The organism is Pluralibacter gergoviae ATCC 33028 = NBRC 105706, assembly GCF_001598855.1.
In the GTDB taxonomy this organism is placed as follows: Bacteria; Pseudomonadota; Gammaproteobacteria; order Enterobacterales; family Enterobacteriaceae; genus Pluralibacter; species Pluralibacter gergoviae.
The window spans coordinates 1-115343 of record NZ_BCZS01000014.1 but is presented as its reverse complement, the minus strand read 5'-3'; the positions used below and the strand labels follow the sequence as shown (position 1 = coordinate 115343).

At 59.6% G+C, this 115343-nt stretch carries 93 protein-coding genes (1 of these 93 running past the window's edge); 53 read left to right on the top strand and 40 right to left on the bottom strand.

Going from position 1 to position 115343, the window contains the following annotated elements:
* Together ENGE1_RS15200 and aqpZ are read right to left on the bottom strand one after the other, a co-directional pair.
* On the bottom strand, positions 1–52 hold the beginning of the coding sequence (locus ENGE1_RS15200) for a LysO family transporter (RefSeq protein WP_048252355.1). It extends 848 nt beyond the left edge of the window; only the first 52 of its 900 coding nucleotides appear in the window; its start codon is at positions 50–52; its stop codon lies off the left edge, out of view.
* Positions 53–169: 117 nt separating this feature from the next.
* Entirely contained in the window at positions 170–865 is a 696-nt protein-coding gene (aqpZ, locus tag ENGE1_RS15195; protein ID WP_048252357.1) for an aquaporin Z, read from the bottom strand.
* Between the two features lie 340 nt (positions 866–1205).
* Here aqpZ and ENGE1_RS15190 point away from each other — a divergent pair, with 340 nt between their 5' ends.
* Positions 1206–2864 (top strand): ATP-dependent endonuclease, encoded by a 1659-nt coding sequence (locus tag ENGE1_RS15190; RefSeq protein ID WP_043084856.1) that lies wholly within the window; start codon positions 1206–1208, stop codon positions 2862–2864.
* Here ENGE1_RS15190 and ENGE1_RS15185 read toward each other — a convergent pair.
* Entirely contained in the window at positions 2861–3811 is a 951-nt protein-coding gene (locus ENGE1_RS15185; protein WP_048252361.1) for a VirK/YbjX family protein, read from the bottom strand. The genes ENGE1_RS15190 and ENGE1_RS15185 overlap by 4 nt on opposite strands.
* 153 nt (positions 3812–3964) lie before the next feature.
* Between ENGE1_RS15185 and macA the strand changes: the two genes are divergently transcribed.
* Together macA and macB are read left to right on the top strand one after the other, a co-directional pair.
* Positions 3965–5080 carry a macrolide transporter subunit MacA gene (gene macA, locus ENGE1_RS15180; RefSeq protein WP_064360651.1) on the top strand — a complete coding sequence of 372 codons (1116 nt, stop codon included), beginning with the start codon at positions 3965–3967 and terminating at the stop codon, positions 5078–5080.
* Positions 5077–7017: a macrolide ABC transporter ATP-binding protein/permease MacB gene (gene macB / locus ENGE1_RS15175; protein WP_048252364.1), complete on the top strand. Its 1941-nt coding sequence runs from the start codon at positions 5077–5079 to the stop codon at positions 7015–7017. Before macA ends, macB begins: the two co-directional genes overlap by 4 nt.
* A gap of 67 nt (positions 7018–7084) precedes the next feature.
* On the opposite strand, the gene cspD is transcribed toward macB, so the two are convergent.
* Positions 7085–7309, bottom strand: coding sequence for a cold shock-like protein CspD (gene cspD / locus ENGE1_RS15170; protein WP_043084851.1), 225 nt, complete (start codon positions 7307–7309; stop codon positions 7085–7087).
* A gap of 339 nt (positions 7310–7648) precedes the next feature.
* Here cspD and clpS point away from each other — a divergent pair, with 339 nt between their 5' ends.
* Complete coding sequence (gene clpS, locus ENGE1_RS15165; RefSeq protein WP_043084849.1) at positions 7649–7969, top strand: ATP-dependent Clp protease adapter ClpS; 321 nt, start codon at positions 7649–7651, stop codon at positions 7967–7969.
* A gap of 30 nt (positions 7970–7999) precedes the next feature.
* On the top strand, positions 8000–10276 hold the full coding sequence (gene clpA, locus ENGE1_RS15160; RefSeq protein ID WP_064360650.1) for an ATP-dependent Clp protease ATP-binding subunit ClpA: 2277 nt from the start codon (positions 8000–8002) through the stop codon (positions 10274–10276).
* A 313-nt stretch (positions 10277–10589) separates the two neighbouring features.
* On the opposite strand, the gene infA is transcribed toward clpA, so the two are convergent.
* Both infA and aat read right to left on the bottom strand, forming a co-directional pair.
* Positions 10590–10808 (bottom strand): translation initiation factor IF-1, encoded by a 219-nt coding sequence (gene infA, locus ENGE1_RS15155; protein ID WP_001040187.1) that lies wholly within the window; start codon positions 10806–10808, stop codon positions 10590–10592.
* 268 nt (positions 10809–11076) lie between these two features.
* Positions 11077–11781, bottom strand: a complete 705-nt coding sequence (aat, locus tag ENGE1_RS15150; RefSeq protein ID WP_048252367.1) for a leucyl/phenylalanyl-tRNA--protein transferase — start codon at positions 11779–11781, stop codon at positions 11077–11079.
* A gap of 495 nt (positions 11782–12276) precedes the next feature.
* Here aat and ENGE1_RS29500 point away from each other — a divergent pair, with 495 nt between their 5' ends.
* The gene (locus ENGE1_RS29500) at positions 12277–12531 is read left to right on the top strand and encodes a helix-turn-helix domain-containing protein (RefSeq protein WP_048252368.1); all 255 of its coding nucleotides are present in this window, start codon (positions 12277–12279) and stop codon (positions 12529–12531) included.
* Positions 12528–13568 carry a LacI family DNA-binding transcriptional regulator gene (locus ENGE1_RS15140; RefSeq protein ID WP_064360649.1) on the top strand — a complete coding sequence of 347 codons (1041 nt, stop codon included), beginning with the start codon at positions 12528–12530 and terminating at the stop codon, positions 13566–13568. Before ENGE1_RS29500 ends, ENGE1_RS15140 begins: the two co-directional genes overlap by 4 nt.
* 26 nt (positions 13569–13594) lie before the next feature.
* On the opposite strand, the gene ENGE1_RS15135 is transcribed toward ENGE1_RS15140, so the two are convergent.
* From ENGE1_RS15135 to trxB, 6 genes are all read right to left on the bottom strand, one after another.
* A complete protein-coding gene (locus ENGE1_RS15135; RefSeq protein WP_081214707.1) occupies positions 13595–14941 on the bottom strand; it encodes an MFS transporter in 1347 nt (448 codons plus the stop codon).
* Between the two features lie 35 nt (positions 14942–14976).
* Entirely contained in the window at positions 14977–17460 is a 2484-nt protein-coding gene (locus tag ENGE1_RS15130; protein WP_048252370.1) for a PA14 domain-containing protein, read from the bottom strand.
* 30 nt (positions 17461–17490) lie between these two features.
* Entirely contained in the window at positions 17491–18573 is a 1083-nt protein-coding gene (gene bglB / locus ENGE1_RS15125; RefSeq protein WP_064360648.1) for a beta-galactosidase BglB, read from the bottom strand.
* A 749-nt stretch (positions 18574–19322) separates the two neighbouring features.
* A complete protein-coding gene (cydC, locus tag ENGE1_RS15120) occupies positions 19323–21044 on the bottom strand; it encodes a heme ABC transporter ATP-binding protein/permease CydC (RefSeq protein WP_064360647.1) in 1722 nt (573 codons plus the stop codon).
* On the bottom strand, positions 21045–22811 hold the full coding sequence (gene cydD / locus ENGE1_RS15115; RefSeq protein WP_048252374.1) for a heme ABC transporter permease/ATP-binding protein CydD: 1767 nt from the start codon (positions 22809–22811) through the stop codon (positions 21045–21047).
* 116 nt (positions 22812–22927) lie between these two features.
* Positions 22928–23896, bottom strand: a complete 969-nt coding sequence (trxB, locus tag ENGE1_RS15110; protein ID WP_043084839.1) for a thioredoxin-disulfide reductase — start codon at positions 23894–23896, stop codon at positions 22928–22930.
* Positions 23897–24441: 545 nt separating this feature from the next.
* On the opposite strand from trxB, the gene lrp reads away from it, so the two are divergent.
* From lrp to serS, 5 genes are all read left to right on the top strand, one after another.
* Positions 24442–24936, top strand: a complete 495-nt coding sequence (lrp, locus tag ENGE1_RS15105; protein ID WP_002439523.1) for a leucine-responsive transcriptional regulator Lrp — start codon at positions 24442–24444, stop codon at positions 24934–24936.
* A 135-nt stretch (positions 24937–25071) separates the two neighbouring features.
* Positions 25072–28881, top strand: a complete 3810-nt coding sequence (locus ENGE1_RS15100; RefSeq protein WP_048252376.1) for a DNA translocase FtsK 4TM domain-containing protein — start codon at positions 25072–25074, stop codon at positions 28879–28881.
* Positions 28882–29015: 134 nt separating this feature from the next.
* The gene (gene lolA, locus ENGE1_RS15095; protein WP_043084835.1) at positions 29016–29627 is read left to right on the top strand and encodes an outer membrane lipoprotein chaperone LolA; all 612 of its coding nucleotides are present in this window, start codon (positions 29016–29018) and stop codon (positions 29625–29627) included.
* A gap of 9 nt (positions 29628–29636) precedes the next feature.
* Complete coding sequence (locus ENGE1_RS15090; protein WP_043084833.1) at positions 29637–30980, top strand: replication-associated recombination protein A; 1344 nt, start codon at positions 29637–29639, stop codon at positions 30978–30980.
* A 96-nt stretch (positions 30981–31076) separates the two neighbouring features.
* Positions 31077–32369, top strand: a complete 1293-nt coding sequence (serS, locus tag ENGE1_RS15085) for a serine--tRNA ligase (protein ID WP_048252377.1) — start codon at positions 31077–31079, stop codon at positions 32367–32369.
* Between the two features lie 50 nt (positions 32370–32419).
* Here the strand turns inward: serS and ENGE1_RS15080 are convergent, their stop codons facing one another.
* On the bottom strand, positions 32420–32866 hold the full coding sequence (locus ENGE1_RS15080) for a type II 3-dehydroquinate dehydratase (RefSeq protein WP_043084828.1): 447 nt from the start codon (positions 32864–32866) through the stop codon (positions 32420–32422).
* A gap of 13 nt (positions 32867–32879) precedes the next feature.
* The gene (locus tag ENGE1_RS15075; RefSeq protein ID WP_048252378.1) at positions 32880–34235 is read right to left on the bottom strand and encodes an MFS transporter; all 1356 of its coding nucleotides are present in this window, start codon (positions 34233–34235) and stop codon (positions 32880–32882) included.
* 145 nt (positions 34236–34380) lie between these two features.
* On the opposite strand from ENGE1_RS15075, the gene ENGE1_RS15070 reads away from it, so the two are divergent.
* The 6 genes from ENGE1_RS15070 (at position 34381) to ENGE1_RS15045 (ending at position 41774) form a co-directional block, all read left to right on the top strand.
* A complete protein-coding gene (locus ENGE1_RS15070; protein ID WP_048252379.1) occupies positions 34381–35268 on the top strand; it encodes a LysR family transcriptional regulator in 888 nt (295 codons plus the stop codon).
* Between the two features lie 202 nt (positions 35269–35470).
* Positions 35471–37912, top strand: coding sequence for a dimethylsulfoxide reductase subunit A (gene dmsA, locus ENGE1_RS15065; protein ID WP_048252380.1), 2442 nt, complete (start codon positions 35471–35473; stop codon positions 37910–37912).
* A 10-nt stretch (positions 37913–37922) separates the two neighbouring features.
* Positions 37923–38540 carry a DMSO/selenate family reductase complex B subunit gene (locus ENGE1_RS15060; RefSeq protein WP_045288010.1) on the top strand — a complete coding sequence of 206 codons (618 nt, stop codon included), beginning with the start codon at positions 37923–37925 and terminating at the stop codon, positions 38538–38540.
* A 1-nt stretch (position 38541) separates the two neighbouring features.
* Positions 38542–39405, top strand: a complete 864-nt coding sequence (locus ENGE1_RS15055; protein WP_048252381.1) for a dimethyl sulfoxide reductase anchor subunit family protein — start codon at positions 38542–38544, stop codon at positions 39403–39405.
* A gap of 273 nt (positions 39406–39678) precedes the next feature.
* Positions 39679–40827, top strand: a complete 1149-nt coding sequence (locus ENGE1_RS15050; RefSeq protein ID WP_048252383.1) for an MFS transporter — start codon at positions 39679–39681, stop codon at positions 40825–40827.
* Between the two features lie 86 nt (positions 40828–40913).
* Positions 40914–41774 carry a LysR family transcriptional regulator gene (locus tag ENGE1_RS15045; protein ID WP_048252384.1) on the top strand — a complete coding sequence of 287 codons (861 nt, stop codon included), beginning with the start codon at positions 40914–40916 and terminating at the stop codon, positions 41772–41774.
* Between the two features lie 26 nt (positions 41775–41800).
* On the opposite strand, the gene pflA is transcribed toward ENGE1_RS15045, so the two are convergent.
* From pflA to ycaO, 4 genes are all read right to left on the bottom strand, one after another.
* Positions 41801–42541 (bottom strand): pyruvate formate lyase 1-activating protein, encoded by a 741-nt coding sequence (gene pflA / locus ENGE1_RS15040; protein WP_043084818.1) that lies wholly within the window; start codon positions 42539–42541, stop codon positions 41801–41803.
* A 203-nt stretch (positions 42542–42744) separates the two neighbouring features.
* On the bottom strand, positions 42745–45027 hold the full coding sequence (gene pflB, locus ENGE1_RS15035; protein ID WP_043084817.1) for a formate C-acetyltransferase: 2283 nt from the start codon (positions 45025–45027) through the stop codon (positions 42745–42747).
* A gap of 51 nt (positions 45028–45078) precedes the next feature.
* Complete coding sequence (gene focA, locus ENGE1_RS15030) at positions 45079–45936, bottom strand: formate transporter FocA (protein ID WP_043084816.1); 858 nt, start codon at positions 45934–45936, stop codon at positions 45079–45081.
* A 396-nt stretch (positions 45937–46332) separates the two neighbouring features.
* Positions 46333–48102 carry a 30S ribosomal protein S12 methylthiotransferase accessory factor YcaO gene (gene ycaO / locus ENGE1_RS15025; RefSeq protein ID WP_048252385.1) on the bottom strand — a complete coding sequence of 590 codons (1770 nt, stop codon included), beginning with the start codon at positions 48100–48102 and terminating at the stop codon, positions 46333–46335.
* Between the two features lie 134 nt (positions 48103–48236).
* Between ycaO and ENGE1_RS15020 the strand changes: the two genes are divergently transcribed.
* From ENGE1_RS15020 to ENGE1_RS14960, 13 genes are all read left to right on the top strand, one after another.
* Positions 48237–48680, top strand: coding sequence for a DUF421 domain-containing protein (locus ENGE1_RS15020; RefSeq protein ID WP_048252386.1), 444 nt, complete (start codon positions 48237–48239; stop codon positions 48678–48680).
* Between the two features lie 179 nt (positions 48681–48859).
* The gene (gene serC / locus ENGE1_RS15015) at positions 48860–49948 is read left to right on the top strand and encodes a 3-phosphoserine/phosphohydroxythreonine transaminase (protein ID WP_064360646.1); all 1089 of its coding nucleotides are present in this window, start codon (positions 48860–48862) and stop codon (positions 49946–49948) included.
* Between the two features lie 73 nt (positions 49949–50021).
* Positions 50022–51305 (top strand): 3-phosphoshikimate 1-carboxyvinyltransferase, encoded by a 1284-nt coding sequence (aroA, locus tag ENGE1_RS15010; RefSeq protein WP_048252387.1) that lies wholly within the window; start codon positions 50022–50024, stop codon positions 51303–51305.
* Between the two features lie 159 nt (positions 51306–51464).
* Positions 51465–52148, top strand: coding sequence for a (d)CMP kinase (gene cmk / locus ENGE1_RS15005; RefSeq protein WP_043084809.1), 684 nt, complete (start codon positions 51465–51467; stop codon positions 52146–52148).
* Between the two features lie 125 nt (positions 52149–52273).
* A complete protein-coding gene (rpsA, locus tag ENGE1_RS15000; RefSeq protein ID WP_043084808.1) occupies positions 52274–53947 on the top strand; it encodes a 30S ribosomal protein S1 in 1674 nt (557 codons plus the stop codon).
* A 144-nt stretch (positions 53948–54091) separates the two neighbouring features.
* Positions 54092–54379 (top strand): integration host factor subunit beta, encoded by a 288-nt coding sequence (gene ihfB, locus ENGE1_RS14995; protein WP_043084806.1) that lies wholly within the window; start codon positions 54092–54094, stop codon positions 54377–54379.
* Between the two features lie 213 nt (positions 54380–54592).
* A complete protein-coding gene (locus ENGE1_RS14990) occupies positions 54593–56854 on the top strand; it encodes a ComEC family protein (RefSeq protein ID WP_048252388.1) in 2262 nt (753 codons plus the stop codon).
* Between the two features lie 36 nt (positions 56855–56890).
* Positions 56891–58639: a lipid A ABC transporter ATP-binding protein/permease MsbA gene (msbA, locus tag ENGE1_RS14985; RefSeq protein ID WP_045288001.1), complete on the top strand. Its 1749-nt coding sequence runs from the start codon at positions 56891–56893 to the stop codon at positions 58637–58639.
* On the top strand, positions 58636–59619 hold the full coding sequence (lpxK, locus tag ENGE1_RS14980) for a tetraacyldisaccharide 4'-kinase (RefSeq protein WP_064360645.1): 984 nt from the start codon (positions 58636–58638) through the stop codon (positions 59617–59619). Before msbA ends, lpxK begins: the two co-directional genes overlap by 4 nt.
* A 37-nt stretch (positions 59620–59656) precedes the next feature.
* A complete protein-coding gene (locus tag ENGE1_RS14975; RefSeq protein WP_048272884.1) occupies positions 59657–60886 on the top strand; it encodes a winged helix-turn-helix domain-containing protein in 1230 nt (409 codons plus the stop codon).
* Between the two features lie 53 nt (positions 60887–60939).
* Positions 60940–61122 (top strand): protein YcaR, encoded by a 183-nt coding sequence (gene ycaR, locus ENGE1_RS14970; RefSeq protein WP_043084797.1) that lies wholly within the window; start codon positions 60940–60942, stop codon positions 61120–61122.
* On the top strand, positions 61119–61865 hold the full coding sequence (gene kdsB, locus ENGE1_RS14965) for a 3-deoxy-manno-octulosonate cytidylyltransferase (protein WP_043084796.1): 747 nt from the start codon (positions 61119–61121) through the stop codon (positions 61863–61865). The genes ycaR and kdsB overlap by 4 nt, the downstream gene beginning before the upstream one ends.
* Positions 61866–62003: 138 nt before the next feature.
* Complete coding sequence (locus tag ENGE1_RS14960; RefSeq protein WP_043084795.1) at positions 62004–62897, top strand: YcbJ family phosphotransferase; 894 nt, start codon at positions 62004–62006, stop codon at positions 62895–62897.
* Here the strand turns inward: ENGE1_RS14960 and elyC are convergent.
* Entirely contained in the window at positions 62874–63653 is a 780-nt protein-coding gene (elyC, locus tag ENGE1_RS14955; protein ID WP_048252391.1) for an envelope biogenesis factor ElyC, read from the bottom strand. The genes ENGE1_RS14960 and elyC overlap by 24 nt on opposite strands.
* Before the next feature lie 123 nt (positions 63654–63776).
* Here elyC and cmoM point away from each other — a divergent pair, with 123 nt between their 5' ends.
* From cmoM to ENGE1_RS14920, 7 genes are all read left to right on the top strand, one after another.
* Positions 63777–64571, top strand: coding sequence for a tRNA uridine 5-oxyacetic acid(34) methyltransferase CmoM (gene cmoM / locus ENGE1_RS14950; RefSeq protein WP_043084790.1), 795 nt, complete (start codon positions 63777–63779; stop codon positions 64569–64571).
* Entirely contained in the window at positions 64564–65886 is a 1323-nt protein-coding gene (gene mukF / locus ENGE1_RS14945) for a chromosome partition protein MukF (protein ID WP_048252392.1), read from the top strand. Before cmoM ends, mukF begins: the two co-directional genes overlap by 8 nt.
* Positions 65867–66577, top strand: a complete 711-nt coding sequence (gene mukE, locus ENGE1_RS14940) for a chromosome partition protein MukE (protein WP_043084786.1) — start codon at positions 65867–65869, stop codon at positions 66575–66577. The genes mukF and mukE overlap by 20 nt, the downstream gene beginning before the upstream one ends.
* Positions 66577–71025, top strand: a complete 4449-nt coding sequence (gene mukB, locus ENGE1_RS14935) for a chromosome partition protein MukB (RefSeq protein ID WP_048252393.1) — start codon at positions 66577–66579, stop codon at positions 71023–71025. The genes mukE and mukB overlap by 1 nt, the downstream gene beginning before the upstream one ends.
* Before the next feature lie 186 nt (positions 71026–71211).
* Positions 71212–73020 (top strand): L,D-transpeptidase, encoded by a 1809-nt coding sequence (gene ldtD / locus ENGE1_RS14930; RefSeq protein WP_048252394.1) that lies wholly within the window; start codon positions 71212–71214, stop codon positions 73018–73020.
* A 184-nt stretch (positions 73021–73204) separates the two neighbouring features.
* The gene (locus tag ENGE1_RS14925) at positions 73205–73756 is read left to right on the top strand and encodes a YcbK family protein (protein WP_043084779.1); all 552 of its coding nucleotides are present in this window, start codon (positions 73205–73207) and stop codon (positions 73754–73756) included.
* A 15-nt stretch (positions 73757–73771) separates the two neighbouring features.
* On the top strand, positions 73772–74419 hold the full coding sequence (locus ENGE1_RS14920) for an MBL fold metallo-hydrolase (RefSeq protein WP_043084777.1): 648 nt from the start codon (positions 73772–73774) through the stop codon (positions 74417–74419).
* A 44-nt stretch (positions 74420–74463) separates the two neighbouring features.
* Here the strand turns inward: ENGE1_RS14920 and ENGE1_RS14915 are convergent, their stop codons facing one another.
* From ENGE1_RS14915 to pncB, 4 genes are all read right to left on the bottom strand, one after another.
* A complete protein-coding gene (locus ENGE1_RS14915) occupies positions 74464–75654 on the bottom strand; it encodes an amino acid aminotransferase (RefSeq protein WP_048252395.1) in 1191 nt (396 codons plus the stop codon).
* Between the two features lie 187 nt (positions 75655–75841).
* Positions 75842–76930: a porin OmpF gene (gene ompF, locus ENGE1_RS14910; RefSeq protein ID WP_048252396.1), complete on the bottom strand. Its 1089-nt coding sequence runs from the start codon at positions 76928–76930 to the stop codon at positions 75842–75844.
* A 599-nt stretch (positions 76931–77529) separates the two neighbouring features.
* A complete protein-coding gene (gene asnS, locus ENGE1_RS14905) occupies positions 77530–78930 on the bottom strand; it encodes an asparagine--tRNA ligase (RefSeq protein WP_043084767.1) in 1401 nt (466 codons plus the stop codon).
* 171 nt (positions 78931–79101) lie between these two features.
* Positions 79102–80304, bottom strand: a complete 1203-nt coding sequence (gene pncB, locus ENGE1_RS14900; RefSeq protein WP_043086678.1) for a nicotinate phosphoribosyltransferase — start codon at positions 80302–80304, stop codon at positions 79102–79104.
* A gap of 263 nt (positions 80305–80567) precedes the next feature.
* On the opposite strand from pncB, the gene pepN reads away from it, so the two are divergent.
* A complete protein-coding gene (pepN, locus tag ENGE1_RS14895; RefSeq protein ID WP_043084765.1) occupies positions 80568–83180 on the top strand; it encodes an aminopeptidase N in 2613 nt (870 codons plus the stop codon).
* A gap of 56 nt (positions 83181–83236) precedes the next feature.
* Here pepN and ssuB read toward each other — a convergent pair whose 3' ends face one another.
* Genes ssuB through ssuE form a run of 5 tightly spaced genes read right to left on the bottom strand, consistent with a single transcriptional unit; the run spans position 83237 to position 87481 of the window.
* The gene (gene ssuB / locus ENGE1_RS14890; protein ID WP_043084763.1) at positions 83237–84004 is read right to left on the bottom strand and encodes an aliphatic sulfonates ABC transporter ATP-binding protein; all 768 of its coding nucleotides are present in this window, start codon (positions 84002–84004) and stop codon (positions 83237–83239) included.
* Positions 84001–84792 (bottom strand): aliphatic sulfonate ABC transporter permease SsuC, encoded by a 792-nt coding sequence (gene ssuC / locus ENGE1_RS14885; protein WP_043084762.1) that lies wholly within the window; start codon positions 84790–84792, stop codon positions 84001–84003. The genes ssuB and ssuC overlap by 4 nt, the downstream gene beginning before the upstream one ends.
* A gap of 10 nt (positions 84793–84802) precedes the next feature.
* Positions 84803–85948, bottom strand: a complete 1146-nt coding sequence (gene ssuD / locus ENGE1_RS14880; protein WP_043084761.1) for an FMNH2-dependent alkanesulfonate monooxygenase — start codon at positions 85946–85948, stop codon at positions 84803–84805.
* Complete coding sequence (locus tag ENGE1_RS14875) at positions 85945–86913, bottom strand: sulfonate ABC transporter substrate-binding protein (RefSeq protein WP_048272888.1); 969 nt, start codon at positions 86911–86913, stop codon at positions 85945–85947. Before ENGE1_RS14875 ends, ssuD begins: the two co-directional genes overlap by 4 nt.
* Positions 86906–87481: an NADPH-dependent FMN reductase gene (gene ssuE, locus ENGE1_RS14870; protein WP_048252399.1), complete on the bottom strand. Its 576-nt coding sequence runs from the start codon at positions 87479–87481 to the stop codon at positions 86906–86908. The genes ENGE1_RS14875 and ssuE overlap by 8 nt, the downstream gene beginning before the upstream one ends.
* A 234-nt stretch (positions 87482–87715) precedes the next feature.
* Here ssuE and pyrD point away from each other — a divergent pair, with 234 nt between their 5' ends.
* Together pyrD and zapC are read left to right on the top strand one after the other, a co-directional pair.
* Positions 87716–88726 carry a quinone-dependent dihydroorotate dehydrogenase gene (pyrD, locus tag ENGE1_RS14865; RefSeq protein WP_048252400.1) on the top strand — a complete coding sequence of 337 codons (1011 nt, stop codon included), beginning with the start codon at positions 87716–87718 and terminating at the stop codon, positions 88724–88726.
* A 162-nt stretch (positions 88727–88888) separates the two neighbouring features.
* Positions 88889–89431: a cell division protein ZapC gene (gene zapC, locus ENGE1_RS14860; protein ID WP_048252401.1), complete on the top strand. Its 543-nt coding sequence runs from the start codon at positions 88889–88891 to the stop codon at positions 89429–89431.
* Here zapC and ENGE1_RS14855 read toward each other — a convergent pair.
* Entirely contained in the window at positions 89428–90537 is a 1110-nt protein-coding gene (locus tag ENGE1_RS14855) for a YcbX family protein (protein WP_048252402.1), read from the bottom strand. The genes zapC and ENGE1_RS14855 overlap by 4 nt on opposite strands.
* A 101-nt stretch (positions 90538–90638) precedes the next feature.
* On the opposite strand from ENGE1_RS14855, the gene rlmKL reads away from it, so the two are divergent.
* The 6 genes from rlmKL to rmf all read left to right on the top strand — a co-directional run bounded on the left by rlmKL (position 90639) and on the right by rmf (position 98558).
* A complete protein-coding gene (rlmKL, locus tag ENGE1_RS14850; RefSeq protein ID WP_048252403.1) occupies positions 90639–92744 on the top strand; it encodes a bifunctional 23S rRNA (guanine(2069)-N(7))-methyltransferase RlmK/23S rRNA (guanine(2445)-N(2))-methyltransferase RlmL in 2106 nt (701 codons plus the stop codon).
* 12 nt (positions 92745–92756) lie between these two features.
* On the top strand, positions 92757–94664 hold the full coding sequence (locus tag ENGE1_RS14845; protein ID WP_048252404.1) for an ABC transporter ATP-binding protein: 1908 nt from the start codon (positions 92757–92759) through the stop codon (positions 94662–94664).
* Between the two features lie 17 nt (positions 94665–94681).
* A complete protein-coding gene (gene pqiA / locus ENGE1_RS14840; protein ID WP_048252405.1) occupies positions 94682–95935 on the top strand; it encodes a membrane integrity-associated transporter subunit PqiA in 1254 nt (417 codons plus the stop codon).
* A 4-nt stretch (positions 95936–95939) separates the two neighbouring features.
* Positions 95940–97574, top strand: coding sequence for an intermembrane transport protein PqiB (gene pqiB, locus ENGE1_RS14835; RefSeq protein ID WP_043084746.1), 1635 nt, complete (start codon positions 95940–95942; stop codon positions 97572–97574).
* Entirely contained in the window at positions 97574–98146 is a 573-nt protein-coding gene (pqiC, locus tag ENGE1_RS14830) for a membrane integrity-associated transporter subunit PqiC (protein WP_048252407.1), read from the top strand. Before pqiB ends, pqiC begins: the two co-directional genes overlap by 1 nt.
* Before the next feature lie 244 nt (positions 98147–98390).
* Entirely contained in the window at positions 98391–98558 is a 168-nt protein-coding gene (gene rmf, locus ENGE1_RS14825) for a ribosome modulation factor (protein WP_043084742.1), read from the top strand.
* Positions 98559–98637: 79 nt separating this feature from the next.
* On the opposite strand, the gene fabA is transcribed toward rmf, so the two are convergent.
* Positions 98638–99156, bottom strand: coding sequence for a bifunctional 3-hydroxydecanoyl-ACP dehydratase/trans-2-decenoyl-ACP isomerase (gene fabA, locus ENGE1_RS14820; RefSeq protein ID WP_043084740.1), 519 nt, complete (start codon positions 99154–99156; stop codon positions 98638–98640).
* A gap of 69 nt (positions 99157–99225) precedes the next feature.
* The gene (locus ENGE1_RS14815) at positions 99226–100983 is read right to left on the bottom strand and encodes an AAA family ATPase (RefSeq protein WP_048252408.1); all 1758 of its coding nucleotides are present in this window, start codon (positions 100981–100983) and stop codon (positions 99226–99228) included.
* 170 nt (positions 100984–101153) lie between these two features.
* On the opposite strand from ENGE1_RS14815, the gene matP reads away from it, so the two are divergent.
* Positions 101154–101606: a macrodomain Ter protein MatP gene (gene matP, locus ENGE1_RS14810; RefSeq protein WP_043086677.1), complete on the top strand. Its 453-nt coding sequence runs from the start codon at positions 101154–101156 to the stop codon at positions 101604–101606.
* A 60-nt stretch (positions 101607–101666) separates the two neighbouring features.
* On the opposite strand, the gene ompA is transcribed toward matP, so the two are convergent.
* Complete coding sequence (gene ompA, locus ENGE1_RS14805; RefSeq protein ID WP_048252738.1) at positions 101667–102725, bottom strand: porin OmpA; 1059 nt, start codon at positions 102723–102725, stop codon at positions 101667–101669.
* A gap of 356 nt (positions 102726–103081) precedes the next feature.
* Complete coding sequence (sulA, locus tag ENGE1_RS14800) at positions 103082–103579, bottom strand: SOS-induced cell division inhibitor SulA (protein ID WP_043084736.1); 498 nt, start codon at positions 103577–103579, stop codon at positions 103082–103084.
* Between the two features lie 215 nt (positions 103580–103794).
* Here sulA and ENGE1_RS14795 point away from each other — a divergent pair, with 215 nt between their 5' ends.
* On the top strand, positions 103795–104463 hold the full coding sequence (locus ENGE1_RS14795) for a TfoX/Sxy family DNA transformation protein (RefSeq protein ID WP_043084735.1): 669 nt from the start codon (positions 103795–103797) through the stop codon (positions 104461–104463).
* Here the strand turns inward: ENGE1_RS14795 and yccS are convergent.
* Positions 104405–106540 carry a YccS family putative transporter gene (gene yccS / locus ENGE1_RS14790; protein ID WP_048252410.1) on the bottom strand — a complete coding sequence of 712 codons (2136 nt, stop codon included), beginning with the start codon at positions 106538–106540 and terminating at the stop codon, positions 104405–104407. The genes ENGE1_RS14795 and yccS overlap by 59 nt on opposite strands.
* An 18-nt stretch (positions 106541–106558) precedes the next feature.
* Complete coding sequence (locus ENGE1_RS14785; RefSeq protein ID WP_045287976.1) at positions 106559–107005, bottom strand: YccF domain-containing protein; 447 nt, start codon at positions 107003–107005, stop codon at positions 106559–106561.
* 124 nt (positions 107006–107129) lie between these two features.
* Between ENGE1_RS14785 and helD the strand changes: the two genes are divergently transcribed.
* Entirely contained in the window at positions 107130–109184 is a 2055-nt protein-coding gene (helD, locus tag ENGE1_RS14780) for a DNA helicase IV (RefSeq protein WP_048252411.1), read from the top strand.
* Between the two features lie 6 nt (positions 109185–109190).
* On the opposite strand, the gene mgsA is transcribed toward helD, so the two are convergent.
* Entirely contained in the window at positions 109191–109649 is a 459-nt protein-coding gene (mgsA, locus tag ENGE1_RS14775; protein ID WP_043084730.1) for a methylglyoxal synthase, read from the bottom strand.
* Positions 109650–109808: 159 nt separating this feature from the next.
* Between mgsA and ENGE1_RS14770 the strand changes: the two genes are divergently transcribed.
* Positions 109809–110222 carry a CoA-binding protein gene (locus tag ENGE1_RS14770; protein ID WP_048252412.1) on the top strand — a complete coding sequence of 138 codons (414 nt, stop codon included), beginning with the start codon at positions 109809–109811 and terminating at the stop codon, positions 110220–110222.
* Positions 110223–110264: 42 nt separating this feature from the next.
* On the opposite strand, the gene hspQ is transcribed toward ENGE1_RS14770, so the two are convergent.
* Positions 110265–110582 (bottom strand): heat shock protein HspQ, encoded by a 318-nt coding sequence (gene hspQ / locus ENGE1_RS14765; RefSeq protein WP_043086676.1) that lies wholly within the window; start codon positions 110580–110582, stop codon positions 110265–110267.
* 64 nt (positions 110583–110646) lie between these two features.
* Positions 110647–111837, bottom strand: a complete 1191-nt coding sequence (gene rlmI / locus ENGE1_RS14760; protein ID WP_045287974.1) for a 23S rRNA (cytosine(1962)-C(5))-methyltransferase RlmI — start codon at positions 111835–111837, stop codon at positions 110647–110649.
* A gap of 93 nt (positions 111838–111930) precedes the next feature.
* On the opposite strand from rlmI, the gene yccX reads away from it, so the two are divergent.
* Entirely contained in the window at positions 111931–112212 is a 282-nt protein-coding gene (gene yccX / locus ENGE1_RS14755) for an acylphosphatase (RefSeq protein WP_043086675.1), read from the top strand.
* Here yccX and tusE read toward each other — a convergent pair.
* Positions 112209–112538: a sulfurtransferase TusE gene (gene tusE, locus ENGE1_RS14750; protein ID WP_045287973.1), complete on the bottom strand. Its 330-nt coding sequence runs from the start codon at positions 112536–112538 to the stop codon at positions 112209–112211. The two genes, yccX and tusE, sit on opposite strands and share 4 nt — an antisense overlap.
* Positions 112539–112629: 91 nt before the next feature.
* Positions 112630–113289, bottom strand: coding sequence for an FtsH protease modulator YccA (gene yccA, locus ENGE1_RS14745; protein ID WP_043084726.1), 660 nt, complete (start codon positions 113287–113289; stop codon positions 112630–112632).
* Between the two features lie 273 nt (positions 113290–113562).
* Between yccA and ENGE1_RS14740 the strand changes: the two genes are divergently transcribed.
* Positions 113563–115188 carry an ABC transporter substrate-binding protein gene (locus tag ENGE1_RS14740; RefSeq protein ID WP_043084725.1) on the top strand — a complete coding sequence of 542 codons (1626 nt, stop codon included), beginning with the start codon at positions 113563–113565 and terminating at the stop codon, positions 115186–115188.
* The last annotated feature ends 155 nt before the right edge of the window (positions 115189–115343 follow it).

Genomic DNA, 115343 nt, shown 5'->3' with positions numbered 1-115343 from the left:
TCAGATAGCCAATCACCAGCGGCACTAAAATAATCAGCAATCCGGATAACATGGGTGGGCGGGTCCTTTAGAGAGAAAAAAACGCCCATGACACTACCGAATTCGCGCGGCGCAGTAAACAGAAAACAGCGCCGCCCGGGAAAAGGGCGGCGCCGGCGGGGAGCGTGATTTAATCGCGTTTTTCCAGCAGCGTGCGGTACAGCAGGCCGCCGAGGATACCGCCGATAATCGGCATCACCCAGAACAGCCACAGCTGCTCCAGCGCCCAGCCGCCCTGGAAGAGGGCCACGGCGGTGCTGCGGGCCGGGTTAACGGAAGTATTGGTCACCGGAATGCTGATCAGGTGGATCAGGGTCAGCGCCAGGCCAATGGCAATCGGCGCAAAGCCCGCCGGGGCGCGCTTATCGGTGGCGCCGTGGATAACCAGCAGGAAACCGCAGGTCAGCACGATTTCAATCACGATGGCCGCCAGCCTGGAGTAGCCGCCCGGCGAATGTTCGCCGTAGCCGTTAGAGGCGAAGCCGCTGGCGGCGGCGTCGAATCCGGCTTTACCGCTGGCAATAACATAAAGAACCGCGGCTGCAATAATGCCGCCGATCACCTGGGCAATAATATAGCCAATGACCTCTTTCGTCGGAAAGCGGCCGCCGGCCCACAGGCCGAGGGTCACCGCCGGGTTAAAATGGCCGCCGGAGATATGGCCCACGGCGTAGGCCATGGTTAATACGGTTAAACCAAAGGCCAGCGCGACCCCCGCGAAGCCAATTCCCAGCCCGGGAAACGCTGCTGCCAGTACCGCGCTGCCGCAGCCGCCAAACACAAGCCAGAACGTGCCAAAGCACTCTGCGGCCAGTTTTCTGAACATATACCACCTCGAAATAACGGCGATGCGGTTGTATTTTTTTCCGCATAATAAATCGCCATAATCAACTGAATATCGTCTTAAAAGGGACGACACAAATTAGCGCCGCCATTTTATGGACGAATCTTCCATATTAACCAGCGAAATATATTGGTGATAATTGATGTGAGGCAATGTCAGGTTATTTCCTGGGCGAATCCGGCGATGTTATTTTTATATTTTTATGAGCGGAAAATAATAATTACCGGTTCTTGTTATTTCATGCGCTCTCAATTGTGGATGCCTTTGGCCGTCGCCTGTGGCTATACTGCCGTAACTTAAGGGAAGTCGGTTCGGGGGAGATATGCTTCTTGAGCGTGTGGAAATCGTCGGGTTTCGCGGTATCAACCGCCTGTCGCTGGCGCTGGAAGAGAACAATGTGTTAATCGGCGAGAACGCCTGGGGTAAGTCCAGCCTGCTCGACGCGCTGACGCTGCTGCTGTCGCCGGAATCCGGCCTCTACCACTTTGTCCGTGAGGATTTCTGGTTTCCGCCCGGCGACGTCACCGGACGGGAGCACCACCTGCATATTATCCTCACCTTTCGCGAGCTGGAGCCCGGGCGGCGCAACGCCCGCCACTACCGGCCGCTGGCCGCCTGCTGGACGGCCGGTGAGGACAGCTTTCAGCGTATTCATTACCGGCTGGAGGGCGAGCTGGACGACGAGGGCTGCGTGATGACCCTGCGCAGTTTTCTCGACGGCGGCGGCCAGCCGCTGGCCATTCCCGACATCGATGCCCTGGCGGGGCACCTGGTGCGGTTGATGCCGGTGCTACGCCTGCGCGATGCGCGCTTTATGCGCCGCATCCGCAGCGGCGCGGTGCCCGACGTTCCGGACGTTGAGCTCACCGCCCGCCAGCTCGATTTTCTCTCCCGCGAGCTGGTCAACAGCCCGCAGAACCTCACCGACGGCCAGATCCGCCAGGGCCTGTCGGCGATGGTACAGCTGCTGGAGCACTACTTTTCCGAGCAGGGAACGGCGGAGTCCCGCCACCGCCTGATGCGCCGCCGCTCCCACGACGAGCAGCGCAGCTGGCGCTATCTCGACATTATCAACCGGATGATCGATAAGCCCGGCGGCCGCAGCCACCGGATGATCCTGCTGGGGCTGTTCGCCACGCTGCTGCAGGCGAAAGGCTCGGTGCGGCTGGATAAAGACGCCAGGCCGCTGCTGCTGATCGAAGATCCCGAAACCCGCCTGCACCCGATCATGCTGTCGGTGGCGTGGAATCTGCTTAACCTGCTGCCGCTGCAGCGGGTCACCACCACCAATTCCGGTGAACTGCTGTCGATGACGCCGGTGGAGCACATCTGCCGCCTGGTGCGCGACTCGTCCAGGGTGGCCGCCTGGCGCCTGGGGCCGGACGGGCTGAATGCCGAAGACGGCAGGCGCATCGCCTTTCATATCCGCTTCAACCGCGCCTCGTCGCTGTTTGCCCGCTGCTGGCTGCTGGTGGAGGGCGAAACCGAGACCTGGGTGATTAACGAACTGGCCCGCCAGTGCGGCCACCACTTCGACGCCGAGGGCATTAAGGTGATTGAGTTCGCCCAGTCGGGACTGCGGCCGCTGATTAAGTTTGCCCGCCGGATGGGCATTGAGTGGCACGTGCTGGTGGACGGCGACGAGGCGGGAAAGAAATACGCGGCGACGGTGCGCGGGCTGGTTAACAATGACCGGGAGCTTGAGCGCCAGCACCTGACGGAGCTGCCGGCGCTGGATATGGAGCACTTTATGTACCGCCAGGGGTTTGATGACGTTTACCACCGGGTCGCGCAACTGCCCGACGGCGTGCCGATGAATATGCGCCGGGTCATCACTAAGGCCATTCACCGCTCGTCGAAGCCCGATCTGGCGATCGAGGTGGCAATGGAAGCAGGGCGGCGCGGCGTTGAGTCGGTGCCGTCCCTGCTGAGAAAGATGTTCTCCCGGGTGCTGTGGCTGGCGCGGGGGCGGGCAGACTAGCCGCCGAAGCGTCCGCTCATCTGCGCCGCAACCGCATCCAGCAGCTGATAGCGGCGGCGATACTCCGCCCGCTTTTTGCTGGCGATGTCGGCCTCGCTTTTGCGGGCGATGCTGTCGGGAATGTGGAAGTAGCCCTCATCGTCCAGCTCGCCGCCGACCGAGGTCCAGAAGGCATCGTAGTCGGCAAATATTTTGTTCTCTTTATCCCGGTAGCGCAGGCTGCGGTAGATGTGGGTGGCGTTGCTGACCGCGAGGATCTGCTCTACCTCCATCCGCCGGGCAAAGTCGCAGACGGCTTCCATCACCAGCCGCTTCGGAAACAGGCCGCTGCAGGACTTGGTGGCCTTCTGGATAGCCTCGTGGGGCAGCTCGCGCTTGCCGCCCTGCAGGCCGCCGATAAACAGCGTGCGCTTGTTGCCGTAGTGGCACAGCGTGAAGGTCATTTCCGCCAGCGTGTCGCCGTCGCCGTTGCGCATCAGGATGGTGCTGTCTCCCTCTTTGTCCAGCGATATCACCATCGTCAGCTCCAGGGTATAGACCTCATCCTCTTTCCCTTCGAGCGTGGCCAGCAGCAGCCGGTCGGCGCTGAAGTAGGTGCTCAGCTCGGCCGGCGAGAAGCGCGCGTGCAGCAGGGCGTAGTGATCGTGCAGGGCATCGAGCCGCTGGCGGGGCGTCAGCGGCGCGGCAATATAGGGGCGATGCAGGCGCACCGGCAGGCGCGGCTGGCGCCTGAGCAGAATATCCAGCTCGGGCCACTGGGCAAGCTCGGTGAGCCACTCCCGGCTCAAAGAGGGCATCAGCAGCGAACGCAGCATAAACTTGCGCCGGAAGCTGCGCTGGTGCCAGAATTTACCCGGCCGCAGTTTGCCAAAGGTGAGGCTCAGAAAGAGTCCGAGCGGACTTGGGGAACGAGCGGGGATAAAACTGTTTTGGGTGATCTGCGTCATCAGGGGCGGTCCGGTTACCAGTCATAGCGCAGATTTAAGCAGCAGAATAGTAAACCCGGCCTTAATAACTCTGATAACATTTAGCCTATCGAAAAGCTGTTTACGTAAGGTTGATATTCGCCGCGTCGCCGGGCGGGTAAGCATAAGGATCCTATGAGCATCAGGGACAAAATAAAGAAGCGCTACCTGCTGGCGCTGCTGCTGCTGGCGATCGCCGGCGTCAGCGTCTGGCGCACGCTCAACGCGCCGCTGCCGCACTATCAGACGCTGATTGTGCGCAAAGGCGAGCTGCAAAAAAACGTGATGGCGACCGGCAAGCTCGATGCGGTGCGCAAGGTTGACGTCGGGGCGCAGGTCAGCGGTCAACTGAAAACGCTGTCGGTCAGCATTGGCGACAAAGTGAAGAAAGATCAGCTGCTCGGGGTTATCGACCCCGAGCAGGCGGAGAACCAGATAAAAGAGGTCGAGGCGACGCTGATGGAGCTGCGCGCCCAGCGCCTGCAGGCCATTGCCGAGCAGAGGCTTGCGCAGCTGACGCTGTCGCGCAACCGGCAGCTGGTCGGTAAACATCTCGTCTCGCAGCAGGAGCTGGACACCGCGGCCACCGATCTGGCGGTGAAGGAGGCGCAGCTCGGCACCATCGATGCGCAGATCAAGCGCAACCAGGCCTCGCTGGATACGGCGAAAACCAACCTCGACTATACCCGCATCGTCGCGCCGATGAGCGGCGAGGTGACGCAGATAACCACCCTGCAGGGACAGACGGTGATCGCCGCCCAGCAGGCGCCGAATATTCTGACCCTGGCGGATCTCAGCACCATGCTGGTCAAGGCCCAGGTGTCAGAGGCCGACGTTATCCATCTTAAGCCCGGCCAGCACGCCTGGTTTACGGTGCTCGGCGATCCGCTGACCCGCTACGAAGGGATGCTGAAGGATATTCTGCCGACGCCGGAAAAGGTCAATGACGCCATCTTTTACTACGCCCGCTTTGAGGTTCCTAACCCGCAGGGCGTGCTGCGCCTGGACATGACCGCCCAGGTGCATATTCAGCTCGACGGCGTGAAAAACGCGCTGACCATTCCGCTTGCCGCCCTCGGCGAGGCCACCGGCGATAACCGCTACAGCGTGCGCCTGCTGCGCAACGGCGAGGTGAAAACCCGCGAAGTGACGCTCGGCGCGCGCAATGATACCGAGGTTGTGGTGGCCAAAGGCCTGGAGGAGGGCGACGAGGTCATCACCGGTGAAAGTCATCCCGGAGCGAAGCCGTGACCGCGCTGCTTGAGCTGAGCGATATTCGCCGCAGCTATCCGTCCGGCGACGGCAGCGTGGAGGTCCTCAAGGGCATCTCGCTGCGGATCAACGCCGGCGAAATGGTGGCGATCGTCGGCGCGTCCGGCTCGGGAAAATCGACGCTGATGAATATCATCGGCTGTCTGGATAAGGCGAGCAGCGGCACCTACCGGGTAGCGGGCACTGATGTGGCCACCCTGGACGCCGACGCGCTGGCGCGCCTGCGCCGGGAGCACTTCGGCTTTATCTTTCAGCGCTACCACCTGCTGTCGCACCTGAGCGCCACGCAGAATGTCGAAATCCCCGCCGTGTATGCGGGCACCGAGCGCAGGCGGCGCCTTGAGCGCGCGCGGGCCCTGCTGGCGCAGCTCGGCCTTGAAGCGCGGCGGGACTACCGCCCTTCGCAGCTCTCCGGCGGCCAGCAGCAGCGGGTCAGTATCGCCCGCGCTCTGATGAACGGCGGCCAGGTCATTCTGGCGGATGAGCCGACCGGCGCGCTCGACAGCCGCTCGGGCGAAGAGGTGATGGCCATCCTGCATGAGCTCAGGGCGCAGGGGCACACGGTGATTATCGTCACCCACGATCCGGCGGTGGCCGCCCAGGCGGAGCGGATCGTCGAGATCCGCGACGGTGAGATCGTCAGCAACCCGCCGCCAAAGGCCGCGGGCGCCGGCGCCCGGAGTACGCCTGCGGGCACCGCCGGCGCGTGGCAGCAGTTTACCGGCGGCTTTCGCGAGGCGCTGGCGATGGCCTGGCGGGCGCTGGCGGCCAACAAGATGCGCACCCTGCTGACCATGCTGGGGATTATCATCGGCATCGCCTCGGTGGTCTCTATCGTGGTGGTCGGCGATGCGGCCAAGCAGCTGGTGCTGGCCGATATTCGCGCCATCGGCACCAACACCATCGACGTCTATCCGGGGAAAGATTTCGGCGACGACGAGCCGCAGTATCAGCAGGCGCTGAAGTATGACGATTTGCTGGCTATCCAGCAGCAGCCGTGGGTGAGCTCCGCTACCCCCGCGGTCTCCAAAAGCCTGCGGCTGCGCTACAACAATATCGACGTCTCCGCCAGCGCGGAGGGCATCGGCACCCAGTACTTCAGCGTCTACGGCATGAGCTTCAGCGAGGGCAATACCTTCAACGCCGTGCAGCAGGCGGACCGCGCGCAGGTGGTGGTCATTGACGGCAATACCCGTCGCCAGCTGTTTCCCGATAAGGCGAGCGCGGTGGGCGAGGTGATCCTGGTCGGCAATATTCCGGTGACGGTCATCGGCGTGGCCGCCGAAAAGCAGAGCATGTTTGGCAGCAGTAAAAACCTGCGGGTCTGGCTGCCCTATACCACGATGGCGGGCCGGGTGATGGGCCAGTCGTGGCTCAACTCCATTACCGTGCGCATCAATGAAGGCTACGACAGCGCGCTGGCGGAACAGCAGCTGACCCGTCTGCTGACCCTGCGTCACGGGAAAAAAGATGTCTTCACCATGAATATGGACAGCATCCTGAAAACGGCGGAGCGCACCACCCACACGCTGCAGCTCTTCTTAACCCTGGTGGCGGTGATTTCGCTGCTGGTCGGCGGCATCGGCGTGATGAACATCATGCTGGTGTCGGTCACCGAACGCACCCGAGAAATCGGCATCCGCATGGCGGTCGGGGCCCGGGCGGCCGATGTGCTGCTGCAGTTTTTAATTGAAGCGGTACTGGTGTGCCTGGTGGGCGGCGCGCTGGGCGTCGGCCTGTCGCTGATGATTGCCCTGGTCCTGCAGCTGTTCCTGCCCGACTGGAGCATCGGCTTCTCGCCGCTGGCGCTGCTGATGGCGTTTATCTGCTCAACGCTCACCGGCGTGCTGTTCGGCTGGCTGCCGGCGCGCAGCGCCGCGCGTCTCGATCCGGTGGAGGCGCTGGCCCGCGAGTAGCGGCCATAAAAATGCCAGCCGCAGGGGCTGGCATTTTACCGATGGGATAGTCACAATGAAGCTACTGCTATGCGGCAGTTTCAGCTTCCAGTACGGGCACAATCACGCTGGCGTGATTGCCTTTCGGCCCCTGGTGAATATCGAACCGGACGGCCTGCCCGGCTTTTAGCGTTCTGTAACCATCCATCTGGATAGTTGAATAATGGGCGAAAATATCTTCGCCGCCGCCTTCAGGGCATATAAAGCCAAACCCTTTGGCATTGTTAAACCACTTAACTGTACCCATTTCCATACTTAGACATCCTTCGTAAAACTTGTAATCAGATGGAATGAATCGGTGGTGGAGCAGGGTGTTGTATAAAACCTCGCCAATGCTCGCCTGTCCAATTTAGATAATTCAGGCAGTGGGTCAAGAGTGAACGGGCGAGTTATGGTGAAAAAATCACCAAAATTTGAACCAGTTAACGCTATTGCGTAGAGTGTGATCTGTATCGCTGTTGGCGGCAGCCGTCGCAAATAGCAGTAATAGAGGATAGTTATCTACACTTACTGTAGATTGGATATTAGGACTGGCTCTGGTCAGTGGCGTGAGGTCTCCCGCCAGGGCTGCAACTGAAGATGACAACTGACAATGGGTAAGACGCGGGATTGGCTGGATTTCGACCAGCTGGCGGAGGATAAAGTACGCGATGCGCTACAGCCGCCGTCGATGTATAAGGTGATATTGCTCAATGATGACTACACTCCGATGGAGTTTGTTATTGACGTGTTACAAAAATTCTTTTCTTATGATGTAGAGCGTGCAACGCAGCTGATGCTTACGGTTCACTATCAGGGCAAGGCCATTTGCGGCGTCTTTACCGCCGAAGTGGCAGAGACCAAAGTCGCCCTGGTGAACAAGTATGCCAAGGAGAATGAGCATCCGCTGTTGTGTACGCTGGAACAGGCCTGAAAGCAGGCAATAAAATTGGGGGAGGTGCCTATGCTCAATCAAGAACTGGAACTCAGTTTAAACATGGCTTTCGCCAGAGCGCGCGAGCACCGTCATGAGTTTATGACCGTCGAGCATCTGCTGCTGGCGCTGCTCAGCAACCCATCCGCCCGCGAAGCGCTGGAAGCCTGCTCCGTGGACCTGGTGGCGCTGCGTCAGGAACTCGAAGCCTTCATCGAACAGACCACGCCCGTCCTGCCGGCGAGCGAAGAGGAGCGCGACACCCAGCCGACGCTCAGCTTCCAGCGCGTTCTGCAGCGCGCGGTCTTTCACGTCCAGTCATCCGGGCGCAGCGAAGTCACCGGCGCCAACGTGCTGGTGGCCATTTTCAGCGAACAGGAGTCGCAGGCGGCCTACCTGCTGCGCAAACATGAAGTGAGCCGCCTCGACGTGGTCAACTTTATCTCCCACGGCACCCGTAAAGACGAGCCGAGCCAGTCTTCCGATGCCGGAAGCCAACCGAATACTGAAGAGCAAGCAGGCGGGGAGGAACGTATGGAAAACTTCACCACCAATCTTAACCAGCTTGCTCGCGTCGGCGGGATCGACCCGCTGATTGGCCGCGACAAAGAGCTTGAGCGCGCCATTCAGGTGCTGTGCCGCCGCCGTAAAAACAACCCGCTGCTGGTGGGGGAGTCCGGCGTCGGTAAAACCGCCATCGCCGAAGGGCTCGCCTGGCGCATCGTGCAGGGCGACGTCCCGGAAGTGATGGCCGACTGCACCATCTACTCGCTGGATATCGGCTCGCTGCTGGCGGGCACCAAGTACCGCGGCGATTTTGAGAAGCGCTTCAAGGCGCTGCTGAAGCAGCTGGAGCAGGATACCAACAGCATTCTATTCATCGATGAGATCCACACCATCATCGGCGCCGGCGCCGCGTCCGGCGGACAGGTGGATGCCGCCAACCTGATTAAACCGCTGCTCTCGGGCGGTAAAATCCGCGTGATTGGCTCCACCACTTATCAGGAGTTCAGCAACATTTTCGAAAAGGACCGCGCCCTGGCGCGCCGCTTCCAGAAAATCGACATTACTGAACCCTCCGTGGATGAGACGGTGCAGATCATCAACGGCCTGAAGCCGAAGTACGAAGCGCATCACGACGTGCGCTACACCGCGAAAGCGGTGCGTGCGGCGGTGGAGCTGGCGGTGAAGTACATCAACGACCGCCACCTGCCGGATAAGGCGATTGACGTGATCGATGAGGCGGGCGCCCGCGCCCGTCTGATGCCGGTCAGCAAGCGTAAGAAGACGGTCAACGTGGCGGACATCGAGTCCGTGGTGGCCCGCATTGCGCGCATTCCTGAGAAAAGCGTTTCCAGGAGCGACCGCGATACGCTCAAGAGCCTCGGCGAGCGCCTGAAGATGCTGGTGTTTGGTCAGGGCAAGGCTATCGAAGCCTTAACCGAAGCCATCAAGATGAGCCGCGCGGGCCTCGGCCAGGATCACAAGCCGGTCGGCTCCTTCCTGTTCGCCGGACCGACCGGGGTCGGGAAAACCGAGGTCACCGTCCAGCTGTCGAAGGCGCTGGGCATCGAGCTGCTGCGCTTTGATATGTCCGAGTATATGGAGCGCCACACCGTCAGCCGGCTTATCGGCGCGCCTCCGGGCTACGTTGGCTTTGACCAGGGCGGCCTGCTTACCGATGCGGTAATTAAGCATCCGCACGCGGTGCTGCTGCTCGACGAAATCGAGAAGGCGCATCCGGACGTCTTTAACCTGCTGCTGCAGGTGATGGACAACGGTACGCTCACCGACAACAACGGCCGCAAGGCGGACTTCCGCAACGTGGTGCTGGTGATGACCACCAACGCCGGGGTGCGTGAGACCGAGCGTAAATCCATTGGCCTTATCCATCAGGACAACAGCACCGATGCGATGGAGGAGATCAAGAAGATCTTCACGCCGGAGTTCCGCAACCGCCTCGACAACATTATCTGGTTCGATCACCTCTCTACCGAGGTTATCCATCAGGTTGTCGACAAGTTCATCGTCGAACTGCAGGTGCAGCTGGACCAGAAGGGCGTTTCCCTGGAAGTCAGTCAGGAAGCGCGCGACTGGCTGGCGGAGAAGGGCTACGACCGTGCGATGGGCGCCCGTCCGATGGCCCGCGTTATTCAGGACAACCTGAAGAAGCCGCTGGCCAACGAGCTGCTGTTCGGCAAGCTCGTAGACGGCGGCCAGGTGACGGTCGACCTCGATGCCAGCAGCAATACGCTGACCTACGACTTCCAGGCGGCGCAGAAGCGCAAGGCGGAAGCGGCGCACTGAGTGGCGGAAGCGTGACGACAAACCGGGCGAAAGCCCGGTTTTTTTATGTCTGTGGCCCGATCCGGCCCGGCGGTGAAAATGAATATAAAGTTGTTATGCCGTTATCTGGTTTTATGAGCGAATGGCGCTGCCAGAATCTATTTTCTGTTTTATAACAGTGCGATTAGGGTGTCTGGTGGTCAGTTCATTGCCGTACAGGAAGTTTAGAAAGCATACAGCGGCGTGCCGTCCGTGCAGCCCCAAACACCAGACATAAAAAAGCCGAGAATAAACCCGGCTTAACTTTTCGACTACCCCACGGGCATCAAATCAATTAGCGACTACGGAAGACAATGCGGCCTTTGCTCAGGTCGTACGGGGTCAGCTCAACAGTCACTTTGTCGCCCGTCAGAATGCGGATATAGTTTTTACGCATTTTACCGGAGATATGCGCGGTAACTACGTGACCGTTTTCCAGCTCTACGCGGAACATCGTGTTAGGTAACGTTTCGAGAACGGTACCCTGCATTTCAATATTGTCTTCTTTGGCCATCTAGTCCTCGGGGGTATCACTACCATAGTTTTGAACCGGCAAGATAATGCCGAAATTCATCAATTAAGTAAAGATTTACCGGTCATCTTTCCGCATACGCGGCGACCGAAACCTTGAGATCGTTTTTGCGCATTGCCCGAACGTCGCACAGATACCGTGTGACGAGCGCAAACCAAAGGGGAGATTCCTGAAACGTCGGCAGGGCAACAGGCAGAAACGACTTGCGGGCGCGATTATATCACCCTGACAAAAAATGTGCCGAAAACATTTAGGCTGACGGCGAAAAGAGCACGCGGGGCACCCAGAAGCGATCAGCAAGCGGCACGGCGCGCAACTCGCTCAGGTGTTCCAGATAGGTTTTACGCGCAATTTCGACCGCACCAAGCGAAGCGGTATGGTTATTGAGTACCTGACAGTCGAGCAGTCTGCCGCCGCTGTCGATAAACGCCTGACAGAACACCAGCAGCGCCGTTTTAGACGCATTCTCCGCCCGGCTGAACATCGACTCGCCGCAGAACAGCGCGCCCTGGGCAACGCCGTACATGCCGCCTACCAGCTCATCGCCGCGCCACACCTCAATCGAGTGGGCGTGGCCCAGCTCATGCAGCTGCTGATAGGCCAGAATAATGCTTTCTGTTATCCAGGTGCCCTCATCGCGATCGTCGGCGCAGCTGCGGATCACCCGGTCGAAGGCGTGATTGAGCGTGATGCGATAGGGCGAGCTTTTGTGAAAGCGCTTCATGCTGCGGCTCAGGTGGAACTGCTCCGGCCACAGTACGGCGCGCGGGTCCGGGGACCACCACAGAATAGGATCGCCGGGCGAGAACCACGGGAATATGCCCTGCTGATAGGCCATCAGCAGCCGGGCAGGGCTCAGATCGCCGCCCAGGGCCAGCAGGCCGTTAGGCTCGCGCAGCGCGGCCTCCGGCGACGGAAAGGCGATAGAATGACGTGACAGCTGAACCAGACGCATGTTCTACAACTCCGGGCCTGATAATGAAAGAAAGCGTAGCCTAAACTCGCTGTCTGAACTGGTATTACGCCCGCGTCTGCTCAGCAATTCGGCGTGTTTACCATGCGCAAAAATTTGTCCGTTGTCCATCAGAATTGTTTGTTGACGTGGGCGTATTTTCGGAATGTGCCGGCGCGCGAGTCTGCTCGGTGGGCATGCCTCACGCAGCGAAGGGCGCGGGTTTTCGCCGGTAAGTAAAGCGAGTCCGCGCCGGGGCTGCTTTGCCGGGGATAGCCCACAGCGTAAAAGGAAACGTCCTGCTAACTTATCAGATTGACATGTTGCGCCCGGAGCGCCTGTGAAGAACAATAACCCTCCCTCCGAGGCGTTAACTGGCGATGAAGGGCCCGCGCGTGGGTCCCTGATCTTCTCCCTGAAAAACGCACCTGCGCGAAACTACGTAGGCGGTGACGCTGGCTTCGTAAATAAGGTGATGAAGATCGTCTCTGGCGGCAGATGGCCGGGTCCTTCCATTTCACCAGTGGTACCGTTTTTGGCATATTAAAGGGGGAAACGGAGTTAACCCTTGATAACGATTTAGTACAGTTGAGGTTGGCGTCTGCGTGGCGGAGGTTAAGTGAAACGGCAATGTCGATGATAGAAATTGCCTGTCTATACGGCTTTGCTAACAGCAACCATTTCATCGCAGGGTATAAAAGGGTGTTTGGATTACGTCGTGTGAAGTGTGGCGTCAGAAAGGATAAGAGATGAGTAAATCAGACAATCAGGCAGAGCGCGAGGCGGGGTATCGCCGCGTTCGTCTGGAAGATATCGCGACCCGATGTCGCACCTCGCTCAGTACAGTGTCTCGGGCGCTGTCGGGTGAAAAAGGGGTCAGCCAGGAACTGCGTACGCGTATTCAGGAAGTGGCGCGGGCGATGCGCTATACGCCTGCTCAGGAGCTGGGCGGTGCGCGAATTGTTCTGGCCATTTCACAGGTGGCGATGCTGGATTATAACCGCTATCAGTTCAGCTGGTACGTGCTGCAAGGACTGAAAGAGCGGGCAAAGGTTCTGGGGATTGATCTCACGATCCATCGGCTTAACGATAATGATAACGGTTCTCTGCAGGCTCTGCTGGAAGAGCCGGATGTCGGGGGAGTGCTGGCGCTGACGGTCGATGACAGCGACTTTCTGAATACGGTGGTGAATCTGAAAAAACCGACGGTGCTGGCGAACACTGAAGATCCGCTGATGCGCTTATCCAGCGTGCTGCCCTGTAACCGTTCGGCCACGCGCATGGCCTGTGAATATCTGCTGGAGCGGGGCCATCGCGACATTCTGTTTTTAACTCACCCCGGCAGGCGGACGATCGAACAGCGAGAGGACGGCTGGCGTGAAGCAATGCGCTGTCGTCAACTGGCGTGCGATGAGTCGCGTATCCTGACGGTAACCGACTGGCTACCGGAACTGGCTGAGCAGGCGGTGATCGCGCGTTTTCGTGACAATCCGCGCGAGTGCTCAGCGATACTGTGCGCCAATGATTCGCTGGCGCTCGGTGCGATCAGTGGCGTGCTGGCTTTGGGAATGCGTGTGCCGGAGGATATTTCGGTGATGGGTATGAATAATCTGCCCCAGGCAGAGTTTGCAACGCCACCGTTGACTACCGTCCACCTTCCGGTGCAGGAAATTGGTACGCTGACACTGGAGTTACTGCAGGATATGATTGCGGGGAGTGTGGAAATTCCAAGGCGTGTTGAGCTGGCGTGTACCATCGTGGAGCGTCAATCGGTGGCCCGTGTTGCGTAATACGGGCCACCGGGAAAGGGCACGGGTTAATCGAATTTAGCCCGCTCCATTTTTGGTACCAGCAGAAGATACATCACTGCCCATGCTAGCAGGTAAGCGACAGAGCTGATAGCAAACAGCGCCCAGTAGTTACCTGAGGACTCAAGCACGGCACCAATCACCGTAGAAAAGATAACGCTACCGATCATCCCAAAAGTGCTGCCAATCCCCACGACTGAACCTACGGCGGCGCTCGGGAACAGGTCAGATACAGAGGTCAGAATATTGGCAGACCATCCCTGGTGTGCCGCTGCAGCCAGCCCTACCAGCGCGACTGCGGCCCACAGATTCTCGACCTGGGTAGCGGCGAAAATCGGCAGTACCAGGCAGGCGCAGATCAGCATCGTGATTTTACGCGCGCTGGCGGTGCTAAAGCCTTTACTCATCAGCTTACCGGGTAACCAGCCTGCGCCCAGGCTGCCGACGATGGCGAAGAGATAAATGACGATCAGCGGTAAACCGAGACTTTCCATATTGATACCGCAAGATTCGTTGAGCCATTTCGGCAGCCAGAAGAGGAAGAACCACCAGATTGGGTCAGTCAATATTTTGCCTATTGCCACCGCCCATAGTTGGCGATAGCCCAGCAAACGCGTCCATTTAATGGCAGAAATACTGACGGTTTCCTCTCTATCCTGGGCAATCCACGTCTGCTCTTCTGCGCTGGCTTTCGCCTTCACCGGACCAAAGGCGATGAACCAAGGGATCAGCCACAGAAAGCCAATGGCACCGAGGATCAAGAACGCCCCGTGCCAGCCGTAATGTACCGCTATCAGCGGGATCAGCGCCGGAGAGATGACTACGCCGATATTGACCGCGACCCCAAGAATGCCGGTGGCCAGCGTGCGCTCCTTTTTAGGATGCCACTCGGCAATAACCTTCATGGCGGCCGGGAAGTTAGCCGATTCCCCCAGACCAAGCAGGACGCGCACCAGCGCAAACCCCGCGACAGAGCCGACCACCGCATGGGCTATCGCCGCGGCGCTCCAGACCACCATCGCCACTGCATAGCTAATTTTGGTCCCCAGCTTGTCGATTATGCGCCCGCATACCAGCGTGCCGACACCGTAAGCGATGGTAAACGCATTGACCAGCCAGCTGTACTGCATCTGCGTCCAGCCGATATCTTTTTGCAGCATCGGCGCCAGCAGGCCGAGAATTTGACGGTCCATATAGTTAACCGTCGTGGCAAATACCAGCATGGAGCATACAAACCAGCGATAGTTACTTTTCGGTTTAGCCACCTCGCGCGCGGGATTGTGCAGCGTGTTCTGGTTAACATCAACGGCATTCTGCCTGGAAGGCGCAGACGGTTTGTCGATTTGCGTATCCATTATTATTTCCTTGTCCGGCCTTAGCCGGACGTTGATTACAGATGTAGTTCGCGGCTACTGCCCGCGACGTGCCACTGCTGTGGGTCAAGCGTGCGGTTTTCGGCGCTAACGCGTCCATCGGCCAGGAAGCGCACCGTTCCGTACAGCGGATCGTCCACTTCGATACAGCCATCGTCGTGCTGCGTTAGGAGCAGGTTGCTAAAGCGCGCGATGAAGGCGTCCAGGGAGCTATCGGGCCGATCGTTGATGCGAACCAACCAGCAGGTTTGTTGCCCGTTAAGGCGAATTTCACAGCCGCGCGTTGGGCCCGTACTCACCGTTTCGAACGCCTGATTACCTATCAGCAGCGCCATACCGTCACCGCCGCGTACGGCAGCACGCTGGCCGTTGATAGCGACTTCATCGAACAAACTTTGTGGTAGCCAGGCGTGCGTAAAGGTTGGCTGATCGCTATGCACACTGAACGTCAGCACGGCCAGTCCGCGATATTGCTGAACGCGAGGCAGCGTACCGCATCCGCCCCAGTAAGAGGGGCGACCGAAACCACCGTGGAGGGTCTCGCCAGGATGGTTGATCCAGATCTGCGCTTCGGGTTGGTTGCCAAGACGTAAATGAAAGGGCGTCTCCTGATAACCCCATTCTCCCCAGCGATAGCCCGCGATTGACCCCATTGCCGCATGGCGGTTTTTGTAGTGATAGAGCCTGGCAATCCGGTCAGCGCCCTGAGCGAAGCACCACTCAATGGCGCTTTCCTTTTGCCAGACGGCCACTTCCGCCAGTTCTGCCGGAAGGGTGAGCAGCCCCTCCTGCAGCAGCAGAGCTAATTGCGGCAGCGCATGGAAACGACAGCCGTAGTTGCCTTTGCCCCATAGCAAACGTGAAATCGCCGCCAGCTCCAGGGAGCGCCCGGCACGTAGGGTATGTTCATAAGAACGCCCCTGTGAGGCGGTTAGAAAACCCTGGTGGGCGGAGCGGGCAATCTGCGTCAGTAAACGCATTATTGCCGCAATGGCCCGCTGGCTTATCTGAGCATCGCCCGATAGTGCTGCCAGCGCGGTAAGCCCTTTCAGATCGATAGGAAAGTAGGGGGCTGAGTTCCATTCGGCCATTTCGCACTGTTCAAAGTGGTCCAGCCAACTGAGAACGCGCGCCTTACCCGTCGCTGCCTGCTCGCGCCCGCTACGCCCGGAGCGGGTGAACGTCGCATTCGGGAAGAGGTTACCTGCCAGTAGTGCTGCAGTGTGGAACAGCAGGGCGTGGTTCTCAGAAAAGTACCACTGTACATCGTTGCCTGGTTCGTCCATCCAGTAACGGAAACGCAGAATGGCGTCATCGATGCGCCCGCGAACCTCTGGATCGATCTTGTCGCCCCACACTGTGCGGCACCACAGTAGCGGAACCAGCGTAAAGTCCGCGCAGTCATGGCAGTCGATTACTGACGGCAGAACGCCATTCAGCATCTGTTGGGTTTGCTCATCGTTAAGACCGCACGCAAGCCGCGCCAGCGCTTTGACGCTGCTATATTCGCCTTCATGCGCAACGACGTTGAGCGCTTCAGCAATCCGCGCCTCTTGAGTTTGCGGGATTACCGTTTGACGGTCGGCGTGGCAGATTTCGACGCCAAGCGAGCGGCTTATCCCGAAGCCTTCACGCTGAAGCGTAATCCGGAAGTTACGGAAATCAGCCGGGATATCTTCACTTTCCGCGATTGTGGCCCGCGATTCGCCGGCGACCAACTGACTATGCAGCGTGACCGGTTCGTCGAGCGAGATAAAATCGCCCTGGACAGTGATGTGCAGATCATAGTTCGTCGACGCGGGTTGGGGAAATAGCAGCCGAATGGTGCCGCGGTTGTATACCGGATGTTCAAAGGAAACGCCGTCAAGTAGCTGTTCCATCTCCTTGACCTGCGCATCGGCTAATGGCGTTTCCAGCGCAATGCGTAGCGGTTCGTCGCTGAGGTAGTCGAGTTGGAAGAAGAAGCGAATATCGCGCTCGGCTAAATCATCAATCCACAGCTCCAGCACGTTTTTTCCTGCCTGCAGCGATAGGCTGAATTCTCTCTGGCTTTCCAGATTGCGCTGATAATCGGCCATCCAGAGTATGTCTTCGCCGTTCAGTTTCAACAATGCGCCGCCGCAGGTTGCCAGGCGAAAACGATATTCTCCCGCCTGGGGACAATCGAGCAGCGTTCTCGCCCAGGCACCAACGCGGGTTGGCCGAAACCAAAAGCCGGACAGGTCCACTCTGTCGGAGGCAAACGGAAACCACCAGCGAGAGTAACTCGCGGGGGCGAACGGCTGCGGTTTCAGCCCGGCAAAGTGTTGGCGAAAATCGTCACGGCACGGGTAGGTGTGGGGAATGAAATTTTTATGCTTGCTTAAAAAGAAGAATGGATCCATTTCGCCTGCCATCGGCGAATCCGCCGTGTCATACCGCAAGCTTGTAATCTCGGATAGCTGCCAGTAGCGTACGGCATTACCCGCAGTTAAATTAAAATTACTACATTCGATAGCCATGATATTTCTCCAAAAGAGAATGTTATTATTTTATTTATTATCCATCAGGTGCAAACCTTCACTCAGGCATAATATGGCCAGCGCCTGCCCATAACCGGTAGGTTGTAATGGAATGTCTTTATAAAATTGCAGTGTGCGCCCCATTCGCGTACCATAAGAAACATTGTGTACTGTCCCTTCTGCGTCAATATTATCCTGAACAATCGCCAGCGCTTTCACTCCCGCCTGTAGCCACCGTTCATCGCCAATTCCCAGACGCGCGCCTTTTAATAATCCATAGCCAAAACCTGCGGTGGCAGAAATTTCGATGTAAGAATCAGGATGGTCAAGTAGGGTGTGCCAGGCTCCGTTATCGGCCTGTAAATCAATCAGTGTATTAACCTGCTTTTTCAGACACTCGATCAGATATGCGCGAACACCAGCGCCCACATCGGCAAGCTCCAGCAATTCGAGTATGCCTACGGTTATCCATGCATTACCGCGCGCCCAGCGGGCATTGGCAAAGTTGCTGTTCTCGACAAAGCTCCAGCCGTGGTACCACAAACCAGTTTGCGGATCGTTAAGATAGCGCGCGTGCAGCAGGAACTGACGGACCGCCTCATCAACCAGCTCCTGGCGTCCGGATACCGTACCGTAGTGTGCCAGGAACAGCACGACCATAAACAGGGTATCGTCCCAGATCTCCATTTCATTAATACCGTCAGAAACCACATGCTGAAAACCCTGTTCCGGGGTACGCGGAAGTTCAGTCATTACGCGGTTAGCCCAGTTATCCAGTACCTGCTGGTAATGCGGTTGTCGGTGATGGGCCCAGAAAAGTGACAGGGGAAGCATCGGCGCGGTGGTATTTACGTTCAGGTTCGGCAGCCCTTTTTCGATATTTTCCTGAAACCACTTGTCGATAATTTGATATAGTGCATCAGACTTTGTGTTTTCCCATAAACGTATCAATCCAAATAATCCAACGCCCTGCGGCCATTCCCAGCTTGAGAACGAAATATAATCTCCGGCGCTACCGTCAAGATTGGGTTCATTAAATCTCCCGTTATCTTTTAACTCAGTAAAACCGCGCAGCAGTAAATTAATGTTTTTATTCAGCGAACTCTTTTCCATTTTTTATTCTCAGTCTTCGTATAAAGAATGTTTGACAATAAGGATTAAATCACAGCATATTTTACATACGCAATGCGAAAAATTTTTGCGTTCATATTCTGTGAGCCTTGTCGATATTTTATTGAACTGCGTGGGTTCATTTTAAGGCAGCAGAAATGATGGAACTATTAATAAAATAAAGAGTTATTGGAATAATGTTTCATTTTTTGGAGGAGAACCACGCAAATTATTTGCGCCGTCATCGAATACACCCTATTGCCCGCAAATACTTTCCTCGATGGTGACGAAGAAGCATGATGCCGCGTATTGTGCTTATCATCGACGAAATACCACCAATCTGCGGCCTGAGTCCGTACATCGGCGATGTATCCCCCACCACCATGATACGGAAGATGTTGTCACGCTCACTCCTTCCCCTGGACATGTACATTGAGTTCCAGACTTTCTTCCGACTTCAATTGAATGTCAGACGCGTGACGTCAGGGTATTGCCGGGCCGTACAGGGAACAGCGCTCAGAGCACTCAGCCACTTCAGGTGGGGTTGCGTTGTCAGAATATCGGAGGCGATGATTTTCCGCTCTCCACCAATGAGGGAGAGTGCCAGAGAGAGCAGGAGCGAACGGTCAGCGAGCGATTATGTAGTAATGCTATTTTGCGAAGGCGGGGCTCGACCGTCTGCGGAAAAAATAAAGCCGGGGTGCAGTAAGCCTCCCGGCCGGTGAAACGAGAGATACCCTATCCAGGCAGCACTATAGCCGCTGCCTGAACTGATAATAATGTGAGTGCCGGGTCAGCAGTTCTGTGTGATTACCCTGTTCAATGATTGCGCCACTATCCATAACCACGATGTTCGCAAAGCGTTCCAGTCCGCGCAGGCGGTGGGTCACCATCAGCACGGTCTTATCCCGCATAGCCTCCTGCATCAGCGCGAGGATCTGGCTTTCCGTTTCTGCATCCAGCCCTTCAGTAGGCTCGTCGAGCAGCATCAGCGGCGCGTCGTGCAGCAGGGCGCGGGCGATGGCGAGGCGGCGCAGCTCGCCGCCGGAGAGCTGGCGTCCGCCTTCGCCCAGCCAGTCGTTGAGGCCGCCGTCGTCGAGCAGCTTTTCAAGGCCGACGCGCCGGAGCATGTCGCCGAGCGCCTCGTCGGAGGCGGCGGGAGAGGCGAGCAGCAGGTTGTCGCGCAGGGTGGCGCTGAAGAGGTGCACCCGCTGCGGCACGACGCTGACGGCGCGGCGCAGCGCGGACTCATCGAAATCGGCGATGGGGCGGTCGTTGAGCAACAGCGCGCCCTGCTGCGGGTCCCAGGCGCGGGTGAGCAGCTGCAGCAGAGTGGATTTGCCGCAGCCGGTACGGCCAAGGATCGCCACGTGCTGGCCGGCCGCCACCCGCAGGCTAAGGTCGTTAAGCGCGGGCTGCGCCTGCTGCGGATAGCTGAAGCAGATGTTTTCCAGCGTTAAAGCCACGCGGGCGGGCGATTCGCCGGCCTCCGCCGGGAAGGTGACCTCCGGCCGCTGATCGATGATCTGCGTGATGCGCAGCGCCGAGGCCATGACCTGGCCCATATGCTGGAACGCGCCGGTGACCGGGGCCAGCGCCTCAAACGCGGCCAGGGCGCAGAAGACGAACAGGGCGATAAGCGCTCCGGGCTGGCTGTTGCCCCCGACGCCGCCGGAGGCCATCCACAGCATCGCCAGTACCGCCGCGCCGCCGATCAGCAGCATCGCCACCTGCGATAGCGCGGTCAGCCCGGCCTGGCGGCGCTGGGCATCGTGCCAGGCCTGTTCGGTGTCGGTCAGCGCGTCGCGGTAGCGTCCGCTGGCGCCAAATATGCTCAGCTCCGCCTGCCCCTGCAGCCAGTCGGTGAGCTGCTGGCGATACTGACCGCGAAGCCGGGTCAGGCTCTCGCCGACGGGCTTGCCGGCGCGATAGAACAGCGGCGGCAGCAGTAGCAATGTCAGCAGCATAATGCCGCCGAGGGTCAGCGCCAGGCCAGCGTCGAGAAAGCTGAGGCCGAAGGTGACCACGACGATCACCACCAGGGCGCCGACCAGCGGCGAGATCACCCGCAGATAGAGATGATCGAGAGTATCGACATCGGCCACTACCCGGTTGAGCAGATCGCCCTGGCGAAAGCGCGCCAGTCCGGCGGGGGAGAGCGGCAGCAGCCTGCTGAAGGTAAAGACCCGCAGGTGCTCCAGCACGCGGAAGGTGGCGTCGTGGCTCACCAGCCGCTCGAAGTAGCGCCCGGCGGTACGGATGATCGCTGCCCCGCGTACTCCGGCGGCAGGGAGCATATAGTTAAAGCTGTAAAGCCCGCTGGCGCCGACCACCGCCGATGCCGACAGGAACCAGCCGGAGAGGGTCAGCAGGCCGATGCTTGCCAGCAGGGTGATGATGGCCAGCACGATGCCGAGCAGCAGCAGCCACTTGTGCCGCTTGTAGAGTGCCAGATAGGGAGCCAGTATGCGCATTTAAATCTCCTCCTGACGGTGGGCGAGCAGGCCGGCGAAGCGGCCCCCTCCGGCAGCCAGCGCGGCGAAGGTGCCGCGTTCAACGATCTGCCCCTCATGCATAACCCACACGCTGTCCCAGTCGGCCAGGTTCTCCAGCTGATGGGTTACCATTAATGTGGTCTGGTGAGCGGCGGCCTCTGTCAGCGCCTGCATGACGCGCCGCTCGCTGTGGGCGTCGAGACTGGCCGCCGGTTCGTCCAGCAGCAGCAGCCGGCAGGGCGTGAGCAGGGCGCGGGCGACCGCCACGCGCTGGGCCTGGCCCACCGACAGCCCGGCGGCGCCGTCGCCGAGTTGGGTATCAATGCCGTCAGGTAACTGGGGAATAAACTCGCTCACCCACGCGCGGTCGAGCGCGCGCTGCAGCTGCGCTTCGCTTGCCTGCGGGTCCGACAGCAGCACGTTTTCGCGCAGGGTATCGGCGGGCAGCTGCGGATTCTGGCCGACCCAGCTCAGCAGTCGCCGCCAGGCAGCGCTGTCCAGGTCGCTCAGCTGCTGGCCGTTGACCCGCAGGCTGCCGTCATAGGGCAGAAAGCCGAGCAGGGCGTTAATCAGCGAGCTTTTGCCGGATCCGCTCTGGCCCACCAGCACCGCGCGCTCTCCGGCCGCGAGATCGAAGTCGAGCGGCCCGGCCAGCGCCTTGCCGTCCGGAGAGCGGATAATCAGCCCCCGGGCTTCAATGCTGACCAGCCGCGACTCGTCCGGGCGAAGTTCGCCCTGCTGCGGCTGCGCCAGCGGCGCTTCGAGAAAGGTTTTCAGGCTGTCGGCGGCGCCTACCGCCTGGGCCTTGGCGTGATAGAAGGTGCCGAGATCGCGCAGCGGCTGGAAAAATTCCGGGGCGAGGATCAGCGCCAGAAAGCCGGACATCAGGGTGACGCCGGTACCGTAGTGGCCGAAATTAAGTTCGCCGAGGTAGCTAAAGCCGAAGTAGACCGCCACCAGAGCGATGGAGAGCGAGGTAAAAAACTCCAGCACGCCGGAGGAGAGGAAGGCGAGGCGCAGCACTTCCATCGTGCGCTGGCGAAAGCTTTCTGACGCCTGGCGAATGTTTTCCGTTTCCGCCGCGCCGCGCCCGAACACCCGCAGGGTTTCCATGCCGCGCAGGCGATCAAGAAAGTGGCCGCTCAGGCGCGCCAGCGCCTTGAAGTTGCGGCGGTTGGCATCGGCGGCGCCCATGCCCACCAGCGCCATAAACAGCGGGATCAGCGGCGCGGTACCGAGCAGGATCAGCGCCGCCGCCCAGTTAGAGGGAAAAATGGTCAGGACAATCAGCAGCGGCACGCAGGCCGCCAGCGCCATCTGCGGCAGATAGCGGGCGTAGTAGTCGTGCATATCGTCAATCTGCTCAAGGATAAGCGTCGCCCAGCTGCCCGCCGGCTTGCCCTGGATCCACGCCGGGCCCGCCTGCTGCAGCCGGTCCAGCACCACTTTGCGGATCTGCTGGCGGATATGCACCCCGGCCTGGAAGCCTACGCGCTCGCGCAGCCAGACAACCCAGGCGCGCAGAATAAAGACCAGCACCAGCATCACGAAGGGCAGCAGCAGCGCCTCGCGCGGAATGTTCTCCATGATCATGTGGTGCAGGATATAGGCCAGCAGCCACGCCTGGGCGACGATCAGCACGCCGCTGGCGGCGCCGAGAATGCGCGATAGCGTCAGCCAGCGGCGGGAGAGAACACTTTGTTGCTTTAACCAGCGGGTCAGCTCTTGTTGGCGGGTTTTATTCATTGCGTGCTTAGCAGGTGTCTGTGTCAGTTTAATTGGGCACGGCAATGTTACATCGTGGGAAAAAGAAAGGCGACTTATCGTCGCCTTTCTTTATCTTTGTTACTGACTTGTAAAGGCTATTTGCACGCCGCGGCTAATCCGTCGAGGTAGCGTTCGGCGTCCAGGGCCGCCATACAGCCGGTACCGGCCGAGGTGATCGCCTGGCGGTAGATGTGGTCCATTACGTCGCCGGCGGCGAAAACGCCGGGCACGCTGGTCTGGGTCGCATTGCCGTGAATGCCGGACTGCACTTTGATATAGCCGTTTTCGAGTTCGAGCTGGCCCTCAAAAATGCCGGTATTCGGGCTGTGGCCGATGGCGACAAACAGGCCGGCCACCTCCAGCGACTCTTCGTTATCCGCATTCAGCGTATCGCGCAGGCGCAGGCCGGTAACGCCCATCTGATCGCCGGTTACCTCTTCCAGCGTGCGGTGGGTGTGCAGCACGATGTTGCCGCTTTCAACTTTGTCCATCAGGCGGTCGATGAGGATTTTTTCCGCGCGGAAGGTATCCCGGCGGTGGATCAGGTGCACTTCCGAAGCGATATTCGCCAGGTAGAGCGCCTCTTCGACCGCCGTGTTGCCGCCGCCGATCACCGCCACCTTCTGGTTGCGGTAAAAGAAGCCGTCGCAGGTGGCGCAGGCGGAGACGCCGCGGCCTTTGAATGCCTCTTCTGACGGCAGGCCCAGATAGCGGGCCGACGCGCCGGTGGCGATAATCAGCGCGTCGCAGGTGTACTCCCCGCTGTCGCCGGTCAGGCGGAACGGACGGTTCTGCAGGTCGACGCTGTGGATGTGATCGAAAATGATTTCGGTATTAAACCTGGCGGCATGCTCGTGCATGCGCTCCATCAGCAGGGGGCCGGTCAGATCGTTCGGGTCGCCCGGCCAGTTCTCTACTTCTGTCGTGGTGGTCAGCTGACCGCCTTTTTCCAGACCGGTGATCAGCACCGGCTGCAGGTTAGCGCGCGCAGCATAGACGGCAGCGGTGTAGCCGGCAGGCCCTGAACCAAGAATAAGCAGTTTACTGTGTTTGGCTGTGCCCATGAGATCCCCATAAATATTCGCAGACAGTGGCCTGGATTGTAGGGAATTTACGGAGGTAATTAAAGAGTGCAGAAATTTTGTTAACGATATGTGTAATAGAGTTTATCGATGAATTGGCGATTTAAACAGCGGTACGCATAACTCATTCTACTGTTATCGGTCCCATTATAAGGAGATAACATGATGAACCAGCCTCCGGCGTCAGGAATATTCGGCATCTTGTACTAAAAAACGATGTTTTGCTTTGACAATCCCCTGTGCTTTTGCGAAAACATTCCATGAGGATAAAGCAGTATTTAGCGTGTGGTGAATTAACAAGCATGCAAAGTTCTTGTGATACCGGGTCAGTGCGATCGCGCATGGCGTGGACAGACGCCATCCGAGATAGCGGTGACTGCCGTCAGGCAACGGCTCCTCAATACGTATCCCCGGTTTACGCATGTCAGCTTTCAGATTGACAGCGTGGGCCGTGGGCAAAGACTCTGAACAGTGACGTGCACAGGGTCCAGACGGGAGTAGGGAAGGAATACAGAGAGACAATAATAATGGTAGATAGTAAAAAGCGCCCAGGCAAAGATCTCGACCGCATCGATCGCAATATTTTGAACGAACTGCAAAAGGATGGGCGAATTTCCAACGTTGAGCTTTCTAAGCGGGTAGGACTTTCCCCGACGCCTTGCCTTGAGCGCGTGCGTCGTCTGGAAAGACAGGGGTTTATTCAGGGCTATACGGCGCTGCTGAACCCGCATTATCTGGATGCATCACTGCTGGTGTTCGTTGAGATTACTCTGAATCGCGGTGCGCCGGATGTGTTTGAACAGTTCAATTCTGCGGTTCAGAAGCTGGAAGAGATTCAGGAGTGCCATCTGGTGTCCGGTGATTTCGACTACCTGCTGAAGACCCGCGTGCCGGATATGTCCGCGTACCGCAAGCTGCTGGGCGAAACGCTGCTGCGCCTTCCGGGCGTAAATGACACCCGTACCTACGTGGTCATGGAAGAGGTCAAACAGAGTAATCGTCTGGTTATTAAGACCCGTTAAAACGGAACAGGTGCAAAATCGGCGCAAGTTGATTACACTCCTGGTAATCCATACAGCAACAGTGCCGGGGCGACCCGGCACTGTTGTCCGTTTTAGCATCAGGCAGGATCCCGCCTGGAACCTGGAGAGCCTTTCTTGAGCCAGGAATACACTGAAGACAAAGAAGTCACCGTAAAACCGATGGGCAGCGGCCGCCGCTTATTTGAAGCGCTGCTGATCCTCTGTTCCCTTTTTGCCGTCTGGCTGATGGCCGCGCTGCTCAGCTTTAATCCCTCTGACCCCAGTTGGTCGCAGACCGCGTGGCATGAGCCTATCCATAATCTTGGCGGCGTGCCCGGCGCGTGGCTTGCCGATACGCTGTTTTTCATCTTTGGCGTGATGGCCTACCCGCTGCCGGTGTTTATCATCGGCGGCTGCTGGTTTGCGTACCGCCACCGTGCCACGGAAGACTATGTCGACTACTTTGCAGTCTCCCTGCGCCTGATTGGCGTGCTGGCGCTGATCCTGACCTCCTGCGGGCTGGCGTCCATCAACGCCGATGATATCTGGTACTTCGCCTCCGGCGGCGTCATCGGCAGCCTGCTCAGCACCGCTCTGCAGCCGCTGCTGCACAGCAGCGGCGGTACGCTGGCGCTGCTCTGCGTCTGGGCGGCGGGCCTGACGCTGTTCACCGGCTGGTCGTGGGTCAGCATTGCCGAAAAGCTCGGCCACTGGATCCTTAATATCCTCACCTTCGCCAGCAACCGCACCCGCCGCGACGATACCTGGGTTGACGATGAAGAGTACGAGGATGACGAATACGAATACGAAGATGAAGAGGACGAACGCGCAGAGGTGAAAGAGGGGCGTCGCGCCCGCATTCTGCGCGGGGCGCTGGCCCGCCGCAAGCGTATTGCCGATAAGTTCAGCAATCCGATGGGCCGCAAAACCGACGCCGCGCTCTTCTCCGGCCGGCGAATGGACGATGATGAAGAGCCCGTCCAGTACAGCGCCCGCGGCCAGGCCGCCGATCCGGATGATGTGCTTTTTTCAGGCAACAGCGCCGCCCGCCAGGCGGACGCCGATGACGTCCTGTTTTCCGGCAATAGCGCTGCCCGCGCCGATTGGGACGAGCAGGATCCGCTGCTGAGCGGCCAGTCTGCCGCTGCGCCGATTGCCGCCGCTGCGGCCGCCACGACGGCGACCCAGAGCTGGGCGGCTCCGGCCGGCCCCGCCACCCAGACGCCGCCGCTGCCGGGCGCCGAAGCGACGCTGGCGCATAACGGCGTTGAGTGGCAGCCTGCGCCGACGCCGCACGCTGAAGAGCCTGCCGTTGCGCCGTCTCCGGACGGCTGGCCGCCGCAGGCGCCTGTGGCGAAGCCGGAATATATTGAGCCGGAAGCCTTCCGCCAGCAGCCTTCCATTGAAGCCATGTGGCAGGAGCCTGTTCAGGCCGTCCCGCCGCAGCCGCACTATGTGCCGCAGCCTGAACCTGCCCCACAACCTGCCGCCGCGCCGTACGATGCCCCCGCGGCGCAGGAAGAGGTTAAACAGCAGCGTCCGCCGCTCTACTACTTTGAGGAAGTGGAAGAGAAGCGCGCCCGCGAGCGCGAGCAGCTGGCGGCCTGGTATCAGCCGGTGCCGGAACCCGCGGCCCCGGTGACCTCTTCTGCGCCGGTTGCCGAGCCGCCGCCGCAGGTCGCGCCGGCGGCAGCGGCCGTTCATCAGGCAACATCAGCAGCACCCGCCGTCGCCGCTGCGGCAGCGTCCGCGCCGCTGTTTAGCCCGGCAGAGGGGCCGCGCCCGCAGGTGAAAGAGGGCATCGGCCCGCAGCTGCCGCGGCCGAACCGCGTTCGCGTACCGACGCGCCGCGAGCTGGCCTCCGCCTCCTTCGGGATCAAAATTCCGTCCCACCGCGCGCCGGAGGATGACGCGCGCGAGCCGTATGCCGACGATGACGACGACGCGCAGCATCAGAACGAGCTGGCCCGCCAGTTCGCCGCCCAGCAGGAGCAGCGCTACGGTGAGCCGATGGACAGCGATGCGGACGACGACGATGCCGCCGCAGAAGCCGAGCTGGCCCGTCAGTTCGCCGCTCAGCAGCATCAGCGCTACGCCAGTGCGCAGCCGGCAGCGTCCAGCCCCTTCTCGCTGGCCGATTTTGACGTTTCGCCGATGAAGGCGCTGGTCGACGACGCGCCGCGTGAACCGCTGTTTATGCCTGAAGCCGCGCCTGAGCAGCCTGCCGTACAGCCGCAGACGCACTCTCAGGCGCCGCAGCCGCCGCAATACCAACCGCAGCAGCAGCCCCACTATCAGCAGCCGCCGCAGGTGCAGCCTACGCAGCAGCATCAGCAGGTACCGCCCGCCCAGCCGCAGGCATACCAGCAGCCGCAGCAGCCCGCGCCGCAGCCTCAGGAGAGCCTGATCCATCCGCTGCTGATGCGCAACGGCGATTCTCGCCCGCTGCAGAAGCCGACCACGCCGCTGCCGTCGCTGGATCTGCTGACCCAGCCGCCGACGGAAGTGGAGCCGATAGACACCTTCGCCCTTGAGCAGATGGCGCGCCTGGTGGAGGCCCGCCTGGCGGACTTCCGCATCAAGGCGGACGTAGTCAATTACTCGCCGGGCCCGGTGATCACCCGCTTTGAGCTGAACCTCGCCCCGGGCGTTAAGGCCGCGCGTATCTCGAACCTCTCCCGCGACCTGGCGCGCTCGCTCTCTACCGTCGCCGTGCGCGTGGTGGAGGTCATTCCGGGCAAGCCTTACGTTGGCCTGGAGCTGCCGAACAAGAAGCGCCAGACCGTCTACCTGCGCGAAGTGCTGGACTGCGCCAAGTTTCGCGAAAGCCCGTCGCCGCTCACTGTGGTGCTGGGTAAAGATATTGCCGGCGATCCGGTGATCGCCGACCTGGCGAAGATGCCGCACCTGCTGGTGGCCGGTACGACCGGCTCCGGTAAGTCCGTCGGCGTTAACGCCATGATCCTCAGCATGCTCTATAAGGCGACGCCGGAAGAGGTGCGCTTCATTATGATCGACCCGAAAATGCTCGAGCTGTCGGTCTATGAAGGCATTCCGCATCTGCTGACCGAAGTCGTTACCGACATGAAGGACGCCGCCAACGCCCTGCGCTGGAGCGTCAACGAGATGGAGCGGCGCTACAAGCTGATGTCGGCTCTCGGGGTGCGCAACCTGGCGGGCTACAACGAGAAAATCGCCCAGGCCGATCAGATGGGCCGTCCAATTCCCGATCCGTACTGGAAGCCGGGCGACAGCATGGACGCCGAGCATCCGACGCTGGAAAAACTGCCGTATATCGTGGTGATGGTGGACGAATTCGCCGACCTGATGATGACCGTCGGCAAGAAGGTGGAAGAGCTGATCGCCCGCCTGGCGCAGAAGGCGCGCGCCGCCGGTATTCACCTGGTGCTGGCGACCCAGCGTCCGTCGGTTGACGTGATAACCGGCCTGATTAAGGCCAACATCCCGACCCGTATCGCCTTTACCGTGTCGAGCAAAATTGACTCCCGTACCATCCTCGATCAGGGCGGGGCCGAGTCGCTGCTCGGCATGGGCGATATGCTCTACGCCGGGCCGAACTCCAGCGCCGCGCCGACCCGCGTCCACGGCGCCTTCGTGCGCGACCAGGAAGTTCACGCCGTAGTGCAGGACTGGAAGGCGCGCGGTCGGCCGCAGTACATTGAGGGCATCACTTCCGACAGCCAGGCCGAAGGCGGCGGCGGCGGTGCCGACGGCGGCGGCGAAGAGCTGGATCCGCTGTTCGATCAGGCGGTCAGCTTCGTTATCGACAAGCGCAAAGCCTCCATTTCCGGCGTGCAGCGCCAGTTCCGCATCGGCTACAACCGCGCGGCGCGCATTATTGAGCAGATGGAAGCCCAGGGCATCGTCAGCGAAGCGGGGCACAACGGTAACCGCGAGGTGCTGGCGCCGCCGCCGTTTGAGTAAGGCCCCTTTGCAAAGTTGGGTAAATAGCCAATAATTAAGCTTTTTCTCCTGTTCCCCGTGTAGCGCTCAGGCCTACAGTGGGGACATGAGGCTCCCGCGTCGGGAGTGACGCACTTAAGGATTAAGGAATTACGATGAAAAAATTTGCCATCACCTGTGCCTTACTGACCAGCGTTGCCGCCAGCTCAGTCTGGGCGGACGCCGCGGGCGATTTGAAAAGCCGCCTCGATAAAGTCAGCAGCTTCCACGCCAGCTTTACCCAAAAAGTGACCGACGGCAGCGGCAACGACGTGCAGGACGGGCAGGGCGACCTGTGGGTTAAGCGCCCGAACCTGTTCAACTGGCACATGACCCAGCCGGATGAAAGCGTGCTGGTCTCCGACGGTAAAACCCTGTGGTTCTACAATCCGTTCGTTGAGCAGGCGACCGCCACCTGGCTTAAGGATGCCACCAGCAATACGCCGTTTATGCTGATTGCCCGCAACCAGGCGAGCGACTGGCAGCAGTACAACATCAAGCAGAGCGGCGATGACTTTCAGCTGACGCCGAAGGGCAGCAACGGCAACCTGAAGCAGTTCACCATTAACGTCGGCCGCGACGGCACCATCCACCAGTTCAGCGCCATTGAGCAGGACGATCAGCGCAGCAGCTACCAGCTGAAGTCCCAGCAGAACGGCGCTGTCGACGCGTCTAAGTTTACCTTTACGCCGCCGAAGGGCGTGACGGTGGACGACCAGCGCAAGTAAGAGGCTACAGTGAGCAACCTGTCGCTCGATTTTTCCGACAACGCGTTTCAACCGCTGGCCGCCCGCATGCGGCCAGAAAACCTCGCCCAGTATATCGGCCAGCAGCACCTGCTGGCCCCGGGCAAACCGCTGCCGCGGGCGATTGAGGCCGGGCATCTGCACTCGATGATCCTCTGGGGCCCGCCGGGCACCGGTAAAACCACCCTCGCCGAAGTGATCGCCCGCTACGCCGACGCCGACGTCGAGCGCATCTCCGCCGTCACCTCCGGCGTGAAGGAGATCCGCGAGGCCATCGAGCGCGCGCGCCAGAGCCGCAACGCCGGGCGGCGCACCATTCTGTTCGTCGATGAGGTCCACCGCTTCAATAAGAGCCAGCAGGATGCCTTTCTGCCGCACATCGAAGACGGCACCATTACCTTTATCGGCGCCACCACCGAAAATCCGTCCTTTGAGCTTAACTCGGCGCTGCTCTCCCGCGCCCGCGTCTATCTCCTGAAATCGCTAACCACCGAAGATATTGAGCAGGTGCTGAATCAGGCGATGACCGATAGCGCGCGCGGCTACGGCGGGCAAAACATTATCCTGCCGGACGACACCCGGCTGGCCATCGCCCAGCTGGTAAACGGCGACGCGCGCCGGGCGCTCAATACGCTGGAAATGATGGCCGATATGGCCGAAGTGGACGATGCCGGACAGCGGGTGCTTAAGCCCGAACTGCTGACCGAGATCGCCGGCGAGCGCAGCGCGCGCTTTGATAATAAAGGCGACCGCTTCTACGACCTGATCTCCGCTTTCCACAAGTCGGTGCGCGGCAGCGCCCCGGATGCCGCGCTCTACTGGTACGCGCGCATCATTACCGCCGGGGGCGACCCGCTGTACGTCGCCCGCCGCTGCCTGGCCATCGCCTCGGAAGATGTCGGCAACGCCGATCCGCGCGCCATGCAGGTGGCGATTTCCGCCTGGGACTGCTTTACCCGCGTCGGTCCGGCGGAGGGTGAAAGGGCCATCGCCCAGGCGATCGTCTACCTCGCCTGCGCGCCGAAAAGCAACGCCGTCTACACCGCCTTTAAGGCTGCGATGAGGGATGCCCGCGAGAATCCGGACTACGACGTGCCGGTCCACCTGCGCAACGCGCCGACCAAACTGATGAAGGAGATGGGCTACGGCCAGCAGTACCGCTACGCCCACGATGAGCCCAACGCCTACGCCGCCGGCGAGGAGTATTTCCCGCAGGAAATGGCGCAAACCCGCTATTATCAGCCCACTTCACGCGGTCTTGAAGGCAAAATTGGCGAAAAGCTCGCCTGGCTTGCTGAGCAGGATCAGAAAAGCCCCACAAAACGCTACCGCTAAAGCAGGCGTTGCGGTAAGGTTAGCAAGACTTTCAACGCGGCCGCAGCCTGCGGCCGCGCTTCCTTTTTAATTCAATTCGATAAGCACAGGATAAGCATGCTCGATCCCAATCTGCTGCGTACCGAGCCAGACGCAGTCGCAGAAAAACTGGCACGCCGGGGCTTTAAGCTGGATGTAGAAACGCTGGTCGCTCTTGAAGAGCGTCGTAAAGTTCTGCAGGTTCAAACGGAAAATCTGCAGGCTGAACGTAACTCGCGATCGAAATCCATCGGCCAGGCGAAAGCGCGCGGGGAAGATATCGAGCCACTGCGTCTGCAGGTGAACCAGCTGGGCGAAGAGTTGGACGCGGCGAAAAGCGAGCTGGATGCGCTGCTGGCGCAGATCCGCGATATTGCCCTGACCCTGCCGAACATTCCCGACGACTGCGTGCCGCCGGGTAAAGACGACAGCGATAACGTCGAAGTGAGCCGCTGGGGCACCCCGCGCGAGTTCGACTTCGAGGTGCGCGACCACGTGACGCTGGGCGAAATGGCCAAAGGCCTGGATTTTGCCGCCGCCGTTAAGCTGACCGGCTCCCGCTTCGTGGTAATGCAGGGGCAAATCGCCCGCATGCACCGCGCCCTCAGCCAGTTCATGCTCGACCTGCACACCGAGCAGCACGGCTACAGCGAAAACTACGTCCCGTACCTGGTTAACCAGGATACGCTGTACGGCACCGGCCAGCTGCCGAAGTTCGGCGAAGACCTGTTCCACACCCGTCCGCTGGAAGAAGAGGCCGATACCAGCAGCTACTCGCTGATCCCGACCGCCGAAGTACCGCTGACCAACCTGGTGCGCGATGAGATCATCGATGAAGAGTGCCTGCCGATCAAAATGACCGCCCACACGCCGTGCTTCCGCTCAGAAGCGGGATCCTACGGCCGCGATACCCGCGGGCTGATCCGCATGCACCAGTTCGACAAAGTGGAGCTGGTGCAGATCGTCCGTCCGGAGGACTCCATGGACGCGCTGGAAGAGCTGACCGGCCACGCCGAGAAAGTGCTGCAGTTGCTGAACCTGCCGTACCGCAAAGTGCTGCTGTGCAGCGGCGACATCGGCTTTGGCTCCCGCAAGACCTACGACCTGGAAGTGTGGCTGCCCGCGCAGAACACCTACCGCGAAATCTCCTCCTGCTCCAACATGTGGGATTTCCAGGCGCGCCGCATGCAGGCCCGCTGCCGCAGCAAGTCTGACAAGAAGACCCGTCTGGTGCACACCCTTAACGGCTCCGGCCTGGCGGTTGGCCGCACCCTGGTGGCGGTGCTGGAAAACTACCAGCAGGCGGACGGCCGCATCGAAGTGCCGGAAGTGCTGCGCCCGTACATGAACGGTCTGGAATATATCGGCTAAGGCAGGCTATATTCATTCCGCCAAAAAAGCGCCCTCGGGCGCTTTTTTCGTTACTGGCCCGATTTCAGCATCGCCGCCACGGCCCTCAGCGCCAGAGAGTAGCCCTCCGCGCCGCAGCCGGCGATCACGCCCCTTGCCACCGTGGAGGTCATGGAGTGCCGGTGGTACTCATCCCGGGCGTGAATATTAGAGAGGTGGACCTCCACCAGCGGCCGGGTAATGAGCTTCAGGGCATCGAGCAGCGGCACCGAGTGAAAGGAGAGGCCGGCCGGATTGACGATCACGGCGGCCTCGCTTTCAAAGGCCTCCTGCACCCAGTCCACCATCACGCCTTCGTGGTTGGTCTGGCGAAAGTCGCACGCCAGCCCCAGCTCATCCGCCAGCTTTTCGCTCTGCAGGCGGATGCTGGCAAGGGTCGTGGTGCCGTAAATCTCCGGTTCGCGGCGCCCCAGCATGTTGAGGTTGGGACCGTTGAGCATAAATACGCGGGTATTCATCTTCACTCCTTGATTATCGGGAAGCGTGGTGGGCAGACGCCGGCAGCGGTCCGGCACTCTCCGCCCGGTGGTTGAGATCGACGCCGCGGGTTTCCGGGCCAATCAGGATCATTGCCAGCGAGATCAGGTTTATCGCCGCGCAGATGGTGACCAGCAGCCACGGCGAATTGCCGCTCTGGCTCATCAGCCAGACCGCCAGCACGGGCATCGGCCCGCCGATCAGCAGGTTTGCGCCGGTGTAGGCGAGGGAGGAGCCGCTGTAGCGCACCTCGGTCGGAAAGGCTTCCGCAAAGGCCACCGGCTGAATGCCGCTCTGAAACTGGGTGAAGCCGAGAAACAGGCCCATGGCGGCCATGATGAGCGCCGGCTCCCGGGTATTAAGCATCGGGAAATAGATAAGCAGGATGCCGAGCGTCATGCACGAGCCGAGGATCAGCGCCTTCTTACGCCCCCAGCGGTCGCCCAGATAGCCTCCGGCGAGCGCCCCGGCAATGGCGCAGATATTGGCAACCATCAGCGACATAAAGCCCATCGAGGCGGGCATCTCCAGCTGCTTGACCAGATAGCTCAGCGTGAAGATAACGATCAGATAGAACAGCGCCGCCGGCGAGCAGAAAAAGAGCATCAGGCGCACAATCGTCGCCGAGTGCTCCCGCAGCACCTCCCTGAGCGGGCTGGCCTTCGCGGGCTGCTCGCGCTTTTTCAGGGCGAGGAACGCCGGCGTTTCCGTTACCCGCAGGCGAATAAATATGGCCACCGCCACCAGAGCCAGGCTCATCAGAAACGGTATTCGCCAGCCCCAGGAGAGAAACTGCGCTTCGGTAAGGAAGCCGGCCAGGGCCAGCAGCACGCCGTTGGCGATAATCTGGCTCAGGGGGGAGCATATGCCCAGCAGGCCGGAGTAGCGGCCCCGGCGGTCGGGCAGCGCGTGCTCGAGCGCCATCAGCTGCGCGCCGGTGGATTCTCCGCCGAGGGCGAAGCCCTGAATAATGCGCAGGATCACCAGCATGATCGGCGCGAGGATGCCGACCTGCGCGTAGGTCGGCAGCAGGCCCATCAGCACCGACGCCGCGCCCATCAGCGTGACGGTGGCGAGCATCAGATTGCGGCGCCCGAGCTTATCGCCGAGATAGCCGCAGGTGATGGCCCCGACCGGGCGGGCCGCAAGGCCGACGCCGAAGGTGGCCAGGGAGGCCAGCAGCCCGGAGGTGGGCTCCATCGCCGGGAAGAACAGTTTCGGCAGCACCGTCGCGGAAACGGCACCGTAGAGGGTAAAGTCAAACCACTCCAGGGCCGTGCCCAGGGTGGCGGCCGTCACGGCTTTGCGCGACATGCGGCTTGCGGGTACTGAAGCATCTGTTGTTTTCATGATTGTCTCAGTTTTATTGTTGTAGGCAGAGGGTGACGGCGCACGCAGGTAAGCGCCGTACACCATGACTTTAGAAGCAAAACCCAGCAAAATAATTATCAATATCCGCTTATTTTAATAAGCCTGCCTTATAACAGGACCGCCTATGGAATTACGTCATCTGCGCGCGTTTATCGCTGCGGCCCGGCTGGAGCACTTCAGTAAAGCGGCGGAGGCGCTTGAGATAGCCCAGCCGGCGCTGAGCCAGCTGATGAAAACCCTGGAGGCAGAGCTGGGCGTGGCGCTGTTCAGACGCAAGAATCGCGGCGTGCAGCTGACGCCTGCCGGAGAGGCATTTCTTCCTCACGCGGAGGATGCGGTCCGCGCCAGCGGGCTGGCGGCGGATGCCGCGCGGCGGGCGCGGCGGGGGGAGGTTGGCGCCATCAATATCGGCTACCACTCGGCGCTGTTCGAGCATCATCTGCCGCAGCTGATACGCCATTACTTCACCACCTGGCCGGACGTCGGCGTCAGCCTGATGGACGTCCGCATTCAGGCCCAGTTTGCGTGGCTGCTGGAGGGGAAGATTGATATTGGCTTTGCCAGGGTGTCGAATCACCATCTGCCGGAAGGCCTGCGCACCCGCTGCTTCAGCCTTTCCCGGCTGGTACTGCTGATGCCGGATAACCATCCTCTGGCCGCGGAGTTTAGCGGCGATCTCAGCGCCCTGCGCCAGGAGACGTTTATCTTTCTTGAGGATCCGCTCGGCGTTGGCCTGACGTCGCACACCCTGCAGCTGTGCCGCCGCTACCATCTTCATCCCACGACCATCATGCCGGTGCCTTCTTTGATGAGTATTCCGGGCCTGATTGCGGCGGGTATCGGCATCAGCATCCTACCGGAGGCGCTGGTACAGCTCAGCATGCCGGGGCTTAAAACTCACGCCCTCAGCCAGCCCGACATGGTGAGCGAACTGTCGCTGATTACCCGCGAGAACGAGCGCTCGCGGGCGGTGATGCATTTTGTCGACGAAGCGGTGAAGTGGTCGCAGTAAGCGGCGGCCAGCGTGCGGCTTCACAAAATGGTGCCCGTCACGCCTTTTCCCCGCCGGGATTGATACCGAACAATAACCCTTCAGATGAAACCATAGATACTCCTTTCGAATTAAAGCCAGCATAAAACACGATAAATGGCTTATTTCGCTATATTATATTCTATATAGCGCTTTGTAATTTCTGAGCAATGAGCGAGTATCTATGAAAATCAAAGCCCCCGACGCGCTGCTGAACGCTGAGGTGAGCCGCCGCGGCCTGGTGAAAACCACGGCCATTGGCGGACTGGCGGCAGCCAGCAGCGCTTTCACGCTGCCCTTTAGCCGCATTGCCGCCGCCGCAGAGAACGCCGCGCCCCCCGCGGCGGAAAAAGTGGTCTGGAGCGCCTGTACCGTGAACTGCGGCAGCCGCTGCCCGCTGCGGATGCACGTTGCCGACGGCGAAATAAAATACGTTGAAACCGACAATACTGGCGATGACGACTACGAAGGACTGCACCAGGTGCGCGCCTGCCTGCGCGGGCGCTCCATGCGCCGCCGGGTCTATAATCCGGACCGCCTGAAATATCCGATGAAGCGCGTCGGCAAGCGCGGCGAAGGCAAATTCGAGCGCATCAGCTGGGAAGAAGCCTACGACACCATCGCCGATAACATGAAGCGGCTGATTAAAGACTACGGCAACGAGTCCATCTACCTGAACTACGGCACCGGCACGCTGGGCGGCACCATGACCCGCTCCTGGCCGCCGGGCAATACGCTGATCGCCCGCCTGATGAACTGCTGCGGCGGCTACCTTAACCACTACGGCGACTACTCTACGGCGCAGATCGCCATGGGGCTCAACTACACCTACGGCGGCTGGGCCGACGGCAACAGCCCGTCGGACATCGAAAACAGCGAGCTGGTGGTGCTGTTCGGCAACAATCCCGGCGAGACCCGGATGAGCGGCGGCGGCGTCACCTACTACGTCGAGCAGGCGCGGCAGAAATCTAACGCCCGGATGATCATTATCGATCCGCGCTATACCGATACCGGCGCCGGACGCGAGGACGAGTGGATCCCGATCCGCCCCGGCACCGATGCGGCGCTGGTCTCCGCGCTGGCGTGGGTGATGATCGATGAGAACCTGGTTGACCAGCCATTCCTCGATAAATACTGCGTCGGTTACGATGAGAAAACCCTGCCGGAGGGCGCGCCCGCCAACGGCCACTATAAGGCCTATATCCTCGGCCAGGGCAGCGACGGCGTGGCCAAAACGCCCGCGTGGGCCTCGGCCATTACCGGCATTCCGGCCCCGCGTATCGTCCAGCTGGCCCGCGAAATCGCCGGCGCCAAACCGGCCTTTATCAGCCAGGGCTGGGGGCCGCAGCGCCACGCCAACGGCGAGCTGGTCTCGCGGGCGATTGCCATGCTGGCGATCCTTACCGGCAACGTCGGCGTCAGCGGCGGCAACACCGGCGCCCGGGAGGGATCTTACGATCTGCCTTTTGTGCGGATGCCTACGCTGGAAAATCCCGTAAAAACCAGCATCTCGATGTTTATGTGGACCGACGCTATCGAGCGCGGCCCGCAGATGACCGCCCTGCGCGACGGCGTGCAGGGAAAAGAGAAGCTGGACGTGCCGATCAAGATGATCTGGAACTACGCCGGCAACTGCCTGATCAACCAGCACTCGCAGATCAACCGCACCCACGAAATTCTGCAGGACGATAAGAAGTGCGAGCTTATCGTGGTGGTCGACTGCCACATGACCTCGTCGGCGAAATATGCCGATATTCTGCTGCCGGACTGTACCGCCTCCGAGCAGATGGACTTCGCCCTCGATGCCTCCTGCGGCAACATGTCCTACGTGATCTTTGCCGACCAGGCCATTAAGCCGCGCTTTGAGTGTAAAACCATCTATGAGATGACCACCGCACTGGCGAAGCGCATGGGCGTCGAGCAGGCGTTCACCGAAGGGCGCAGCCAGGAAGGGTGGCTGCGCCATCTCTACGCCCAGTCGCAGGACGCTATTCCGGCGCTGCCGTCGTTCGAGGCGTTTCGCGAACAGGGCATGTTCAAACAGCGCGATCCCGAAGGGCACCACGTGGCCTATAAGGCATTCCGCGACGATCCGGCGGCCAATCCGCTCACCACGCCGTCGGGCAAAATCGAAATCTACTCCGCCGCGCTGGCGAAGATCGCCGCCACCTGGGAGCTGGAGCAGGGGGACGTTATCGATCCGCTGCCCATCTACGATCCCGGCTTTGAGGGCGTAAACGATCCGCTGACTAAAAACTATCCGCTGCAGCTGACGGGCTTTCATTACAAGGCCCGGGCCCACTCTACCTATGGCAACGTTGACGTGCTGAAGGCCGCCTGTCGCCAGGAGATGTGGATCAACCCGCTGGACGCACGTTCGCGCGGGATTAGCAACGGAGACCGGGTAAAGGTCTTTAACGGCCGCGGCGAGCTGCATATTGAAGCGAAGGTCACGCCGCGCATGATGCCGGGCGTCGTTGCCCTTGGCGAAGGCGCCTGGTATGCGCCGGACGCGAACGGCATTGATCAGGCCGGCTGTATCAACGTGCTGACCACCCAGCGGCCGTCGCCGCTGGCCAAAGGCAATCCGTCACATACCAATCTCGTCCAGGTCGAAAAAGCGTAAGGAGTAACCGATGACCACTCAATATGGATTTTTTATTGACTCCAGTCGCTGCACCGGGTGCAAGACCTGCGAACTGGCCTGTAAGGACTATAAAGACCTGACGCCCGACGTCAGCTTTCGCCGCATTTACGAATACGCGGGCGGCGACTGGCAGGAGGATAACGGCAGCTGGCACCAGAACGTGTTTGCCTACTATCTCTCGATTGCCTGCAACCACTGCGAAGATCCGGCCTGCACCAAGGTCTGCCCGAGCGGGGCAATGCACAAGCGCGACGACGGCTTTGTGGTGGTTAACGAAGACGTCTGCATCGGCTGCCGCTACTGCCATATGGCGTGCCCGTACGGCGCGCCGCAGTACAACGCGGCGAAAGGCCACATGACCAAGTGCGACGGCTGCCATTCGCGCGTCGCCGACGGTAAAAAGCCGATCTGCGTGGAGTCCTGTCCGCTGCGGGCGCTCGACTTTGGTCCCATTGAGGAGCTTCGCAAGACGCACGGCAAGCTGGCCGCCGTAGCGCCGCTGCCGTCGGCGCACTTCACCAAACCGAGCATTGTTATCAAACCTAACGCCAACAGCCGCCCGACGGGAGATACCACCGGCTACCTGGCAAACCCGGAGGAGGTTTAAGATGGGAAATGGATGGCACGAATGGCCGCTGATGATCTTCACGGTTTTTGGCCAGTGCGTGGCGGGCGGCTTCATCGTCCTGGCGCTGGCGCTGCTCAGGGGCAGGCTCTCCCGCGAGCAGGAGAAGCGCGTGGTGCTGAGCATGTTCGGCCTGTGGGCGCTGATGGGCATTGCTTTTATTGCTTCAACGCTGCACCTGGGCTCACCGCTGCGGGCGTTTAATTCGCTCAACCGCGTCGGGGCCTCTTCGCTGAGCAACGAAATTGCCAGCGGCGCCATTTTCTTTGCCGTCGGCGGGATCGGCTGGCTGCTGGCGGTGTTCAATAAGCTGCCCGCAGCGCTGCGCGGCCTCTGGCTGGTGCTGACCGCCGTACTGGGCGTGGTCTTCGTGTGGATGATGGTGCGGGTGTATAACACCATCGACACCGTTCCGACCTGGCACAGCGTCTGGACGCCGCTGAGCTTCTTCCTGACGATGCTTATCGGCGGCCCGCTGCTGGGCTATCTGCTGCTGCGCGCGGCGGGCGTTGCCGGATGCGGCATGCGTCTGCTGCCGGTGGTGTCCCTGCTGGCGCTGCTGGCAATCGCGGTGGTTGCGGTGATGCAGGGCAGCGAGCTGGCGACGATCCACAGCGCCGTGCAGCAGGCATCGGCCCTGGTGCCCGACTACGGCTCGCTGATGGCCTGGCGCCTGGCGGCGCTTGCCCTCGCGCTGGCGTGCTGGGTGGTTCCGATGCTGACAGGAAAACAGCCTGCGGTATCCCTGCTGGGCCTGGCATTTGTGCTGGTCATCGCCGGGGAGCTGATTGGCCGCGGCGTGTTCTACGGCCTGCACATGACCGTCGGGATGGCGGTCGCCGGCTAAACGCAGATCGTGCCGGATGGTCCGCCTCCGGCACGATAAAAAAGTGCGGCCGATCCATGAAATTTTTCAACTGAATTATCCCGCCGATTAATTACCTTCCTTAATAAAAACAACGGCATAATTTTTCTGCGTATTTTATTCCCGCTTCGCTGGATTAAAAACGTCGATGGATGCTCTGAAAAGCCCGTCAGCCGGGGGCTGAGGCCGATTGACTTTGCCAGCGGTAGTGGCATGATGCGCGCGAAATCTGAACTTCCTCACGGTTTTTAATCCATGTCCACCTATACCCGCCCGGTGCTGTTTCTGCTCTGTGGCCTTTTGCTGTTGACGCTGGCGATCGCGGTGCTGAACACCCTCGTCCCGCTGTGGCTCGCCCATGATAATCTGCCGACCTGGCAGGTCGGGATGGTGGGCTCATCCTATTTTACCGGCAACCTGGTCGGTACGCTGCTGGCGGGACGCACCATTAAGCGTCTCGGCTTTAACCGCAGCTACTATCTGGCGTCGGTTATCTTCGCCGCGGCCTGCATCGGGCTCGGCGTGACGCTGGGCTTCTGGAGCTGGCTCGGCTGGCGCTTCCTCGCCGGTATCGGCTGCGCCATGATCTGGGTGGTGGTTGAAAGCGCCCTGATGTGCAGCGGCACCGCGCGCAACCGCGGCCGTCTGCTGGCGGCTTATATGATGGTTTACTATGTCGGTACGGTGCTGGGCCAGCTGATGGTCAGCAAGCTGTCGACCGAGCTGATGAGCGTGCTGCCGTGGGTGACAGGCCTGACGCTGGCCGCGATCCTGCCGCTGCTGTTTACCCGCATCGTTAACCAGCACAGCGAAAGCCAGGAGCCTACCCAGATCTGGCCGATGCTGCGTCTGCGTCAGGCGCGGCTGGGCGTCCACGGCGTGATTATCTCCGGGATCGTACTCGGTTCGCTGTACGGCCTGATGCCGCTGTGGCTCAACCACCAAGGCGTCAGCGACGCCGGGATCGGCTTCTGGATGGCGGTGATGGTCAGCGCCGGCATCGTCGGCCAGTGGCCGATTGGCCGGCTGGCGGATAAATTTGGCCGCCTGCTGGTGCTGCGGGTGCAGGTCTTCGTGGTGATTATGGGCAGCCTGGCGATGCTCAGCCATGCGGCGATGGCGCCGACGCTGTTTATCCTCGGCGCGGCGGGCTTCACCCTCTATCCGGTAGCGATGGCCTGGGCCTGTGAAAAAGTGGCCCACCACCAGCTGGTGGCGATGAACCAGGCGCTGCTCCTGAGCTACACCGTCGGCAGCCTGATTGGCCCCACCTTCACCTCTATGCTGATGCAGAGCTATTCCGACAACCTGCTGTTTATCATGATAGCCAGCGTATCGTTTATCTATCTGCTGATGCTGCTGCGCAAGGCGGGCCATCACCCGACGCCGGTGGCGCACGCCTGATTGCTCAGGCCCGTCCTCCGCGACGGGCTTTTCTCTTCTGTCGCGCTCCGCTATGGTAATAGCCCTTTCCATGTCAGGGAGATCCCATGGAGCCGCTGCATTTTACCCTTGCCCAGATTGAAGCCTTCACCTGCGTGTGCGAAAGCGGCACGCTGACCCAGGCCGCCCGCAGGCTGAAAAAAGACCGTACCACGGTCAGCGAGCTGGTGGACTACCTTGAGGTCGACCTTGGCTACCCGCTGTTTGAACGCAGGACGCGCCCGCTGACGCTGACGCCGCAGGGGCAGCTGCTCTACCGCCAGGCGCGGCTGTTTCTGCACGAAGCAGAGGCGTTTTCGCGCATTGCCGGGCAGATCCCCGCCCGGGTGGATACCCACCTGACCCTCTGCTACGACCTGTTTACCCCGCGCCGGGCGCTGCTGCTATTGACCCAGCAGCTGGCGCAGCAGCATATCCACCTGGATCTGATTGCCTGCGAGCGCGCGGAGGCCGAGAAGGGCCTTAACGACGGCAGCGTGGATATCGCCGTTTTTCAGGCGCTGAACCGCACGGTCAACGATAGCCTGCACTGGCGCGCGGTGGGGAGCGTCTCGCTCGCCGTTTACGCCCGCGAGGGATTCTTTGAGCAGAGCCCCGTTTCTCTGCTGCACCTGGCGTCAAAAACGCAGCTGATGCCGTTTCGCGACCTGCCTCCGGCGCTGGCGGCCCGCCTGCAGATTGCCGACCGGATCGCGCGGGTCAATGAGATGTCGCTGCTGGAGAGTCTTTTGCAGTCGGGATGCGGCTGGGCGTTTTTACCGGACCACTTTAACTTTGAGCGCCTGGAGGGCGTCGGTCGCGTGGAGACGGAGATGGGTGAGAAGGGGCTTACGCATCCGCTGGTGGCGCTGTGGAAGCCGGGGAGGGTCAACGCCGCCGTGCTGGCGGCGCTGGAGCGCTGCATATAGCAACGGCCTCTGCGAGGCCGTTAATCTTAGTACATTACCTTGTGTCCGTACTGCTCAAGGATGCCCTTGACGCGCTCCATGGTCTCTTTCTTCGGCGGATGAACGCCGTCAAGCTTGTACTCTTCGCCCATAGCGACCCACTTATGCTTGCCCAGCTCGTGATAGGGCAGCAGCTCGATTTTTTCCACGTTGCCCATATCGCGGGTGAACTCGCCGAGGCGGTGCGCGGAGTCGTCATCGTCGGACCAGCCGGGAACCACCACGTAGCGGATCCAGGTTTTAATGCCTTTCGCGGCGATATATTTCGCAAACTCCAGGGTGCGGTGGTTAGAGACGCCCACCAGGTTCTGGTGGATCTCGTCGTTCATCTGCTTAAGGTCGAGCATCACCAGGTCGGTGACCTCCAGCAGTTCGTCAATCACCGGATCGTAGCGGCGCACGAAGCCGTTGGTGTCGAGACAGGTGTGGATGCCCTCTTTTTTGCAGGCCCGGAACCAGTCGCGGACGAACTCGGCCTGCAGGATAGCCTCGCCGCCCGAGGCGGTAACGCCGCCGCCGGAGGCGTTCATAAAGTGGCGATAGGTCACCACCTCTTTCATCAGGCTGTCAACGGTGACCTCGTTACCGCCGTGGGTGTCCCACGTATCGCGGTTGTGGCAGTAGAGGCAGCGCATCAGGCAGCCCTGGAAGAAGGTGATAAAGCGGATACCCGGACCGTCGACGGTACCACAGGATTCAAAGGAGTGAATGCGACCAATCGTTGACATTGCAGTGATATCTCCAGCTGTGGCCCATCCCGGGCCTGTGTAGATGCACAGCTCTTGGCTGTGTCGAGTCTGTTTTGGCAGTTATCCATCTGAGGATAGATAGCCGACAAAAGAGGCTGTGCGGGGGCAGGGTGTTAAAAAGGCCCCACCGATGTGGAGCCTTTATTGTACGCCTGTTACCGCATTTTTTCAGTCAAAACCAATTACATGGTCTGAGTGAAAGTACGGGTAATAACGTCCTGCTGCTGTTCTTTGGTCAGGGAGTTAAAACGTACTGCGTAGCCAGAAACGCGGATGGTCAGCTGCGGATATTTTTCCGGATGTTCCATCGCATCCAGCAGCATTTCGCGGTTCATGACGTTGACGTTCAGGTGCTGACCGCCTTCGATGGACGCTTCGTGATGGAAGTAGCCATCCATCAGACCGGCCAGGTTGGTTTTACGCACTTCGTCGTCTTTACCCAGCGCGTTCGGTACGATGGAGAAGGTATAGGAGATACCATCTTTCGCGTAGGCGAACGGCAGTTTAGCCACGGAGGTCAGAGAGGCGACAGCACCTTTCTGGTCACGACCGTGCATCGGGTTAGCACCAGGTCCGAACGGTGCGCCAGCGCGACGACCGTCTGGGGTGTTACCGGTTTTCTTACCATACACAACGTTAGAGGTGATGGTCAGAACAGACTGGGTCGGGATAGCGTTGCGGTAGGTGTGCAGTTTCTGAATTTTCTTCATGAAACGTTCAACCAGGTCAACGGCCATGTCATCGACGCGGGCGTCGTTGTTACCAAACTGCGGGTATTCGCCTTCGATTTCGAAGTCGATAGCCAGACCGTCTTCGTCACGAATCGGTTTAACTTTCGCATATTTGATTGCAGACAGGGAGTCAGCCGCAACGGACAGACCGGCGATACCGCAAGCCATGGTGCGGATAACGTCGCGGTCGTGCAGCGCCATCAGAGAGGCTTCGTAACTGTACTTGTCGTGCATGTAGTGGATAACGTTCAGGGCGGTGACGTACTGCTTAGCCAGCCAGTCCATGAAGTGGTCCATACGGTCCATGACTTCGTTAAAGTCCAGAACGTCGCCTTTGATCGGCTCAGATTTCGGACCAACCTGCATTTTCAGTTTTTCATCAACGCCGCCGTTGATCGCGTACAGCATGGTTTTCGCGAGGTTAGCGCGGGCACCGAAGAACTGCATCTGCTTACCAACGATCATCGGGCTTACGCAGCATGCGATAGCGTAGTCGTCGTTGTTGAAGTCAGGGCGCATCAGATCATCGTTCTCATACTGCAGAGAAGAGGTGTCGATGGAAACTTTCGCAGCGTATTTTTTGAAGCTCAGCGGCAGTTTTTCAGACCACAGGATGGTGATGTTCGGTTCCGGAGACGGACCCATGGTGTACAGGGTGTTCAGGAAGCGGAAGCTGTTTTTGGTAACCAGGGTACGGCCGTCAACGCCCATACCACCGACGGATTCAGTTGCCCAAATCGGGTCGCCGGAGAACAGTTCATCATACTCAGGGGTACGCAGGAAGCGAACCATACGCAGTTTCATGACCAGGTGGTCAATCATTTCCTGAGCGTCTTGCTCGGTGATTTTGCCTGCTTTCAGGTCACGTTCGATGTAGATATCCAGGAAGCTGGAAGTACGACCGAAGGACATTGCCGCGCCGTTCTGAGATTTAACGGCGGCCAGGTAGCCGAAGTAGGTCCACTGGATAGCTTCCTGAGCGTTGGTCGCCGGGTTAGAGATATCGCAGCCGTATTTAGCCGCCATCTCTTTGATCTGGCCCAGCGCGCGATGCTGTTCAGCAATCTCTTCACGCAGACGGATAGTCGCTTCCAGATCTTCGCCGCTTTCCAGTTTCGCCTGCAGAGAGGTGAACTGGGCGAATTTATCTTTCATCAGGTAGTCGATACCGTACACGGCGATACGACGGTAGTCACCAATGATACGGCCACGGCCATATGCATCCGGCAGACCGGTCAGGACGCCAGATTTACGGCAGCGCAGGATGTCCGGGGTGTAAACGTCGAACACGCCCTGGTTGTGAGTCTTACGGTATTCGGTGAAGATTTTTTTGATCTGAGGATCCATGACGCGATCGTACGCTTTGCAGGAGTTCTCGATCATTTTGATGCCGCCGAACGGGATCAGGGCACGCTTCAGCGGAGCTTCGGTCTGCAGACCAACGATTTTCTCCAGCGACTTGTTGATGTAGCCCGCGTCGTGAGAAGTGATGGTAGAAGCAACGGCAGTGTCAAAGTCTACAGGCGCGTGGGTGCGGTTTTCCTGTTTAACACCTTCCATAACGCTGTCCCACAGAGTCGTGGTTGCGTCAGTGGCACCGGCCAGGAAGGATTCGTCACCCTCATACGGAGTGTAGTTTTTCTGAATAAAGTCACGTACGTTGACTTCGTTCTGCCAGTCACCTTTGGCAAAACCTTCCCAGGCTGTGGCTAACTTTTCATTAAGCTCGGACATGTAACACCTACCTTCTTAAGTGGATTTTTTATTTACCGCCTGAAGCAACCCTTAGTGCTGGTCGCCGCCACGCAGGTAAATTACCCAGTATGTCAACCCGACTAAAAGACCACCGCCAATAATGTTACCGATAGTCACCGGTATCAGGTTATCAGTGATGAAATTCATCACGGTCAGGTGAGAGAAACTTTCCGCGGAAGTGTGGACGGAGGTCCAGAATTCCGGGGTAGCGAAATTACGGATCACGATACCCATTGGGATCATGAACATGTTTGCGATACTGTGCTCAAAACCGCTGGCAACGAACATCGCCACCGGAAGCACCATAATCATGGCTTTATCCATCAGGCTACGGCCGGAGTAGCTCATCCAGACAGCCAGACAGACCATCAGGTTTGCCAGGATCCCGAGGCTCACGGCCTCGATAAACGTGTGATGCATCTTATGGTCGGCCGTCTGCAGGACGTTAAGTCCCCAGCCGCCGCTGGCCACCATATACTCGCCGGAAAGCCACATCAGCAGGACGAAAAGCAGAGCACCAATCAGGTTACCAACATAGACATTAAGCCAGTTTTTCGCCAGTTGGCCCCAGCTGATACGGCCACTTGCTTTCGCCACCACGATAAGCACCGTGGAGGTGAACAGGTCGGCGCCGCAAATAACGCAAAGAATAAGGCCCAGTGAAAAACAGATACCACCAATCAGTTTAGCAATCCCGAACGGCATAGCGGCTGTTCCGGTAGTGACGGTGATATAGAAAACAAAAGCGATGGAGATAAATGCACCCGCAGTAATCGCCAAAAAGAAGGTTTTGAGCGGATGTTTCGTTGCTTTATAGACACCCGCTTCCTCGGCAACTTTCGCCATTGCAGCAGGGAGTAAAAGGTCAAAAGGGTTGTCAGCTTTCACACTAACTCTCTCTTTATTTAGTCGGCGAGGAGATACTAACAAAGCATTATAGATGAGAATTTGATATAGATCATATCTCGCCTGGCTTATAGGCCCACAAAGCGCGTGGTTTTTAAGCGATTGTGGTGTAATTTATTGATTTTATTTATAAAAATAAATTTTAAAAATTGCATCATCAGTTGATTATTTTTGCTTTCCTCCCCCGTAAAGCGCTTTTTTTTCGCCTGATTAAGCGTTTTAATTAACATCGAAGATCTCTCGGCAAGAATATATTTTACCGATATTTAACTTAATAATTACAATTTACCTGGCGACACCGTAAAAATAAAAACGGGGCCAAATTTTGGCCCCGTAATATAACTCAGACGAATTATTTCGCCATCTCTTTTTATTTTATTACTGCGGCTGCTGGCCCCAGAATTTCGCTTTTGCGCGCTGCAGTTTTTCATAGGCCTTCAGCAGTGCCTGGTGCGCCGGGAACGCCTGCAGATCGCCGTCGACCGGCTGCAGGCCGTAGAACGGCGCCTCGCCGCTGAGCGCGGCGCTGGCGGCTTCGACGGCGTCAGCGCCGTACATTTTGACGAAAGCGTTGAGATACTGCAGCGGCTGGCGCTCCTCTTCCTGCGAGAGCAGCAGCAGGGTCTGCAGGCAGCGGTAATAATTGGCGCGCTCCGGGCTGAAGACGGAGGCATTAAATTCCATCGTCCACTCGGTCCAGATCAGCGCCTGCTCCAGGTCGCCGCCCGCCAGGGCCAGCATCGCCTTCAGCTCGCCGACGCGCAGCGTGTACCAGCCGTTGTCTTTGCCGGTCGCCATGCCCAGCAGCTCGCGCACGCGGGTGAAGTCGTCCAGGCCTTCGTCATCCATCTGCTCAATCAGCGCCAGGTAGTCCTCTTTCTCCCACCGGCACTCCGGCAGAGAGAGGATGGTCGGCCGCAGGTGGCTGCCCATATTATTGTTCGCCAGCCACAGATCCTCCGCCGGATAGATATCGGACATACCGGGCACCAGAATGCGGCAGGCGTAGACGCCCAGATGATCGTAATCGGCGATATAGACCTCTTTATCTTCGGCCTGGAATATCGCCATCAGGGTGGCGAACTCCTCTTCGGTGGTGCCGGAGAAGTTCCAGTCGACGAACGGATAGTCGGCGTCCTGCTTGAACATATCCCAGGAGATAAGGCCGCTGGAGTCGATGAAGTGGGTTTCAAGGTTAGCGTGCTCGGCGACCTCTTCATCGTCGAAGGTCGGCGGCGTGAACACGTCCAGATCTTTCAGGCCGCGGCCCTGCAGCAGCTCGGTGACGGTGCGCTCCAGCGCCACGCCGAAATCCGGGTGCGCGCCAAAGGAGGCAAAGCAGGTGCCGTTGGCCGGGTTAAACAGCACCACGCAGATAACCGGGTATTTACCGCCCAGCGAGCCGTCGTAGGCGAAAATCGGGAAGCCTTCCGCTTCCAGCGTGGCAATGGACTCCACGACGCCCGGATAGCGGGCCATCACCTCGGCCGGGATCTCCGGCAGAGAGATGCTTTCGGCGATGATGCGGTTCTTGATGTGGCGCTCAAACACCTCTGACAGCCCCTGAACGCGGGCCTCGTTAGCGGTGTTGCCCGCCGACATGCCGTTGGAGACGTACAGGTTGCCGACGATATTCATCGGAATATAGATAGTTTCGCCGTCGGACTGGCGGGTAAACGGCAGGCCGCAGACGCCGCGCTCGTCGTTGCCGGACTGCAGGTCAACCAGTCCGCTGGCGGTCAGCTGATCGTCGGGATCGTAGAAGGCGCGCAGGCGGGCATCGAGCAGCCCGTCCGGCACGTTGTCGTCGTCCGGCAGCGGGAACCACTTCTCGTTCGGATAGTGAACAAACGGGGCGTTAGCGATGGTATTGCCCAGCCAGAAGTCGGCGAAGAAATAGTTGGTCGACAGGCGCTCAAAGTACTCTCCCAGCGCGGAGGCCAGCGCCGCTTTTTTGGTGGCGCCTTTGCCGTTGGTGAAGCACAGGGCGCACTCTTTGTCGCGAATATGCACTGACCAGACGTTCGGGACCGGGTTCAGCCAGGAGGCCTCTTCGATGTGGAAGCCAAGGTCCAGCAGCTTTTGCTGAAAACGGGCGATGGAGTCTTCCAGCGCGGCGTCTTTGCCAGGAATAAAGGTTTGAGTCATGTCGGTCACTTTTTTATCGTACGGAAAGCGCGCAATGATACGGGTTTTAGCTTACAGGCGCTATCGTCGGGAGGGCCGGGGAGAAAATAAAAGCCTCGTCTACGCTTAGACAATCATCATCCGGAAATAACATCATGAAAGCATTCGACCTGCACCGCATGGCCCTGGACAAAGCGCCTCCGGCTTTTCTCTGGGAAGTCGCGCTGCGCTGCCTTTACACCTTTGTGCTGGTATTCCTGTTTCTCAAAATTACCGGACGGCGCGGCGTGCGGCAGATGTCGCTGTTTGAAGTGCTGATCATTCTGACCCTGGGATCGGCGGCGGGCGACGTGGCGTTTTACGATAACGTCCCCATGCTGCCGGTGCTGGTGGTCTTTATTACCCTGGCACTGCTATACCGGCTGGTTATCCTGCCAGCTGAGTGCGTGGAGACATTTACCCTTGCGCCCCGGGCGTGCGATGCCGCCTGCGTGAAGTGCAGCGCCGTTGTGCATTTCCTGGCCGGTGAGAGAAAGTCCTGTCCGCGCTGCGCAAATGGCGTCTGGAGCCATGCCAGCCGCGAAAAACGTATCGCCTGATAGCGGAAGTCTCCGCCGAATGCGGTTGCGCTGGTAAATTGTTTTGTGTGAAGCGGGTCGCATTCTTCCGCTCGCCGGTAATAGCGATTGCGAGCCGGGTCACTGAATGGTAAAACCGATAGCCACAGGAATAACTTATGCCTGCGGGCAAGATAACGTGACTAGCGTGGTGAGGGTAAATGGCTCAGGTCTTCAATTTTAGTTCGGGTCCGGCAATGCTGCCGGCGGATGTGCTTAAACTGGCTCAGCAGGAGCTGTGCGACTGGCACGGCCTCGGCACTTCGGTAATGGAAATAAGCCACCGCGGCAAAGAGTTTATCCAGGTCGCTGAAGAAGCGGAAAAAGACCTCCGCGATCTGATGAATATTCCATCCAACTACAGAGTGCTGTTCTGCCACGGCGGCGGCCGCGGCCAGTTTGCCGGCATCCCGCTGAACCTGCTCGGCGACAAAACGTCCGCTGATTATGTTGATGCGGGCTACTGGGCCGCCAGCGCCGTCAAAGAAGCGCATAAATACTGCGCGCCGAACGTGATTGATGCGAAGGTGTCCGTTGACGGCCTGCGCGGGGTGAAGCCGATGCGCGACTGGCAGCTTTCCGACGGTGCCGCCTATCTGCACTACTGCCCGAATGAAACCATTGACGGTATCGCGATCCACGAAACGCCGGACTTCGGTCAGGACGTGGTGGTCGCCGCGGACTTCTCCTCGACCATCCTCTCTTCGCCGCTCGACGTCAGCCGCTTTGGCGTCATCTATGCCGGCGCGCAGAAGAACATCGGCCCGGCGGGGCTGACGCTGGTGATTGTGCGCGACGATCTGCTCGGCAAAGCCCACAAGTCCTGCCCGTCAATCCTCGACTACACCGTGCTTAACGACAATGACTCGATGTTCAATACGCCGCCGACCTTTGCCTGGTATCTGGCGGGCCTGGTCTTTAAGTGGCTGAAAGAGCAGGGCGGCGTGGCGGCAATGGACAAGATCAATCAGCAGAAGGCGGACCTTCTGTACGGCGCTATCGACGCCAGCGACTTCTACCGCAACGACGTGGCGAAGGGCAATCGCTCGCGCATGAACGTGCCGTTCCAGCTGGCGGACAGCGCTCTGGACAAGCTGTTCCTCGAAGAGTCCTTCGCAGCCGGCCTGCACGCGCTGAAAGGCCACCGCGTGGTGGGCGGTATGCGCGCCTCTATCTATAACGCCATGCCGCTGGCCGGCGTACAGGCGCTGACCGACTTTATGCAAGATTTCGAGCGCCGCCGCGGCTAAGCGCGCTGCCTGATTCTCCCCCGCAGCGGGCCTGCGGGGTTTTTTATTTTTTGCTTTCCGAGAGTTTATTTACATGGAATCCCTGACGTTACAACCCATCGCCCGGGTCGACGGCACCGTCAATTTGCCGGGGTCGAAGAGTGTCTCCAACCGCGCCCTGCTGCTGGCGGCGCTCGCGCGCGGCACTACCGTGCTGACCAACCTGCTGGACAGCGATGACGTACGCCACATGCTCAACGCCCTGACGGCGCTCGGCGTCAACTACACCCTCTCCTCAGATCGCACCCGCTGTGAGGTGACCGGCTGCGGCGGCCCGCTGCGCGCCGATAGCGCGCTGGAGCTGTTCCTCGGCAATGCCGGCACCGCCATGCGTCCGCTGGCGGCGGCCCTGTGTCTGGGCAGTAACGAGATTATTCTGACCGGCGAGCCGCGCATGAAGGAGCGCCCGATCGGCCACCTGGTGGACGCGCTGCGCCAGGGCGGGGCTGAGATTGAATATCTTGAGCAGGAGAACTATCCGCCGCTGCGCCTGCTGGGCGGCTTTCGCGGCGGCGACGTGGCGGTTGACGGCAGCGTCTCCAGCCAGTTCCTCACTGCGCTGCTGATGACCGCACCGCTGGCGGCGAACGATACGATCATTACCATCAAAGGCGAGCTGGTATCGAAGCCCTACATTGATATCACCCTCAACATGATGGCGCGCTTCGGCGTCGCGGTGGATAACCGCGACTATCAGCGCTTCGTGGTCAAGGGCGGGCAGCACTATCAGGCGCCGGGCGAATACCTGGTTGAGGGCGACGCCTCCTCGGCCTCGTACTTCCTGGCGGCGGGCGCGATTAAGGGCGGCACCGTGAAGGTCACCGGCATCGGGCGCGACAGTATGCAGGGCGACATCCGCTTTGCCGACGTGCTGGAAAAAATGGGCGCCACCGTCACCTGGGGCGATGACTTTATCGCCTGCACCCGCGGCGAGCTGAACGGCATTGATATGGACATGAACCACATCCCCGATGCGGCGATGACCATCGCCACGACGGCGCTGTTTGCCAAAGGCACCACCACGCTGCGCAATATCTACAACTGGCGGGTGAAAGAGACCGACCGCCTGTTCGCGATGGCCACCGAACTGCGCAAAGTGGGCGCCGAGGTGGAGGAGGGCGAAGACTACATTCGCATCACGCCGCCCGCAACGCTGACTGCCGCGGAGATCGGCACCTATAACGATCACCGCATGGCGATGTGCTTTTCGCTGGTGGCGCTGTCGGACACGCCGGTCACCATTCTCGATCCGAAATGCACGGCGAAAACCTTCCCGGACTATTTCGAACAGCTGGCGCGCATCAGTACGCCGGCGTAACCTGGCCGACGCCGGCGTAAATCCGGCGTCGCTTTCCCGCTTTTCTTCTACACTCACCTTCTGTTACAGCCTTTTTGCACGCAATGTTATCGCTTGCCGGTGATGATGCGTATAATGCCCCGCGTTTGTCCGACTGACGCCAGCATAAAGGAGAAAGAGATGATGGTAACTGCCCCGGTAATCACCATTGATGGGCCAAGCGGTGCGGGTAAGGGTACGCTGTGCAAGGCGATGGCGGAGGCGCTGCAGTGGCATCTGCTGGACTCCGGCGCTATCTATCGCGTCCTTGCCCTCGCGGCGCTGCATCATCACGTCGATCTCACCTCAGAAGATGCGCTGGTGCCGCTGGCGACCCATCTTGATGTCCGCTTCGTCTCTACTGACGGCAATCTGGAAGTTATTCTCGAAGGTGAAGACGTAAGTGGGGAAATCCGCACCCAGGAAGTGGCTAACGCCGCCTCGCAGGTCGCGCCTTTCCCGCGCGTGCGCGAAGCGCTGCTGCGCCGCCAGCGCGCTTTTCGTGAAGCCCCGGGCCTTATCGCCGACGGCCGCGATATGGGCACCGTCGTTTTCCCCGACGCGCCGGTGAAAATTTTCCTCGACGCCTCCTCGGAAGAGCGCGCCCAGCGCCGCATGCTGCAGTTGCAGGAGAAGGGCTTTAGTGTTAACTTTGAGCGCCTTTTGGCCGAGATCAAGGAACGTGACGATCGCGACCGCAACCGCGCGGTGGCACCGTTAGTTCCTGCTGCCGATGCTTTAGTGCTGGATTCCACACGATTAAGCATTGAGCAAGTGATTGAAAAAGCGTTACAATACGCCCGCCAAAAACTGGCTGCTGCCTGAATCTTCGGCGCACGGCCTCCGAATTTAGCAGTACCCCCGCTGCAAGGGAGTGTGAGCGGGTATGTAAAACAACCCCATCCGGCATGAGGCCAGGTGGACGTTAATCTAACTTTTGAAGATTAAACATGACTGAATCTTTTGCTCAACTGTTTGAAGAATCCCTGAAAGAAATCGAAACCCGTCCGGGTTCCATCGTTCGCGGCGTTGTTGTTGCTATCGACAAAGACGTTGTTCTGGTTGACGCGGGCCTGAAATCTGAATCTGCAATCCCTGCAGAGCAGTTCAAAAACGCAGCCGGTGAACTGGAAATCCAGGTGGGCGACGAAGTTGACGTTGCTCTGGATGCAGTAGAAGACGGCTTCGGTGAAACCCTGCTGTCCCGTGAGAAAGCTAAGCGTCACGAAGCCTGGATCACGCTGGAAAAAGCTTACGAAGATGCTGAAACTGTTACCGGTGTTATCAACGGCAAAGTCAAAGGTGGCTTCACTGTTGAGCTGAACGGTATTCGTGCGTTCCTGCCGGGTTCCCTGGTAGACGTGCGTCCGGTTCGCGACACCCTGCACCTTGAAGGCAAAGAACTCGAGTTCAAAGTCATCAAGCTGGACCAGAAGCGTAACAACGTGGTTGTTTCCCGTCGTGCCGTTATCGAATCCGAGAACAGCGCAGAGCGCGATCAGCTGCTGGAAAACCTGCAGGAAGGCATGGAAGTTAAAGGTATCGTTAAGAACCTCACTGACTACGGTGCATTCGTTGATCTGGGCGGCGTTGACGGCCTGCTGCACATCACTGACATGGCCTGGAAGCGCGTTAAGCATCCGAGCGAAATCGTCAATGTTGGCGACGAAATCAACGTTAAAGTCCTGAAATTCGACCGCGAGCGTACTCGTGTTTCCCTCGGCCTGAAACAGCTGGGCGAAGATCCGTGGGTAGCTATCGCTAAGCGTTATCCGGAAGGTACCAAACTGACCGGTCGCGTGACCAACCTGACCGACTACGGCTGCTTCGTTGAAATCGAAGAAGGCGTTGAAGGCCTGGTTCACGTTTCCGAAATGGACTGGACCAACAAAAACATCCACCCGTCCAAAGTTGTTAACGTTGGCGACGTTGTGGAAGTCATGGTTCTGGATATCGACGAAGAGCGTCGTCGTATCTCCCTGGGTCTGAAGCAGTGCAAATCTAACCCGTGGCAGCAGTTCGCAGAAACCCACAACAAGGGCGACCGCGTTGAAGGTAAAATCAAGTCTATCACTGACTTCGGTATCTTCATCGGCCTGGACGGCGGTATCGACGGCCTGGTTCACCTGTCTGACATCTCCTGGAACGTTGCAGGCGAAGAAGCAGTACGTGAATACAAAAAAGGCGACGAAATCGCAGCCGTTGTTCTGCAGGTTGACGCAGAGCGCGAGCGTATCTCCCTGGGCGTTAAGCAGCTGGCTGAAGATCCGTTCAACAACTGGGTTGCACTGAACAAGAAAGGCGCCATCGTTAACGGTAAAGTGACTGCAGTTGACGCTAAAGGCGCAACCGTAGAACTGGCCGACGGCGTTGAAGGTTACCTGCGTGCTTCTGAAGCATCCCGTGACCGCGTTGAAGATGCCACTCTGGTTCTGAGCGTAGGCGACGACGTTGAAGCTAAATTCACCGGCGTTGACCGTAAAAACCGCGCTATCAGCCTGTCCGTTCGTGCTAAAGACGAAGCTGACGAGAAAGATGCCATCGCTTCTGTTAACAACAAACAGGAAGACGGTAACTTCTCCAACGCTATGGCTGAAGCATTCAAAGCGGCTAAAGGCGAGTAAGTTCAGGTCTGCGTTATCCCTTCCGGGATAGCGAATAGACTTGACAGATTGCAGGATCCGTCCTGTAATCAATCACAAAGGGCGGCTACGGCCGCCCTTGTTCAAGCTGAAGCTTATCTTTTCTGAAAGGAAACCGGAGGAATCATGACCAAGTCAGAGCTCATTGAAAGACTTGCCAGTCAGCAATCACACATCCCGGCGAAAGCGGTTGAGGATGCGGTGAAGGAGATGCTGGAGCATATGGCCTCTACGCTTGCTGAAGGTGAGCGCATTGAGATCCGCGGTTTCGGTAGTTTTTCTCTGCATTACCGCGCACCACGCGTTGGGCGCAACCCGAAAACGGGCGATAAAGTGGAGCTGGAAGGTAAATACGTTCCGCACTTTAAGCCGGGCAAAGAGCTGCGCGATCGCGCCAATATTTACGGTGGCTGAGTGATTGGCGGCTTCGCCAGACTGAGCTAACGAGAAAGCACCTGCGGGTGCTTTTTTCATTTCTGATTTACGCGTCGCTTCTCTACGCAGATCGCAACGTCCGCTACAAATCCTGTAACTGCGTCTTTTCCTCTGAAACCGCCGCGCAATCGCGCGCTTTACGCCGGGCTTTTCGCCGCGCTCTGGCGATACTGTCGGTTCACGGAGGAGCCTATGCGATTACCTGTCTTCGCACTCTGCGTGATTACCGGCACCGCGCCGCTGCTCTGGCTGCCCGCGCTGCCGTCGATCGCGTTCACCGGGACCGTTATCCTGCTGTCGGCGGCGGTCTGCCTGCGCCTGCCGCCGCTGCGGCCTGCGGCGCTGACCGCGCTTTTTTTCTGCTGGGGCGTGCTGGCGGCCTGGCAGGAGGTGCTCCCGGCAACCGCGCTGCCGGGGAAGGTACTCCGGGCCGAAGTGCTGCTGACCGCAAGCGACGGCGCGGAGCGGCATGCAGGTCGCCTTCTGAGCATCGACGGTAAGCGGCAGTTTCCGCCGCCCGGCATTGCCTTCTACGGCCAGCCGCTGCCGCACAAGGCCTGCGCCGGGCAGCGCTGGCGGATGAGCCTCAAGGCGCGCGCAGTCCACGGCCAGCTTAATGAGGGGCTGTTCGACCGCCAGCGTTATGCCCTCGCGTCACATCTTCCGCTGACCGGGCGCTTCGTGCAGGCCGAGGTCGTCGATGCCGGCTGCGGCCTGCGGGCCGCGTTTATCAGCCGGCTTGCGCAAAGCCTGGCGGGCAGGCCCTGGCAGGCGGTCATGCTGGCCCTCGCGGCGGGAGAGCGCGTCGCCGTACCTGCGGAGATCGGCAGACTGCTGCAGCAGACCGGCACCGCGCACCTGATGGCGATCTCCGGCCTGCACATCGCGCTGCTGGGGATGCTCGGCTGGGGCGCGGCGCGCGGGCTTCAGCTCATGCTGCCGGGGCGCTATATCAGCTGGCGGCTGCCGCTGCTGAGCGCCCTGGCGGCGATGATTCTCTACGGCTGGCTGAGCGGCTTCCAGCCGCCGGCGCAGCGGACGGTCATTGCCGCAGTCTGCTGGACGCTGCTGCGCCTGAGCGGCCGGCGCTGGAGCAGCCTCGATGTCTGGCTGTGCTGCATCGCCGCCATCCTGCTTATCGATCCGCTCGCCGTCCTGTCAGAAAGCCTGTGGCTGTCGGCGTTCGCCGTCGGGGCGCTTATCTTCTGGTATCGCTGGGTGCCGCTGGGTAAATGGCCGCGCGGCGGCCCGCTGCGTGCGGGTCTGGGTCTGCTGCACCTGCAGCTTGGCCTGCTGTTTCTGCTGCTGCCGCTGCAGATTGCGGTATTTAACGGTTTTTCATGGACTTCGCTGCTGGCTAATCTGATCGCCGTTCCGCTGGTCACCCTGGTGGAGATCCCGCTGCTGATCGCCGGGATGCTGCTCAATCTGAGCGGACCGCAGGCGCTGGAGCAGGGCGTCTGGCATCTGGCAGACCGGGCGCTGGCCGCGCTGTTCTGGTTTCTTGGCGCGCTGCCCGACGGCTGGATTGGCGTGAGCCGCCGGTGGCAGGGCGCGGTAATGCTGCCGTGGCTGGCGGTGATCCTCTGGCGGCTCAGGAGCTGGCGGCGGATGTTTGCCTGCTGGCTGACGCTCGGGGTTCTCGCGCTGTATCCGCTGTGGAAACGTGCGGATCCGCAGCGCTGGTCGGTCACCATGCTTGACGTCGGGCAGGGGCTGGCGGTGGTCATCGCCCGCAATGGCAGGGCCATTCTCTATGACACCGGCCCGGCATGGCCCGGCGGCGACAGCGGTCAGCAGGTGATAATTCCGTGGCTGCGCTGGCAGAATTTACATCCTGAAGGGATTATCCTCAGCCACGAACATCTTGATCATCGGGGCGGGTTGAACAGCCTGCAGGCCGCGTGGCCCGCGCTGTGGGTGCGCAGTCCGCTGCGCGAGAAGGGCCATCTGGCCTGCTTTCGCGGCACCCGCTGGCGCTGGCAGGGGCTGACGTTTCGCGTCCTCTGGCCGCCGCCCGATACCCGCCTGACGGGCAATAATCGCTCCTGCGTGGTGAGGGTCGATAACGGCAGGCACAGCGTATTGCTGACCGGAGACATTGAAAGCGCGGGTGAAAAAATGATGCTCAGCCGCTACTGGCAGCATCTCTCCTCTACGCTTATCCAGGTGCCGCACCACGGGAGCAACACCTCTTCATCGCCGCTGCTGCTGCGGCGCGTCGAGGGGGCCATCGCGCTGGCCTCGGCATCGCGCTATAACGCCTGGCGGATGCCGGCAGAGAGAGTCCGGGTTCGCTACCGGCACTACGGCTACCGCTGGTTTGATACTCCCAGGCAGGGGCAGATAACGGTGGAGTTTGACGCCGAAGGCTGGCAAATCCACAGCTTACGCGATCAAATTTTGCGACGCTGGTACCATCCGTGGTTTGGCGATAGTGGCCAGAACGGGTAGAATGACCGGCTATTTCAACATGAGCTGATTTCCTGAATGCAGAACGACAAAGATCTTTCCACCTGGCAGACCTTCCGACGACTGTGGCCGATTATTGCGCCCTTCAAGGCCGGCCTTATTGTGGCCGCGGTCGCGTTAATTCTTAACGCCGCAAGCGACACCTTTATGCTGTCGCTCCTTAAACCGTTACTGGACGACGGTTTTGGCAAAACGGACCGTTCAGTGCTGCTGTGGATGCCGCTGGTGGTAATTGGCCTGATGATCCTGCGCGGGATCACCAGCTATATCTCAAGTTACTGTATCTCTTGGGTTTCTGGTAAAGTGGTGATGACCATGCGCCGCCGCCTGTTCGGGCACATGATGGGCATGCCGGTGGCCTTCTTCGATAAGCAGTCCACCGGGACGCTGCTGTCGCGCATTACCTATGACTCCGAGCAGGTGGCTTCCTCCTCCTCCAGCGCCCTGATTACCGTGGTGCGCGAAGGCGCATCCATTATCGGCCTGTTTACCATGATGTTCTGGTACAGCTGGCAGCTGTCGGTGATCCTCATTGTGCTGGCGCCGATCGTCTCTTTTGCGATCCGCATCGTTTCCAAACGCTTTCGCAGCATCAGTAAGAACATGCAGAACACCATGGGCCAGGTTACCACCAGCGCCGAGCAGATGCTGAAGGGGCATAAAGAGGTGCTGATGTTCGGCGGTCAGCAGGTAGAGACTAAGCGCTTTGAGAAAGTGAGCAACAAGATGCGCCTGCAGGGCATGAAAATGGTCTCTGCTTCCTCAATTTCAGACCCGATTATCCAGCTTATCGCCTCCCTGGCGCTGGCCTTCGTCCTGTACGCCGCCAGCTTCCCGAGCGTGATGGAAACCCTCACCGCCGGTACCATTACCGTGGTCTTCTCGTCAATGATTGCCCTGATGCGCCCGCTGAAGTCGCTGACTAACGTCAACGCCCAATTCCAGCGCGGCATGGCCGCCTGCCAGACGCTGTTCAGCATTCTCGACTCCGAGCAGGAGAGCGATGAAGGTACCCGGGTTATCGAGCGGGCGAAGGGCGATGTCGAATTCCGCGACGTGACCTTTACCTATCCGGGGCGGGAAATACCGGCGCTGCGCGATATTAATCTGCGCATCCCGGAAGGGAAAACCGTGGCGCTGGTGGGCCGTTCCGGCTCCGGTAAGTCGACTATGGCGAGCCTGATCACCCGCTTTTACGATATCGATAAGGGCAGCATTCTGCTCGACGGTCACGACCTGCGGGAGTACACCCTGACTTCGCTGCGCGACCAGGTGGCGCTGGTATCGCAAAACGTCCACCTGTTTAACGACACCATTGCCAACAACATTGCCTATGCCCGCAATGAAGTCTACAGCCGGGAGGATATCGAGAAAGCCGCCCGCATGGCCTACGCCATGGACTTTATCAGCAAAATGGAGAACGGCCTCGATACGGTGATCGGCGAGAACGGCGTGCTGCTTTCCGGCGGCCAGCGCCAGCGTATCGCGATTGCCCGCGCGCTGCTGCGCGACAGCCCGATCCTGATCCTCGATGAGGCCACCTCGGCGCTGGATACCGAGTCCGAGCGCGCCATTCAGGCCGCGCTGGACGAGCTGCAGAAAAACCGCACCTCGCTGGTTATCGCCCACCGCCTGTCGACCATTGAGAAGGCCGACGAAATCGTGGTGATTGAGGATGGCCGCATCGTTGAGCGCGGCAACCACCAGGACCTGCTGGCTCATAGCGGCGTGTACGCCCAGCTGCATAAGATGCAGTTTGGTCAATGATAGCCCGCATCTGGTCAGGCGAATCGCCGCTCTGGCTGCTGCTGCTGCCGTTCTCCTGGCTGTATGGCCTGGTGAGCGGCGCCGTTCGCCTCAGCTACCGGCTGGGCATTCAAAAAGCCTGGCGCGCACCGGTGCCGGTAGTGGTGGTGGGCAACCTTACCGCCGGCGGCAACGGCAAAACGCCGGTGGCTATCTGGCTGGTGGAGCAGCTCAAACAGCGGGGCATCCGCGCCGGCGTGGTCTCCCGCGGCTACGGGGGCAAAGCCGCCCGCTATCCGCTGCTCCTTAGCACGGAAACCGCGCCCGCGGAGGCGGGCGACGAGCCGGTCCTTATCTTTCAGCGCACCGGTGCGCCGGTGGCGGTTTCGCCGGTGCGCAGCGATGCGGTTAAGGCGCTGCTGGCCGCCCATCCCGACCTGCAAATCATCATCACCGACGACGGCCTCCAGCACTATAAGCTGGCCCGCGATAAAGAGATCGTGGTGGTCGACGGCGTCAGGCGCTTCGGCAACGGCTGGTGGCTGCCGGCGGGTCCGATGCGCGAGCGCGCCTCGCGGCTTAAGTCGGTGGACGCGGTGATCGTCAACGGCGGCGTGCCGCGCGAGGGTGAAATCCCGATGCGGCTGCATCCCGGCCTGGGGGTCAACCTGAAAACCGGCGCAACGCGCCCGGTCGGGGAGCTGGAGCACGTGGTCGCGATGGCCGGCATCGGCCACCCGCCGCGCTTTTTTGCCACGCTGGAAAACTGCGGGGCGGTGCCGGAGAAGTGCGTCGCCCTGGGCGATCACCAGGCCCTGACGCGCGACGCCGTCCGCCGCCTCGCGGACAGCGGTCAGACGCTGGTCATGACCGAGAAAGACGCCGTGAAGTGCCGCGCGTTCGCCGACGACCGCTGGTGGTACCTGCCGGTGGAGGCGCGGCTGGACGATCCCAGGGCACAGTCCCTTATTCAACAGTTAGTGGACCTGGCGCGGCGTTAGGGAGAGCGGCGGCGCAAGGCACAGATGAGGACCCGCAATGCCCGTACCTGAACTGACGCTCGCCGCCGCCCGCCATCTGCATCTTGCCGCCCAGGGGCTGCTGAAAAAGCCGCGCCGCCGGGCGCGGCCTGACGATATTCTCTCCGCCATCCGGCGCATGTCCCTGCTGCAGATAGACACCATCAACGTCGTGGCGCGCAGCCCCTATCTGGTGCTGTTCAGCCGCCTCGGCGACTACTCCCCCGGCTGGCTGGACGAGGCGCTGAATCGTGGCGAATTGATGGAGTACTGGGCCCACGAGGCCTGCTTCCTGCCGCGCAGCGACTTCGCGCTGGTGCGCCACCGGATGCTGGCCCCGGAGAACATGGGCTGGAAATACAGTCCCGAATGGATGGCGGCGCACCGCGAGGAGATTGCGGCGCTGCTGGCCCACATTGCCGAGCGCGGTCCGGTGCGATCGGCCGATTTTGAGCATCCCCGCAATGGCCCCGGCGGCTGGTGGGCGTGGAAACCGCACAAGCGCCATCTGGAGGGGCTGTTTACCGCCGGCCAGCTGATGGTGACCGGGCGCCACAACTTCCAGCGCATTTACGATCTGACCGCCCGCGTGATGCCCCACTGGGACGACGCGCGGGATCTGCTCACACAGGACGAGGCCGAAGCGCAGATGCTGCGCAACAGCGCCCGCAGCCTCGGGATCTTTCGCCCGCAGTGGCTGGCGGACTACTACCGCCTGCGCCGCGTCGATCTTCCCGCTCTGCTGGCGCAGTGGCGCGAAGAGGGCAGCATCACCGCCGTGGACGTCGCTACCCTCGGCCCGATGTGGCTGCACAACGATCTGCTGCCGCTGCTTGAGGACGCCCGGCGCGGCAGGCTGACCGCCACCCATAGTGCGGTACTGTCCCCCTTCGATCCGGTTGTCTGGGACCGCCGCCGGGCGCAAGAGCTGTTTGATTTCCGCTACCGGCTGGAGTGCTACACTCCGGCGGCGAAGCGCGAGTATGGCTACTTCGTCCTGCCGCTGCTGCACCGCGGCAGGCTGGTCGGACGGATAGACAGCAAGCTGCACCGCAAAACCGGCGTGCTGGAGATTTTCGCCCTCTATCTGGAAGAGGGCGTGCGGATCAGCGCGGCGCTGGAGCAGAGGCTGCGCCAGGCGCTGGACGACTTTGCCCGCTGGCAGGGGGCAGTACGCATTCAACTCAACCGGCGGCCGGACGCGCTTTTTCGCGCATCAGCCGGCGGTTGGGAAATTGACGCGCCGTAGCCCGGCTCTGTGCTATGCTGCTGCGTAATTTTTTCGGTCCCTCTGGAGGCGCTATGGATCACCGTTTACTTGAAATCATTGCCTGCCCGGTCTGCAACGGCAAACTCTACTACAGCCAGGACAAGCAGGAGCTTATCTGCAAGGCTGACAATCTGGCCTTCCCGCTGCGCGACGGTATCCCCGTCCTGCTGGAAACCGAGGCCCGCCCGCTGGGCGCGGAAGAGAGCCGCCCATGAGTTTTGTGGTCATTATTCCCGCCCGCTACGCCTCCACGCGTCTGCCGGGCAAGCCGCTGCAGGACATTAACGGCAAACCGATGATCGTGCACGTGCTCGAGCGCGCGCGCGAGTCCGGCGCCGGGCGCATCATCGTGGCAACCGATCATCCGGACGTGGCCCGGGCGGTCGAGGCCGCGGGCGGTGAGGTCTGCATGACCCGCGCCGACCACCAGTCCGGCACCGAGCGGCTGGCGGAAGTGGTGGAGAAGTGCGGCTTTGGCGACGATACGCTTATCGTTAACGTACAGGGCGACGAGCCGATGATCCCGCCGGTCATTATCCGCCAGGTGGCCGAGAATCTCGCCGCCAGCCGCTCCGGCATGGCGACGCTGGCGGTCCCTATCCGCGATGCCGAAGAGGCGTTTAATCCGAACGCGGTCAAAGTGGTGATGGACGCCGAGGGCTATGCGCTCTATTTCTCCCGCGCCACCATTCCGTGGGACCGGGATCGCTTTACCCTCAGCCGCGAGGCTATCGGCGACACGCTGCTGCGCCATATCGGCATTTACGGCTACCGCGCCGGGTTTATCCGCCGCTACGTCAGCTGGGCCCCGAGCCCGCTGGAGCAGATAGAGATGCTCGAACAGCTGCGGGTGCTGTGGTACGGCGAGAAGATCCACGTCGCCGTGGCGAAAGAGGTGCCGGGCACCGGCGTCGATACGCAGGAAGACCTTGAGCGCGTGCGCCGCGAGCTGCGTTAATCCCGCAGGATGCCCCCCTGGAGCGGGCATCCTGTTCCCCTCCTGCCATTATTCGCCCCTGCTTTGATCTTCTTCGGGTGACATCCCCGCCGTCGGCGCTCATTATGAAACCGGTTTATCTTGATAAGGAAGCCGGATATGGAACAGCTACGTGCAGAACTGAGTCACCTGCTTGGCGAGAGGCTGAGCCGGGTAGAGTGCGTTAACGAGAGACCGGACTCCGCGCTGTGGTCGCTGTACGATGCGCAGGGCAATGCCATGCCGCTGCTGGCGAAGACCTTTGCAATCCACGGCCTGGCGCAGCAGTTGGCGTGGAAGATCCCGACCCTGTCGCGCAGCGGTACGGTGCGGATGCCGGTGGTGTACGGCGTCATGACCCACGATGACAGCGCTGCGCCTGATGTACTGCTGCTGGAGCGCCTCTCCGGCGTCTCCGTCGAAGCGCCGGCGCGCACCCCCGCGCGCTGGGAGCAGCTCAAGGATCAGATTGTCGAGGCGCTGCTGGCCTGGCACCGGCAGGACAGCGGCGGCTGCGTCGGCACGGTGGACAGCACCCAGGACAATGTGTGGCCGCAGTGGTATCGCCAGCGCGTCGAGGTGCTGTGGAGCACCCTCGGACAGTACCGCGACAGCGGCCTGACCATGCAGGATAAGCGGGTCCTGTTTCGCAGCCGGGAGTGCCTGCCCGCGCTGTTTGAAAACTTCAACGACAACTGCGTGCTGATCCACGGCAATCTCACCCTGCGCAGCATGCTCAAGGACCCCCGCAGCGATCAGCTGCTGGCGATGGTGGCTCCCGGCGTGATGCTGTGGGCGCCGCGCGAGTATGAGCTGTTTCGCCTCGCCGGCTGCGAGCAGTCGGAGAGCCTGCTGTGGCACTACCTGCGCCGCGCGCCGGTGGCCGAGGCCTTCGTTGGCCGCCGCTGGCTCTATCTGCTGTGGGACGAAGTGGCGAGGCTGGTCAACACCGGACGCTTTAACCGCGCCCGCTTTGACCTGGCGGCAACCTCACTGCTGCCCTGGCTCAGCTGAGCTCCCCTTCAGCCACTGCCAGAGGCGGCCCAGGGTTTCGTAGCCAACGCGGTCGCTGTGCATCAGCCAGAACGGCGAAGGCAGCGCCTTCTCCCACGGATTGAGCGGCGATTCAATCGCCAGCTGGTTGGCCGGGGCGGGCAGCGGATTAAGCCCGGCGCGCTGAAAGAAGATCATCGCCCGCGGCAGGTGCGAGGCGGAGGTCACCAGCAGGAACGGCGCGTCGCCGATGCGGGCCTTGACGGCGGCGGCCTCCTCTTCAGTATCCTTCGGGCGATCGAGGACAACGATCTGCTCGCGCGGAACCCCGAGGCTTTCGGCCACCCTGGCGCCCGCCTCGGCGGTGCTGACTGGATTGGTCTTCGCCGCCGCGCCGGTGAATATCAGCGTCGCGCCGGGATTCTCCCGCCACAGGCGAATGCCCTCCGTCAGCCTCGGCAGGCTGTTATTGATCAGGTTCGAGCTCGGCGCCCACGCCGGATTCCAGGTATAGCCGCCGCCCAGAACCACCACGTACTCAACGCGCTGGCTGCCGTGCCAGGTGGGATAGCGCTGCTCAATGGGCTTCAGCAGGTGGTCGGCCACCGGCTGCAGGCTCAGCAGCGCAAGCATCAGCCAGCTGATGCTCACCAGCAGCTTGCCGCTTTTCTGAAAACGGCTGCACCACAGCAGAGCAATGCCTGCGGCCATCATTAGCAGCAGCAGCGGCAGGGGCAGCATCAGGCCGCCAATCACTTTTTTCAGCGTAAAAAGCATCCTCGCTGGTTCCTTTTTTAACCATCTGATAGTTGAATATCCGGGATATTACATCAGATGCTTCCCTCTCGCCGTGGGTATGACAAAATAGCCGCTTTATTGCCTGAGCCAAGCGGAGCCGTTGTGCAGGATCGCAATTTTGATGACATCGCGGAAAAGTTTTCGCGCAATATCTATGGCACCACGAAGGGCCAGCTGCGCCAGGCGATCCTCTGGCAGGATCTTGACCGCCTGCTGCCGGCGTGCGGCGCCGGGCCGTTGCGCATTCTCGATGCCGGCGGCGGGGCGGGGCAGACCGCAATTCAGATGGCAGAGCGCGGGCATCATGTTACCCTATGCGATCTGTCATCTGAGATGATTGCGCTGGCGAAACGCGCCGCAGACGAAAAAGGTGTGAGCCATCGCATGCATTTCGTACAGTGCGCAATTCAGGATGTGGCGCAACATTTGGAAAGCCCGGTCGATCTGATATTGTTTCACGCGGTGCTGGAGTGGGTGGCCGAGCCGCGGACGGTGCTGGACACGCTGTGGTCGACGCTGCGCCCCGGCGGCGCGCTGTCGCTGATGTTCTACAATGCCAACGGGCTGCTGCTGCACAACATGGTCGCCACCAATTTCGACTATGTGCAGGCGGGTATGCCGAAAAAGAAAAAGCGCACTCTGTCGCCGGACTATCCGCGCGATCCGCAGCAGGTCTACGGCTGGCTGCAGGAAGCCGGCTGGCAGATAACCGGAAAAACCGGCGTGCGCGTGTTCCACGATTATCTGCGTGAAAAAGAGAAGCAGCGCGACAGCTATGCGCAGCTGCTTGAGCTGGAAACGCGCTACTGTCGCCAGGAGCCGTGGATAAGCCTTGGACGCTACATTCACGTCACCGCGCGTAAACCGCAGGTAGATACAAGGACTAACGATGAGTGATTTTTCCCAGACAGTCCCCGAACTGGTTGCCTGGGCCAGAAAAAATGATTTTTCTATCGCGCTGCCGGTAGACAGGCTGTCGTTCCTGTTGGCCGTGGCAACGCTCAACGGCGAACGCCTTGAGGGCGAGCTGACCGAAGGTGAGCTGATAGATGCGTTTCGCTACGTCAGTGATGCGTTTGAGCAAACCAGCGAAACCATCGGCGTGCGCGCCAACAACGCGATCAACGACATGGTACGTCAACGTCTGCTGAACCGCTTTACCAGCGAAATCACCGAAGGCAACGCCATCTATCGCCTGACGCCGCTCGGCATCGGCATCACCGACTACTACATTCGCCAGCGCGAGTTTTCGACGCTGCGCCTGTCGATGCAGCTCTCGATCGTCGGCGGCGAGCTCAAGCGCGCCGCCGACGCGGCGGAAGAGGGCGGCGACGAATTTCACTGGCACCGCAACGTCTATGCGCCGCTGAAGTATTCGGTGGCGGAGATCTTCGACAGCATCGATCTCACCCAGCGCACCATGGACGAGCAGCAGCAGTCGGTGAAAGATGATATCGCCCAGCTGCTGAACAAAGACTGGCGGGCGGCGATTTCCAGCTGCGAAATGCTGCTGTCGGAAACCTCCGGCACTTTGCGCGAACTGCAGGACACCCTCGAGGCCGCGGGCGACAAGCTGCAGGCCAACCTGCTGCGCATCCAGGAGTACACTCTGACCCACGATGGCCTGGACTTTGTCGACCGGCTGGTGTTTGACCTGCAGAGCAAGCTTGACCGCATCGTCAGCTGGGGCCAGCAGGCTATCGACCTGTGGATCGGCTACGACCGCCACGTACATAAATTTATCCGTACCGCCATTGATATGGATAAAAACCGCGTCTTTGCCCAGCGTCTGCGCCAGTCGCTGCAGACCTACTTTGACGCGCCCTGGGCGCTCACCTACGCCAGCGCCGACCGTCTGTACGACATGCGCGACGAAGAGATGGCGCTGCGTGATGAAGAGGTTACCGGCGAACTGCCGCCGGACCTTGAGTACGAAGAGTTTAACGAGATCCGCGAACAGCTGGCGGCGATGATTGAGCAGCAGCTGGTGGTTTACAAAGAGAAGCAGCTGCCGCTGGATCTGGGACTGGTGGTGCGCGACTACCTTGCGCAGTATCCGCGCGCCCGCCACTTCGACGTGGCGCGCATCGTGGTTGACCAGGCGGTGCGCCTGGGCGTCGCGCAGGGCGATTTCACCGGACTGCCGCCGAAGTGGCAGCCGATTAATGATTACGGAGCCAAGGTACAGGCACATGTCATCGACAAATATTGAACAGGTGATGCCAGTTAAGCTGGCTCAGGCTCTGGCCAACCCACTTTTTCCGGCGCTGGACAGCGCCCTGCGCGCCGGGCGCCATATCGGCCTCGACGAGCTGGATAATCACGTCTTTCTGATGGACTTCCAGGAGTATCTGGAAGAGTTTTATGCCCGCTATAACGTGGAGCTTATCCGCGCGCCGGAGGGTTTCTTCTACCTGCGCCCGCGCTCCACCACGCTTATCCCGCGCTCGGTGCTCTCCGAGCTGGATATGATGGTCGGCAAAATTCTTTGCTATCTCTACCTCAGCCCGGAGCGGCTGGCGAACGAAGGGATCTTCACCCAGCAGGAGCTTTACGACGAGCTGCTGGCGCTGGCGGATGAATCTAAACTGCTGAAGCTGGTCAATAACCGCTCCACCGGTTCAGATCTCGACCGCCAGAAGCTACAGGAGAAAGTGCGCTCGTCGCTCAACCGCCTGCGCCGCCTCGGCATGGTGTGGTTTATGGGCCACGACAGCAGCAAGTTCCGCATCACCGAATCGGTCTTCCGCTTCGGCGCCGACGTGCGCTCCGGCGATGACGCCCGCGAAGCGCAGCTGCGGATGATCCGCGACGGCGAGGCGATGGCGATTGAAAGCAGCCTGCAGCTCCACGACGACACAGACGACGCCCGACCGGATACGGACAGCGGGGAGGAAGAGTAATGCTTGAACGCGGAAAATTTCGTTCACTGACCCTGATTAACTGGAACGGCTTCTTTGCCCGCACCTTTGACCTCGACGAGCTGGTCACCACGCTGTCGGGCGGCAACGGCGCCGGTAAATCGACCACCATGGCGGCCTTCGTCACGGCGCTGATCCCCGATTTGACGCTGCTGCACTTCCGTAACACCACCGAAGCCGGGGCCACCAGCGGCTCCCGCGATAAGGGCCTGCACGGCAAGCTGAAGGCGGGCGTCTGCTACTCGATGCTCGACGTGCTCAACTCCCGCCACCAGCGGGTGCTGGTCGGCGTGCGCCTGCAGCAGGTCGCCGGTCGCGATCGTAAAGTGGACATCAAGCCGTTCGCTATCCAGGGGCTGCCGATGTCGGTGCAGCCGACCCAGCTGGTGACGGAGAACGTCAGCGATCGCCAGGCTCGCGTCCTCACGCTGCAGGAGCTGAAGGACAAGCTGGAAGAGATGGAGGGCGTGCAGTTCAAGCAGTTCAACTCCATCACCGAATACCACTCCCTGATGTTCGATCTCGGCATCGTGGCGCGCCGCCTGCGCTCCGCCTCGGATCGCAGCAAATATTACCGCCTGATCGAAGCGTCGCTGTACGGCGGCATCTCCAGCGCCATTACCCGCTCCCTGCGCGACTACCTGCTGCCGGAAAACGGCGGCGTGCGCAAGGCGTTCCAGGATATGGAAGCGGCGCTGCGCGAGAACCGCATGACGCTGGAAGCGATCCGCGTCACCCAGTCGGATCGCGACCTGTTTAAGCATCTGATTTCCGAAGCCACCGACTACGTGGCGGCAGACTATATGCGCCACGCCAACGAGCGGCGCATTCACCTCGACAAAGCGCTGGAGTTCCGGCGGGAGCTGCTCGGCTCGCGCCAGCAGCTGGCGGCGGAGCAGTACAAGCACGTCGATATGGCCCGCGAACTGCAGGAGCACGCCGGAGCGGAAGGGGACCTGGAGGCCGACTATCAGGCCGCCAGCGACCACCTGAACCTGGTGCAGACCGCATTGCGCCAGCAGGAAAAAATTGAGCGCTACGAGGCCGATCTCGACGAGCTGCAGATCCGCCTCGAAGAGCAGAACGAAGTGGTGGCCGAAGCCGCCGAACAGCAGGAAGAGAACGAAGCCCGCGCCGAGGCCGCCGAACTGGAAGTGGATGAGCTGAAAAGCCAGCTTGCCGACTATCAGCAGGCGCTCGACGTACAGCAGACCCGCGCCATTCAGTACACCCAGGCGCTGCAGGCGCTGGAGCGCGCCCGGGAACTTTGCCATCTGCCGGATTTGACGGCGGAAAGCGCCGATACGTGGCTGGAGACTTTCCAGGCTAAAGAGCAGGAAGCCACCGAGAAGCTGCTGGCGCTGGATCAGAAAATGAGCGTGGCCCGGACGGCGCACAGCCAGTTTGAGCAGGCCTACCAGCTGGTAGTGGCCATCAACGGCCCGGTGGCCCGCAGCGACGCCTGGAGCGCGGCGCGCGAGCTGCTGCGCGAAGGCGTGGACCAGCGCCACCTGGCGGAGCAGGCCAGCGCCCTGCGCGGCCGCCTGCACGAGCTTGAGCAGCGCCTGCGCGAGCAGCAGGACGCCGAGCGCCTGCTGGCGGATTTCTGCAAGCGCCAGGGCAAGCAGTACGACTTCGACGAACTTGAAGCCCTGCATCAGGAGCTGGAGGAGCGCATTGCTTCCCTCTCCGAGATCGTTTCCTCCGCCGGCGAGCAGCGCATGACCCTGCGCCAGGAGCTGGAGCAGCTGCAGGGCAAAATAAAAACCCTGCAGCAGCGCGCCCCGATCTGGCTGGCGGCGCAGAGCAGCCTCAGCCAGCTGTGCGAGCAGACCGGCCAGGAATTTGAGTCCGGTCAGGACTTCACCGAATACCTCCAGCAGCTGCTGGAGCGCGAGCGCGAGGCCATCGTCGAGCGCGATGAAGTCGGCGCCCGCAAGCGCGCGGTGGATGACGAAATTGAGCGCCTGAGCCAGCCGGGCGGCTCGGAAGATCAGCGTCTGAACAACCTTGCCGAACGCTTCGGCGGCGTGCTGCTGTCCGAGATCTACGATGACGTCAGCCTGGAAGATGCGCCTTACTTCTCCGCGCTCTACGGCCCGTCGCGCCACGCTATCGTGGTGCCGGACCTGTCGCAGATTGCCGAATACCTTGAAGGGCTGGAAGATTGCCCGGAAGATCTCTATCTGATCGAGGGCGATCCGCAGTCCTTCGACGACAGCGTGTTCAGCGTCGACGAGCTGGAAAAAGCGGTGGTGGTCAAGATTGCCGATCGCCAGTGGCGCTACTCGCGCTTCCCGTCGGTGCCGCTGTTCGGCCGCGCGGCGCGCGAGAGCCGCATCGAGGCGCTGCACGCCGAGCGTGAAACCCTCTCCGAGCGCTTCGCCACGCTCTCCTTTGACGTACAAAAAACCCAGCGCCTGCACCAGTCCTTCAGCCGCTTTATCGGCAGCCACCTGGCGGTGGCCTTCGAGGACGATCCGGAAGCGGAGATCCGCAGGCTAAATACCCGCCGGGGCGAGCTTGAGCGCGCCCTCAGCACCCACGAAAGCGACAATCAGCAGAGCCGGGCGCAGTTCGACCAGGCGAAAGAGGGCGTCAGCGCCCTCAACCGCCTGCTGCCGCGCCTCAACCTGCTGGCGGACGAAACGCTGGCCGATCGCGTGGACGAGATCCGCGAGCGGCTGGACGAAGCCCAGGAGGCGGCGCGCTTTATTCAGCAGCACGGCAACCAGCTGGCGAAGCTGGAGCCGGTGGTGTCCGTACTGCAAAGCGACCCGGAACAGTTTGAGCAGCTCAAAGAAGACTACGCCTACTCCCAGCAGATGCAGCGCGACGCCCGCCAGCAGGCCTTTGCCCTGACGGAAGTGGTGCAGCGCCGGGCGCACTTTGGCTACAGCGATTCGGCGGAGATGCTCAGCGGCAACAGCGATCTCAACGAGAAGCTGCGCCAGCGCCTGGAGCAGGCGGAGAGCGAGCGCGCCCGCGCCCGCGATGCGCTGCGTACCCACGCCGCCCAGCTCAGCCAGTACAGCCAGGTGCTGGCTTCGCTGAAAAGCTCCTTTGATACCAAGAAAGAGCTGCTCACCGACCTGCACCGCGAGCTGCAGGACATCGGCGTGCGCGCTGACAGCGGGGCGGAAGAGCGCGCCCGCAGCCGCCGCGACGAGCTGCACACTCAGCTCTCCAACAACCGCAGCCGCCGCAACCAGCTGGAGAAGGCCCTGACCTTCTGCGAAGCGGAGATGGACAACCTGACCCGCCGGCTGCGGGCCCTCGAGCGCAACTACCTCGAAATGCGTGAGCAGGTGGTGAGCGCCAAGGCGGGCTGGTGCGCGGTGATGCGGCTGGTGAAAGACAACAACGTCGAGCGCCGCCTGCACCGCCGCGAGCTGGCCTATCTCTCCGCCGACGACCTGCGCTCGATGTCGGATAAGGCGCTCGGCGCCCTGCGCCTGGCGGTGGCGGACAACGAACACCTGCGCGACGTGCTGCGTATGTCGGAAGATCCCAAGCGCCCCGAGCGCAAGATCCAGTTCTTTGTGGCGGTGTATCAGCACCTGCGCGAGCGCATCCGTCAGGACATTATCCGCACCGACGATCCGGTTGAGGCCATCGAACAGATGGAGATCGAGCTGGGCCGCTTGACCGAGGAGCTGACCGCCCGCGAGCAGAAGCTGGCCATCAGCACCCGCAGCGTGGCGAACATCATCCGCAAGACCATCCAGCGCGAGCAGAACCGCATCCGGATGCTCAACCAGGGCCTGCAGAGCGTTTCGTTCGGCCAGGTCAACAGCGTGCGTCTCAACGTCAACGTCCGCGAGACCCACTCCACGCTGCTGGCGGTGCTGGCGGATCAGCACGATCAGCATCAGGATCTGTTCAACAGCAACCGCCTGACCTTCTCCGAGGCGCTGGCGAAGCTCTATCAGCGCCTCAATCCGCAGATTGATATGGGTCAGCGCACGCCGCAGACCATCGGCGAGGAGCTGCTGGACTACCGCAACTATCTTGAGATGGAAGTTGAGGTTAACCGCGGCTCCGACGGCTGGCTGCGCGCCGAGTCCGGGGCGCTCTCGACCGGGGAAGCGATCGGCACCGGGATGTCGATTCTGGTGATGGTGGTACAGAGCTGGGAAGAGGAGTCCCGCCGCCTGCGCGGGAAAGATATCTCGCCGTGCCGCCTGCTGTTCCTCGACGAGGCGGCGCGTCTGGACGCCAAATCCATCGCCACGCTCTTTGAATTGTGCGAGCGGCTGGAGATGCAGCTGATTATCGCCGCGCCAGAGAACATCAGTCCGGAGAAAGGAACCACCTACAAGCTGGTGCGTAAGGTGTTTAACAACACCGAACACGTCCACGTGGTGGGGCTGCGCGGCTTCGCCCCGCAGCCGCCGGAATCGCTGCCGGGGACCGCGGACGCATCCTGATTTGTCTGAATAAAAACCACACAAGGGCGACAGCAATGTCGCCCTTTTTGTTATCCTCATACAAATGAAATACGTGTAAGATCTTTAATCTTCTTTACAGTTGGTCGGGCAAAACTGGTTTTGTGTTTATATACTGAGAACAAGTCCCGCCTGATGCGGGCTGCAATGTGAAACAGGGGGCAAAGGATGTTGCTTAATAAATCGAAAGGTCTTCGGCTGTCGGCGCTGAGTTTCGCCCTGACGCTGATATTTGCTCCACTGTACGATGCGCAGGCAGAAGAACCTGCTCTGGTGCCGGCCGACGGCTCCGCCACGCCTGGCGATACCGCGCCGGTAATGACCCAATCTGAGGGGCTGACACCCGCCGTGGCGATGATGGTGGGGATTCAGCCTCTGCCCGCCGGCGCGGCGGCGAAAGCCCGCGCCGATATCCAGTCTCAGCTGCCGCAGGGCTACACGCCCGCCTACATGAATGCGCTTGCCGGGCTGTACGCCGCCCGCGATATGAAGCCGATGTGGGAAAACCGCGATGCGGTGCAGGCCTTCCAGCAGCAGCTGGCCGAGGTCGCCATTGCCGGCTTCCAGCCGCAGTTTATCCGCTGGGTTGAACTGCTGACCGATCCGTCGATTACCGGCAGCGCCCGCGACGTGGTGCTATCGGACGCCATGCTTGGCTATCTGCAGTTTGTTAGCAGTATTCCGGTGCAGGGCAACCGCTGGCTGTACAGCAGTAAGCCTTACGCGCTGGCGATGCCGGCGCTGTCGGTGATCAACCGCTGGCAGCTGGCGCTTAATGATGGCTCCCTGCCGCAGTTCATTGCCGGCCTGGCGCCGCAGCATCCGCAGTATGCCGCCATGCACCGGGCGTTGCTGGCTCAGCTCACCGATACCCGACCGTGGCCGCAGATGCAGAGCAGCGCTAAGCTCAGCCCCGGCCAGTGGAGTAAAGACGTTCCGGCGCTGCGCGAGATCCTGGCGCGCAGCGGTATGCTCGATACCGCGCCGGATATCGCTCTGCCGGGCGATGATGGCGCCGTGAGTCCGTCCGCGCCGCCGCCAAAGCGTAAGAAAAAGAAATCCGCTGCGCCGTCCGTCTACGGCGGCGAACTGGTGGAGGCGGTTAAGCGCTTTCAGAGCGCGCAGGGACTCGCCGCTGACGGCGTTATCGGTCAGAGCACCCGCGACTGGCTCAACGTCGGCCCGGCGCAGCGTGCGGGCGTTCTGGCGCTCAATATTCAGCGTCTGCGCCTGCTGCCCGGCAAGCTTTCCACCGGCATCATGGTCAATATTCCTGCCTACTCGCTGGTCTACTACCTCGACGGTAATCAGGTGCTGGCTTCCCGCGTCATCGTCGGCCGTCCGGACCGTAAAACGCCGATGATGAGCAGCGCGCTCAATAACGTGGTGGTGAATCCGCCGTGGAACGTGCCGCCGACGCTGGCGCGCAACGATATCCTGCCGAAAGTGCGTAACGACCCCGGCTATCTCGAGCGCCACGGCTACACGCTGATGCGCGGCTGGAACAGCAAAGAGGCGATCAATCCTTATCAGGTCGACTGGTCGACGATCACGCCGTCCAATCTGCCGTTCCGCTTCCAGCAGGCGCCGGGCGAGCGCAACTCGCTGGGCCGCTATAAGTTCAACATGCCGAGTTCGGACGCCATCTATCTGCACGATACGCCGAACCACGCGCTGTTTGCTAAAGAGACGCGGGCGCTCAGCTCCGGCTGCGTGCGGGTGAATAAAGCTTCCGAGCTGGCGAACATGCTGCTGCAGGATGCCGGCTGGAACGATACGCGCATTTCCGACGCCCTGAAGGCCGGAAACACGCGTTATGTTAATATCCGCCACAACATTCCGGTTAATCTTTACTACCTGACGGCATTCGTCGGTGCGGATGGTCGTCCGCAGTATCGTACAGATATTTACAATTACGATCTCATCGCGCGATCTGGCGCACAAATTTTGCCTAAAGCGGAACAATTAATCAGGTAAATGAAACAGTTCAGGTAATTCAGTGTCGTAGAAATTAGTGCATTTTGGGGCTATCAGGCTACAGGCCCCGGATTCACTGGGGTTGGGCCTTCTTGACGTCAGCGCTGTTGATGGTTAAGGTGCCCATTCGTGCGCCAGAAGTGCATACATAACGACCATTTACTGACTTGTAGACCTGATTATCATGGACAAATTTGACGCTAACCGCCGCAGACTGCTGGCGTTAGGTGGCGCTGCCCTCGGTGCGGCCGCCATTCTACCGACGCCAGCATTTGCCACTCTCTCGACACCACGTCCGCGTATTTTGACGCTCAACAACCTGAACACCGGTGAGTCAATCAAGGCGGAGTTCTTCGATGGCAGAGGCTACATTCAGGATGAATTAGCAAAATTAAATCATTTCTTCCGTGATTATCGCGCGAACAAAATGACAACCATCGATCCCCGGCTCTTCGATCATCTCTATCGCCTTCAGGGACTGCTCGGCACCAACAGACCGGTACAGCTGATTTCCGGCTATCGCTCGTTGGCGACCAACGACGATCTGCGCCACCACAGCCGCGGCGTGGCTAAGCACAGCTACCACACCAAAGGGCAGGCGATGGATTTCCATATTGAAGGCGTTTCGTTAAGCAATGTTCGCAAAGCCGCGTTGTCTATGCGCGCGGGTGGTGTAGGATACTATCCACGTAGTAACTTTGTGCATATTGATACCGGTCCGGTAAGGAACTGGTAACGAAACAGGAGCAACATGAACTATCGTATTATTCCGGTCACCGCTTTCGCGCAGAACTGCTCGCTTATCTGGTGTGAGCAAACGAAGCTCGCCGCGCTGGTCGATCCCGGCGGCGATGCCGGGCGTATTAAAGAAGAGGTGACCGCCGCGGGCGTGACGCTGATGCAGATCCTGCTGACCCACGGTCATCTCGACCACGTGGGCGCGGCGGCGGAGCTGGCGGAACACTACGGCGTGCCGATTATCGGCCCGGAAAAAGAGGATCAGTTCTGGCTGGAGGGGCTGCCCGCCCAGAGCCGGATGTTCGGCCTTGAGGACTGCCCGCCGCTGACGCCGGATCGCTGGCTGAATGAGGGCGATACGGTCAGCGTCGGTAACGTTAGCCTTCAGGTGCTCCACTGTCCGGGCCATACGCCGGGGCATATCGTCTTTTTTGACGACGCCTCGCGGCTGCTGATTTCCGGCGACGTCATTTTTAAGGGCGGCGTCGGGCGCAGCGATTTCCCGCGCGGCAACCACAATCAGCTGATCGCCGCCATTAAGGACAAGCTGCTGCCGCTGGGCGACGACGTGACCTTTATTCCGGGCCACGGTCCGATGTCGACGCTCGGCGAAGAGCGGCTGCATAACCCCTTCCTGCAGGATGAACTTCCCGTCTGGTAAACATAAAAAAGGCCGCGAAAGCGGCCTTTTTTATTTCGCAGCGCTTAGAGAACCGCGACAATCGCCTCGCACAGCGGCGCCATGTTGTCCGGGGTCATGCCGGCGACGTTGATGCGCCCGGACGCGACTGCGTAGATCCCGAACTCTTCGCGCAGGCGCAGCACCTGCTCTTTGGTCAGGCCGCTGAAGGAGAACATGCCGTTCTGCTTCGCGATAAAGCTGAAATCGCGATCGGCGCCTTTTTCGGCGAGGGTGTTCACAAACAGCAGGCGCATGCGCTGAATGCGCTGGCGCATATCGGTCAGCTCCTGTTCCCAGATGGCGCGCAGCGCGTCATTGCTGAGGATCGTGGCAACGACAGAGGCGCCGTGGGCCGGCGGGTTGGAGTAGTTGGCGCGGATCACCGCCTTCATCTGGCTGAACGCGCGGTCAACGCCTTCGGCATCGGCGGCAACCAGCGTGCAGGCGCCGACGCGCTCGTTGTAGAGGCCAAAGTTTTTAGAGTAGGAGCTGGCGACCAGCAGCTCTTTGTGTACCGCGGCGAAGGCGCGCAGGCCCTCAGCGTCTTCTTCCAGGCCGCGGGCAAAGCCCTGATAGGCGAAATCAAACAGCGGCAGCCAGCCCTTCTCAACGGAGAGCGCGGCCAGCTGCTGCCACTGCTCAAGCGTTGGATCGATCCCGGTGGGGTTATGGCAGCAGCCGTGGAACAGCACGACGTCGCCGGCCTGTGCGGCGCTGAGGCTTGCCAGCATACCGTCAAAGTTGAGCGCGTGGCCGCTGGCATCGTAATAGTCGTACTCTTTTACTTCCAGCCCGGCGGAGTTGAAGACGCTCTTGTGGTTCGGCCAGCTTGGATTGCTGACCCAGACGCGCTTCACGTCGGTGTTTTTAGCGAGAAAATCGGCCGCTACGCGCAGCGCGCCGGTGCCGCCCGGCGTCTGCGCCGTGCGGGCGCGCTTATCGTTAACGATAGCGCTGCCTTTGCCAAACAGCAGCTCCTGGGTGCAGCGTCCAAACTCCGGAATACCGTCGATGCCGAGATAATTTTTGGTGGTTTCGTTTTCCAGCAGAAACTGCTCTGCTTTTTTAACGCTGGTTAATACCGGTGTCTTACCGGTTTCGTCCTTATAAACACCAATCCCGAGGTTGATTTTGCTCGGGCGATCGTCGGCGCGAAAAAGGTCGGCCAGGCCCAGAATGGGGTCTGCGGGGGCGGCTGTGATGTTCTCAAACATGACGAGGTTCCATAGTGATTACGGGTAGAAGTCCGGCCTTCAGGTTAACGGCAGATCTACAAAAAGCCAACCGTTTGCAACGAAATACGACGGACTTTTCGCAAGTTGTTATTTTCAACTGGCAGACGAAAAAAAACAGGGCCGAAGCCCTGTTTTTCAAGCATATAACAAAGTGGCGTACTGCAAATCAGAACTGGTAAACAATACCCAGCGCAACGGTATTGTCGTCGTTCACGCCCAGCTTGTTGTCACCGTCGATCTGGTTGATCAGGTAGTCAACATAGGTGGACATGTTTTTGTTGAAGTAGTAAGACGCGCCCACTTCGATGTAGTTGATGTAGTCTTCGCTGCCCACGCCTTCCACTTTCTTCGCTTTAGATTTGTAGTAAGCGATGGACGGACGCAGACCAAAGTCGAACTGGTACTGTGCAACAACGGAGAAGTCCTGAGTTTTGTTAGCGAAGCCTTTAATGTCATCACCGCCAGCAACTGGGTTCGGACGGCTGATGCGGGTTGCGTTATGGGTTTCGCCGTAGATGGCTGCCAGGTAGATGTTGTTGGCATCATATTTCAGACCAGCAGTCCACTGCTCTGCCTTATCACCATGGCCGAGAGCGGCTTTGGTCTGAGCATCAGTACGGTCAGCGGCGCCGTAAGCACCCACTACACCGAAGCCTTCATACTCGTAGGCCAGAGAGGTTGCCCAGCCGTCACCGTTGGAGCGCTGGAAGTCATTACGCTCATTTTTGCCCAGATACTGCACGCCGAAGTGCAGACCTTCAACCAGGCCGAAGAAGTTCTGGTTACGGTAGGTAGCTACACCGCCCTGACGACCGGCGAAGAAGTTGTCCGCAGCGCCGTTGTCGCCGCCAAACTCCGGCAGCATATCGGTGATGCCGATGGCATCGTAGACCAGACCGTAGTTACGACCGTAGTCGAATGAGCCGTAGTCGCCGAAGTTCAGACCTGCGAAGCCCAGACGGGTTTTATCGCTACCGTTGGAACCGCTGCCTTCAGCATTGTTCGCCTGGAACTGGTATTCCCACTGACCATAGCCGGTCAGGTAATCGTTAACTTTTGTTTCGCCCTTGAAGCCAAGACGCGCATAGCTCTGGTCGCCGTCGTTGCCGTCGTTATCAGAGAAGTAGTGCAGACCTACCATTTTACCGTACAGGTCCAGCTTGTTGCTGTCTTTGTTGAACACTTCCGCTGCGTTCGCGGTACCGGCTACCAGCAGGGCAGGGATAACCACTGCCAGGAGATTGCGCTTCATCATTATTTATTACCCTCATAGGTTTTTTTATGGACACCTGCCACTGCTCCCAATGCCTTCCGTCAATAAAGATTTACAGAACCATTGATGAGAGTTTGGTGTCTTTCTGTGTCTGAGAGGCATATTTCCATTCATGACAACGTTTCGCTAGCCGGAAAGTGCTACAAATACGCTAAAGGAGTTACAAAAAGAAATTATGTGTAAGAGTTTGTGAATTAAAAGGAACTTTGTGAACCAGTTCATACTTCCAGAGTAACCGGTTACTAAGTAAACGCCTTTATATCTATCTATATGATTGGCTTATTATATTTTTCAATAACCCACTTTCCTATGCAAGAATGATTCTCACCACACTTTTTCTTATGGCGATTTTGCTTGACCGTTTGTGCTTTGTGAAAGGTTGCTATTTATGCTAAGCAGAAAATGAAATGTGAACTAAACAAGGGAAGGATGAAATTTTTGTGCAAATTTATTGCGCGAAACGATGTGTAACATTTTACAGAAAAGTCGCTATTGCCCTTTAAACTTGGTGAAGTTTCCTAACAAAAGCTGAACATCAAAAAAAACCAGCCCGCAGGCTGGTTTCGGAATGTGCGCAAAAATCAGAAGCTGGCGTTGCGCGGAGTGCGCGGGAACGGAATTACGTCGCGCACGTTCTGCACGCCGGTGACGTAGGCGATAAGGCGCTCGAAGCCGAGACCAAAGCCGGAGTGCGGCACGGTGCCGTAGCGGCGCAGATCGCGATACCAGCCGTAATCTTCCTTATTGAGCCCCATTTCTGCCAGGCGCGCGTCCAGCACATCCAGACGCTCTTCACGCTGGGAGCCGCCGATGATCTCGCCGATGCCCGGCGCCAGCACGTCCATCGCAGCCACGGTCTTACCGTCGTCATTAAGGCGCATATAGAAGGCCTTGATGTCTTTCGGATAGTTTTTTACCACCACCGGCGCTTTGAAGTGCTGCTCTGCCAGATAGCGCTCGTGCTCGGAGGAGAGATCCACGCCCCAGAAAACCGGATTCTCGAACTTATGGCCGCAGTTTTCCAGAATGGTGATGGCATCCGTATAGTCAACCTGGGCGAAGTCGGCATCCACGAAGCGCTCCAGGCGGGCGATAGCGTCTTTATCGACGCGCTCGGCGAAGAACTTCATGTCATCCGCGCGCTCTGTCAGCACCGCCCTGAAGACGTACTTGAGCATCGCTTCCGCCAGCGCGGCGTTATCTTCCAGATCGGCAAAAGCGATTTCCGGCTCCAGCATCCAGAACTCCGCCAGGTGGCGGCTGGTGTTGGAGTTTTCGGCACGGAAGGTCGGGCCGAAGGTATACACCTTCGACAGCGCGCAGGCGTAGGTCTCGGCGTTAAGCTGGCCGGAGACGGTCAGGAAGGCTTCGCGGCCGAAGAAATCTTTGTCGAAGTCCACCTTGCCCTGGTCGTTGCGCGGCAGATTTTCCAGATCCAGCGTGGAGACGCGGAACATCTCGCCGGCGCCTTCGGTATCGGAGGCGGTGATAAGCGGCGTGGAGACCCAGAAGAAGCCCTGCTCGTCGAAGAAGCGGTGCAGCGCCTGGGCCAGCGTGTGGCGCACGCGCGCGACGGCGCCGATCAGGTTAGTGCGCGGGCGCAGGTGGGCCACTTCGCGCAGGTACTCGATGCTGTGGCGCTTGGCCGCCATCGGGTAGGTATCAGGATCTTCAACCCAGCCGGTCACTTCCACGCTGCTGGCCTGAATTTCAAAGCTCTGGCCCTGGCCCTGGGAGGCGACCACTTTACCGGTGACGATGACCGAACAGCCGGTGGTCAGGCGCAGCACTTCCTGATTGTAATTGGGCAGAGAATTATTAATGACGGCCTGTACAGGATCAAAGCAGGAACCGTCATAGACGGCGAGGAAGGAAAAGCCAGCTTTTGAATCTCGGCGGGTACGCACCCATCCGCGCACGGTGACTTCGCTGTCAGCGGCTACGCGGCCCTGGAGTACGTCGGCTACAGGCACAACGCTCATAGTGTTCTCTCTGTTAGTTGTCAGGAATAAGGTTTAGCTTTCCACCTTCTGACTGAAGGGGGATACCTATGTTACCTGTCATCTTTTATCAGACAAGAACATTTCGCAGCGATGGCGGGGATTTGCGTAAATAATAGAAAGAAGGGAGCCGGAAAGGCTCCCTTTTGTCAGTTAGCTGGCTTTTTTGACCTTGGGAATGTCGAAAGCCTCGCGCAGGGCGCGGACAAACGCCTGATCGTGGCAAATGGTTTTGCCCGGGCTGTCCGAGAGTTTGGCTACCGGTCTGCCGTTGCACTCGACAAGCTTAATCACAATATTCAGCGGCTTAACCTGCGGAATGTCGCAGGTCAGGCGAGTGCCGATGCCGAAGCTCAGCTTCACCCGGGAAGAGAAGTGGCGATAAAGTCCGACGGCCTTATTCATATCCAGATTGTCGGAGAAGACCAGCACTTTGCTCAGCGGATCGATACCCAGCTTCTGATAGTGAGCGATGGCTTTCTCGCCCCACTCGACCGGATCGCCGGAGTCGTGGCGCAGCCCCTGATAACGGCCGGCGAACTCCGGACCAAAATCGCGCAGGAAGGCATCCATGGTGATGCAGTCGGTCAGCGCAATCCCCAGCTGATCCGGATACTCCTTGAGCCAGGCGGCGAGGGCCACCTGCTGGCTGGCGGCGAGGCTTGGACTGAGCTGCTGATGCGCCTGGAACCACTCATGGGCCTGGGTGCCCATCGGCGTGAGATGAAGACGGCGGGCCAGGTCGTAGTTGCTGGTGCCGACAAACCACGGCTCCTGCTGCAGGCGCTCAACGATAGCCTGCTGAACCTCGCGGGAGAAGCGGCGGCGGGTGCCGAAATCCATCAGCCGGAAGCCGGACATATCGATGTCGGCGGTAAGCCGGCGGAAATCGGTGAGCTTATGCTCCAGATGCGCAAGCGCCTGGCCGACGCCGGCCTGAGGGGTGCGCAGGCTGTGCACCAACTCGCTGATGACTGCCAGCAGCGGTACTTCCCACATGATGACTTCCCGCCACGGTCCGGCGAGGCGAATATTGAGTTTGCCGTTCTCATTGCTGACGGTGACCTGGCGCGGGTCGTAGCGGAAATCGCGCAGCCAGTCGAGGTAGTCCTGCTTAAAGAAGGGCAGGCCGGAGAGCCACTGAAACTCATCGTCCCGCAGCGACAGGGACTGCATCGCGTCCACCTGGTCGCGGATGGCGTCAGCATAAATGCCCAGTAAATCGTCGCCGCGGCAGCGGAATTCAGCAGCGACGTGGACATCATAGTACTGATGGAACACGGCCTGCTGCATGTGCAGCTTGTAGGCATCTGTATCGAGCAACGTCTGCAGTACAGGGGTAGCGGATAGTGTCATGGTGCGCAATTGCATCCTCATTAAAGGAGCGTTTAGTACAGTAAACAACAGCCAGTTTCGCTGGAGTATACCTTGTTTATTGATTTATTGAACCCCGATCACACCACAAGGCGGCGGCAGGATCGAGGGCATTTCGTGCCGATAGTTATCAAAATGTTGCATTTCGCGCCTTTGCCCATGAAAAGATGAACATTCTGCGTAGCGAACCGCAAGCAACAAGAATAGACTGGACTGACACTTTATACAGATGCTAAAGGTTTTTTATGACACAACAGCCCCAAGCCAAGTACCGCCACGACTACCGTGCGCCGGACTATACGATAGGCGATATCGAACTGACCTTTGACCTGGATGCCGCGAAAACCGTTGTTACCGCCGTGAGTACGCTCACCCGCCACGGTGCATCTGACGCTCCGCTGCGCCTTGACGGCGAAGATTTGACTCTGCTTTCGGTGCATGTCAACGACCAGGCCTGGAGCGACTATAAAGAAGAAGACAATCAGCTGGTGATAAACGGGCTGCCGGAGCATTTTACGCTGTGCATCGTCAATGAAATCAGCCCGGCGGCGAATACCGCGCTGGAAGGGCTTTACCAGTCTGGTGAAGCCTTGTGTACCCAGTGCGAGGCCGAAGGCTTTCGCCACATCACCTGGTATCTGGACCGCCCGGACGTGCTGGCGCGGTTTACCACCAAAATTATCGCCGATAAAAGCAAATATCCGTTCCTGCTGTCCAACGGCAACCGCGTTGCGCAGGGCGAGCTGAGCGACGGCCGCCACTGGGTGCAGTGGCAGGATCCGTTCCCGAAACCGTGCTATCTGTTTGCGCTGGTGGCCGGCGACTTTGATGTGCTGAGCGACACCTTCATTACCCGCTCCGGACGCAGCGTCGCCCTCGAGCTGTACGTCGATCGCGGCAACCTCGACCGCGCGCCCTGGGCGATGACCTCCCTGAAAAATTCGATGAAGTGGGATGAAGAGCGCTTCGGCCTTGAGTACGATCTCGACATCTATATGATTGTCGCCGTCGACTTCTTTAATATGGGCGCGATGGAGAATAAAGGCCTCAATATCTTTAACTCTAAGTACGTGCTGGCCCGCAGCGACACCGCCACCGATAAAGACTATCTCGACATTGAGCGGGTGATCGGCCACGAATATTTCCACAACTGGACCGGCAACCGCGTCACCTGCCGCGACTGGTTCCAGCTGAGTCTGAAAGAGGGCCTGACCGTGTTCCGCGATCAGGAGTTCAGCTCCGATCTCGGCTCCCGCGCGGTCAATCGCATCAGCAACGTGCGCACCATGCGCGGCCTGCAGTTTGCCGAAGACGCCAGCCCGATGTCGCATCCGATCCGCCCCGAGATGGTCATCGAGATGAACAACTTCTACACCCTGACGGTGTATGAAAAGGGCGCCGAAGTGATCCGCATGCTGCACACGCTGCTCGGCGAAGAGAATTTCCAGAAGGGGATGCAGCTCTATTTTGAGCGCCACGACGGCAGCGCCGCTACCTGCGACGACTTTGTGCAGGCGATGGAGGATGCCTCTAACGTCGATCTCTCGCACTTCCGCCGCTGGTACAGCCAGTCGGGTACGCCGGTAGTGACCGTGCACGATGACTACAATCCGGAAACCGAACAGTACACGCTGACCATCAGGCAGCACACGCCGCCGAGCGCCGATCAGCCCGAGAAGCTGCCGCTGCATATTCCGTTCGATATTGAGCTTTACGACGGCGAAGGGAAAGTGATCCCGCTGCAGAAGGGCGGCCATCCGGTACACAACGTCCTTAACGTCACTCAGGCAGAACAGACCTTTATTTTCGATAATGTCTATTTCCAGCCGGTGCCGTCGCTGCTGCGCGAATTTTCCGCGCCGGTGAAGCTTGACTATAAGTGGAGCGATCAGCAGCTGACGTTCCTGATGCGCCACGCCCGCAACGACTTCTCCCGCTGGGACGCGGCCCAGAGCCTGCTGGCGACCTATATTAAGCTTAACGTCGCCCGCCAGCAGCAGGGCCAGCCGCTGTCGCTCCCGGTCCACGTTGCCGATGCCTTCCGCGCGATCCTGCTCGACGAGAAGATCGATCCGGCCCTTGCGGCGCAGATCCTCACTCTTCCGTCGGTCAACGAGATAGCCGAACTGTTTGAAACGATCGATCCGATCGCCATCGCCACGGTGCACGAGGCGCTGACCCGCACGCTGGCCGTTGAGCTGGCGGACGAATGCCTGGCGGTGTATAACGCCAACGCCCTCGACGCCTACCGCGTTGAGCATGCCGATATCGGTAAGCGTTCGCTGCGCAACGTCTGCCTGCGCTATCTGGCCTTTGGCGACGCAGAGTTGGCCGATAAACTGGTCAGCCATCAGTATCAAACGGCCGATAACATGACCGACGCCCTGGCCGCCCTGGCCGCCGCGGTGGCCGCTGAACTGCCGTGCCGCGATGCGCTGATGCAGGCGTACGACGACAAGTGGCATGAGGACGGCCTGGTGATGGACAAGTGGTTTAACCTGCAGGCCACCAGCCCGGCGGCAAACGTGCTGGAGACGGTGCGCGGGCTGCTTAACCACCGCTCGTTTACGATGAGCAACCCGAACCGCATCCGCGCGCTGATTGGCGCCTTCGTCAGCCTCAACCCGGCGGCCTTCCACGCCGGGGACGGCAGCGGCTATCAGTTCCTGGTCGAGATGCTCACCGATCTGAACACCCGCAACCCGCAGGTGGCGTCGCGTATGATTGAGCCGCTGATCCGCCTCAAGCGCTACGACGCGGCGCGGCAGCAGAAGATGCGCAGCGCGCTGGAGCAGCTGAAGGGGCTGGAGAATCTCTCCGGAGATCTGTACGAGAAGATTGTGAAGGCGCTGGCGTAAGCCCTGATGCAGTCATAACGCCGGTCGGGCGGGGATTTTTCCCCGCCCGATTTGTTTCACCCGTGCCGCCGGCTGCGCGGCTCGGAGTGGCCGCGGCGCATCACCCGGTTGAGCACCTCCGCCTCCAGCTCGGCCAGCCGCGCCGAACCTTTGCGTCTGGGCCTGGGAAGGTCTACCGTCAGGTCGAGGCCGATTTTTCCCTCTTCAATTAATAACACCCTGTCCGCCATCGCCACCGCCTCGCTGACGTCGTGGGTGACCAGCAGTACCGTAAAGCCGTGTTCCTGCCACAGGGACGCAATCAGATCCTGCATCTCCAGCCGGGTCAGGGCGTCCAGCGCGCCGAGCGGCTCGTCGAGCAGCAGCAGGCCGGGGCGGTGGATCAGCGCCCTGGCCAGGGCCACGCGCTGCTTCTGCCCGCCGGAGAGCGCGGCGGGCCACTCGCCGGCGCGGTTTTCGAGACCGACGGCGGCCAGCGCCTCCAGCGCCCGGTCGCGCCATTTGCCCTGCAGACCGAGGCCGACGTTATCAATCACGCTTTTCCACGGCAGCAGCCGGGCGTCCTGAAACATCAGCCGCGTCTCCTGCTGGCTGGCGGTCAGCGGGCCGTTGCCCGCCAGCAGCTCGCCGGCGTTGGGTTTTTCCAGCCCGGCCAGCAGCCGCAGCAGGGTGCTTTTACCGCCGCCGCTGCGCCCGACCACCGCCACAAACTGCCCGGCGGGGATGTGCAGATCCAGATCGTTGAGCACCACGTTGTCGCCGTAGCGCTTGCCGACGGCGTTGAGCAGTAGCGGAATGCCGGGATTCAGACGCGCGGTATTCATACGCTTGCCTCCTTCAGATGATAGGCCGGGTTCCAGCGCAGCCAGACGCGCTCAAGCAGCTGCGCCGCCGTGTCGGCCAGTTTTCCCAGCAGGGCATAAAGAATGATGGCCACCACCACCACATCGGTTTGCAGGAATTCGCGGGCATTCATCGCCAGATAGCCGATGCCGGCGTTGGCGGAGATGGTTTCGGCAACAATCAGCGTCAGCCACATCAGGCCGAGCGCAAAGCGCACGCCGACCATGATGGAGGGCAGGGCACCGGGCAGGATCACGTGCCAGAACAGCGCCGGACCCGAGAGGCCGTAGCTGCGGGCCATCTCCACCAGTCCTCTGTCGATATTGCGGATCCCGTGCCAGGTATTGATGTAAATCGGGAACAGCGTCCCGAGCGCCACGAGGAAAATCTTGGCGGTTTCGTCAATACCGAACCACAGGATCACCAGCGGGATCAGCGCCAGGTGCGGCACGTTGCGCAGCATCTGGATGGAGGTATCCAGCAGCCGCTCTCCCCAGCGGGAGAGGCCGCTTATCAGCCCCAGGGCCAGGCCGATAGAGCCGCCGATGGCGAAGCCCACCAGCGCCCGCCAACTGCTGATTGCCAGATGGTGCCACAGCTCGCCGCTGGCGGAGAGACTCCAGAAGGCCTCCACGACGCCCTCCGGCGAGGGCAGGATGCGGGTGGAGAGCCAGCCGACGGAGGAGGCTATCTGCCAGAAGATCACGATGCCGACCGGCAGCAGCCACGGCGCCGCGCGCTGCAGCCAGAAATCTACAGGTTTTGCCATGTACCGATCCTCAGCTCTGGGCGGCTTTGCGCGGTATAAACAGATTGGCGACCACTTCACCCTGCTGCTGTAGCGCGGCAGGGCGGGGGACTTCCGGCACCGCCACATCGAGGTGCGGGAACAGCAGTTCGCCGACTCTCCACGCCTCTTCGAGATGCGGATAGCCGGAGAGAACAAAGCTGTCGATACCCAGCGCCGCGTATTCGTTGATGCGCGCCGCGACCGTCGGCCCATCGCCGACCAGCGCCGTCCCGGCGCCGCCGCGCACCAGGCCCACGCCCGCCCACAGGTTGGGGCTTATCTCCAGCTTATCGCGGCGCCCGCCGTGCAGGGCGGCCATCCGCTGCTGGCCGACGGAATCGGTGCGGGCAAACGCCTCCTGGGCGCGGGCGATGGTGGCATCGTCGAGGTGCGAGATCAGCCGGTCGGCGGCCTGCCAGGCCTCTTCATTACTTTCGCGCACAATGACGTGCAGGCGGATCCCGAAGCGGATCCTGCGGCCCAGCTTCGCCGCCCTGGCCCGGACCTGCTCTATCTTCTCTTTTACCTGCGCCGGCGGTTCGCCCCAGGTGAGATAGAGGTCAACCTGCTCGGCGGCCAGATCCTGCGCCACGTCAGACGACCCGCCGAAGTAGAGCGGCGGGCGCGGCTGCTGCACCGGCGGGAACAGCAGTTTCGCCTCGCGGACCTTCTGATATTTGCCGTTAAAGGTGACGGTTTCGCCCTCCAGCAGGCGGCGCCAGATATGAGTAAATTCGGCTGACGCTTCGTAGCGGGCGGTGTGATCGAGGAACACGCCGTCGCCCGCCAGCTCCTGCGGATCGCTGCCGGTCACCAGATTAAACAGCGCCCGGCCGTTGGAGAGGCGGTCAAGCGTCGCGGCCTGGCGCGCGGCGACGGTCGGTGAAATCACGCTCGGACGCAGCGCCACCAGGAACTTCAGGCGCTGGGTGACCGGAATGAGCGAGGCCGCCACCAGCCACGCGTCTTCGCAGGAGCGGCCCGTCGGGATCAGCACCCCGGTGTAGCCAAAGCGATCGGCGGTCTGGGCTATCTGCTGCAGATAGCCGTGGTCTACCGGTCGGGCATTCTCTTCGCTGCCCAGATAGTGACCATCGCCGTGGGTGGGTAAAAACCAGAACATATTCAGGCTCATGACTTAGCTCCTTGTTGGGCGGCCGGCTGCCAGATGCGGTCTTTAATGTCGACCTTTTTCGGCACCAGGTGATTTTGATAAAAGAGATCGGCGGTCTGCTGCTGGCGGCGCGCCGTTTCGGCGCTGACCGGCGTAATGGCGCTGGTGGGGCGGTGGCTGAGGTAGCTTGCGATCACCGCTTCCGGCAGGCCCATGCTTTTTGCCAGCAGCGCCGTGCTCTGCTGGCGCTGGCTGACGGTCAGGGCGTCGGCCTCGGTAAAGGCTGCCAGCACCCCTTCAATAAAGGCGCCGTTTTTCTCCGCGTAGGGGCGGGAGGCGAGATAGAAAGAGCCGGTTTGATTCAGCTTACTGCCATCGGTCAGCACCCGGACGCCGCCCTGCAGCAGCGCGGCAGAGTAATAGGGATCCCAGATAGCCCAGGCATCGACGCTATGCTGCGCAAAGGCGGCCCGCGCGTCGGCGGGGGGCAGGTAGGCGGATTGAATATCGGTAAACTTAAGCCCCGCCTGCTGCAGGGCGCGCAGCAGCAGATTGTGCGAACTGGAGCCTTTCTGAAAAGCGACCTTATGCCCCTTCAGATCGGCAACCGTTTTAATCGGGCTGTTTTCCGCTACGAGGATCACTTCCGCTTTCGGTTTCGGCGGCTCGGCGCCGACGTACACCAGATCCGCCCCGGCGGCCTGGGCGAAAATCGGCGGAATATCGCCGGTGCTGCCGAGATCGATGCTGCCGACGTTGAGCGCCTCCAGCATCTGCGGCCCGGCCGGGAACTCGATCCATGAGATTTTGGTATCAGGGTAGCGCTGCTCCAGCAGATGGTGGCTTTTGGCCAGTACCATGCTGACGCTGCCTTTCTGGTAGCCGATGCGCAGCGCGTCAGGCGCCTTTTCGGCGGCGTGGCTCCACGCCGGAAGCGTTATCAGCGCCGCGATGGCCAGCAGGGCGGCGCGGGAACGGTTAAGCATGGGCAACCCCCGGGGCGGTATGGAACGCCGGAGCGGCGGTATCGCGGCGGTGCAGCGCCTGCCAGAAGGTTTCGAGCGCGTCATCAAGGCGCTTTTGCAGATTGGCGCTGAACTGCGGCCGGTGCTGGTAGTCCTGGACCTGGCTGTCGTCGGCAAATACGCCGTGGAGGATCTCCCGGGCCTTCAGGGCGTTGAGCACCGGCTTAAGGGCATAATCGACGGCGAGCATGTGGGCAACGGTGCCGCCGGTCGCCAGCGGCAGCACGATTTTCCCCTCCAGCGCCCGCTCGGGCAGCAGGTCGAGCAGGGTTTTCAGCGCCCCGGAAAAAGAGGCTTTATAAATGGGGGTGGCGATAATCAGGCCATCGGCATCGGCCAGCTGCTCGTTCAGGGTCTGCAGCGCCGGGCTATCAAAGCGGGCATAGAGAAGATCTTCAGGCGCGAAGTTCTGCAGATGCCAGTGGCGAACGTCGACGTTAACCTGGGTAAGTCTCTCCCTCGCGTACTCCAGCAGGGCGCTGGAGCGGGAAGGGAACCGCGGGCTGCCCGCAAGCGTAATGACGCGCATAACCACTCCTTATAACTAAAAGTTAGGTTCTATCAGGAATTGATAACTGTAAGAGGAGTGTCGCAGAGGGCCGGACGTTCACTAAATGATTTATCCGCAAGTCGATAGCCGGAAAATGCAAATAAGGGAAACGGTTGCGCTTTCCGCTCTCTTTTTTGCCGCAGGTCAATTCCCTTTCGCCGCCCGATCGAACATAATACGGCCCCGGTTTGCCACCGGGAATCAGGAGAGTTCATGTACTACCCCTTCGTTCGTAAAGCCCTTTTTCAGCTCGATCCAGAGCGCGCTCATGAGTTAACTTTTCAGCTATTGCACCGGGTTACCGGCACGCCTCTTGAGGCGCTGATCCGTCAGAAAGTGCCGGCGAAGCCGGTTTCCTGCATGGGCCTGACGTTTAAAAATCCGCTCGGGCTGGCCGCCGGCCTCGATAAGAACGGCGAGTGTATCGATGCCCTGGGTGCCCTCGGCTTCGGATCGCTTGAGATTGGTACCGTGACGCCGCGTCCGCAGCCCGGTAACGACAAGCCGAGGCTCTTCCGTCTGGTCGATTCCGAGGGTCTGATCAACCGCATGGGCTTCAATAATCTCGGCGTCGATAACCTGGTTGAGAATGTAAAAAAGGCCCATTTTGACGGCGTTCTCGGCATTAATATTGGTAAAAATAAAGACACGCCGGTTGAGAACGGTAAAGATGACTATCTGATTTGTATGGAAAAAATCTATCCCTACGCCGGATATATTGCCATTAATATCTCCTCACCAAATACACCTGGACTGCGTACGCTACAATATGGTGAGGCGCTGGACGATCTGCTTTCCGGCATTAAAAATAAGCAGAATGAACTGCAGGGGATCCACCATAAATATGTTCCGGTGGCCGTGAAGATCGCCCCGGATCTTTCCCCTGAAGAATTGATCCAGGTGGCTGATAGTTTAGTCCGGCATAATATTGATGGCGTCATTGCGACCAATACTACGCTTGACCGCAGCCTGGTTCAGGGAATGAAGCATTGTGACGAAACGGGGGGACTGAGCGGTCGTCCGGTACAGTTAAAAAGCACTGAGATTATTCGCGCCCTGTCCGCAGAGTTGAATGGCCGTCTGCCAATTATCGGCGTCGGCGGTATTGACTCGGTGGTTGCCGCTCGCGAGAAAATAGCCGCAGGTGCCACGCTTGTCCAAATCTATTCCGGGTTTATTTTTAAAGGCCCGCCGCTGATTAAAGAAATCGTTACCCATATCTAATCTTTACTGCGCAATTTTCAACCAGGGCTTTATTTCCGGCCCTGGTTGCTTTATATTTTCCGGGTGTTGCTAATTTAGCCTTTTAAATCTTTGTTCATTTTGGCTGATAAACCGGTGGGATATTTCAGGCAGCGGGATGCTTTTTTATACAGGGGGACGGAGATGCGAATTAAACCTGACGATAATTGGCGCTGGTATTATGACGGTGAACATGACCGCATGATGCTCGATCTGGCCAACGGCATGCTGTTTCGCTCGCGCTACTCTCGCCGTATGCTGACGCCGGATGCCTTTGATCCTTCAGGATTTTGTGTCGATGATGCCGCACTCTACTTCTCACTTGAGGAGAAGTGCCGCGATCTTAATCTGGCAAAAGAGCACCGCGCCGAGTTGGTGCTTAACGCGCTGGTTGCCATCCGCTTTCTCAAGCCGCAGATGCCCAAAAGCTGGCACTTTATCTCCCATGCCGATTACTGGCAGCCGGCAACCGGCGATGCCGCCGCCGTCTGGCTCAGCGACTGCGGCGAGCAGGTGAATCTGCTGGTGGTCGAACCGGGGGAAAATGCGGCGCTCTGCCTGCTTGCGCAGCCGGGGGTGACGATTGCCGGACGCACAATGCAGCTCGGGGATGCCATTAAGATAATGAACGACCGGCTCCAGCCGCAGCCCGCCGCGAACAGCGTCAGCTACGGCCAGGCGGTTTAAAGGGCCAGACGCAGCGACGTTTCAGGAATACAGCTGCAGCACAGTATCGTCCCGTCGTCGGCGACTGCGCCGCGCTTCATGGGACTGACTCTCCCATCGATCAGCGTTATTCTGCAGCTTCCGCACAGGCCCGCCCGGCACGAGTAGGGAACGCGGATCCCCCGCTGCTCAAGCTGCTCCAGCAGTACCTGCTGGTTGTTGCCGCGAAAAACCTCTCCCTGCCACTCAATATCCAGCGCCGCCTCCTGCCGGCTTTCGACGTCCAGCGCTTCGGCGACGTTGCCGCTGCCGTAGGCTTTTGCCGGACCGGTGGCGAGGATCTCAACCTCATCGCCGACGCGCACTACGCCGCTGCTGCGGGCGATCAGGTTCTGACCAAAATCGACGTCGCCGTTATCGCGCGCCGTGCGAAAAGACTGGAGCGTGGTGAGCGGCTCCCCGGCGGGGTGCTTCTGCCCGCGCTCCGGGCTGACGGTGGTGAATACGCAGCGGCTGCAGGGCTTCACCACGTCGAAGATGACCCCGCCGATGCGCACGACCTTCCAGGTATCCTCCTCCCAGGCCCCGGTGCCTGCCACCACCAGGTTCGGACGAAACTGCTCCATTTTCACCCCGGCGGGGCAGCGATTTTGCAGATCGCGCAGGGAGGCTTCGCTGGTCAGCAGATAGGGAAAGCCGTCGGCGAAGGAGAGGGGAACGGCGTCGTAGCGCTTAACGCGGCGGGTAGGCTCAGGGCCGACCCAGCGCAGCTGCACGTCACGGTTGAAGAAAGCGGAAAGCCAGGCGTTGACGCCCTCCGGGGCTATCAGCGCCGTGAAGTGGTTACCCCAGACTTCGGTAGGCGCCGCCTCGGCGGCGAAATCGGCGAAGCGCACCGCCGCGCTGCTGCCGTCCGGGGCGGTCAGGTGAATACCGTCAAACATCGGCACCGGCGTAAAGCGCACCATCTGCGGATACTGGCGGGCGGTAATAAAGGTGCCGTCCGGCTCGGTCAGCATAAATATCCGATCCTGCGCCATGCCGCTGATATCGGCCAGCGCCTGCGTCACGCCGATACCGCGCATAGATTTAACCGGATGTATGAAAAGCCGCGATAGCGTTGCCATGCCTCTGTCCTTCGGATAAAAAAAGTCGGCCTCAACTTTATGATATGCAGCTCACATTGGCTATAATGCGCAGCAATTTTCTATGAGTAATAAGTGACGATATGAATTCTCTGTTTGCCAGTACGGCCCGCGGGCTGGAAGAGCTGTTAAAAACTGAACTGGAAGGCCTCGGCGCGCTGGAGTGCCAGGTGGTTCAGGGTGGTGTCCTGTTTGCGGGGGACACGCGGCTGCTTTACCAGAGCCTGATGTGGAGCCGGCTGGCGTCGCGCATCATGAAGCCGCTGGGACAGTGCAAAGTCTACAGCGACCTGGATCTCTATCTGGGCGTGCAGGCGATCCCGTGGACGGAGATGTTCAACCCCGGCGCCACCTTTGCCGTCAGCTTCAGCGGCGTGAATGACGAGATCCGCAACAGCCAGTACGGCGCGCTGAAGGTCAAAGATGCCATCGTCGATGCCTTCACCCGCAAAAACCTGCCGCGCCCGAACGTCGATAAAGAGAGCCCGGACGTGCGCATTAACGTGCGCCTCAATAAAGAGGTGGCCAATATTTCGCTCGATCTCAGCGGCGACGGCCTGCACCTGCGCGGCTACCGCGACCGCACCGGCATTGCGCCGATCAAAGAGAACCTCGCCGCCGCTATCGTGATGCGCTCCGGCTGGCAGCCGGGCACACCGCTGCTCGATCCGATGTGCGGCTCCGGCACGCTGCTGATTGAGGCGGCAATGTGGGCGACCGACCGCGCGCCGGGCCTGCACCGCGGCCAGTGGGGCTTTAGCGGCTGGGCGCAGCACGATGAAGCCGTCTGGCAGGAGGTCAAAGCCGAGGCGCAGACCCGCGCCCGCGCGGGCCTCGCCGCCTATGAGTCGCACTTTTACGGCTCCGACATTGATGGCCGGGTTATCGAGCGCGCGCGCAGCAACGCCCGCCGCGCCGGTATCGGCGAGCTGATCACCTTTGACGTTAAGGACGTGGCTAAACTCAGCAACCCGCTGCCGAAGGGGCCGTACGGCACCATCATCAGCAACCCGCCCTACGGCGAGCGTCTGGACAGCGAGCCGGCGCTGATTGCCCTGCACAACCTGCTGGGACGGATCGTGAAAACGCAGTTTGGCGGCTGGAACCTGTCGCTGTTCAGCGCCTCGCCGGATCTGCTGAGCAGCCTGCAGCTGCGCGCCGAGCGCCAGTTCAAGGCCAAAAACGGCCCGCTGGACTGCGTGCAGAAAAACTATCACGTCGCGGAAAACGACGGCAGCGCGCCGGTGATGCTGGCGGACGACTACGCCAACCGCCTGCGCAAGAATCTTAAGAAGCTCGACAAGTGGGCGCGCCAGGAGGGCGTGGAGTGCTATCGCCTGTACGATGCCGACCTGCCGGAGTATAACGTGGCGGTAGACCGCTACGGCGACTGGGTGGTGATTCAGGAGTACGCTCCGCCGAAATCGGTGGATGCCACCAAGGCGCGCCACCGCCTGTTCGACGTTATCGCCGCTACGATCCAGGTGCTGGATATCGCCCCGAACCGGCTGGTGCTGAAGACCCGCGAGCGGCAGAAGGGCAAAAATCAGTACGAGAAGCTGAGCACGAAGGGCGAGTTTATGGAAGTGGGCGAGTACAATGCCCGCCTGTGGGTCAACCTCACCGACTATCTCGACACCGGCCTGTTCCTCGATCACCGCATCGCCCGCCGCATGCTCGGTCAGATGAGCAAGGGGAAAGACTTCCTCAACCTCTTCTCCTATACCGGCAGCGCCAGCGTTCACGCAGGCCTCGGCGGCGCGCGCAGCACCACCACGGTAGATATGTCGCGCACCTACCTGGAGTGGGCGGAGCGCAACCTGCGCCTCAACGGTCTGACCGGCCGAGCCCATCGCCTGCTGCAGGCGGACGTGCTGGGCTGGCTGCGCGAGGCCGACGAGCAGTTCGACCTGATCTTTATCGATCCGCCGACTTTCTCCAACTCCAAGCGCATGGAAGACACCTTCGACGTGCAGCGCGATCATCTGAAGCTGATGAGCGATCTGAAGCGCCTGCTGCGCAAGGGCGGAACGATCATGTTCTCTAACAACAAGCGCGGCTTCAAACTCGATCATGACGGACTGGCAGCCTTGGGTCTGAAAGCACAGGAAATCACACAAAAAACGCTTTCCCCGGACTTTGCCCGCAACCGTCAGATCCACAACTGCTGGCTGATTAGCGCAGCCTGAAGGAAATAACCGATGTCATTAATTAGCATGCACGGGGCGTGGCTATCGTTCAGCGACGCGCCGCTCCTCGATAACGCCGAACTGCATATCGAAGATAACGAACGCGTCTGCCTGGTGGGGCGCAACGGCGCCGGCAAGTCGACGCTGATGAAGATCCTCAACCGCGAGCAGGGGCTCGACGACGGGCGGATCATTTACGAGCAGGATCTGGTCGTCGCCCGTCTGCAGCAGGATCCGCCGCGCAATGTCGAGGGTACGGTCTACGACTTCGTGGCCGAAGGCATTGCCGAACAGGCCGTCTATCTCAAGCGCTATCACGATATCTCGCAGAAGGTGATGACCGACCCGAGCGATAAAAACCTTAATGAGATGGCGAAGATCCAGGAGCAGCTCGACCACCACGGACTCTGGCAGCTGGAAAACCGCATCAATGAAGTGCTGGCCCAGCTGGCGCTCGATCCCAACGCGGCGCTGGCGTCGCTCTCCGGCGGCTGGCTGCGCAAGGCGGCCCTGGGCCGGGCGCTGGTGTCGGCCCCGCGCGTGCTGCTGCTGGATGAGCCGACTAACCACCTCGATATTGAAACCATCGACTGGCTGGAAGCGTTCCTGAAGACCTTTAAAGGCACCATCATCTTTATCTCCCACGACCGCTCCTTTATCCGCAATATGGCGACCCGCATTGTCGACCTCGATCGCGGCAAGCTGGTGACCTATCCGGGCAGCTACGATCAGTATCTGCTGGAAAAAGAGGAGGCGCTGCGGGTTGAAGAGATGCAGAACGCCGAGTTCGACCGCAAACTGGCCCAGGAAGAGGTGTGGATCCGCCAGGGCATCAAGGCCCGCCGCACCCGCAACGAAGGGCGCGTGCGCGCCCTGAAGGCGATGCGCCGCGAACGCAGCGAGCGCCGGGAGGTGATGGGCAGCGCCCGCATGAACGTCGAGGAGGCGAGCCGCTCCGGCAAAATCGTCTTCGAGATGGAGGACGTGAACTACCAGGTTGACGGCAAAGTGCTGGTGAAGGACTTTTCCGCTCAGGTACAGCGCGGGGACAAAATTGCCCTTATCGGCCCCAACGGCTGCGGGAAAACCACGCTGCTGAAGCTGATGCTCGGCCAGCTGCAGGCCGACAGCGGGCGCATTCACGTCGGCACTAAGCTGGAAGTGGCCTACTTCGATCAGCACCGCGCCGAGCTGGACCCGGAGAGAACGGTGATGGATAACCTCGCCGAGGGCAAGCAGGAGGTGATGGTTAACGGCAAGCCGCGCCACGTGCTGGGCTATCTGCAGGACTTCCTGTTCCATCCGAAACGTGCGATGACGCCGGTGCGCGCGCTCTCCGGCGGGGAGCGTAACCGCCTGCTGCTGGCCCGACTGTTCCTCAAGCCCAGCAACCTGCTGATCCTCGATGAACCGACCAACGATCTCGACGTCGAGACGCTGGAGCTCCTTGAGGAGCTTATCGACGGCTACCAGGGGACCGTCATGCTGGTGAGCCACGACAGGCAGTTTGTCGATAATACGGTGACCGAATGCTGGATCTTTGAAGGCGGCGGCCGGATCGGACAATATGTCGGCGGCTATCACGATGCGCGCGGGCAGCAGAGCCAGTCCCTGGCGGCAAAAGCGTCATTTGAGAGCAAAAGTAGCAAACCGGCTGAGCCGAAAGCAGAAACTGTCAAACGAAGCAGTAACAAACTAAGCTATAAACTGCAGCGCGAGCTGGAGCAACTGCCGGAACAACTTGAAGTTCTGGAAGCTGAGCTGGAAAAACTGCAGTCGCAAGTCGCAGATCCCTCTTTCTTTAGCCAGTCGCATGAGCAGACCCAACAGGTGCTGGATGCGCTAGCGCAAGCTGAAAAAACGCTGGAAGAGGCGTTTGAACGCTGGGAGTATCTTGAGGCGTTAAAAAATGGCAGTTAATTATCAGAGGAAAGTGCATGTGCGATCATCATCATGCCGGGCAACGCGTTTTGTGCCCGCAATGCGATATGCTGGTGGAGTTACCGCACCTCGATCACGGTCATAAGGCATCGTGCCCGCGCTGCGGCACGACGCTAACCACCCAATGGGACGAGCCCCGGCAGCGTCCCACTGCCTATGCGCTGGCAGCGCTGTTTATGCTGCTGTTGGCGAATCTCTTTCCTTTCGTCAATATGAATGTGGCGGGATTGAGTAGCGAAATTGAGCTGATGCAGATCCCCACGATACTGCTTAGCGAAGACTATGCCAGTCTTGGCACCTTTTTCCTGCTGTTTGTTCAGCTGGTACCGGCTTTTTGCCTGGTCGCCATTCTTCTGCTGGTTAACCGCGTGCCGCTGCCGCACGCGGTGCAGAAATTTCTGGCCCGCTGGCTGTTCCAGCTGAAAGCCTGGGGTATGACCGAGATCTTTATGGCCGGCGTGCTGGTGAGCTTCGTTAAGCTGATGGCCTACGGCGATATCGGCGTCGGAAGCAGCTTTATTCCGCTCTGTCTGTTTTGCCTGTTGCAGCTGCGGGCATTTCAGTGCGTTGACCGCCGCTGGCTGTGGAATGATATTGAACCGATGCCAGTACCCGCCCAGCCGCTGAAGGTTGGCGTCACCGGCATCCGCCAGGGGCTGCGCGCCTGTAACTGCTGTACGGCGATTCTGCCCGCCGACCAGCGGATCTGTCCGCGCTGCGGGGCCACAGGACACGTGCGCAAGAAAAATAGCCTGCAGTGGACGCTGGCGCTGCTGATCACCTCTGTGCTTTTTTACTTTCCTGCCAATATTCTGCCGGTGATGGTCACCGATCTGCTGGGGACCAAAATGCCGTCAACCATTCTTGCCGGCGTGGTTCTGCTGTGGAGCGAAGGCTCCTATCCGGTCGCGGGCGTCATTTTTATCGCCAGTATTATGGTCCCGACGCTGAAAATGATCGCTATCGGCTGGCTTTGCTTCAGCGCCAGCGGCCGGGGGCGGCGCGACAGCGAAAAAATGCATCTCATTTATGAAATCGTTGAGTTTGTTGGCCGCTGGTCAATGATCGACGTTTTCGTTATTGCCGTTTTGTCTGCGCTGGTGCGCATGGGAGGATTAATGAATATCTATCCGGCCATGGGCGCAGTCATGTTCGCGCTGGTGGTAGTGATAACCATGTTCTCTGCCATAATTTTCGATCCGCGCTTGCTGTGGGATCGTGAGCCAGATTCAAGCCATGAGGAAAAGTAGCAGCATGGAAAACAACAATGGAGAGGCCAAAGTGCAGAAGGTCAGGAACTGGTCGCCGGTGTGGATTTTCCCCATCGTCACCGTTCTGATCGGTGCCTGGATCCTCTATTACCACTATAGCCATCAGGGCCCGGAAGTGACCCTTATCACCACCAATGCTGAAGGCATCGAGGGGGGGAAAACCCGCATCAAGAGCCGCAGCGTTGACGTAGGCGTGATCGAGACCGCAACACTGACCGATGATTTAAACCATGTTGAGATCAAGGCACGCCTTAATTCCGGCATGGAGAAACTCCTGCACGGCGATACTGTTTTCTGGGTGGTCAAGCCGCAGATCGGGCGCGAGGGCGTGAGCGGACTGGGTACGCTGCTATCTGGCGCCTACGTTGAGTTGCAGCCGGGAAGCAAGGGTGAAGAGCCGAAGCGCTATCAGCTGCTTGACTCCCCGCCGCTGGCACCGCCTGATGCCAAAGGCATTCGCGTACAGCTGGAAAGTGACAAAGCCGGGCAGCTCTCGCCTGGCGATCCGGTACTGTTCCGCGGCTATCGCGTGGGCTCTGTTGAAGCCAGCACTTTTAACCCGGAAAAACGCAATATCACCTATCAGCTGTTTATCAATGCGCCCAACGATCGTCTGGTCACCACTAACGTGCGCTTCTGGAAAGACAGCGGTATTGCCGTCGATCTCTCTTCTTCCGGGATGCGCGTAGAGATGGGTTCTCTGTCGACGCTGTTCGGCGGCGGCGTCAGCTTTGATGTGCCGGAAGGGCTCGATCTCGGTCAGCCGGTGGCAAATCAGACGGAATATCATCTGTTCGACGATCAGAAGAGCATCCAGGACTCTGTCTTTACCGAGCACGTTGATTACGTGATGTTCTTTAAAGATTCGGTGCGCGGCCTGCAGCCGGGGGCGCCGGTAGAATTCCGCGGCATCCGACTTGGTACGGTTGCGAAAGTGCCGTTCTATATTCCTGGCCTGTATCAGACGCTGAATGATGACTACCGTATTCCGGTGCTCATCCGTATTGAACCGCAGCGCCTGGTAAGCCAGCTCAGAGAGCACGCGGACATTCGTAAGCATTTCAGTGAACTCATCGATCGCGGTATGCGCGGCTCGCTGAAGACCGGTAACCTGGTCACCGGCGCGCTGTATATCGACCTCGACTTCTATCCGAAGGCCGATAAGCCGAAGTACAGCGAATTCGGCGGCTATCCGCTGATCCCAACCGTAAGCGGCGGCCTGGCGCAAATTCAGCAGCGGCTGATGGATGCGCTGGATAAGATTAATAATCTGCCGATCAATCCGATGATGCAGCAGGCCACCAGCACGCTGGCGGAAAGCCAGACCACGCTGAAGCATCTGCAGACAACGCTGGATAATCTGAACAAGATAACCGGTAGCCAGTCGATGCAGGACCTGCCTGCAGACATGCAGAAAACGCTGCGCGAGCTGAATAGCAGCATGAAGGGCTTCCAGCCCGGCTCAGCCGCCTATAACAAGATGGTGGCGGATATGCAGCGTCTGGATCAGGTGCTGCGCGAGCTGCAGCCGGTACTGAAAACGCTCAATAATAAGAGCAACGCGCTGGTGTTCGAAGCTAAGGACAACAAAGACCCACAGCCGAAGAGGGCGAAATAATGAAAAAGTGGCTACCGCTCGTTGTAGCGTGCCTGCTGTCCGCGTGCAGCAGCGGTGAAAATAAAACCTACTACCAGCTGCCGGTGGCGCAATCCGCACCGGCCACGCACGGCGCCTTCACCCAGGGACAGGGAAGCCGCTTGCTGTGGGTAGAGCAGGTTTCTATCCCTGATTACCTCGCCGGCAACGGCGTGGTGTACCAGACCAGCGACGTGCAGTACGTGATCGCCAGCAATAATCTTTGGGCCAGTCCGCTCGATCAGCAGCTGCGCACGACGCTGGTGGCAAACCTGAGCAGCCAGATGCCGGGCTGGGTAGTGTCTTCCCAGCCGCTGGGTAACGATCAGGATGTCCTCAACGTCAGCGTCAACGGCTTCCACGGGCGCTACGACGGACGAGTCATCGTCAGCGGAGAGTGGCTGCTTAATCACAATGGACGCCTCATCAAGCGGCCGTTCAATATTGAGATGAAGCAGCAGCAGGACGGTTATGATGCGATGGTGAAAGTGCTGGCCCAGGCGTGGGCGCAGGAGGCGAGCACGATGGCGCAGGAAATTAGCCGCCAGCCATAAGTAAAATTCATGATGCTCAACGCCGCCGCGCCAGCAATAGCGCAGCGGCTTTTTTTTGGTTTGCCGACAGCGGCTTGACGTTATATATCCGATTCAGCGCGCGTTGATAGCTCACAAATATGACACTGGCGTGAATTTTGCGCATTGACGATCGGCGTAATTCGCGTTATTGGTTATATGTGGTTGCGCAATAAGTAACCACTGTTTTCTTTTCCACCAGATAAAAGAATGAGGGAAACGAGGCATGAAGAGACAAAAACGTGATCGCCTGGAACGGGCACATCAACGTGGGTACCAGGCCGGCATCGCTGGCAAGTCGAAAGAAATCTGTCCCTATCAGACCATCAATCAGAGGTCGCACTGGCTGGGAGGCTGGCGGGAGGCCATGGAGGACAGGGCAGTAATCGCCTGATGCTGTCTCTTTAGAAACAAGAAGCCTCCGTACCGGAGGCTTCGCCGTATTCAACCACTGATACGTTCAGTGTGCAAAATCAGAAGGCCGAGGTGTCCTGGAACAAGCCCACTTTAAGGTCGTTTGCCGTGTAGATCAGGCGGTCGTCAACCAGCACTTCGCCATCTGCCAGGCCCATAATCAGCCGGCGGTTAACAATGCGTTTGAAGTGGATCCGGTAGGTGACTTTTTTCGCCGTAGGGCGTACCTGGCCGGTAAATTTAACTTCGCCCACGCCCAGCGCGCGGCCTTTGCCTTCGCCGCCCAGCCAGCCGAGATAGAATCCTACCAGCTGCCACATGGCATCCAGTCCCAGACAGCCTGGCATCACCGGATCGCCGATGAAATGGCAGCCGAAGAACCACAGGTCCGGATTGATATCCAGCTCGGCTTCCACGTAGCCCTTATCGAAATTGCCGCCGTTTTCCGTCATTTTGACGACGCGGTCCATCATCAGCATATTGGGTGCCGGTAACTGCGGGCCCTTGGCGCCAAACAGTTCGCCGCGGCCGGAAGCAAGAAGGTCTTCTTTTGTATAGGATTCGCGTTTATCTACCATGTTTTCAGTAAGCCTTATTTTGAGTTCGCGTCGCAGGATAGCTAACACGTGTACGCTGAACAAGTCCGATCAGTTTGCACCAAACAAGTTCAGCCAGCGCAGCGCCCACGGGCGATGACGGTCTTCCTGCTGATTCGCCTGAGCGATTCGTTCCTGAATAGTCTGCAGCAGGGTAGTTTGACCTTCGCCATCCCAGGCGAGACCGGTCAGTAACTGTAATGCATCGGCAACATCATCAATGGCCCAGAGGCTGAATTCACCGGCCTCCACGGCCTGCTGAACCTCCTGAGAGAGGCTGAGGTGGCGTACGTTAGCCGCCGGAATGATCACGCCCTGTTTGCCCGTCAGGCCGCGCTGCTGGCAAATGGCAAAGAAGCCCTCAATTTTTTCATTCAGCCCGCCGACCGGCTGCGTGCGGCCAAACTGATCGACGGAGCCGGTGATTGCCAGGCTCTGGTTGATCGGGACCTGCGCCAGCGCGCTGACCAGCACGCACAGCTCAGCCATGGAGGCGCTATCGCCGTCCACTTCGCTGTAGGACTGCTCGAAGGTGAGCGAGGCGGAGAAGGGGAGCTGCTGGTCGAGGCCAAGCTCCGCCATCAGGAACGCCTGCATGATCATCATTCCCTTGGCGTGGATATTGCCGCCGAGTTCGGCCTTGCGCTCAATGTCCATGAACTCCCCGTCGCCGAAATGGACCACGCAGCTGATGCGCGACGGTTCGCCAAAGGCGCGCGGATGGCCGGGAAATTCGATCACCGACAGGGCGTTAATCTGGCCGATCTGTTCACCGTCGGTTTCAATCAGGATCTGATCGAGCAGGATCTCATCCTGCATACGTTCAGCCAGGTAGCCTTCGCGCCACTGGCGCTGGGCAAGCATCGTTAACAGCTGCTCCGCGCTGAAGCGCTCGCCTTCACAAAAGGCGGCGGCTTCGCGAAGCTGGCGGCCCAGCCAAAGCGGAGAGAGGGGGAGCGTCTGCTGGTCGCCGGTATAGCGCGCGGCTTCCTGAATGAGGGGCAGCCAGGCGTCGGCATCAGGCCCCGGAAGCGAAAGCGCGCGCGCGGCCTGCCACACCCACTGGCACCAGCGCTTCAGGTCATCTTCATCAACAACCTGCAGATTGTCTTCATATTCACTGTATAGCGCACCTTCGGCCAGCTCCGGCTCCATTTCCTGGAAATCGGCCAGCGCGTCGCGATCGCCCAGCAGGATAAGCTTAAAGGAGAGCGGCATGGACGGTACGGAGACCGGCAGCGGGCGCGATTCGTCCCAGGAGAGCCAGTCAAAGCGGCCGCGGGTAAGGATACTCTTCAGCCGCATCAGCATCAGCGGCTGCGCCAGCAGGGCGCGCAGGGAGAGGATCAGTACGCCGCCGTTGGCCTTGTGTACCAGACCCGCTTCAAGGGTTATCTTGTCGTTAAACTGGCGCAGGCAGCCAAAGAGCTGTTCTGGCTCAACCCAGTCGGCCTGAACGACGGGGCCGCTGCTGGCAAAATTGTCGCTGGGCTGCTGCGCGGGCCGCATTTCGATGCGTTCGCCGTCCGTGAGATAGCTGACGCCAGAGAGGCTGGCGCCCGATTGACGCAGTTTATCCACGTACCCTGACAGCAAATTAAGGTAGTCCGGCTCTTCCGGGGCTTTTATCAGAAGAAGATCGGCGATACTCTGCGGATAGAATAATTGTTCAAGGGCATAGTGCAGGCGCGGCTGCAGGTCGCCCGCGAGGGAATCGGATTCGGCGGCCAAATCAGGCTGGGTAAACAGCGCCTGAAACGCCCCGGTGTCAGGAGCAATATCGCGCCGTAAAAGTTTAGTCGTGGTCAAAGTCGCTGTTTTTTGTCAGATGTAAAACCCGCGATTATACCTTAACCTGCCATTGAGCACACGTTGATTAGCGGGCATGTTACTGGCATCGGCACGGGCAGATTTCTTATCAGCAGATTAAGGAAAACCTGTTATCCTGAATGGGGTTACACGGTCACATCGGGATCGCAATGAAATATCAACAACTGGAAAACCTTGAAAGCGGCTGGAAATGGAAGTATCTGGTGAAAAAGCATCGCGAAGGCGAGCTGATTACCCGCTACATTGAAACCAGCGCTGCCCGTGAGGCGGTAGACGCGTTGCTGACTCTTGAAAATAAGCCGGTACAGGTCAATGACTGGATCGCTGAGCATATGAACCCGGCCCTGCTTAACCGCATGAAGCAGACAATCCGCGCCCGTCGTAAACGCCATTTTAATGCCGAGCACCAGCATACGCGTAAGAAGTCCATTGACCTGGAATTTATGGTCTGGCAACGCCTGGCGGGCCTGGCGCAGCGCCGGGGAATAACGCTTTCAGAAACTATCGTCAAGCTGATTGAAGATGCGGAAAATAAAGAGAAGTACGCCAGCAAGATGAGCACGCTCAAGCAGGATTTGCAGGCGATGCTGGGCAAAAAATAGCTGTTTCAGGCAATAAAAAACCCCGCAGAGCGGGGTTTTTTTATATCTGAAGAGATGAACTTAAGCCTGCGGCTGAGTTACAACGTCTTTCAGACCTTTAACTTCGATTTCTACGCGACGATCCGGTGCCAGGCAGTCGATCAGCGCAGCGCGCGCTTTCACGTTGTCACAGGTGTTACCGGTGGTCGGGTTGGATTCACCCATACCGCGTGCAGAGATCTTGTTAGACGGGATACCTTTAGATACCAGGTAGTCAACAACAGACTGAGCACGTTTCTCGGACAGACCCTGGTTGTAAGCGTCGGAACCGATACGGTCAGTGAAGCCCAGAACGACGACGGAGCCATCTTTCGGGTCGATGTTGCTCAGCTGGGTGTACAGCTGATCCAGTGCCTGCTGGCCTTCCGGCTTCAGGGTAGATTTGTTGAAGTTGAACAGAACATCAGACTTCAGAGTGAAGTGCTTGGTCTGTACTTCCGGAGCCGGTGCCGGAGCCGGGATCGGAGCCGGAGCTTCGTCCTGACCGAAACGGTAGGAAACACCTACGCTCAGCATGCCGTTGTCCGGGCGAGTACCGATTTCGCTATGGTCACCGATGTTGTTGGTCCACTGGTATTCCAGACGGGTAGCGATCTGCGGGGTGATTGCATATTCAACACCACCAGCGAAGACCGGTGCTACACCAGTGTCGTGGTCTTTATGACGACCTGTTGCGCTGTTGGAAGTGGTGTCAGCACGGTATACCATGCCGCCCAGACGGGTGTAGATGTCCAGATCGTCCATAACCGGGTAGCTAAGTTTAGTGGTCAGCTGAACGCCCTGAGCTTTATAAGCACCGTTCTGGCCGCCGTTAGCGTAGTTACCTTTGTATTCCATACGGCCCAGCCAGTCGTAGCCCAGTTCAAAACCAACGTACGGGTTTACCTGGTAACCACCGTAGGCACCTGCACCCAGCTGATTTTCGTGGGTCGGACCGTTGTTGTTGATGAATCCAGTATCGTGATACTGAGACCAGCCCAGTTTACCACCAGCATACCAGGTGTTATCTTTCGGAGCGGCCTGCGCTACGGTAGCGAAGCCAGCCAGTGCCACTGCAATCGCGATAGCTGTCTTTTTCATTTTTTGCGCCTCGTTATCATCCAAAAATCGCCATGAAAGTCCATCTAGGAGTTCACGGTTAAATCCTTCACCCGGGGCGTGACCTAATATAGATTGGTACGCCGACATTTCGGCTTAAGCCGATCACCCCTGGCGATGTAAAGTCTACAACGTACTTAGAAACTTACAAGTGTGAACTCTGTCAGGCATATGAAAAAAAAGGGGTTGTATACACATTATTTAACATTTATGTTGAATTTTTGTTCGGCACATTATGCTGGAAGCCGCGCGGCACAAGCCTTCTCAGAAAAAAGGCATCACAGAATAAAGGGTTGTGATGGCCGCAAAAAAAAGTCCAGGAAAACTCCTAAATTAACTCAATGAAACAAATTTGTGTGAATTTTTTGGCCAAATTGCTGTCTGGCGGAAAGTGGGGCTGTCGCAATTGGACGCATTATGAAACCTACGGCGCTGCCTTCTTCCGCGGCACTGGCCAGCCGAAGATGCTCCTCTTCCGTTAAGGAGTCTGATACCCAGGCAATCACGACGCTGTAATTACCTGTACGCAGCGCGCGTATCATCGAGTCCAGTGTATTTTCCGAAGCCATTTGACTCACCTGCATTACCTTTGACAGGGGGAGGCCGGAAGCTTCTACCCACTGGCGGCTCAGCTTCTGCTGTGGGGTGAGCCACAGCTGCCAGCGAGATTGCTGACCCAGCTGCTGCAATAAAGGTAGCAGAAGAAGTTGAGTCATCATTGGCCGATCCGCACGATAAAGCACTTCACTGATAAGCCCGGTAGCGTGGTCCTGTGCCCCGTGAGCCGCTACGGCTGGTGGCATAGCGATGCGATTTGCCTGACCTGAAGTGTACATAATGTGTCCCGCCTTGTGTGTTACTGTATGTATGTACAGTATACCCAGGCAGACTAAAGATCAACCTCATTTTCTGAAAGCGACTCGCAAATTTGCGGCTTACCGCTGCCGCAGCGCAACTTACACTTGCCCCATCAGGGGAAGTTACTTATTTTCCTCGTGAGGGGTTCCTCTATAGCGTTTTACTTCTATGTACATGATTAAAGGGAATAATCATGAAAAGTATATCTTACGGCAGGATCAATAAGTCTGTGGAATGTTTGTCATCGCTGGGTGATGTGCAGCACCGCGCGCTGTTCGGTGGATATAGCCTCTCTATCGACGATACGGTATTTGCAATGGTGATGGAGGGCAAGCTCTACCTGCGGGCCTGTGAGCAGAGCGCGGCCTATCACGTCTCGCGGCCAGATAAACTGTTAACCTTTAACCGGCGGGGGAGAGCCGTGTCGCTGAATTACTATCTGGTGGATGATGAATTATGGCGTAACAGGCCGCTGCTGCTGAGCCTCTCTGCGCTGGCGCTGGAGAAAGCGCAAAAAGACAAGTCTAAGCGGCACGTGCGGCGAGGACTGCGAAGTCTGCCGAATATTACCTGGTCGCTTGAGGTGCTGCTGCTTGAAGCCGGGATTGTGGACGAAAAGATGCTGCAAGCGCTGGGCGCGGCGGCAGCGTGGTATCGCCTGCGCCGGATCCGAAAAAACCTCAGCGCCAGCGTACTGCTGGCGCTGGAGGGGGCGATTACCGGCATGCACTCGGCGCGGATCCCCGAGGCAAGGCGCCAGCATCTCCTCGACTGGGCGAAGATGCTGGCAGAGGGGCGGCCATTTATTCAGCCGCGGGAAGCACCTGCTGCTGAAGACGGCAAATCTCCGGCAGAAGGCTGAGCATCAGCCCCAACTGCTGAAGCACCAGCGGCGCTTTTGACTCTGAGCCCGGCTCAATGGTGCGAATACGAACCAGTAATTCCGCCAGCGCGGACTGTACGCGCGTTTCGCTATCGCGTGGATGATGAAATGCATCATCCACGTAGCAGACCGCATCGTCGAGGAGGTTCAATATTGTGGTATCGCTTAACTTCTCCCTGTGCGCCCCCAGCGCCGAAATATAGCTGGTAAAGGTGTGGTTCAGGCACAGCAGCCGGAAGGCGACTTCCCGCATCTCGCCCGTAGCGTGCGGCTCCGTGGACAGATTCGATACTACAGACGCCAGTTCCGCATCGCGGTTGTAAGCGTCGCGTCGGGCAATGCGGTATGCCAGTCGGTTATCCCGCCCCTGGTGATACTGTTCGAGGATCGCATCCAGGTAGCGGCAGTTAGCGTCGATCGCCCGGTTCAGCACGATGGGAAGATTGCGGAACTTCCAGTCGGGCCAGATAAAGCTCACCGCGGCCCAGGCGATAAGGCAGCCTATCAGCGTGTCGAAAATACGCGGCAGGGCCACCTCAAAGCCTTCACCCAGCAGGTTAAAGCAGAGCAGCACCAGTAAAGTAATAAACATCGTGGCGTGCGCGTACTGAATGTTGCGAAAGGCAAAGAACAGCACGCCGGTGAGCACGATCAGCAGCAGTTGGCCCTCGACGGAGGGCACCAGCAGCAGTACCGGGAGCCCGACCGCGACGCCAATCAGCGTGCCGATGACTCGCAGCGCCAGCCGGTGGCGCGTAGCGTTGTAGTTAGGCTGACAGACAAACAGGCTGGTCAGCAAAATCCAGTAGCCGTGCTGCAGGCCGGTGAACTGAATAAAGGTGTAGCCCGCGCAGAGCACCAGCGACATCCGCACCGCGTGGCGAAACAGCGCCGACTCTGGCGTAATATTCCGGCTGAGCCGCAGCCAGATGTCGCTGAAGCCCAGCAGGCGATCGTCGGCAAGCTGGGTCTCGCTGACGCTTTGCGGCAGAGCTAGCTGCTGCTCGGACTCAATAGTCGCCAGTTGGGCATCAATGGCGCGCAAATTATTAAGTAAAAATCCCAGCGCCTTGCGCTGCTCGCCGTCCGCCCCGGCGGCGGCAATCCGCTCGAGCGCGGCCTCAAGGTGGGAGAATGCCCGCTCAAAGTGAGCATCGTGCTGATAGGGCGTTCTGAGCAAAATAGCGCGCGACAGCTGCTGACAGGCCTGCGCCTGCATCGACAGCAGCCGCTGGAAGCGGAACATGATATCGCTGTAGCGAAACGCGTCGCGCAGCGGCTGATACTGAACGTGCGAGGAGCTGGCGCGCTCGTGGATATCCTGCGCCACAAAGTAGTAGTGCAGGGTGCGGCGGGTATTGCGCTGGCCGCGATCGCCCCGCAGGCGCGTAAGCAGCGAGGCTTTTGTCTGATTGAGCGTCGCTACCAGCTGGCCGTTGGCGATAGCAAGCTCGTAGAGCGGCGCCTGACCGTCCTCTTCAATATCCGGATCGAAAAGCCGCGACTTCAGCTCCAGATAGCGCGCCAGCTGGTCGTAGCTGCGGGCGAGATTATCCTGCAGGGGGCGGATCGGAAAGATCAGATGTCCGATAAGGGTCAGCAGGTTGTACCACACCGCTCCGGCAATCAGCAGAACGGGCTGCTGGTACCAGTGTGCGTAAAGCGACACGCCGAGCATGGTATAGATGGCGATGAGCAGGGCACCAAACGCGATGGTCGCGTAGCGCTGGCCGAGGCCGCCGAGCAGAATAAACCCGCTGGTTGAGAGGGTGAGGCCCAGCGCAAAGGCCCAGGGCCAGGGAAACAGCAGCTCAACAGAGGCTGAGGCGATAAAAAAACAGACCAGCGTGATGATCAGGTTGCGCAACCGCCCGCTCAGCCTGTCGTCCAGGTCGGTGAGCGCGGCGGCCACGACCCCAAGCGTCAGCGGTATGGTCAGCTTAACGTCGCCCAGCCACCAGGGCAGGGCGGTCGTACCGCATAACGCCATAAAGATTCTGGCATTATAAAGCCAGGTACTGTTACAGGTGTAGCGTCTTAACAGGGGGCTTAGCATGCTTAGCGACGATCCCGATTACTGAAAGCGGCCGCGGGCATTTGCTTCGCGCGCCGCCCTGGCGACTTCGACGGGAACGACCCGGCGCCCCACCGGCCACAGGGCAATGCCGGCAATTTTAAAGTTAGCGATGCCCACCGGGATACCGATGATGGTCACGCACTGCGCAATGCCGGCGAAGATATGGGTCAGGCAAAGCCACCAGCCGAACAGCACCAGCCACAGGATATTGAGGAACGTGCCGCCGGCGTTCATCACGCTATTTCTTTCCGCCGGATTCAGCTCGTCAACGTGGATAGCTTCGTTGCCGAAGGGGACAAAAGAGAGCTTGGTGATTTCCCAGCAGGAGCGGGTCAGCGGCCAGGTGACGATAAGCACAACGCTGACGGCGGTTGCCAGCAGCCAGCCGAGCGTCGTGGCGAAGCCACCGAGAACAAAATTCAAAATATTCAGAACGGTACGCATGTGACCTCAATTCAGTCCGGTTAAACAGAAGGCCTGCCAATTGTATCGGATTTTTAGGCTGGAGCACCTGATATCTGGCAGTTACACTGTCAGCATTCAGCGTCACTCCGGGATTTAGCAAAACATGGAACTAAGAGCAACCGCGCTTGGCAAGCGCATGGCCCAGCATCCCTACGACCGCGTAGAGCTTCTCAATGCGGGAGTCAAAGTCTCTGGCGATCGCCACGAGTACCTGATCCCCTTCAATCAGCTGACGGCGATCCACTGCCGGCGCGGCCTGGTATGGGGCGAGCTGGAGTTTGTTCTGCCCGACGATAAAGTGGTGCGCCTGCACGGCACGGAGTGGACCGACACCCAGCGCTTTCATCATCTTCTGCAGAGCCGCTGGCAGCAGTGGAGCGAAGAGATGAGCGCGATAGCCGCCGACGTGCTCAATCAGCAGCTGGCCGAAATCGCCAGCGTCAGCGCGCGCGGAAAATGGCTGACTCGCCGGGCGGTGGCCGATATCCGGCAAAAAATCCTCCACGCGCTGCAGGCGCTTCCCGTTCCCGTTAGCCGGCTCGATACGTTTGAAAACTGCCGCGAGCCGTGGCACGAGTGCCGGGCCTGGCTGGAAGACGTTGAGTCCAGCCGCCTCAGGCATAACCAGGCGTTTACTGACGCTATGCTGTCGCAGTATGCCGACTTTTTTAAAACCGTGGAGTCCTCGCCGCTCAATGATGCCCAGGCCCGGGCGGTGGTGAACGGCGAGCGCTCGCTGCTGGTGCTGGCCGGCGCCGGCAGCGGTAAAACGTCGGTGCTGGTGGCGCGGGCCGGCTGGCTGCTTGCCCGCGGCGAGGCGGCGGCGGAACAGATCCTGCTGCTGGCTTTCGGACGCAGGGCGGCTCAGGAGATGGACGACCGCATCCGCGAGCGCCTGCATACCGATGAGATCGGCGCGAAAACCTTTCACGCCCTGGCGCTGCACATTATCCAGCAGGGGAGCAAAAAGGTGCCGGCGATAAGCCGGCTGGAAAATGACGCTGCGGCCAGGCAGGCGCTGCTCGTTGGCTGCTGGCAGCAGCAGTGCAGCGAGAAAAAGGCCCAGGCGAAAGGCTGGCGGCAGTGGCTTGACGAAGAGATGGAATGGGACGTGCCGGAGGGCGACTACTGGCAGGACCCAAAGATAGTCCGCCGGATGGGCAGCCGTCTTGACCGCTGGGTATCGCTGATGCGTATGCACGGCGGCTCCCAGGCCGGGGCGATTGCCGATGCCCCGGAAGAGATCCGCGACCTGTTCAGCAAGCGGGTCAAACTGCTGGCTCCGCTGCTGAAGGCGTGGAAAACGGCGCTGAAAGAAGAGGGCGCCGTCGATTTCTCCGGGCTGATACATCAGGCCATCAGCATCCTGGAGAAGGGGCGCTTTATCAGTCCGTGGAAACATATTCTGGTGGATGAGTTTCAGGACATCTCTCCGCAGCGGGCGGCGCTGCTGGCGGCTCTGCGCAAGCAGAATACCCAGACTACGCTGTTTGCCGTCGGCGACGACTGGCAGGCAATCTATCGCTTCAGCGGCGCCCAGCTGTCGCTGACCACGGCGTTTAACCACTATTTTGGCGAGGGCGACTGCTGCGCTCTCGATACCACCTATCGCTTTAACGGGCGCATCGGCGAAATCGCCAACGGCTTCATTCAGCAGAATCCTCACCAGCTTGCCAAGCCGTTAAACAGCCTGCAGGCGGGTGATAAGAAGGCGGTAACGCTGCTGCCGGACGACAAGCTGGATGCGCTGCTGGATAAGCTCAGCGGTTACGCAAAGCCCGAGCAGCGGATCCTTATCCTCGCACGCTATCATCACCTCAGACCACAGGCGCTGGAGAAAGCCGCAACCCGCTGGCCGAAGCTCAGCATCGATTTTATGACCATCCATGCCAGCAAGGGCCAGCAGGCCGACTACGTTATCATTGTGGGGTTGCAGGCTGGGCAGGATGCTTTTCCGGCACCCGCGCGCGAGTCCGTCATGGAGGCGGCGCTGCTGCCCCAGCCGGAGGATTATCCGGATGCCGAGGAGCGACGCCTGCTCTACGTGGCTCTGACCCGGGCGCGCCACCGCGTGTGGCTGCTGTACAGCAAAGAGCAGCCATCGGCCTTTGTCGGGATCCTGAGCGATCTCGGCGTGCCGATGGCGCGCAAGCCCTGAGAGCGCTTATTTGAGGCGGGCTGCGAGGTAGCGCTCGTAGTCCGGGATCTGCACGTCCATTTCGACGCTGAATTTCGGGGACTGAATCAGCAAATCGGCGGTGGCGACGTTAGTGGCGACCGGGATATTCCAGAGCGTCGCCAGACGCAGCAGCGCCTTAACGTCCGGATCGTGCGGCACGGCGTTTAGCGGATCCCAGAAGAAGATCATAACGTCGATTTTTCCTTCCGCGATCATGGCGCCAACCTGCTGATCGCCGCCCATCGGGCCGCTGAGCATGGCGTTGACCTCAAGCCCGGTTGCCAGCGATACCAGGTTACCGGTGGTGCCGGTGCCAAAAAGAATATGCTGAGAGAGCAGAGACTGATGGCGCTCAACCCAGCCTTTCAGCATCTGTTTGCAGTGATCGTGCGCGACCAGGGCAATGTGCTTGCGGCCAGGGAGCGTGCGGGTAGTGAATTCCATAGTATATTCCCGAATGTAAGATGCAGACAGATTACTGAATACGGCCGGTGCTGCAAGGCGTTCGGTTAAAAATATCCTGCGTCAGGTCATGGTATTGGCGTTGCGGGCGCGTCGGATGGCCGGTTTGTCATACACTTTGCGAAACAGCAGGAGGAAAAGATGAATCAACACGATATTGCTGAAATTTTGAATGAGACCCGCACTATCGCCCTGGTGGGCGCCAGCGATAAGACGGATCGCCCCAGCTACCGGGTCATGAAGTATCTTCTCGATCAGGGATACCGCGTTATTCCGGTCTCGCCGAAGGTCGCCGGCACCACGCTGCTCGGTCAGAAGGGGTATGCAACGCTTGCGGATATCCCGGAGAAAGTCGATATGGTGGACGTTTTCCGCAATTCCGACGTCGCGTGGGGCGTTGCGCAGGAGGCAATCGCCATCGGCGCGAAGACGCTGTGGATGCAGCTTGGGGTCATTAATGAACAGGCCGCCGTGCTGGCCAGCGATGCGGGACTCAAGGTGGTCATGGATAAGTGTCCGGCCATTGAAATACCGCGCCTGGGGCTGGCCCGGTAAGCGGAGCTGGCTGCGGATTAAAGCGCCACGAATGGCGCTTTATTAATTACGCAACCGCGGCGCCTGCAGCTGCCGGCGGATGGTTTGCGCCAGTTCGTCCATAGAAGGCTGTTCGGGATGCTCGTCGTGCGCTTCGCCCCGCAGCTGGGCTTCGGCCAGGTAGGTGTGAACCGGCTGGCCGTCGTCGTCTTCCATCACAACGTGATACCAGGGGGCCGCCCGCAGCGCGTCGTTACCCGCGATCTCGTCTGCGTCGGGCGCCCCCAGCGAGTACTCCGGGTCGATGTCTACAATAACGCCCAGATACCCCAGCAGCGAGTGGCGCACCTGCTGGCCAATACCAAATTTGCTGGCAATCATCATAGTCACCTCCTGAAAAAAGATTGCTTACGTTCAATATGCAGGCGATCTTCTGTTTTTCAAGTCACATAACCCGGCAGGCAAAGCCTTTCAGATAGAGTCCTTCCGGGTAGGTAGCGATCACCGGATGGTCGGCGGCCTGGCGGAACTGCTCTATAAATTGTACATCACGCCCGGCGTCGACAGCGGCATCGGCGATGATTTTCTGAAATAAATCCGTGGTCATCAGGCCGGAGCAGGAGAAGGTCAGCAGCACGCCGCCAGGATTCAGCAACTGAATGGCGAGCATGTTGATATCCTTGTAGCCGCGGCAGGCGCCCTGCAGCTGGTTTTTATTTTCCACGAACTTGGGCGGATCCATCACGATGACATCGAACTTCTCGCCCTGGTCGCGGTACTTGCGCAGCAGCTTAAAGACGTCGTCGCGAACGAACTCAGCCTTGCTGAGATCCAGCTGGTTCAGCTCGACGTTTTTACGGGCCACGTCCAGCGCCTCCTGAGAGGTATCGACGCTGATCACCTGGCGGCAGCCGCCGATCAGGGCCGATACGGCAAAACCGCCGGTGTAGGAGAAGCAGTTCAGCACCCGCTTATCGGCGACGTAGCGCCGCGTCGCCAGCCGGCTGTCGCGCTGATCGAGGTAGTACCCGGTTTTGTGGCCGCCCTGAATATCCACCAGCAGCTTCATGCCGTGCTCTTCGATGGGCAGCAGGGCAGGCGGCAGCTCGCCGGTTACCGGACCCTGCGTCAGCGCCATACCCTCTTTCTTGCGCACGGCCACGTCGCTGCGGTCGTAGATGGCGCACTGCGGATAGAGCGACTGCAGGGCGCTGACGAGCGCCGCGCGCTGATATTCTGCTCCCGCGCTGAGCAACTGCAGCACCAGAAAATGACCGAAGCGGTCGATGGTGACCCCCGGCAGGCCGTCGGATTCACCGGCGATCAGGCGATAGCTGTCGAGCCCGTCTTTTTCCGCCAGCCAGTCGCGCCATGCCTGCGCCCGGCGCAGGCGACGCTCAAAAAAGGCAATATCAACGGCTTCATCGCTATCAAAGGTCCAGACCCTGGCGCGGATCTGCGAAGAGGGCGAGAAGGCGCCGCGGGCCAGCCATTTTCCCTGACTATCTACAATATCGACGGTTTCACCGAGAGAAGCTTTGCCTTCCATACGCGCCACGGCGCCGGAGAAAACCCAGGGATGGCGGCGAAGAAGGGATTTTTCGCGGCCTTTGGCCAACACTAAACGTACGCTCATAATTTGCTATTCTGACAATTCAATGAAAATGGGCGCCATTTTCCCACGTCAGGCGGGAAATGCAACGCGAAGCGGCAGGACGGGAGCATAATGATGGCACAGAGCAGTACGATGGCATGGGTTTACGGCAGGGTTCAGGGCGTTGGCTTTCGCTACAGCACTCGCCAGGAGGCCCTGAGGCTGGGGCTGACAGGCTACGCGCGCAATCTCGATGACGGCAGCGTCGAGGTGCTGGCCTGCGGCGGGGCCGAAGAGGTCGAAAAGCTTCTTAGCTGGCTAAAGGCGGGCGGGCCGCGCAGCGCCAGGGTTGATAAAGTTGTGACCGAGCCGCGCCAGGCCGGGGATATCCCGACCGGCTTCGATATTCGCTACTAGATACACTTTGCCGGCTTGGGCAGGCCGGCAATTTTGGTCGCCTGTTTGGCCGGCCCTTTCGGGAACAGGCGGTAGAGGTAGCGGCTGTTGCCTTTCTCTTCGCCAAACTTGTTGGCCATGGCCTTTACCAGCATGCGAATCGCGGGGGAGGTGTTGAACTCCAGATAAAAGTCGCGCACGAAGCGCACCACTTCCCAGTGTTCAGCGGAGAGCGTAATTGCCTCTTTTTCGGCAATCACCACCGCCAGCGCTTCGCTCCACTGACCGCTCTCTTTCAGATAACCTTCGTTATCTGTCTCTATCTCTTTACCTTCAAAACTCAGCATTTTTCTTCACGGTATCTGTCAAAAACGCCGCATTGTAGCAAAAAAGAAGGCCCCGCATAAGCGGAGCCTGGGGGTTTAGCGCGGGCGCGAATTAATCGCGGCTGGCAAAGCCGAGAATGCTCAGCAGGCTGACAAAGATGTTGTACAGCGACACGTAGAGGCTGACGGTGGCGCGGATGTAGTTGGTTTCGCCGCCGTGAATGATGTTGCTGGTCTCAAACAGAATCGCCCCGGACGAAATCAGGATAAACACCGCGCTGATCGCCAGATGGAGGGCAGGGAGCTGCAGGAAGATGTTCGCCACCATGCCAATCAGCACCACAACGATCCCGGCCATCAGCATCCCGCCGAGGAAGGACATGTCTTTGCGGGTGGTCAGCACGTAGGCCGAGCAGCAGAAGAAGACCAGCGCAGTACCGCCCAGCGCCAGGGCAATGACATCGCCCATGCCCGCCGACAGATAGGCATTGAGGATAGGGCCGAGGATATAACCCAGAAAGCCGGTGAAGGCGAAGGCGGCCAGGATCCCAGAAGGTTTGTTCGCCAGCTTATAGGTCAGGAACATCAGGCCGTACATCCCGACCAGCGTCAGGATCAGGCCCGGCGAGGGCAGCATCAGCACGGTGCTGGCCGTGGCGGTGATCGCAGAAAACGCCAGCGTCAGGCTGAGCAGGAAGTAGGTATTGCGCAAAACTTTGTGCGTGCTCAGCAGCGATGACCGGTCACGCGACGATGTAATAATACGATCCATGAGTCACTCTCTTATGATGACAGGTGTAATAACCGCTGAGAATAATGAAAGTTTTCAGACAGTACGAGGGGTTTTACCCATCTTTACCGATACCTCTGCGGGTTTAATAGATGATTATCCTGCAAATAATTTGCTTTTAAGGATGTTTGTCAATTTTACGGGCCTGAATCAGATCGCCGTCTTATAGGTGGTTGAAAATCATTGCCTTCTGTTGCCTGCGCCGCTAAGAGTGGTGGCGGTGTCCAGTATAAATAAAGTAATAAGGCATAGGATATGAAATCACTGCATCACAATCGCATTACGCTCACCTTGCTGGCAGCGGGACTGCTCGCCTCCACCTCTCTGCTGGCCGCAGAGGTTCCGCCGGGAACCGAACTTGCCGGTAAACAGGAGCTGGTCAGGAACAACGGCAGTGAGCCCGCCACGCTTGATCCGCATAAAGTTGAAAGCGACGTTGAGGGCAACATCATCCGCGATATCTTCGAGGGTCTGGTGGCCGTTCGCCCGGATGGCACCATAGAGCCGAGACTCGCAGAAACGTGGGAGCAGAAGGATAACACCGTCTGGACCTTCCATTTGCGACCCGGCATCACCTGGTCAGACGGCACGGCTATTACCGCCAACGATATCGTCTGGAGCTGGCAGCGGCTGGTGGATCCCAAAACCGTATCCCCCTACGCCAGCTACCCTGCCAATATGCACATTGTCCACGCCGCTGAAATCAGTCAGGGCAAAATGGCGCCTGACAGCCTCGGCGTAAAGGCGCTGGATGACCAGACCCTGCAGATAACGCTGACGCAGCCCAACGCCTCGCTGCTGCAGATGCTCGATCACTATGTGATGGTGCCCATCGATCCGGTCGTCGTGAAGCGCTTCGGCGATAAGTGGACTCAGCCTTCGCATATCGTGACCAGCGGCGCCTATAAGCCCACCCAATGGGTCGTCAACGAGCGTATCGTTGCCGAGCGCAATCTGCGCTACTGGGACAATGCGCATACGGTGATTAATAAGGTCACCTATCTGCCAATAGCGTCCGAAACGGCGGACGTAAACCGCTATAAGGCCGGAGAAATCGATATCGTTTATACGGTGCCTATCAACCAGTTTGCCCAACTGAAGAAAACGATGGGGAGTGAACTTAAAGTCTTTCCGCAGCTGGCAACCTACTACTACGAATTCAATACGACCAAAGCCCCGTTTAACGATCCCCGCGTGCGCATGGCGCTTAACCTGGCTCTGGACAAGGACATTATTGCCGATAAAGTGCTTGGCCAGGGGCAGCGCGCGGCGTGGCTTATCAGCCAGCCTGTCATCGGCGGCGTTACGCTTAAAAACCCGGACTACGCCAGCTGGCCGAAGGAAAAGCGCATTGAGGAGGCCAAAAAGCTGCTGGCCGCAGCCGGTTTTGGTCCGGACCATCCGCTTACATTTAATCTGCTGTACAACACCTCTGAGTCTCACCAGCGCATCGCCATTGCCGCAAGTTCAATGTGGAAGAAGAATCTCGGCGTCAACGCGAAGCTGCAGAATCAGGAGTGGAAAACGATGCTCGATACCATGCATACCGGTAACTTCGATGTGGTTCGCTATGCGTGGATTGCCGACTACGACGACGCGGCCTCCTTCCTCAATAATTTCCGCACCGGCGACAGCGAGAACACCAGCAAGTACACGAATCCGGCCTATGACGACGCGCTGAAAAACGCGGCTAAGACCGCCGATCTCGCTAAGCGTGGGGAATATTACCAGCAGGCGGAAGATCTGCTGGCGCGGGACGTTCCGGCCATTCCTGTCTATCACTACGTGCGCACCCACCTGGTGAAACCGTGGGTAGGGGGCTTTAGTTCCGACAAGTTGGGGTTCTACTACACCAAGGATATGTACATTCTTAAGCACTGATTATGCTGATAATCTGAACGTTACGTCGATATTTCAGGCAATTGAATGCCATTTGGCTGTTTTTCACGCAAACGAACATCTTCAGGCTTTACACAACGCCCGGGGATGTTTATAGTTCGCAGCACTTAGGAAGTGTGGCCGAGCGGTTGAAGGCA

Bases quoted from the DNA above. Each gene is read 5' to 3' on its own strand.
- pqiC (WP_048252407.1), top strand. From the start codon at position 97,574: ATGAAAAAGTGGCTACCGCTCGTTGTAGCGTGCCTGCTGTCCGCGTGC.
- pncB (WP_043086678.1), bottom strand. From the start codon at position 80,304: ATGACACTATCCGCTACCCCTGTACTGCAGACGTTGCTCGATACAGAT.
- ENGE1_RS15055 (WP_048252381.1), top strand. From the start codon at position 38,542: ATGGGAAATGGATGGCACGAATGGCCGCTGATGATCTTCACGGTTTTT.
- serC (WP_064360646.1), top strand. From the start codon at position 48,860: ATGGCTCAGGTCTTCAATTTTAGTTCGGGTCCGGCAATGCTGCCGGCG.
- serS (WP_048252377.1), top strand. From the start codon at position 31,077: ATGCTCGATCCCAATCTGCTGCGTACCGAGCCAGACGCAGTCGCAGAA.
- ENGE1_RS15130 (WP_048252370.1), bottom strand. From the start codon at position 17,460: ATGGCTATCGAATGTAGTAATTTTAATTTAACTGCGGGTAATGCCGTA.
- fabA (WP_043084740.1), bottom strand. From the start codon at position 99,156: ATGGTAGATAAACGCGAATCCTATACAAAAGAAGACCTTCTTGCTTCC.
- ENGE1_RS14975 (WP_048272884.1), top strand. From the start codon at position 59,657: ATGCCCGTACCTGAACTGACGCTCGCCGCCGCCCGCCATCTGCATCTT.
- ENGE1_RS15060 (WP_045288010.1), top strand. From the start codon at position 37,923: ATGACCACTCAATATGGATTTTTTATTGACTCCAGTCGCTGCACCGGG.
- lpxK (WP_064360645.1), top strand. From the start codon at position 58,636: ATGATAGCCCGCATCTGGTCAGGCGAATCGCCGCTCTGGCTGCTGCTG.
- cydD (WP_048252374.1), bottom strand. From the start codon at position 22,811: ATGAATAAAACCCGCCAACAAGAGCTGACCCGCTGGTTAAAGCAACAA.
- ompF (WP_048252396.1), bottom strand. From the start codon at position 76,930: ATGATGAAGCGCAATCTCCTGGCAGTGGTTATCCCTGCCCTGCTGGTA.
- mukE (WP_043084786.1), top strand. From the start codon at position 65,867: ATGTCATCGACAAATATTGAACAGGTGATGCCAGTTAAGCTGGCTCAG.
- clpA (WP_064360650.1), top strand. From the start codon at position 8,000: ATGCTCAATCAAGAACTGGAACTCAGTTTAAACATGGCTTTCGCCAGA.
- matP (WP_043086677.1), top strand. From the start codon at position 101,154: ATGAAATATCAACAACTGGAAAACCTTGAAAGCGGCTGGAAATGGAAG.
- lrp (WP_002439523.1), top strand. From the start codon at position 24,442: ATGGTAGATAGTAAAAAGCGCCCAGGCAAAGATCTCGACCGCATCGAT.
- kdsB (WP_043084796.1), top strand. From the start codon at position 61,119: ATGAGTTTTGTGGTCATTATTCCCGCCCGCTACGCCTCCACGCGTCTG.
- ENGE1_RS14855 (WP_048252402.1), bottom strand. From the start codon at position 90,537: ATGGCAACGCTATCGCGGCTTTTCATACATCCGGTTAAATCTATGCGC.
- hspQ (WP_043086676.1), bottom strand. From the start codon at position 110,582: ATGATTGCCAGCAAATTTGGTATTGGCCAGCAGGTGCGCCACTCGCTG.
- rlmI (WP_045287974.1), bottom strand. From the start codon at position 111,837: ATGAGCGTACGTTTAGTGTTGGCCAAAGGCCGCGAAAAATCCCTTCTT.
- ENGE1_RS15070 (WP_048252379.1), top strand. From the start codon at position 34,381: ATGGAATTACGTCATCTGCGCGCGTTTATCGCTGCGGCCCGGCTGGAG.
- ENGE1_RS15140 (WP_064360649.1), top strand. From the start codon at position 12,528: ATGAGTAAATCAGACAATCAGGCAGAGCGCGAGGCGGGGTATCGCCGC.
- mukF (WP_048252392.1), top strand. From the start codon at position 64,564: ATGAGTGATTTTTCCCAGACAGTCCCCGAACTGGTTGCCTGGGCCAGA.
- ENGE1_RS15045 (WP_048252384.1), top strand. From the start codon at position 40,914: ATGGAGCCGCTGCATTTTACCCTTGCCCAGATTGAAGCCTTCACCTGC.
- asnS (WP_043084767.1), bottom strand. From the start codon at position 78,930: ATGAGCGTTGTGCCTGTAGCCGACGTACTCCAGGGCCGCGTAGCCGCT.
- ENGE1_RS15075 (WP_048252378.1), bottom strand. From the start codon at position 34,235: ATGAAAACAACAGATGCTTCAGTACCCGCAAGCCGCATGTCGCGCAAA.
- macA (WP_064360651.1), top strand. From the start codon at position 3,965: ATGAGCATCAGGGACAAAATAAAGAAGCGCTACCTGCTGGCGCTGCTG.
- trxB (WP_043084839.1), bottom strand. From the start codon at position 23,896: ATGGGCACAGCCAAACACAGTAAACTGCTTATTCTTGGTTCAGGGCCT.
- ENGE1_RS14990 (WP_048252388.1), top strand. From the start codon at position 54,593: ATGCGATTACCTGTCTTCGCACTCTGCGTGATTACCGGCACCGCGCCG.
- cmk (WP_043084809.1), top strand. From the start codon at position 51,465: ATGATGGTAACTGCCCCGGTAATCACCATTGATGGGCCAAGCGGTGCG.
- pqiB (WP_043084746.1), top strand. From the start codon at position 95,940: ATGGAAAACAACAATGGAGAGGCCAAAGTGCAGAAGGTCAGGAACTGG.
- ENGE1_RS15080 (WP_043084828.1), bottom strand. From the start codon at position 32,866: ATGAATACCCGCGTATTTATGCTCAACGGTCCCAACCTCAACATGCTG.
- ompA (WP_048252738.1), bottom strand. From the start codon at position 102,725: ATGAAAAAGACAGCTATCGCGATTGCAGTGGCACTGGCTGGCTTCGCT.
- aqpZ (WP_048252357.1), bottom strand. From the start codon at position 865: ATGTTCAGAAAACTGGCCGCAGAGTGCTTTGGCACGTTCTGGCTTGTG.
- rpsA (WP_043084808.1), top strand. From the start codon at position 52,274: ATGACTGAATCTTTTGCTCAACTGTTTGAAGAATCCCTGAAAGAAATC.
- ENGE1_RS14785 (WP_045287976.1), bottom strand. From the start codon at position 107,005: ATGCGTACCGTTCTGAATATTTTGAATTTTGTTCTCGGTGGCTTCGCC.
- helD (WP_048252411.1), top strand. From the start codon at position 107,130: ATGGAACTAAGAGCAACCGCGCTTGGCAAGCGCATGGCCCAGCATCCC.
- pepN (WP_043084765.1), top strand. From the start codon at position 80,568: ATGACACAACAGCCCCAAGCCAAGTACCGCCACGACTACCGTGCGCCG.
- aat (WP_048252367.1), bottom strand. From the start codon at position 11,781: ATGCGTCTGGTTCAGCTGTCACGTCATTCTATCGCCTTTCCGTCGCCG.
- yccA (WP_043084726.1), bottom strand. From the start codon at position 113,289: ATGGATCGTATTATTACATCGTCGCGTGACCGGTCATCGCTGCTGAGC.
- tusE (WP_045287973.1), bottom strand. From the start codon at position 112,538: ATGCTGAGTTTTGAAGGTAAAGAGATAGAGACAGATAACGAAGGTTAT.
- pflA (WP_043084818.1), bottom strand. From the start codon at position 42,541: ATGTCAACGATTGGTCGCATTCACTCCTTTGAATCCTGTGGTACCGTC.
- msbA (WP_045288001.1), top strand. From the start codon at position 56,891: ATGCAGAACGACAAAGATCTTTCCACCTGGCAGACCTTCCGACGACTG.
- infA (WP_001040187.1), bottom strand. From the start codon at position 10,808: ATGGCCAAAGAAGACAATATTGAAATGCAGGGTACCGTTCTCGAAACG.
- ENGE1_RS15190 (WP_043084856.1), top strand. From the start codon at position 1,206: ATGCTTCTTGAGCGTGTGGAAATCGTCGGGTTTCGCGGTATCAACCGC.
- pqiA (WP_048252405.1), top strand. From the start codon at position 94,682: ATGTGCGATCATCATCATGCCGGGCAACGCGTTTTGTGCCCGCAATGC.
- dmsA (WP_048252380.1), top strand. From the start codon at position 35,471: ATGAAAATCAAAGCCCCCGACGCGCTGCTGAACGCTGAGGTGAGCCGC.
- ldtD (WP_048252394.1), top strand. From the start codon at position 71,212: ATGTTGCTTAATAAATCGAAAGGTCTTCGGCTGTCGGCGCTGAGTTTC.
- sulA (WP_043084736.1), bottom strand. From the start codon at position 103,579: ATGTACACTTCAGGTCAGGCAAATCGCATCGCTATGCCACCAGCCGTA.
- lolA (WP_043084835.1), top strand. From the start codon at position 29,016: ATGAAAAAATTTGCCATCACCTGTGCCTTACTGACCAGCGTTGCCGCC.
- ENGE1_RS14925 (WP_043084779.1), top strand. From the start codon at position 73,205: ATGGACAAATTTGACGCTAACCGCCGCAGACTGCTGGCGTTAGGTGGC.
- yccX (WP_043086675.1), top strand. From the start codon at position 111,931: ATGGCACAGAGCAGTACGATGGCATGGGTTTACGGCAGGGTTCAGGGC.
- clpS (WP_043084849.1), top strand. From the start codon at position 7,649: ATGGGTAAGACGCGGGATTGGCTGGATTTCGACCAGCTGGCGGAGGAT.
- ssuB (WP_043084763.1), bottom strand. From the start codon at position 84,004: ATGAATACCGCGCGTCTGAATCCCGGCATTCCGCTACTGCTCAACGCC.
- ENGE1_RS14915 (WP_048252395.1), bottom strand. From the start codon at position 75,654: ATGTTTGAGAACATCACAGCCGCCCCCGCAGACCCCATTCTGGGCCTG.
- pflB (WP_043084817.1), bottom strand. From the start codon at position 45,027: ATGTCCGAGCTTAATGAAAAGTTAGCCACAGCCTGGGAAGGTTTTGCC.
- aroA (WP_048252387.1), top strand. From the start codon at position 50,022: ATGGAATCCCTGACGTTACAACCCATCGCCCGGGTCGACGGCACCGTC.
- cspD (WP_043084851.1), bottom strand. From the start codon at position 7,309: ATGGAAATGGGTACAGTTAAGTGGTTTAACAATGCCAAAGGGTTTGGC.
- ycaR (WP_043084797.1), top strand. From the start codon at position 60,940: ATGGATCACCGTTTACTTGAAATCATTGCCTGCCCGGTCTGCAACGGC.
- ENGE1_RS14845 (WP_048252404.1), top strand. From the start codon at position 92,757: ATGTCATTAATTAGCATGCACGGGGCGTGGCTATCGTTCAGCGACGCG.
- ENGE1_RS14795 (WP_043084735.1), top strand. From the start codon at position 103,795: ATGAAAAGTATATCTTACGGCAGGATCAATAAGTCTGTGGAATGTTTG.
- ENGE1_RS29500 (WP_048252368.1), top strand. From the start codon at position 12,277: ATGGCCGGGTCCTTCCATTTCACCAGTGGTACCGTTTTTGGCATATTA.
- ssuC (WP_043084762.1), bottom strand. From the start codon at position 84,792: ATGGCAAAACCTGTAGATTTCTGGCTGCAGCGCGCGGCGCCGTGGCTG.
- ssuD (WP_043084761.1), bottom strand. From the start codon at position 85,948: ATGAGCCTGAATATGTTCTGGTTTTTACCCACCCACGGCGATGGTCAC.
- ihfB (WP_043084806.1), top strand. From the start codon at position 54,092: ATGACCAAGTCAGAGCTCATTGAAAGACTTGCCAGTCAGCAATCACAC.
- yccS (WP_048252410.1), bottom strand. From the start codon at position 106,540: ATGCTAAGCCCCCTGTTAAGACGCTACACCTGTAACAGTACCTGGCTT.
- ssuE (WP_048252399.1), bottom strand. From the start codon at position 87,481: ATGCGCGTCATTACGCTTGCGGGCAGCCCGCGGTTCCCTTCCCGCTCC.
- ENGE1_RS15185 (WP_048252361.1), bottom strand. From the start codon at position 3,811: ATGACGCAGATCACCCAAAACAGTTTTATCCCCGCTCGTTCCCCAAGT.
- ycaO (WP_048252385.1), bottom strand. From the start codon at position 48,102: ATGACTCAAACCTTTATTCCTGGCAAAGACGCCGCGCTGGAAGACTCC.
- mukB (WP_048252393.1), top strand. From the start codon at position 66,577: ATGCTTGAACGCGGAAAATTTCGTTCACTGACCCTGATTAACTGGAAC.
- bglB (WP_064360648.1), bottom strand. From the start codon at position 18,573: ATGGAAAAGAGTTCGCTGAATAAAAACATTAATTTACTGCTGCGCGGT.
- rlmKL (WP_048252403.1), top strand. From the start codon at position 90,639: ATGAATTCTCTGTTTGCCAGTACGGCCCGCGGGCTGGAAGAGCTGTTA.
- pyrD (WP_048252400.1), top strand. From the start codon at position 87,716: ATGTACTACCCCTTCGTTCGTAAAGCCCTTTTTCAGCTCGATCCAGAG.
- zapC (WP_048252401.1), top strand. From the start codon at position 88,889: ATGCGAATTAAACCTGACGATAATTGGCGCTGGTATTATGACGGTGAA.
- elyC (WP_048252391.1), bottom strand. From the start codon at position 63,653: ATGCTTTTTACGCTGAAAAAAGTGATTGGCGGCCTGATGCTGCCCCTG.
- ENGE1_RS14875 (WP_048272888.1), bottom strand. From the start codon at position 86,913: ATGCTTAACCGTTCCCGCGCCGCCCTGCTGGCCATCGCGGCGCTGATA.
- ENGE1_RS14920 (WP_043084777.1), top strand. From the start codon at position 73,772: ATGAACTATCGTATTATTCCGGTCACCGCTTTCGCGCAGAACTGCTCG.
- rmf (WP_043084742.1), top strand. From the start codon at position 98,391: ATGAAGAGACAAAAACGTGATCGCCTGGAACGGGCACATCAACGTGGG.
- ENGE1_RS15020 (WP_048252386.1), top strand. From the start codon at position 48,237: ATGAAAGCATTCGACCTGCACCGCATGGCCCTGGACAAAGCGCCTCCG.
- ENGE1_RS15135 (WP_081214707.1), bottom strand. From the start codon at position 14,941: ATGGATACGCAAATCGACAAACCGTCTGCGCCTTCCAGGCAGAATGCC.
- ENGE1_RS14740 (WP_043084725.1), top strand. From the start codon at position 113,563: ATGAAATCACTGCATCACAATCGCATTACGCTCACCTTGCTGGCAGCG.
- ENGE1_RS14960 (WP_043084795.1), top strand. From the start codon at position 62,004: ATGGAACAGCTACGTGCAGAACTGAGTCACCTGCTTGGCGAGAGGCTG.
- ENGE1_RS15050 (WP_048252383.1), top strand. From the start codon at position 39,679: ATGTCCACCTATACCCGCCCGGTGCTGTTTCTGCTCTGTGGCCTTTTG.
- ENGE1_RS14770 (WP_048252412.1), top strand. From the start codon at position 109,809: ATGAATCAACACGATATTGCTGAAATTTTGAATGAGACCCGCACTATC.
- cydC (WP_064360647.1), bottom strand. From the start codon at position 21,044: ATGCGCATACTGGCTCCCTATCTGGCACTCTACAAGCGGCACAAGTGG.
- mgsA (WP_043084730.1), bottom strand. From the start codon at position 109,649: ATGGAATTCACTACCCGCACGCTCCCTGGCCGCAAGCACATTGCCCTG.